A 92,806-nucleotide genomic window follows, 5' to 3' on the forward strand; every position below is an offset into this window, starting at 1 on the left:
AAACAGCGTTTTATGAACAATTACGAAACCGTTTTCATTTTGACTCCCGTTTTGTCTGACGCTCAGATGAAGGAAGCGGTAGAGAAATTCACGAACCTTCTGAAAGCTCAAGGAGCTGAGATCGTGAATGAAGAGAACTGGGGTTTGCGCAAGTTAGCTTATCCTATCGACAAGAAGACGACAGGCTTCTATCAGTTGGTTGAATTCAAGGCAGATCCGAGTGTTATCGCTACGTTAGAGTTGAACTTCCGTCGCGACGAGCGTGTGATCCGCTTCTTGACTTTCCGTCAAGACAAGTATGCCGCAGAATATGCAGCTAAGAGAAGAAATCTGAAATCATCAAAAGAAACAGTAAAGGAGAACAATTAATTATGGCAGCAACTCAATCAGAAATCAGATATTTAACTCCGCCTTCAGTAGACGTTAAGAAGAAAAAATATTGCCGTTTCAAAAAGAACGGTATCAAGTATATCGATTATAAGGACCCTGAGTTCTTGAAGAAATTCTTGAACGAGCAAGGTAAGATCCTTCCGCGTCGTATCACTGGTACTTCCTTGAAGTTCCAACGTCGTGTGGCTCAGGCTGTAAAGCGTGCCCGTCATTTGGCTTTGCTTCCTTATGTAACCGATTTGATGAAATAATAAATTAGAGGAGACAGAATATGCAAGTTATTTTGAAAGAAGATGTAGTGAATTTAGGCTACAAAGACGATATCGTAACGGTAAAAGACGGTTACGGACGTAACTTTCTAATCCCCACGGGTAAAGCAGTGATCGCTTCTGAGTCTGCTAAGAAAGTATTGGCTGAGAACTTGAAGCAACGCGCCCACAAATTGGCTAAGATTAAGGAAGACGCTCAGGCTTTGGCCGCTAAGTTGGAAGGCGTTTCTTTGACGATCGGCGCTAAGACTAGCTCTACAGGTACGATCTTCGGTTCTGTAACAAATATCCAAGTCGCTGAGGCTTTGGCTAAGGCCGGATTCGAGAATATTGACCGTAAGATTATCTATATTAAGGATTCTGTTAAGGAAGTAGGTAACTACAAGGCTACTTTGAAGCTTCATAAAGAGGTTTCTGTAGAGGTTCCTTTCGAGGTTGTTTCTGAATAATAGAGATTTCTCGTATAAAAGCAGAGATGTTTTGTAGATAAAAGTAATATTACTTTATAGATAAAGAGGGCTGTTTCGAAACAGCCCTCTTTTTTTGTTTTAATTATAAAAAAAGACATCAGTCAATCAGCAAAAAAGCGCTACATTTGTCTCCAAATTTGCGATAATTTTAGAAAGTGGATAAAAAGTCTTTTCTATATATTAGCTTGCTTTTTGCGTTGTTTTTTTTCTTACCCGGACTTCAGGCGAGAGAGAAGACTTTTACGGTCGTGATCGATGCCGGACATGGAGGAAAAGACCCGGGCGCTAGGGGAGCGAATATTAATGAAAAGGAGATAAATCTCGCTGTCGCTTTGAAGCTAGGCCGATTGATAGAGAGTAATGCGGAGGATGTACGGGTGATTTATACGCGTAAGACAGATCGCTTTATCGAGTTGGACGAACGGGCGAATATAGCGAACCGTAATAAAGCGGATCTTTTTATATCTATCCATACGAATGCCGTAAAGCGCGGAAGTAGCGTGCAAGGGACGGAGACGTATACGTTGGGTTTGGCCCGTAGCGAGGAGAATCTGGAGGTGGCGATGAGCGAGAACTCGGCGATCTTGCTGGAGGATAATTATCAGCAACGCTATGAGGGCTTTGATCCGAACTCTTCGGAGTCTTATATCATTTTCGAGTTTATGCAGAATAAGCATATGGAACAAAGCATCAGCTTGGCTTCCGAGATCCAGAAATCGTTTGGGGTTCGCAAGCGGGTAGACCGCGGTGTGAGACAAGCCGGCTTTTTGGTGCTTCGCAAGACAAGTATGCCGAGTGTCTTGGTCGAGTTGGGATATATCTCGAACCGACAGGAAGAGAAGTTCATGGGAAGTGCCGCCGGCCAGAATAAATTGGCGGAAGCGTTGTATGACGCTTTTTCTAAGTATAAGAAGAATTATGACCGCCGCAAGGGGGATGTTTCCGGGAGTGCTACCATCGCCGTCGCAAATGTGGTTGAGGAGAGCCCGGTTATGAAAAGTTCGAAAACTCCTCCTCCGGGGAGTGAGGCTGATATCTTAAGTAAAAAGCGTCAGCCCACGAGGCAGAAAACCACTGCTTCTTCCACGCCCTCCGTGAACAGGAACACGAAAGGAAAGGTTATATATAAAGTGCAATTCTTGACTTCCGATAAGAAGCTTCCCGCGAATTCCCGCTTATTTAAGGGATACAAGAACGTGGATTTCTATGTGGAAAAAGGTATCTATAAATATACGTATGGCGAGACCACGGATTTTAACTCAATCCGGAAGATGCGCCGGACAGTCGCGAGAGATTTTAAAGATGCCTTCATTGTCGCTTTTAAGGATGGGAAGAAAGTGAAATATTAATGATATAGGAATAAATTATACATTATAAATAAAGGAAATGAAAAGTGTATTCACTAAAGAGGCGAAGATCGGGCTTGTGACGATTGTAAGTCTGGCATTATTGTATTTAGGCATTAATTACCTGAAAGGTATCAACCTGTTTCAACCGGCGAACCATTATTACGTATCGTTCAGTAACGTAAAGGGAGTGACGATTTCCAGCCCTGTATTCGTGGATGGTTTCAAGGTTGGCTTGGTACGGGATATCGTTTACGATTATGATACGACAGGCAAGATCATGGTTGAGGTCAGCTTGGAAGATAAGATGAGGTTGAATAAAGGAAGTTATATAGCGGTTGTCAATACTTTCTTAAGCGGGGCGGAGTTGCATATCCATTTGAATACTTACGTGGATGATTTCTTGAAACCGGGTTCTACCATCGAGGGACGGATGGAAGAGGATATGATGCAATCCGTGCAGGATAAGATATTGCCAAGCGTAGAGAACCTTTTGCCGAAAATTGACACGATCTTGGGGAGTTTGCAAACGTTGATTGCGCACCCTGCCTTGGCTCAATCCTTGAATCATATCGAACAAACGACAAGTAACTTAGAGGTGTCTACCCGCCAGTTGAACCAGATGTTAAGTAAGGATGTGCCGGGTATCGTGAATAACCTGAAGACGATGACAGACAATTTCTCTGAAGTCAGCGCTAACTTGAAAGAACTGGATTTGGCAGCGACGGTTAATTCCGTCAACGCTACCTTGGCAAACTTGAAATTGACGACAGATAAATTGAACTCGACGGATAATAGCATCGGTTTGCTATTAAACGATAAGGGATTGTATGATAACCTGAACAGCACGATGGATAATGCCTCTAAATTATTGCTGGATTTGAGGGAAAACCCGAAGAGATACGTTCATTTCTCTGTTTTTTGATTATGTTAAAAAATCATAGCATAAAAGACGTTATTTAGAATCATTCTAATTAAACAAAAAGTAAGGAGACTCCTGCCGATTATACGCATAAGGCCTTTAGGTAAAGTGAGATAGATGCTTCCTGAGGCCTTATTCCGTCAACGGATGTTAGTGTTTGCGCTTTCTGGTAGGTCTTTAAAATGAAGGACTTTTGATTGTAGGTTGATCTAAATGACAGTAAATCAGATAGGTGCTAGTAACTACCTGAATCTAAAAGGGATATTGAAAATTCATATTTACCAAACAAAATAGCACTTTTTTTTTCGGAATTAATTTCTAAACTTTGTAGTCCGAATGTAAAAAGTTTTAGTGGGAGAGAAAGAAAACATGCAGACTGATTATCAAACATTGTGGAATAAGTGCCTTGCGGTCATAAAGGATATCGTACCTAAGGCAGCTTTTGACACATGGTTCGTGCCTATCGTTCCGTTATCATACGAAGACAAGAAGTTTACCATACAGGTACCTAGTCAATTTTTCTATGAATATCTGGAAGAGAAGTACGTAAATGTTTTGAAAGTTACATTGTATCGTGTAATCGGTCAGGGAACTATTCTTAACTATCGTGTTATGGTGGATAAGAGTACCGGGGGCACGGTTGATTATCAGGCAGAGAATACTTCCACCGTAGTACAGAGAGTCACTCCCAAGGACGCTAACAAGGCTCCGAACCCTTTTATGACAACTGCTCCACAGGATTTGGACCCGCAGTTGAACCCGAAATATAATTTTGATAATTATTTTGAGGGTACGAGCAACAAGCTTGTTCGTACGGCAGGTGAGGCTGTCGCCCAAAATCCGGGAAAGACTACGTTTAACCCGTTGTTCATTTTTGGCCCGTCAGGAGTGGGTAAAACCCATTTGTGCCATGCGATCGGAACCCGTATCCGGGAGTTGCATCCGGAGAAGAAAGTATTGTATGTGTCTTCTCATTTGTTCCGGGTACAGTTTACGGACGCTATCCGTAAGAATACGACTAATGACTTCTTGAATTTCTATCGGAATATCGATGTCTTGCTGCTGGATGATATACAGGAGCTGATCGGTATGGATAAGACTCAGAATACATTTTTCCATATTTTCAATCATTTGCATCTGTTAGGGAAACAGTTGATCCTGACATCGGATAAACCGCCCGTGGATTTGCAAGGGATGGAAGAGCGCTTGATCACCCGTTTAAAGTGGGGATTGACGGCAGAGTTGAGCCGTCCGGATTTGGATCTGCGTAAGAAGATATTGAAGAACAAGATCAATCATGACGGGATCGTGATTCCGGATGAGGTTTTTAACTTTATCGCAAATAATGTGACCGAGAATGTCCGCGATCTGGAAGGTATACTTGTCTCTTTGATGGCGAACGCTGTCATTAATAACCGGGAGATCGACCTGCCATTGACGAAACGTGTGGTTAGCCAGGCGGTTCGGCTGGAGAAGAAACAGATCTCTGTACAGATGATTCAGGAAATCGTTTGTAAGTATTTCAATTTGGAGCAATCGGTTATCCAGACCAACTCCCGTAAGCGCGAGATCGTACAAGCCCGTCAGATCACGATGTATTTGGCGAAAAAATATACAGATTCCTCATTCTCTCATATAGGGAAGATCGTAGGAAAGAAAGATCATGCGACGGTGTTGCATGCTTGTAAGACAATTAAGGACCAGATTGAGACCAGTAAGTCTTTCCGTTCTTCCGTGGAGGAAATCGAGGTATTGCTCAAGAACTAATCAAAATCTTTATAGTAGGATGAGGACGTCTCCCCAAAGAGGTGTCCTTCTTTGTTTTGGAAAATCCATGTAAATGTTAAGTTTTCTTTTTGGAGAACTATTAGATCCTCTATCTTTGTTTAAGTAGTTGAAAATGTGTGGATACAGGTTTGATTCCGGTAAACTTTTCAACAGGTAACCTTTTTAACGTGGGGTAATTTGGATAACTGGTAAAGTATGTGTAAACTTGCAGTCGCAAAATAAATATAATAATTGTGGATCGTAAAACTTACACTTTTGACGAAGCGTTTAAGGCTTCATTGGATTACTTTACCGGTGACGAGCTTGCCGCTAAGGTATGGGTAAATAAATATGCCTTGAAGGATGCGTTTGGAAATATCTATGAGAAATCTCCGAGTGATATGCATCGTCGCTTGGCAAGTGAGATTGCCCGTGTGGAGAAAAAGTATCCGAATCCGTTGTCGGAGCAAGAACTTTTCGACTTGTTTGATCATTTCCGCTACATCATTCCGCAAGGAAGCCCGATGACGGGAATTGGCAATGACTATCAAATTGCCTCACTCTCTAATTGTTTTGTTATCGGATTGGATGGACAGGCGGATTCGTATGGTGCGATTATCCGTATTGACGAGGAGCAGGTACAACTAATGAAACGCCGCGGGGGTGTAGGCCATGATCTTTCCCATATCCGTCCGAAAGGCTCTCCGGTGAAGAATTCCGCCTTGACTTCTACCGGGTTGGTTCCGTTTATGGAACGTTACTCGAATTCTACCCGTGAGGTTGCTCAGGATGGTCGTCGCGGTGCTTTGATGCTGAGTGTTTCTATTAAGCATCCGGACTCGGAAGCGTTTATCGACGCCAAGATGACAGAAGGTAAGGTGACCGGGGCGAATGTATCCGTGAAGATTGATGATGATTTCATGAACGCCGCTGTCAACGGTGGGACTTATAGGCAACAATATCCGATAGACTCGGACTCTCCCGTTTATGCGAAAGATATTGATGCCTCTGGTTTGTGGAAGAAAATTATTCACAATGCATGGAAATCGGCTGAGCCCGGTGTGTTGTTTTGGGATACGATCTTACGTGAGTCCGTTCCAGACTGCTATGCGGATTTAGGATTCCGTACAGTCTCCACGAATCCTTGTGGTGAGATACCTCTTTGTCCATATGATAGTTGCCGTTTGCTAGCGATCAATTTATATTCGTATGTAGTAAATCCGTTCACTCCGGACGCTTATTTTGATTATGATTTGTTCAAGAAGCATGTCGCTTTGGCCCAGCGGATTATGGATGATATCATTGATCTGGAATCAGAGAAGATTGAGATGATCTTGGCTAAGATTGATTCGGATCCGGAATCTATGGAGGTGAAACAGACTGAACGTCATTTGTGGGAAAAGATCCAACGAAAAACTTTGCAAGGACGTCGTACAGGTGTGGGTATCACGGCTGAAGGCGATATGATTGCCGCTTTAGGCTTGCGCTATGGAACGGAAGAAGCTACCGATTGTGCGGAACTTGTACAGAAAACATTGGCATTGGCGGCTTATCGCTCATCCGTCACGTTAGCGAAGGAACGCGGAGCTTTTGAGATTTTCGATGCGAAACGTGAGGAGAAGAATCCGTTCATCAACCGTTTGCGTGAGGCTGATCCTGTTTTATATGAGGATATGTTGAAATATGGCCGCCGCAATATCGCTTGCCTGACGATCGCTCCGACAGGGACGACGAGCTTGATGACACAGACTACTTCCGGTATAGAGCCGGTATTCTTGCCGGTGTATAAACGTCGCCGCAAGGTAAACCCGAACGATTCTGAGGCCCGTGTGGACTTCGTGGATGAGACGGGCGATGCTTTCGAGGAGTATATCGTATTCCATCATAAGTTTGTTACGTGGATGCAAGCGAATGGTTATTCGGCAAGCAAGAAATATACGCAAGAAGAAGTGGAGGAACTGGTTGCCAAGTCTCCTTATTACAAGGCTACTTCCAACGATGTCGATTGGTTGCAAAAGGTTCGTATGCAAGGACGTATCCAGAAATGGGTAGACCATTCTATTAGCGTGACAATCAATTTGCCGAACGATGTCAGTGAAGAATTGGTGGATTCTTTGTATGTTGAGGCTTGGAAATGCGGATGTAAAGGTTGTACGGTCTATCGTGATGGTTCCCGTTCCGGAGTTTTGATCGCTACGGATAAGAAGAAGAAAAAAGATGATTGTAATTGCATGCAACCACCGGTTATCGTATCTACTCGTCCTCGCGAATTGGATGCGGATGTGGTAAAATTCCAGAATAACCGTGAGAAATGGATTGCTTTCGTCGGTTTGTTGAATGGTCGCCCATATGAGATCTTTACTGGTCTGGCCGATGACGATGAGGGTATCATGTTGCCTAAAAACGTATCTAAAGGTACGATCATCAAGAGCTACGATGAGGATGGCAATAAACACTATGACTTCCAGTTCAAGAATAAGCGCGGTTATAAGATGACAATCGAGGGCTTGGATGGTAAGTTTAATCCGGAATATTGGAACTACGCAAAGTTGATCTCCGGTGTGCTCCGTTATGGAATGCCTATTGATCAGGTAATAAAATTGGTACAAGGCATGGAGTTGAATAGTGAGTCTATCAATACCTGGAAGAACGGCGTGGAACGTGCTTTAAAGAAATATTTACCGAATGGCATGGAGGCGAAAGGACAGAAGTGCCCTAATTGTGGATTAGAAACTTTAATTTATCAAGAAGGTTGCTTGATCTGTACGAATTGCGGAGCTTCCAAATGCGGTTAAATAATTGATATAAATCTATATACCATGAAAGTCACTTTTAATATAAATTTCCATACCGTCTGGGGGCAGAAGTTATGTGTAGTGGGCTCTATTCCGGAGTTGGGCTCTTGGGAACCTGCGCTGGCTAAAGAGATGAATTACTCCGGGGATGGAAACTGGAAGCTGGAACTAGACCTTCCATCTGATATAAAGGACATAGAATACAGGTATTTTTTAAGCGTTAATGATAAACATATCTTTGAGGAGTGGGAAAAGAATCACCGGATTATATTTGATGGACAATCTGGTTCTTATATTCTTTATGATTATTGGCAGATCCGTCCGGATAATCTGGCCTTTTATTCTTCCGCTTTTACCAAAAGTTTATTCGCTCATCCCTGTAATACGCATGAGAGGGTAGTCCGGAGCGGTAGGAAACTGGTTATAAAGATATCTGCTCCCCGGGTTGAGAAGAATCAATGTGTAGCCATTACGGGAAATCAGGAATGTTTAGGAAACTGGCATCCGGACAAGGCTTTATTGCTAAGTTGCGATACTTTTCCGGAATGGCATATAGATTTAGACGCTACAGAGATCCGATATCCGTTGGAATATAAATTCTTGGTTTGGGACGATGATTCTCATCAACCCTTGTATTGGGAGAGTGACGAGAATCGTGTTTTAAGCCTTGTTCCTCAGAAGCCGGGTGAGACGGTCGTAATATCCGGCCTTTATTTCCGGGATAGCTTACCGTTATGGCGTTGTGCCGGTTCCGTGATCCCTGTCTTTTCCTTACGTTCGGAAAAGAGTTTTGGAGTAGGAGATTTGGGTGATTTACGCTTATTGGTGGATTGGGCGAGAAAGACGCGCCAACGTATTATCCAGGTGTTACCCATGAACGATACGACCATGACGCATACTTGGGTCGATTCTTATCCATATAGCGCTATTTCTATTTATGCCTTGCATCCCATGTATGTGGATTTATCGGCTTTGGGAACCTTGCGAGATCCGGAAAGAGCTGCTTTTTATGCCGGGAAACAGAAGGAATTAAATGCGAAGGATACAGTTGATTACGAGGCTGTACTGAAATATAAATTGGGGTATTGCCAAGAGTATTTCGTGCAAGAAGGCAAGGCTGTATTGGATACGCCGGGCTTCAAGGAATTTCTGGAGCAAAATGAGTCGTGGCTGATGCCTTACGCCACTTATTGTTTCCTGCGGGAAAGTTATGGTACTTCCGATTTCTCTCAATGGCAAGGAAATTCTATTTATAATAAGACTCGTGTCCGTGCCTTATGCCGGGAACAGAGTGACGCTTGGCCGGAAATCTCGTTCACGTATTTCTTGCAATATGTACTGCACGATCAGTTTAAGTCGGTATCGGATTATGCTCGCAAGAATGGAATCGTTTTGAAAGGAGACTTGCCTATTGGCGTGAGTCGTACCAGTGTAGAGGCTTGGACGGAACCGAAGTATTTTAATATGAACGGCCAAGCGGGTGCTCCACCAGATGATTTCTCCGTGAACGGTCAGAATTGGTTGTTCCCGACATATAACTGGGATGCGATGGAGAAGGATAATTTTTCTTGGTGGAAAAAGCGTTTCTCTAAATTGGGCGATTATTTCGATTGTTTCCGCATAGATCATATCTTGGGTTTTTTCCGTATCTGGGAAGTACCCTGTGAATATGTGCAAGGATTGTGTGGCCATTTCAATCCTGCATTGCCTTTCTCGAGAGAAGAGATCGAGCAATATGGTTTGAATTTTAATGAGTCTCGTTTCACGACACCGCATATTAACCGGCAGTTTTTACCGGAATTGTTTGGGGAAAATACGGAAGAGGTGATCGGTACTTATTTGGCGCAATCCTCCTCTCGTCATTATGTCTTAAAACCTTTCTGTGATACGCAGAGGAAGATCGAGGCTTTATTTGCGGATAAAACCGACGTTGTTTCCATGCGGATCAAGAATGGGCTGTTCACGATTGCTAATGAGGTGTTATTCCTGCGTGATCCGAGGGAGACCGATAAGTTTCATCCCCGTATCTCGGCGAACCAATCTTATATCTATAGGGAATTGAGTGGTTCCGATCGTTATGCGTTCGATCAATTATACTGGCATTTCTTCTATCATCGTCATAATGATTTTTGGAAGGCGCAGGCGTTTAAGCGTTTGACTCCATTGATAGCATCTACGAAAATGCTGGTTTGTGGAGAAGATTTAGGAATGATCCCGGCTTCTGTTCCCGAGGTTATGAATAAGTTGCAAATACTGAGCCTTGAGATTGAACGTATGCCGAAAAGCCCTCAACGGGAATTTACCGATATGTTTAATTTGCCTTACCATTCCGTTTGTACGACTTCCACCCATGATATGACTCCTCTTCGTAATTGGTGGAAAGAGGATCCGGAGAAGACACAGCGTTATTACAACAATGTGTTACAACGGATTGGCGACGCCCCAGCTGAATGTACGGCTGAGATCGCTACCCAGATAATCTCCAATCATTTAAAGACTCGTTCTATGTTGACGATTATCCCGTTGCAGGATTGGTTTGCCATGGAGGATTCCATTAAACGAGAAGATATAGAATCCGAGCGAATCAACGTTCCGGCAAATTCAAAGCATTATTGGCGCTATCGGATGCATATTACATTGGAACAACTTTTACAGGCTGATAACCTGAATGGTAAAATAGTTTCCTTGATAAAAGAGGCTGGACGGAAATAAAAAATAAGGGAGGGTGTGTCAAAACTCAATTTTTGAAAATATGAACTTGCGATTTGAAATTTGAACACCCTGAAAGACTAAAAAAAGGGTCGTATCACTACTCAATACAGAGCTTGATACGACCCTTTTAAATGTTATAGTTATAATCTGTAACTTTAGGGAACGGTCATGTTAGTTTTGACACACCCTCCCTTTTTTGTTTATTCTTTATTCTCGGAACACATTGAGCAAGCGCCATTGAATCGTGCGTTCGGTTCTATTTCTAGGGATTGGGAAAATATGTCTCCTTTGATGACAGCCGTTGATTTTAGGACAAGCCTTGCGCTTACTTTTACGGAGCCGTCTACCTCGCCCAGAATCTCGGCGTTCTCGGATACGATGTTACCTGTTACGCTGCCTTTAGGGCCGATAACGATCTTTCCGTTACAACTGATATCTCCTTCTACTTTTCCATCCAAGCGAAAATCTGTCTCTGTTATAATGTTACCTTTTATTGTTGTCCCTGCCGCTAAAGCGTTGTGCAAGCCACTTGCGGAGTTTTCATCTTTTTGTTTTATTCCCATCATAATGTGTTGTTACTTGGTTGACAAATATAAGACTATTTTTTTGCAGGAAGGTTTACTTTCTATACATTTACAGATAAATTAAAAGATTATGACAACAAAGATCGAATTACGTAGGATGACCTTTTATGCCTATCATGGCGTGGCTCCTCAAGAGACCCGGGTGGGGAATACTTTTATCGTAGACTTGGTATTGACGGCTCCGTTGGAGAAAGCGGTATGGAACGATGATTTAAATGATACGATCAATTATGCCGCTGTTTATGAGACGGTAAAAGCGGAAATGGCTGTCCCGTCAAAGCTTCTTGAGCATGCGGCGGGACGTATATTGAGAGCCTTGAAAGAGAGGTTTCCACAGATTACAGAGGTGGAACTTGTCTTGTCCAAATTGAATCCTCCGTTTGGTGGGGATATTCATAGCGCCTCGATAATTCTTAAAGAAAGCTTTCTTTCTGTTTAAAAACTTTTATCTACCTTCGCGCCTGTAAAGAAGTGATGCGATATACGATATACTAAAAGCACAAATACGATAACATTATGGCATTTACCAACAATGTGATGATTGTTCGTCACGGATTACTTGCGAAGTTAGTAAAGCTTTGGAAAGAAAATCGTCTTCTGGAAGAAATTGATCGCTTGCCGATCGAGTTGAGTCCCCGAAAATCTAAAGTGAGAGGCCGTTGCTGTATACATAAGGAACGTGCCGTGTGGAAATACAAGACTTTGCCTTTGCTGGGTTTTGATATGGAAGATGAGGAAGACGAGTTGACACTGCTCTCCGAGTATGCGAAACGGGCTCTACTCCGCTCGGAGAATAAGAAGGAAAACATTATGTGCGTAGTGGATGAGGCGTGTTCTTCCTGTGTCTCCGTGAATTATGAGATCACGAATCTTTGCCGGGGTTGCGTGGCTCGCAGTTGTTATATGAACTGTCCGAAAGATGCCATCCGGTTCAAGAAAAACGGTCAGGCCGAGATAGACCATGATACCTGTATCAGTTGCGGTAAATGTCATCAAAGTTGTCCGTACCATGCGATCGTTTATATCCCTATTCCTTGCGAGGAGGTTTGCCCTGTCAAGGCGATCAGCAAAGACGAGTATGGGGTGGAACATATCGATGAGTCTAAATGTATATATTGTGGCAAATGCGTGAATGCTTGTCCGTTTGGCGCGATATTCGAGATCTCCCAGGTATTCGATATTTTGCAACGTCTACGGAATAAGGAACAGATGGTAGCGATTGTCGCTCCCTCTATCTTGGCCCAGTTCAGCGCTCCGAAAGAGAACGTATATGGAGCTATCAAGTCCTTGGGATTTGAGGAAGTAGTTGAGGTAGCCCAAGGCGCTATGGAAACTACCCGTCATGAAGCGGAAGAGCTGGTCGAGAAATTGAGAGAGGGGCAACCGTTCATGACAACCAGTTGTTGCCCGTCTTATATACAACTGGCCGAGAAACATATTCCGGATTTAAAGAAATACATCTCTTCTACCGGTTCTCCGATGTATTATACGGCCCGTATCGTGAAAGAGAAATACCCGTATGCAAAGGTCGTGTTTATAGGTCCCTGCGTGGCCAAACGGAAGGAGGTGAAATTAGATCCGTGCGTGGACTTTACGCTTACATTCGAGGAGATGGGGGCTGTATTAAAGGGATTGGATATCAAGATTGAGGAGGTTCAGCCATTTTCGGTGTTGTTTAACGCTGTCCGCGAGGCACATGGTTTCGCACAAAGTGGTGGTGTGATCAACGCTGTTAAGACCTATTTAAAGGAAGAGAGCGTAAATGCTGTGCAGGTTGCCAACCTGACAAAGAAAAACGTGGCGTTATTACGTGCTTACGCTAAAACCGGAAAGGCCCCTGCGCAATTTATAGAAGTGATGGCTTGCGAGGGAGGTTGTGTGACCGGTCCTTGTACGCATGCAGATAAAACTGCCGGGCAAAAACAGCTTATCAAGGAGCTCACTAAATTTTAGGCAAAATAATGATCATCATGGAAGACTTGTTACCTTTTGCGCTATTATGCTTTACCTCGTTTTTTACGTTGACCAATCCGCTTGGTACGATGCCTGTGTTCCTAACCATGACAAATGGGATGGATGAACATGAGCGAAAGGCGATTGTCCGGAGAGCAACGATCGTATCGTTTATCACGTTAATGGTTTTTACTTTTTCCGGGCAGTTCCTGTTCAAGTTCTTTGGTATTTCCTCGAACGGCTTTCGTATAGCCGGCGGCTTTATTATTTTCAAGATCGGGTTTGATATGCTTCAAGCCCGTTATTCCAATGCGAAGTTGAAAGAGGAGGAAGTGAAAACTTATGCCGACGATATTTCTATAACTCCTTTGGCGATCCCGATGCTGTGTGGCCCGGGAGCGATCGCCAATGCCATCATGCTTATGGACGATGCCTCGACACTACCCTTGAAAGGTACGTTGATCGGGATAATCGCTTTCGTTTATTTTATCACGTTCTTGATCTTGCGAGCTTCTACCCGTCTGGTGCGGTTATTGGGAGAGACGGGGAATAACGTGATGATGCGTTTGATGGGGTTGATCCTGATGGTTATTGCCGTGGAATGTTTTGTGAGTGGATTGAAACCTATCTTGATCGATATATTGCGTGAGGCGATAGGTTAAGCCGGCTACATAATTCATTTATTATTATTTATCCCCTTTATCTTGCGTCAAATTTGAGGCTGGGTAAAGGGGATATTTTATTGTGAGGCAACTTTTTGGGAAAGTTTTGTGTTTAAATGCCATCTAACTATTGACATTCAAGGTTGATTGGTATAAAATTAGCTTAAAAAAGTATGGCTACAATAAAAGTAAAGTTCCGTCCATCGACAGTGAGAGGTAAGGCTGGAGTCGTTTGTTATCAACTTTGTCACAGACAAGAGAATAGACAAATTACTACCGATATGCGGATATTTCCTCATTGGTGGGATGGGGAACGACGGGAATTGGTCGTTACGCCTGGTAATGAAAGTACGATTTTCTCTTACCGGAAACGGATAGATGCGGATTTAGCTGCGGTTCGGCAAATTATTAGGGAATTAGATAGTATAGGGAACGAATACACCTTGTCTGAAGTTATCGAGAGGTTTCAGGCTCCCAAAAGCGAAATTGGAATGTTGGACTATCTGAGAAAAGAGATAGGCATCCTTCGTCAGAATGGCCAATTCAGTACCTCACGGAATTATTTGCGTACATTGAATAGCTTTTCCTCTTTTTTAGATAATTATGATATCCCTCTTTCTGTGTTAGATACTGAGACGATCTGTAAGTATGAGAAATGGTTATGGGGAAGAAAAGTAAGCCGGAACAGTAGTTCGTTTTATATGAGAATTCTGCGTGCCGCCTATAATAAGGCAGTACACGAACAGCTTGTGGCGCAAGCCTTTCCCTTTCATGAAGTATATACCGGAATCGCCAAGACTTCTAAGCGGGCTGTTAGTGAAAAGACTATTTTGAAATTACAGAGGCTTGATCTGTCTCGTTCATCAGCTCTAGCACTCTCTCGTGATCTGTTCGTGTTCAGTTATTGTACTCGTGGTATGGCATTTGTGGATATGGCTTATCTGAAAAAAGAAAATATAGGTAAGGGGGTGATTTCCTATTGCCGTCATAAGACCGGCCAAAGCTTGACATTACGTATTGAGCCTTGCATGGAGGCGATTTTGAGACGGTATATACCAGTCACCTCCAAGTCTCCTTATGTCTTTCCTATCATTACCGCTGAAAATCCGGATCGGGCTTATCTGCAATACCAAACAGGATTGAACTACCATAATCAGAAACTCAAGCGATTGGGCAGATTGATTGGCGAGGCGTTACCTCTATCCTCATATACTCCCCGCCATAGTTGGGCTACCGCCGCACGTAATCATAATATCCCTGTTGCGGTCATCAGCGCAGGAATGGGACATACATCTGAGAAAACTACTCTTATTTATCTGGATTCTTTGGATAATTCCGTGATAGACAATGCGAATAATGGAATTTTAAAGGATTTGAACTCTACTGTCTCTTGAGATGATTACCGTGGCTATTTGAATAATGAGCGCAATATCTGTGTTCTAAAATCGAGTAATCCATATCATTTCATGACTATTCATATATCCCGCTTGGCGGGAAGATTCTGTACACATAAAATATGTACGTGTTTTCAAGAATTCTCGTACATGTTTCCGAAAAAACATGTACATGTTTTCCCGAAAACATTGTATGCTTTTTATTGTATTGATTATGAGAATATTACGAGATGCCCTATTTTTAGTACTTACTGTATTCTTGGTTTCTTTATCGCCTATCCTTTATTGCCTTGAATGTTTTTTCCCCTTTTAGATAAAATGCCAGGATTAAGCTATCTCGTTTCAGTTCCGGAATAGTATTAAGTGTCCTTTTCTCTTGGTTCTCTTTGCGTTTAGGCGCATATTCAGGTTTGAGTTGGTGATAAGCTTTCCTTGCCTTATAAACAGCCTTCGCGTTAGCGAAATGTCCGGTTAGCAGGAACTTTATAGCAGCTATATAGTCCAGCCAGAAGCGGATACGCATCACATGCCTTAAGTCTTCTTCTCGGGAATTCTTATAAAGCATCAATAAACTATTCCGGAAATTCAAGAAGGTCTTACGTGGACTTTCCGCGTTCAAGGTAGCCCCACCCACGTGGTAGACGATGGATTGTGGGACACATACCAACCGATATCCCCGGGAACGCAAACGCCAACACATATCGACTTCTTCTTGATGAGCGAAGAATCCGGCATCCAATCCTCCCACTTCCTTGTAAATGGCTGTACGAACGAACAAGCAAGCTCCTGTCGCCCATAGGATATCTGCGGGAGTATCGTATTGTCCTTCATCTTTCTCAACGATATGTAAGATCCTTCCCCGGCAGAATGGATAGCCATATTTATCAATGTATCCTCCGGCCGCTCCCGCATATTCGAAGTATTCCTTATTTCGTTGAGCCCGTATTTTGGGTTGGACACATGCGATGCTGGGATCGGAATCAAGAGTTGCTATCGGAGCGTTCAGCCAATTTGGAGTCACCTCTACATCGCTGTTCAGCAAAACACAATACTCGTGATCAAGCCTGTTGAGCGCTTGATTATACCCTTCGGCAAAGCCGTAATTCTGGTCGAAGGAAATAACGCTAACGGCCGGGAATTTTTCCTTTAGCATCTTAATCGAGTCGTCGGTGGAACCATTATCAGCTACGATAACTTCTGCCCATGCCGGGGTATTGGTTACGACTGAAGGAAGGAATTCCTCCATCAATTTTCGTCCGTTCCAGTTTAAGATGACAATCGCTACCTTTTTCATCCTTGTTGTTCGTGTTTATGTTTCCAACGTTTATGGGTCCATAACCAGTAGGCCGGATCACGTAAGATCATTTTCTCTAAAAGCCGTGCGTATCGCTCGGTGATATAATTCTCAGGCGTTTCTTTCGGTGCCTCTGTAATGAGTTTCATATCTACCGTATAATAACCTCTTTTTACCTTTTGTGTATCAAGGAAGATGACAGGTAGGTTCAGCTTACGTGCAATACGCTCCGGACCGGTTAATATAGCCGTATCTTGATGAAGGAACTCGGTCCAATAATGCAGGTTCGCCTTACTCGGGGTCTGGTCTGCCAGAAAGATTACGACAGACCGGGTCTTGTCTTGTTTTAACTTGATAATATCTCGTATCGTGTCGTTTTTCTTGATACCGTAAGAGCCGAACTGTGTCCTGAGATTTGCGAATAATTTATCAAAGGCTTTGTTTTTTAGCGGACGGTATATCTGATAAATCCGCGAGTCCTCGAAACGGCTGGTCGATCCTGAAAACCATTCCCAGTTACCGTAATGCCCCATCGTAAGGATGAAGCAAGTGTGCCCTTTTTCCATAAGCCGGTCTACTAATTCCGGGTTCTTCAGGTAAGCGCGCTGTTGTATCTCGTCTAGGGATATATGGGCCAGTTTGATCGTTTCCACGATATAATCGGCGAAATGATGATAGAACCGATGTTCCAACCTTCGCAATTCAGCCTTAGATTTATCAGGAAAGGAGGAGGTTATATTACGACGAACTACCTTTACCCGATATCTTGCTATTTTATAGATGAGGACATATAGAATGTCTGATAACACGTATAAAACCCGCATGGGAAGTAAAGCGTGTATTTTTACCCAGTTGTAAAGAACGGCATATTGTATTTTATCCCACATGATCGTTTATGGTTGATAGTTGACAATCGATAGTAAGGGCGGTATGATCCTCATTCCAGTCTCCTAGTATGACTTCGCAGGTCTGGTTGACCAAGGTCGCGTCATAAGGAATCTCCACCTTGATGTAATTTTCGGTGAAACCGTGCATCTTACCATCTTTCTTGGTTTGTTCGAATAATACATTCGCTTCTTTTCCGCAATGAGCCTCGTAAAAGGCATGCAGTTTCTGGTCCGAGATATCCAGCAGTTGTTGACTGCGCGCGTGTTTGGTTTTCGGATCTACTACATAGTCGATCTTCAACGCTTGGGTGCCCGGGCGTTCGGAGTAACTGAATACGTGTAATTGACTTATATCTAGGCTCTCGATGAATTGGCGTGCCTCTTCAAAATACTCGTCGGTCTCGCCGCGGGTTCCTACGATTACGTCTACCCCGATAAATGCGTGCGGCATTATTTCCTTGATCTTTTCGATCTTATGGCGAAAGAGAGAGGTGTCGTAACGGCGGCGCATTAGTTTCAAGACGGCATCGCTACCGCTTTGTAAGGGGATATGGAAATGAGGGGCGAAACGTTTACTATGGGCCACGAAATCTATGGCTTCGTCGGTAATCAAATTCGGTTCGATAGAAGAGATTCGATAACGTACGATTCCTTCTACCTCATCCAAGGCCCGGATTAAGTCAATAAAGGTCTCGTTGGTACTTTTACCGAAGTCTCCGATGTTCACGCCTGTCAATACAATCTCTTTACCTCCTTTACTCGCTACTTCTTGAGCTTGTTCTACCATACTGGCGATCGTACCGTTCCGGCTTCTTCCGCGGGCGAAAGGAATGGTACAATAAGAACAATAATAATCGCATCCATCTTGTACTTTCAAAAAATGACGCGTACGGTCATCGGCCGAGCAAGAAGGAGAAAAGGAACGTATATCCTTACTGTGTGAGGCGATAACCGCTCCTCCGTTTTCTTTTTTCTCCAGATTCTCCAGGTATTGAAGGATTTGTAGTTTCTGTTCGGCGCCAAGGACTAGGTCGACACCTTCTATATGGGAGACTTCCTCCGGCTTCAACTGTGCGTAGCATCCGGTCACCACGATAAAAGCACCGGGGTGTTGCTTACCGATCCGGCGAATCGCTTGCCTGCATTTCTTGTCGGCTAATTCCGTTACAGAGCAGGTATTTACCACGCATATATCTGCTTTTTCACCGGGCCGTACCTTACGGATACCTCGTTCGGCTAATAGTTTTCCGATGGTGGAGGTCTCCGCGAAATTAAGTTTGCAACCCAAGGTGTAATAAGCGGCCTTTTTATTGTTAAATACGGTCTGATCTATCATTTTCGATTTTGTTAGGACGCAAAGGTACTAATTCCGGTTGAAGCGACGATTACTATCTATAGGATTTTGAGTAGCTGTTGATCGTATAAATGTTTGTCTTTTCATTCTTAATTGTAAATTTATTAGGGTGTATCATGGTGAAAGTAAGGATTTGTTTTTACTTTTACGCAAATTTCACAAAAGTCTGCTATGATCAAGGAGAATTTCATTAAGATTTACGAGGAGAGTTTCAAGGAAAACTGGGCCTTGCCCGCATTAACGGATTATGGGAAAAGTAAAACCTTTACATTCGGAGATGTAGCGACGGAGATCGCGCGTATTCATCTATTATTTCATGAGTGCCAGATTCGTCGTGGCGATAAGATCGCGTTGATCGGTAAGGATTGCTCTCGCTGGTGTATCGCTTATATGGCGGCTATAACTTATGGGGCGATTATCGTGCCTATTCTCCAAGACTTTAGCCCGAATGATGTACATCATATCATAAATCACTCGGAATCAGTCTTTTTGTTTGTTAGCGACCGTATTTGGGATTCTTTGGAGGAAGATAAGATAGAGGAAGTACGCGGTGTGTTTTCTCTTTCCGATTATCGTTGTTTGCATCAACGGGATGGAGAGAATATCCAGAAACTGATGAAATCGCTGGATGAGAAGATGGTCGAGAAGTATCCGGATGGTTTCACCAAGGAGGATATCAAGTATGCGGAGTTGGATAATGACAAGGTGGTAGAGATCAACTATACGTCGGGTACGACCGGGTTTAGCAAGGGAGTTATGTTGACTGGTAATAATTTGGCCGGAAACGTGACTTATGCCCGGACGCTGGATTTATTGTTCCGGGGCGAACGGGAACTATGTTTCTTGCCCTTGGCCCACGCTTATAGTTGCGCTTTCAATTTATTGGTTCCTATGGCATTTGGCGTACATGTCTATTTATTAGGGAAGGTGCCGTCTCCTAAAATCTTATTGAAGGCTTTCGAGGAGGTGAAACCGAACTTAATCTTGATGGTTCCCCTGATTTTGGAGAAAATCTATAAGAAAATGATCCTTCCTCAGTTGAATAAACGTACCTTGAGGTTGGCCTTGAATATTCCGTTGTTGGATACTCGTATTTATGCCCAGATCCGCAAGCATCTGGTAGATGCTTTGGGAGGACGTTTCCGTGAAGTGATCGTGGGAGGTGCCGCCATGAATCAAGAAGTAACGGATTTCTTGTATAAGATCAAATTCCCGTTCACGATCGGTTATGGCATGACGGAATGCGGCCCGTTAATCAGTTATGATCATAACGATGAATATATACCCGGTTCTTGCGGCCAGGTCTTGAAAGGTATCATGAAGGTTCGTATAGATTCGGATGATCCTTATAATAAGGTAGGGGAGATTCAAGTATCGGGTGAGAACGTGATGAAAGGATATTATAAGAATGAGGAGGCAACCCGGAATATATTCACGGAAGACGGCTGGTTAAAAACGGGCGATTTGGGTACGATCGATCACGATAACCGTATCTTTATCCGAGGACGTAGCAAGACGATGATCTTAGGCCCTAGCGGACAAAATATATATCCGGAAGAAATAGAGTCTAAGCTTAATAACTTGCCTTTCGTTATGGAAAGCCTTGTAGTTGAGAGAGGTGGGAAATTGATCGGTATGGTTTATCCGGATTACGATACGGTAGATAGTACCGGTATCTCACATACGGATCTCCCTGTTATCATGGAGCAAAACAGGGTTGAATTGAATAAGCTTCTGGCACCGTATGAAGCGGTCTCCGAGATACAGTTGTATCCGACGGAATTCGAGAAAACACCGAAGAAAAGTATTAAACGTTACCTGTACAGTAATTATTAATAAATTAAGTAAAGAGCGAATGCGATTAATAATCAGCCCGTTGTAAAGGATGCCGAAAATAAATTTAAAAAAAATGTCTTATGTTGTACAACATATATAATTAATACATACATTTGCATCGTTTTACAACAACAAGATATTATAGACCGTTTAATTTAAGGACAAAATGAAAAAGTTAGTTGCATTTGCTGCTGTTATCGCAGCTGTTTCATTCGCATCTTGTGGTAACAAGTCTGCGGAATCTACTGAATCTGTCGCAGAAGCAGAAGGGGCTGCTGTAGTTGAGAGTGCTCCTGTGGTAGAAGAGGATGCCGCCGCTACTGATTCTGTAGCCGTTGAGAGTGTAGACTCTGTTGCCGTAGAAGCTGCTCCTGCTGAGTGATAATCAGTAAACGAGTTTTGAGGACAGTCTGTATGCGTTGAACATACAGACTTTTTTGTTTATAAACCATAGATAATGATATGAGACAAATTTTACTTCTTCCATTAGCAGTTCTATTAACTGTGCCGGTCTTATCGCAAACTCCTGCCGATACGACACTTACCATACGGAATATCGAGGTACAAGGAGCTCGTTTCGCCGGATTAAGTGAGAGAGACGGAATGAGGTTCCTGCGGGTAGAGAACAATTTGAGTAGCATAACAAATACGGCTGCTGAGGCTTTCCGTCAGCTACCTTCCGTCGTGACGGATATAGAGGGGGCGGTTATTTATCGGGGATCTAATAACGTAGGGATGCTGATCAACAATGTTCCTTATGGCTTGTTGGAGGAAAATAGTGGCGATGTATTGATTCAATTGCCTGCTACGTTTTTTAATCAGGTCACGGTCGGATCGTTTCCTTCTATGATGACTGTTCCGGATGGAGAGTCCGGTATTATCAATTTAGTACCCCGGATGTATGGAAAGACAGATTCGCCTCTTTATGTTACATTGGGTGCGGGATGGAACGAACGTTATAACGCTGGTGCCGTATTGAATTTGCATCCGGGAAAATTCCATATTAACGCTAAGTATAATTATCGTAAAGAGTATCGTGAACGTACGTATAGTAAACATACCCGGAACGCGAAAAACCAGACCCTCATGGATAATAATGCCACGGCTCGCCCGGATGTGCATGTCGCGGACGTGAAAGTGGATTATGATCTTTCTCCTAAGGATGTGATAACCGTACATGGCCTGTATCACCTGATGGATTATAGCCGCTATGGTCGTATCAATAATCGGGTACTCAATACGAGTGGCGAGCAAATGAAGTATGTTATCCGAAATCGGTATAATGATCAGCGTCAGGAGGCATATGCCGCTGAGGCCTATTGGAATCATAAGATATCGGATAATCAGGTTTTTTATACCGTATTTAATTATAATAACTTCTCGTATGATGAGGATAACGATTTCAAGAATGAGAATCCTCAAAACGGGAATATTGTAGCGGAGGATAATCAGTTTATCGATCAAAAGAAGCATAATTATTTCTGGGGATTCGGTTATGGCCAATATTTCGACGGGTGGAATTTTAGTGTTGGTTACATTGGACGTGCCCGGAAAGAGGATTATCTTACGACTGCCTCAGACAAGAGCGATGATCTTTTTGTGCTGAACAAGTCGAAGTCTTATAATTATAATTTCAATCGGTATCTGAATTTGATTTACGCTACGGTAGAAAAGAGTTGGGGGAATCTAAATGTGGATTTAGGTGTACAAGCTGAGTTCAGTCATTTCAATTTGGATGAGTTCAGCCCTTCATGGGAGAATGATCCTTATTGGTCCGACGTGAAAGGCCGCTTAAATGAGAACTCCCGTTTCCATTTATATCCTCGTGCCCGTTTTACTTATGAGGTGAATAAAAATAATCATTTGAGTTTGAGCTATCAACAACGTGTGATTCGCCCGACTGGGGCTTATTTATGTTCTTTCTTGAATAATAGCGACGCTACGCACATTATCCAGGGTAATCCGGATTTAAAAGATGAGTTTATTCATCTGGTAGAATTAGGATATCAGTTTTCCGCTCCCCGTTTTCGCCTGACTCCGGCAATTTATTACCGAAATCGTACGAATCGTATTATGGAGGTCGCTAGTCAGATTAATGATGAGACGGTTTGGAAGAGAGAAAACATCGGGCATAGCCAAGCGGTAGGAGCCGACCTGTCCGGTAGTTGGAATCCGGTGCGAATCTTGACAATCGGTTTCTCCGGTGATGTCTACCGCGATGAGATCGACGGGCGTACGATCGGCTATGACGAGAAGAAATCTTTGGTGTGTTGGGATGTCAAAGGAAATGTAAACGTAAGTATTACGCCGACTACGGATTTCCAGATCGATGGTTTCTACATTTCCGACCAGCTTACGCCTCAAGGTAAGATCAAAAGCCGTTATAGCGTAAATGCCGGCCTTTCTCAGTATTTCCTCAATCGGAAGTTGTGCGCGAATTTAAGTATCAATAATATATTCGATAGTTTGGAAGAAACTACGATTATTGATACCCCGAATTTGGAAATGACACAAAAGCGTAATCGTGATGCTAGGGTGGCTTGGCTTACGCTGACTTATTCTTTATAAAATAGGGCCTGTACCTGTGTTTCATCTTGTTCATCCAAAAGCATAAACAAGATGAAACGCACGGAACGGTTGTACGTGAATAATTTCCTTTAATAATCAATGTATATCGAAGAATAGAGGTTCTTATTTGCGAGGTGTTTTTTCTTGTTTCTGGAAAATACGTTTTTTTAATTTCCGCTTTAATCGCAAAAACTGTAGTATAGAAAGTATACGTGTCAAGATCACGAATAAGATAACCCCTAACAAAATATAGCGAATTATTGGCGATGTCATTTTACTCTCTTGTTCACTAATTTTATCCCAGTTCTTATTTAGGAATAACAAAATATAGAAAAATACTGTGGTCATTATATATTATCGTTTACTAGATCATCCATATGGAAAGGTGTCTAAAATCAACAAGACAAAGATAAATGGGCATGACTTATTTGGAGTTATACAACTTAATAAATTAAATGTATATTTTGATAGGGGAATATTCACAATGACTTGAACTTTTTTCTTAGTTCCGTAGGGCTATACCCAAAACGTGCCTTGCAAAATTTGTAGAAATGCGAATGCGACGAAAAGTCGAATTCATCAATTATATTCTTAAAGCTATCCTTGCAGTTTGCCATAGAGACTAATAGACGTTTGGATTTTTCTTGCATCAGCCATTCATAGGCTGGGATGCCAAAAGCCTTTTTAAACTTCATACGGAAGGAATTTACTCCGCAACCTACCAATTGAGCTAGATCAGTCACTGTTTTAGCTTTCATGTAATTTTCGGCGATTAGTCTCTCGAACTCTGATGAATGTGTACTTGATAAATAGAAAAAGTAGTCTAATTCTTCTTTCTTATAAAGAGTCTTCAATAAATAGAATAACTCTGTTCTTTTTAATTCATACAAGGAGTAGTCCGGTAGATTTTTTTCGAGATATTGTCCGATGAGTTCTAGAAAGGCATACAATGGTTCCTCTATTTTCAGTTCTATCCATTTGGAGATGGGTTGGGGCAGTATTCCGTATGGGTGTTGGTAATACGGTAACTCGTTCATGGATAAACTGTCAAAAAAGAAGATAATGACTTTTGATCCCAGTGTGATATCATACGTATAATTCTCGAATGATCTTAAAAAGATCATATATCGTTCATCAATTGTCCTTTTTTCTTCTTTATTGGAATATATGGTTATAGATCCGGTTAGGATAAAAATAATCATATCACTGGATAGACCGGATAAGGTTTGTCTTATTTCCTCTGTCATCGATATTAAGCTAAAACCGGCATGTAGGATTCGTTTTTCAGATGTTTCTGGAGAAATTCTGTTGATTAGTTTGTTCATGAAAATATTGGTATTTAGTTTATTATAAGAATCTTGCTCCCTTCGGTAAATCTAAATGCAAAAGAAGCGCAATGTACGAGTATGGTCTGTATACAAACTATCATTTTTTGTATACAATGTGATATGAATGAAAAATAAATAGGAATCAGAGTGATTCTCTGATTCCTTGTAAAATAAGATCTCCCATATTTTTGAGAGAAAAATTAAGTGAACTAATACCTTAAGAGCAATTTCTATTATCACAATAGAATGAAGTCAAACTAAATACTTCTTATGAATAAAAATAGGGTGTAATGTGCGAACAAGCTTGAATATTATAACGTATTGAATATCCCCTTGTGATTCGTTTTATTTATCCGTACGGAAAGGAAACATCGGCAACCCGTGTATATTTTGTAAGTTTCCTATTTGAAAGTTCCGGAAAGCGTAGCGGACAGCAATCGGAGCTTTTACACCCGGAGCGGAAATGATAACCGTTTTCTTGTTGGGGTCTATAGCTGCGTTTGCTTTGTGGAAACGCATGTCTTTCCCGGCGATCTCGAAGCCTATGATCCCGTTATCACGGTTGAAACCTTCTTCTGCGTTCTTGAAAGAAAGGATGATTTTATCCTTGTCGATTTCCATATGGTCGTATTCAGGCCCCTCACAGGCGATGGTCGTGTAGCCATATGTTTTGTTTAGGGCCATATAGCAAAGACGTTCGCCGATCTTTTGTTTCTCTTTCGGATGTATTTGCCGTTTTTCGTAATCTTGTACTAAATCGTTTGTGGAGACGATACCACTGTTTGGGATCAAGCGTGTGGCATTGTATTGTTCCTCGCGGAGGTATGCGGCTTGGTCACCCTCTCCATATTCATAGGGGGCTATTTCTACAAGATAGAAAGGTAATTCTCCTTGTCCCCATAATCCTCTCCAATGTTCTACCATTGTCACCAGGCGTTTAGCGTAGTCGGGATGTCCGACGTTCGATTCTCCTTGATACCACAAAAAGCCTTTGATCGTATATTTACTGGCAGGTTCCAGCATTCCATTATACATAATCATGGGTTGTAGCATTGGATGGATTTTCTTGTCGTTACCCGCTAGAGATAGATCGATGTCGCTATAATTTTGCAGGATATCTTTGGGCAGCCAACCTTCAACCGTGGAACCACCCCAACTACAGTTGATGATACCTACCGGGACATTCAGTACTTCAGTCAGCAGGGTCGCGAAGAAATAGGCTGTAGCTCCAAAGTCAGGGGCATTTTGCGGATCGCATATTTTCCATTCTCCACCTACCGGGTAATCTCTTGGCTCCAGTGCGCCTACTCGTTGGATTGTAGCGTAACGAATCGAGTTCTTGTATTTCCCGGAGGTAGCGATGGCGTGATTGCCTCCCTCGATAGGACAGTGCCAGAAACCTCTTAATGGCATTTCCATGTTAGACTGGCCGGAGCCGAACCATACCTCTCCGATCAAAAGATCGTGCAAGACGATCTTGTCTTGTCCATTCTCTAATGTGATTTGTTGCTTCTCAAAACTGGCTGAAGGTGTTTGAAGCCAAATTTCCCATGCGCCTTGCTCGTTTACTTGGGCGGTGTATTCTGTATTATCCCAAGAGCTACGGACTTTCATGATTGATTTTGGGGTGGCGTTTCCCCAGAGCCTTACTTTAGTGGCTTGTTGTAGTACCATATTGTCGCCTACTAAAGCCGGAAGCTTGATCTCGGCAAGCAAATGGGCGCTGCAAATGAATAAAGCGATTAGTAGAAGATTGATCTTATTCATATTTAATAGTTGTTTAAATAAAAATCCTGGTTATGAGATCTTGCGCTCGATAATCTCCATGCACATACGTCCGTTGTGGTAGGGGCATTTCCAGAAACCCGCCTTATCATCCTTGCGGTTGATCTCGTGGTTGAGTGATACACTCCAATGCCATTCCCCTTGTTCCCTGTCAATTAAATAGCGTTGGATGAATTTCCAGCATTTATAGGCAGTGTCTAAAGCAGGCTCATCTCCGAAATGCTGGTACAGGTTGAGGTGGCCGATTACGTTCTCAGCCTGTACCCACCAATGCAAGTCCGTATCGGCTTTCCGCTCATTCGGATGATACTCGTAAATAAGGCTGCCGTTTGCCAATAATCCCTCTTCGGCCGCTATCGCTATCTTTTGTGTCAAAGGTTCTACTTTTTGAAGAATCTCATTGTCTCCCAATTCTATAGCGGCCTCGTGTAGTAACCAAGAAGCCTCTATGTCATGTCCGTAAGAGATGATACGATATTTACTTTCCCAGTCCTCGTTGAAGAAGAGGTTTAGATGATAGGTCTGATGATCCAAGATCTTGTCGGTGAAAATCAGGATCAAGTTACGGAGTTGTTTTTTTAGACGTTCGTCTTTCCATACCCGGTACAGATTGGTATAAGGTTCGAGGATATGCAGATGGGTATTCATCGTCTTTTTTTCATTCTCGTCCTTATCACTTAGCCGCATGTCCTCTATCTGTCGCCACTCTTTCGTAAAGGCTTCCATATAACCGTTCTTTTCCGGGTCGAAGCTATATCGCTCGATCGTATTGAATAGGTGGATCGCGTAATCCAACGCCTCCTTGTCTCCGGTAGCCCGGTTGTATTCGCTGAATCCATAGATTGCGAATCCTAGGGCATAAATTTGTTTTTTCGTTTGTACAGGCTGTCCGGTATAGTCTAATTCCCAGTAAATACCCTCGAATTCTTGGTCATAGAATTGATCGATAAGATAGCGTTTGGCACGGGTTGCCGTTTCTAGGTATTCCGGTTTCCGCAATAAACGGTATGCGGCAGAAAAAGTCCATAAGATACGGGCATTTAAGATAGCACCTTTATTGGCATACGCTACTAGCTGGTTATTTCCCGTGATTTGTCCGTGGAAACCGCCATGCTCGTTATCGGTCATTTTATTTATCCAGAAAGGGAGGATATTATTCTCTAATTCCCGTTGAACCTCATTTTGCAGTGTCTCTATTATTTTACTCATTTGTTTTCTTGTCTTTTGGTTTCTAATGTAGCGGTAATTTCCTTCATTTTTATTTCGCTAAGTGGATAGAAGGCGATAAATATAACGGAAAGGATCGTACCTATGGCTGGTAAGAAACTGAGGAACATCTTGATTCCGCTGATCGTTTCCTCGCTTTGTACGGTATTTGCCTGGAATCCGAAGAAAGCGAGTAACCAGCCTGTGATAGCCGTACCGATCGCCCATCCGAACTTCTGGCTCATCGACGAGGAGCTGAATATCAATCCTGTGGCACGATTCCCTGTTTTTAATTCTGAGTAGTCTGTACAATCGGCGTACATAGACCAAAGTAGGGGGAAAATACTGCCGGCGCAAATACTGATCAGTACTTGGAACGTGAAGATCAGGGCCAGATCCGTCTTGTCGAGCCAGAAGAAGATAATACTTAAGACCGAGGCGATTAACATGGAGCCCATATAAGTTCTTTTCTTTCCGATCCGGTTACTTAATGGGGCGGCTAAAATTACGCCGACGATATTGGCCGCTTGCCCTACCGCCAGATATAATCCGCTTAGGACGAAGGAGACTCCGAAAAGGGATACGTTGGCATATGCTTCCTCTACGATAAAATATTTGAAATAATATACGGTAGCTCCGTCACGGATGGAATTGAAGACTAATGCGGAGACTCCCGCTCCCAGTAAAATCCACCAAGGCTTGTTGTGCAATAGGTCTTTCAAGTCTTCTTTTAACGAGCCTTGTTGCTCCTTGATCGGTTTCACCCGTTCTTTTGTCCATGCGAAACATCCATAAAAGAGAATGGCGCACATTATGGCGATAACTACGACCGCCATGGTCCACCCATGTTGTTGGTCGGCCAATTCATCGCTATTTCCGCTAAAGAAGTGTACCATCGGCATAAATAGCAATAAGGCTATGAAACTACCGATATAAGCGAATACCATGCGATACGTAGAAAGGGTATTACGGTCTTGTGGCAACGGGCTCATTACCCCAAGTAGGGACGCATAAGGCACGTTTATGGCAGAGTACACCATCATCATTAAAGAATAGGTGATATAGGCATAGATCAAATTACCTGTTTGTCCGAAAGAAGGAGTCATAAAAGTTAACACCCCGATTGCCGCAAACGGGATCGCTAGCCAAAGCAAGTAAGGACGGAATTTTCCCCAGCGTGTTTGCGTACGATCTGCCACGACACCGACAATCGGGTCGAAGACCGAGTCCCATACACGGGTTATCAGGAACATCGTACCTACGGCGGCAGCCGGCAACCCGAATACATCTGTGTAGAAAATCATCAAATAAGCGCCAAACAGTTTCCAGAACATAGACGATGCCATATCGCCGAAACCGTAGCCTATCTTCTCTGTGAGTTTGATCATATTAGTGGTTTTTGTATATTATTTTACAAGTGAGAGATTCCGATCGATAAGCTTTTTCAACGTCTCGACAGATGCGGATGTAGTCAGTCCATCGGCAGGAGTGTTCATACAATAATCTACCAGTTTATCGATTGTGGATACAGCCACGTGCATGCGGGTATCGGAAGATGCGTAGTAAATATATACGGTTCCATCCTCATCGGCGATCCATCCGTTGGAGAATAACACGTTGGATACATCGCCAACTCGCTCTCCTTCTTCCGGAGCCATGAAATAACCGGCTGGCGTGGCGATGGGTTTCGCGGGATCTTCCAGCGAGGTCATGTACATATAAAGTACATAACGTAATCCGGCGGCACAGCCCCGTACGCCATGAGCCAGATGCAACCAACCTTTCGGGGTCTTGATCGGATGGGGGCCTTCGCCATTCTTTACTTCCTTGATCGTATGGTAGTAACGTTGGTCGATAATGGTTTCCTCCTCGACTTCGGCATGTGTGATATCATCAATCAAAGCCCATCCGATACCACCGCCACTTCCGGCATTGATAAATCCGTCTTGCGGGCGGGTATAAAGGGCATATTTACCATTTACGAATTCCGGATGTAAGACAACGTTACGTTGTTGGCTCTTACTTTTTAAGTCAGGAAGACGTTCCCAGTTTTTCAAGTCTTTTGTCCGGGCGATAGCGGCAGTGGCGGTTGCCGAGGACAAATCGCCGGGGGCCGCGTCCGGGTCGTGACGCTCGGCGCAAAAGATACCGTAAACCCAACCATCCTCATGGGCGGTCAGGCGCATGTCGTAAATATTTGTAGCCGGGACGAGATCATCCGGCATGGTTACCGGGTAATCCCAGAATCGGAAATTGTCTATCCCGTTCGGGCTTTCGGCTACGGCGAAGAAGGATTTACGGTCGTTTCCTTCTACACGTACCATTAATATATATTTGCCGTTCCATTTGATCGCGCCGGAGTTCATGGTAGCGTTCATGCCGATACGTTCCATCAAGTAGGGATTTGTCTTTTCATTTAAGTCGTATCTCCAGAAGATCGGGGTATGCGCGGCTGTCAGTACAGGGTATTGATAACGGGTGAAGATTCCGTTTCCGTCTTCTAAAGGGATGTTTTTTCGGCTTAACAAGGTTTCGTGTTTGGCGAAGAGCTTGTTTACTTTTTCTTGAAATTGTTCCATGATGTTGCTGTTTTGAAATGGTATTATCAGATGGTGGGAGACGGGGCACGCCCCGTCTCTACAACTGGATATGATGTGAGTTATTTGGTTTATGTGTGATGTTATTTATATAGGTTAATGTCGGAGGCGAACAGTGTTTTCGGATTTTTATAGAAATTCTTGAAATCCTCGGCGGAGGCTTGTCCGGGATAAGGGCCAAAGAAATGGGAGATTTTCTCGCGGGCGTTTCTCCATACCAATACGTAAGCGACCGGATATTTTTCGATGGCGGGCAACAAGGTTCCCGTCCACCACGCGGAGTCTGGTATTCCTTCGTAACCGGTCTCTGTGATCGCTATGATCTTGTCGTTGGCTTTGCCTATGCTGTCTATTACGGAAAGGCAGGTATCCATGCTTTTCAAGAAGAAGTCTTTATCTTCCCGTTGGTAAGCGTCGAAACCTAGTACATCGATCAAGTCGTGTCCGGGGTAACGTTCCAGATAAGACGCTTGATCCTGTGGTTCTGTCCCCGTGGAATAAGCGTATACGATCTGATCTGTCGCTCCGTGAGCGTTTAGGTAATCGGCAGTCATTCGCCATAACGCTTTGTATTCGTCGGTGGTACATAAATTCTGTCCCCACCAGAACCAACTTCCGGTATGTTCGTGCCAAGGACGGAACAGGACAGGGATCTTAGTGCCATCGCTTGTTTTCAGGGAAAGGATGAAATCATTCACCTTTCCTAGCCAACCTTGGAATTTAGTATAGTTCTCCCCTTCCGGAAGGATTGATTTTACGACGGTACTGTCTGATACATCCCATGCGTCTCCTCCGGTTTTAGGATTACGAGGATGCCAGCTTAAGGATACCAAACCTCCCCGGTTATATTGGTTGATGATTTCTTGCCGTATCTTCTCGAAGGGAACTTTATCAAGGCTCTTATCTCCCCCAAGCTCGATCTCTCCAAGATCAAAACTGATAACAGCCGGATAATCACCGCATACTTTTTGTACATCCGAGCCCCCTTCCTCAAATTCCCATCCGATACCATAAACCGTATCATCATGATGTCCGAACATGATTCCTTTTTGTGGAATCGCACGCAGGTTCTCTATTAAACGTTCTTTCGGCAAAACCTGTCCGGTGGTTGACTCTTGGCCTTTCTTCGATGGAGAACAGGCTATTAGTGCTCCTAAGCATAACATGGTGATTAATTTTGTGTTCTTCATGATAATTGTCATTTCTTTATGAATACAAATGTAAGAGGTCTTGTATATATAATCTAGTATTATTTTATCAGATAACGATATTATATTAATTTATCTTATTCTTGGTAATCATCTGGATTTTTTTAGATACAGACTGCGAACAGATCATGCACGAACCTAATGGATTCATAAAGAAACATTAGATCCGTGCGCTACATTTTGTAAATGTTACTTTTTACTTTCCAGCTTGAACCTGTATACGTTCTTTCGAGGTTATCTTCTTTTCAAATACTTTTGTGTCCAGTTGAATCGGGGTATTGACGAAATCCGGGACATTGTAGGAATAAACGGAGCGATCGTAATAGGTTTCGGGGTCTTGCTGGGGTAGGAGGAATGGCTTGCTTATCCTACCGTTCTCGTCCATACTTGCCAGATAAAGGCGGGTATAAAGGCCATCTCCCCGGCGGCTACTGAAGACAAACCAGCGGGAGTTACTGCTCCAGTTATGGAAGCTCTCGGTATCATCGCTATTCACTTCGGACAGTTCGCGAAGATCCCCGCTTGCCAAGTTTAGTAACCATAGATCTGCCTCTTTATGCCAGATCGAAAAGTTGCCGTAGTCGGATAGAGTGAACATAATATATTTACCGTCATAGGAGGGACGGGGGAAAGATACACTTTTCCCTGAAGCCTCAGCGTTCACCAATGTATCGATACGGCTTCCGAATGTTCCGGTAGCGGGATCGAAATCAATACGGCATAAATTATATCTTATCTCTTTGTATTCTTCCGGTATCTTTTTAGCTTCGGCAGAACAGAAGTAAAGGGTACGGCCATCCGGGGAGAAAGCCGGGAAGGTCTCGAACCGGTCTTTTCTTTGCAAGGAGTCGCAGAGGAGCAAACGATGGTCGGCAGGATGATATACTACCACATCAGACTCCAAGTCCAGAACTTCTACCCGCTCGTCCTTGACCGTGTGAAAAGCCTGCCGGGTGTTGTTTGTGGAATACGCTATATATTCGCCTCCGGGATGCCAATAAGGGTAGACACAGGTAGCGATCGTTTGATCGGTTTTCGTATTGAGATATTCATCCTTGTCGCCGGTTCTCATAAAAGTGGCCCCGTGTGTACCTCGCACGTGAAGGCTGAAATGGCTCGGATCTGTCCGGTTAAAGGCGTGGCAGTTTACACACATGCCTTTTACCAACGTGTTTTCCACCAAAGGCTTTTCCTCATAAGACGATAGGTCGCGCTCATAAATTCCCATACGGCTGTAGACTTCGTAGCCGGGAGCGATCTTCCGGTATACCAAGCCATAATCGATCGGATAAGTGCTGACGTACATGGGGAAAGGCCTGTAAGTGCGCCATTTGCCATTTTGCTTGACACTGACGGTAAAGAGTAAACTATCGCCCTGATTGGAAGCGAGCAGTTGCCTCCAATCCTTTTCCGGGAAATGGACTTGTTTTGCGTTTATATGTAATTCTTTTCCTTGACCTCCTTTTACGATAACATCTATCCGCTCATAGGATGTACCCGTATAAGAGAAATTCATCGGCGCTATCGCGGCGGGAACCGTCACTTCTGTATAATCCGGATAGATGGAAGGATATTCCCCTATCTGTTCGGGGGATACCACCGGTTCTTCACAAGCGGAAAGCAACGCTATACATATACTATATAATAAGATAAGTTTTCTCATGGTTGTTTATTTCCTGAATAATAAATAATACCAAAATGTCTTTTCATATTTCGGGCGAAGGATCGGCTCGGAGTCTTTTTGTGTCGTGTAGATACGGGCGAACTCGCTTACGCCTTCCAATACGTTACGGGAGATGCTCCAAGGAAGACCTTGGAAGTTAGGGTGCTGCTGTGTCCAGACAAAGATCAACGCCTCTTGGTAAGAGATGGGTATGTGATTATATCCAAGATCTTTTCCTAGCGGATAGTATTTCATGAAACGTTCCAAGTCTTTCTTTTGCAAGACATAGGCCAGCATATACTCGAAAGCCATGCGGTTTCTTTTATTGTGTTGCAACAATAAGCCGAGCATGACATCCATTTCCGTGTCGCTAAATAAGAAATCTTCCGTATACCGGGCTTTTCTCAACCATCCCCATTCGGGGTGTTTCTCTATTTTCTCTTCGTTATTTAGATAACTCATGGCATTAGTTGCCCATCTCTTATAAAACAAGGTATGCTGCAAGGCTCGCAAGTATTTGGCGGCCACAACGTATTGCCCGTTGATCAAGTTGGTCTCGGCCAAGCGCATATAGGCACGTCCGCTTTTCTTGTAGTCGGGGATGGCCTCCATCGCCTCAAACATATAACGTTGCGAAGAATTTATCATTCCCAGGTGATAGAATATCTCGCTGGTTGGGAGTGGGGAGGTGAAATCTCTTTGGAATGTGGGAATCAACCCTTCCGTTCCATTTTGGTAGAAATGAAACATACGATCGCCTAATTGCCCGGTCTTGGCGAGAGCCAGATTTAGGCATGTCACGGAGAAGGGAGAATTAGGAGTTTTGTTTTCGGCGGTTTTGATAATCTTGTTCCATTGTTTCATGCGAGCGAGGTAATCATATTTCATAGCCTCTTCCTTATCCGGGTCGCTAGCGGCGTAAATCCATGCGCCACCTCCGGCCAGAAGTAAGGCAGATACAATTCCTGTCCAAACCTTGGTAGCTCTTGCGGGCGGGGGAAGTAGGGCTGGCGCTCCGGGGGTTACGGCAGCGGCAACGATAGCCAGTAACATGATATTGGGAACGATCATGGGAAAACGATAATAGTCGATACCGGTCATGAGGCTGAGTAAAGGATATTGCGTGAGGTTTTGCGCCAATAGGGGATACAGGATACCAAGCAAGAGGTAGATAGGTATCCATATATAGGGCTTGCCGGGTATTGATGGAGCGGATTTAACGCAATGCCCGATCGCTACCCCGGCAATGAAGATAAAATAGGCTCCACCTACGATCCAGTAAAGAACAGGCATCATTAGGAGCGTATAGAGTATTTGTCCCCACGGGTTGGTGATTTTTCGCTGTATGATTAGAGCGAAAAGGGCGAGTATTATAGAGATGGGTAATGCCAACAATGCATTTTCGTCGCATAAAAATACCCAGAGCAGGATGGATGGAAGAAAACTAAGCGGATACCAAAAGCCTGAGGCTCCCATCCGCTTGGCCAACCAGTTTATTTGCTGTTGGATAAGAACGAGGACGATCGCCAAGATCATAGCGCCCGCCCAAGCGAAAAAATAGAATTGTGTCAGGAACTCTGCCACGTATTCCGCTATACCTCCCGGATAGATCCATTTGTCGGCTATATATTCCGGCGTGAACAGGAATAACTGGAATTGTTCGTGGTAATGTAGATGATGGGGATAGTAATGTCCCCAAAACAGGCAGATCGCACAACCGAATAATAGGGAAGCGATCCCTTTTATGTACATATATTTACGTGTATTTTCCATGATCATATTATTTAAAAATCTCGGCTTCCTCCTCATTGTAAATATCTTGTATTTCTTCAGCGTCGAAAAGAAGCTCACTTGTGGATAACTCGGGTATATTATAAGATTTCAACGTGATATCATAATGCTCCGGATCTTCTTGAGGCAGAACAAATGGCTTGTAGGCTTTTCCTGTACTGTCTACATAAGAGAAATAGGGCTTTCCGTACAGCCCGTCATCTCGTTTGCTGGCGAAGACGAACCAATGGCTGTTAGAAGACCAGCTATGGTAGGTGTCCGATTTATCAGAGTTTACGGCAGGCAAAGAATCGATCTGCCCGGTCTGGAGATTCATCATACGCAGGTCTGTCTCCCGGTGCCAGATTGGGAACGTTCCATAATCGGCTACCGTGAAAAGCAGGTACTTTCCATCGGGCGAGATTTTCGGATGGCAAGCGGAGCCATTATGCTTCTTCGCGTCCCATACGGTTTCGACCTGTTGCCCCCATTCTTTGGTATCCTTATGGAAGGATATACGGTATAAGGAATATTTTAGGCTACGGATACTGTCGGGCAACGGCAGGATAGGAGCGGAGCAATAATAGATCCATTTCCCGTCGGGCGAGAAGGTAGGGAAGGTCTCCAACTCATCTTTCCGGCTGGTCTGAGGGGAGGTAATGAGCCGTCTCTTCCTGAAATCGGCGATGACAAGGTCGGAAGTCGTGTCATAAACTTCCAGTCGCTTACTTCCTAATGAATGTAGAGCAGGGATGATGATATTCGTGGAAAATACGGCGAGCCGTCCCGATGGATGGAAATCTCCATAGACTGCCCCGTCTGGCAGGCTGTCGTTGCTCAATCGCAATTTCCGCAAATACCCGTTACGGTTCAGTATGGTACCTCCTTGTTTTCCCCGCAAATGGAACATGGATAAGCTTCCTTTCTTGTTGCCGTAAATATGGCAGTTCATGCAGGAACCGTCCGTATCCTTGTTGTCGGCGATAACCCGCTCCTCGAAAGTCTTGATCTCCCGTTCGCGTAATTGGATCTTATTCCACACCTCGTAGCCCGGCTCTATAAGCCGGTAGCTTATATAACTATCCAGTTTCTCCGGCACTACTTGCCAATAGAAGGAGGGGTAACGGAACCATTTACCCTGAATACGGGCGATTACGGTTATTCGCAAGCGGTTACCAACTTCCTTCTCTAAGAAGCTTTCCCATAGGTCTAAGGGGAAAATGGCTTTCTTTCCAAAAGATAATTGTATCTCTTTCGATTTCCCTTCCAGGGTTACTTGCATCGCGTCCGCTTCGTTTCTCAATAAGAAATTAAGAGGGGCGATATTTGTGGGGATCATGATATCCGTATAATCGGGATACATGGGGATCGGGTCTGCGGTATCCTCTATTTGCTTCGGGGTAGGAACGCATCCTGCCAGCAGGCAAATTATCCAGACAAGGTAATGGTAGGCTTTTTTCCGTTTCAAGATTCTTTCTTTTTTCATAGCTTATCCTCCTTTCCGGGGCCAATAGCCGCAAAATGATAATAAAACCAATAGCTCTTACCGTATTTCTCTTTTAAACTTACGTCCTTAGCTTCATAAAGCCGGGTATAATCGGCAAATTCTTTCGCTGTCTCTACTGGAATCTGGTATTTTATAAGTTCTTCCGCACGGATATTACCTTGTCGGGCGAGATTGATCAACATCGCCTCGGTGAAAATGGGGCTGGGTACTTTACCCGGCACGTAGTCTTCCTCGAAAGAACGGAGGTCTTTGGAGAGTAAATGATAGCAAAGCAAGTATTCGTAGGCGTTGAGGTTTCCGGCGTTCGAGGCAACTAAATTCCGTAAAGAAGCTACGGCATCCTCCCCGGCACGCAGTTGGTCTCGAGTTGGGATATATTTACGTTTCTTCTCCAGCCAATCCTTTACTTGCGGGGTTTGCTTACCGGGCATCCTCTTCTCTGCCCAGCTTTTGTAAAGGAGTGTTTGGTTTAATATACGCAGATATTTAAGAGCCGCTTCATCATCCCCGTTGACCAGATTGATTTCTGCTAACCGTTTTATCATACGGCTACCCGAATTCCGGGGGGAGAAGATCATGCTTAACATGGCGCAATGCTCGGCCATGGTCATATCTCCTAACGTGAACCATAACTCGTTGGCAAACATGATAGAGAGAAAAGAGGCGGACGGATTCACGGGTAGGATCAATCCTCTCGTTGCCGGTTGGTTCCACGCTAAAAGATCTCTGGAGAGGGAGACGGGTGAGTTGAGCCCGGATGGATATGTGGCATTGTATAAGTTCCGGTAATAAGTAGCCCAAGGGATTTGTCGGTCCGTTCCCAAAAGATTTCTCATCTTTTGAATGTTACCGAAATAATGTTCCACGTCAAGTCCCAGTACATATTCCCGGTCGAGATCCGGCTTGCTCCACCAAGTGGTGGCGGGATATTGAGTGGCGGGAAGGAATAATATACCTGCCGCAAGCAAGACACATAGTTTTTGATGATGCGCTATGAATCCGGCGATCAGCATAAGGGCCAGGCAAAGCCATGCCCCGTACCCGAAGCACCAATAGCAAAGGAGCATGGCGGGAATACAAGTAAGCAGACGTTGCCTTTCCATCTGACTCCGGCTGTATAAAAGAAAAATACCTTCAGCCCCGGTTAAGGAGAGAGTGGCAGACAACGGATAGGCGAGCCCGCAAGACCTTCCTGTTTCCCATACCGCGATCACCACCATAAGAGAAAGGGCGTATCTCTTGCTGACGAATTGCCGGAGAGTCTGGTAGGTAAGTAGGGCAAATAGGGTTAAGACAACACTTAGGATCAACGGGCCTCCCCCGATATAATAAAAGAACTGCGTAAGGAAATCGCCGGCGAGACAAGCCAGCCATGCTTCCCCATGAAGATATTCGCGAAGAAACTCGCCGTTATATAAGAACAACATCATTTGTTCTTTATGGAACAAATGATAAGGGTACATCCGGAAGAAGAAAACGAAAATCGCTATCGCCAGTACCGCCAGTGTGATCGATAGATCCTGTTTAACGACTCGCTTCATCCAGTTCCTTTTGTTGCTCTTCGGTCAGGGAGGGTTTTATCATCTTGTAGAGGAATTTCCCGACTGTTTGGTTGATATGTTTTTTCATGAACGCGTAATTGAAGGCTTGCGTCTCTACTCTCAAGGAATCCCATGCCTGTTTGATGCGGATAGAATCTTTCGGAGAGCAGGTCTTAAGCGCTGTCCATAAAGCGTAGGATTCGCCATCGGTCTTTTGCTTCCGGTCCTTCCAACGTTGCAAGGCATCGTTTTGCGGCGTGCCGGAGGCCGAGCTTATGGAGTCTATCCGTACCGAGGTCACGCCCGGTTCCGTTACGACTAATAGCTCTTGGAACTTGAGGCGCAAGAGGATGCGCATACGTAGAACTTTCATCTCTTCTCCTGTCCCTTGGAAGGTAAAACGTGCGTTTTCTATTTTCGTGGAATCGATATTCTCTATCGAGGCGTTTTCCATAGGAGCCAGATAAATCCATTCCCCGTCCTGTTGCGCAGTGGGTAGAGTGCCTTCTATTATGTATTTGGAATCGTTAGACTGACAGGCAAATAGGCACAACAAAGCGCATACTCCTATAAATAGATATTTCATCGATCGTGTTCATTAGTAATTAGAGACTCAAAGTTTAGACTGCGTAAAGTTAGTGTTTTTTCGGAAAAGGAAATGATGTTTTCTTGACAAAGGGTGATACTTAATTTACTTGGTCATTGAAGGGAATGAAAAAAAGGAGGACGCTAATTAAGACATCCCCCCTTTCTATGAAATAAAGAACAATTAAGCGTTTAATACTTTCTTGAAACGGCAGATAAATTCCTTGGCTTCATCCATCGTCAGGCAAAGCGGGGGAAGCAGACGGATCGTATTAGTTCCGGCTACGCCCGTGAATACTTTCTCCTCAAAGAGAAGTTTGCTACGCACTTCCTTGATAGATTCCTCGAACTCGATACCTATCATCAAGCCGCGACCCCTGATTTCCTTGATACCCGGAAGTTTATGAAGCTCTTCCAATAAATAAGCGCCTACTTTTGCCGCATTATCAATCAAATGCTCGTCCTCCATAATGTCAAGAACGGCGATGGCGGCTGCGCAAGCCAAATGGTTACCGCCGAAAGTAGTACCGAGCATACCATAAACCGGTTTGAATTTCGGGCTGATCAATAATCCCCCCATTGGGAAACCATTGGCGATACCTTTCGCGACCGTGATTAAATCCGGCTTGATACCGGCGTATTGATGGGCGAAGAATTTACCGCTTCTTCCGTATCCGGATTGAATCTCATCCAAGATCAGACAGGCATCATAGGTAGTGCATAGGTCGCGTAGTTTACGCATAAAATCGTCTGTCGGCAATTGAATGCCGCCTACACCTTGGATACCTTCGATGATCACGGATGACACACCGCCTTTCTTCAACTCTTCCTCTACGGCGAAAGCGTCGTTCAAAGGAAGATAAGTAACCGCCAGATCCTCGTTTACTGGAGCGATGATTTTCGGATTGTCCGTGACACGGACAGCGGCAGAGGTACGGCCATGAAAGGCATGCTTGAAAGCGATCACCCGCTTTTTCCCATTATGGAAAGAGGCCAGTTTTAACGCGTTCTCGTTCGCCTCCGCTCCGGAGTTGATCAAGAACAACGAATAATCATCGTAGCCGGAAGCCTTCCCTAGCTTATTCGCTAATTTTTGCTGCAAGCTATTGATCACCGAGTTCGAGTAAAAGCCTAATTTATTTACCTGCTCGGTAATCGCCTTTACATAAGTAGGGTGGCTGTGACCCACCGAGATCACGGCATGTCCGCCATATAAGTCGAGGTATTCGTTTTCCTCGCTATCCCATACATGACATCCTTTGCCTTGTACGATCTCTATATTAAATAATGGATATACGTCGAATAAATTCATCTTTATTGTATTTTTTAAAATGCGGAGGGTTTTAAGTGCAAGCCAACCGTCTCCTCCAACCCGAACAATAAATTCATGTTGTGGACCGCCTGGCCGCTAGCGCCCTTCAATAAGTTATCGATCATAGAGATGATAAGAAGCTTATCATTTATTTTCTGTAAGTGGATCAAGCATTTATTCGTATTTACCACTTGTTTCAAATCCGGGTTCTTATCGGTGATAAACGTGAAGCTGTGATCATCGTAATATTCTTCGTAAATACGCCGGATCTCCACCAAGTCGATCTTGCAATCGATATACGTCGTAGCGAATATACCACGGGAGAAGTTGCCGCGTACGGGGATGAAGTTGATACGGCTCGAATAACTTTTCTGTAACTGGCTCAAGCTCTGGTTGATCTCGGCCAAGTGCTGATGCGTAAAAGGCTTATAGATCGATATATTGTCGTTACGCCAACTAAAATGAGAGGTAGAAGAAGGCTTCACGCCTGCTCCCGTAGATCCCGTGATGGCATTAACATGTAAATCGGAATTCAGCATCAAGTGCTTCGCCAACGGCAATACGCCCAATTGGATACAGGTCGCGAAACAACCGGGGTTCGCTATATGCCGTGCGTTGCAAATCCGGCGGCGGTTCAATTCCGGCAATCCATATACGAAATCATGCTCCGGACCTTCGATCCGATAGTCCATACTCAGGTCAATAATCTTCACGTTCTCGGGAACCGTATGGCTTTCCATGAATTTCTTCGTATCGCCATGGGCGGTACAGAAAAATAGAAGATCAATGCTATCTAATGGCAATTCGCTGGTAAACACCAAATCCGTCTCGCCATAAAGACCGCCATGTACGTCCGTGATCTTATTGCCGGCGTTGCTGCTACTATTTATAAACGTAATCTCGGCATCCGGGTGATTTAGGAGCAGGCGAATCAATTCGCCCGCCGTATAACCCGCTCCACCTATAATTCCGCATTTAATCATATCTCTTCATCTTTATGGTTCGTATAATAAACACGTAACGGAGTGGAAAGAACCTTGATGAAGCCCTTAGCGTCTTCGGCGGTCCAACCTTTCTGCATCTCTCCGTACTCACCGAATTTCGTCTTCACCAAATCATCCTCAGACTCTACGCCAACGGTAGAGAAGGACAACGGACGAAGCTCTAGGATGGCTGTACCGTTCACGTTGCGCTGAGATTCTTGCAACATCGCCTCGATATCGCGCATTACCGGTTCCAGATATTGGCTCTCGTGCAAGAACATACCATACCAGTTCGCTACCTGGTCTTTCCAGTATTGTTGCCATTTGCTCAACGTATATTTCTCCAAGAAGCGGTGTGCCCCGATAATCAACATAGGAGCGGCAGCCTCGAAACCAACACGTCCCTTGATACCGATGATCGTATCACCTACGTGCATATCCCGACCGATACCGTAAGCGGCCCCGATCTCCTCGATCTTCTGGATAGCGGCGATCTTATCCTCGAATACCTCACCGTTCACGGCATGAACCTCACCGTTCTTGAACTCAATGCGTAATTGCTCGCTACCCGTCTTTTTCACTTGTTTCAAGTAAGCGCTCTCGGGCAATCCTTGTGCGGAATCAAGAATCTCACCACCGCAGATAGAGGTTCCCCAAAGACCTACGTTATAAGAATATTTCAACTTCGTGAAATCAGCCTCGAAACCATGCTCCTTCAAGTAGTTGATCTCAAACTCACGGCTCAAGGCCATGTCGCGGGTCAAGGTGATAATCTCCACGTTCGGAGCCAATACCAAGAAAGTCATATCGAAACGAATCTGGTCATTGCCCGCTCCGGTAGAACCATGGGCGATAGCGTCGGCACCGATCTCGTTTGCGTAGCGGGCGATTGCCAAGGCTTGGAAAATACGCTCGGAACTTACGGAGATAGGATATGTGCCATTACGCAGCACGTTCCCGAAAATCATGTATTTCAAGCTCTTCTCGTAATATTCTTTCGTAACGTCGATCGTTACATATTTCGTGGCGCCTAGCTTATAGGCGTTCTCCTCGTTTTGCTTCAATTGTTCCTCACTAAAACCACCTGTGTTAGCGCAAGCAGCGTATACCTCGTATCCTTTTTCCTTGGCCAGATACATTACCGTGAAAGAGGTATCCAAACCTCCGCTGAACGCTACTACTACTTTCTTCTTCATTGTTTCTTTATTTTATGTTGTTTTTCTATCGTATTAATTTAATCTCTTTTAGCTTGGTCGCGGGCATCCCGTTCTCGTTGCGCGCGATGTGGATCGGCCGGGTCGAACAACATGGCTGTACAAATGCAATACCTACGCTCGGTACGCTCCAAGATATCATGGTTCACGCAACCGTTGCAACCCCGCCAGAAAGCCTCGTCGTCCGTCAGATCTGCAAACGTGACCGGTACATATCCCAGCTCGGTATTCATCTTCATCACGGCGGCACCGGAGGTAAGGCTGAATATCTTCGCCTTCGGCCAGCGCATACGGGCAAGCTGGAAAGTCATGTCCTTGATGCGTTTGGCGATACCCAACCCCCGGAAATCCGGATGAACGATCAGGCCGGAGGTGGTTACATACTGCTTGTTCCCCCATGACTCGATATAGCTGAATCCGGCGAATACGTCTCCCGCCAAGGCGATCACCGCTTTTCCCTCTTTCATCTTCTGGACCACATACTCGTGTGTACGTTTGGCGATGCCTGTGCCCCGGACTTTAGCGGCAGACTCGATCGTTTCTAGGATCGTATCTACATATACCTCGTGAGAGGCATCAGCGATCATAACATCAATCTCTGTTTCTTGTTCCATTTTATCGTTTGTTCTTAATTTTTCCCTGTTATATGAAATGTGATAAAGCGGCGATCACTTTCTCTTGGCTTACACCGTTGCGGGGGATCACCAAGATCGTATCGTCTCCGGCTATGGTAGCCAGTATCTCGTTGGGGGCATGCGTATCTATGTCCGAGGCGATCCCCATGGCGTAGCCCGGACGTGTTTTTACCACCGCCAAGTTGCCGGAAAACTCGATATTCGGCTTTTTTTTGCCTTCAGGTTGTGCTTGCTTGCTTATACTCGTTTCGGGAAGACGATATACATAGTCTCCGTTTCCGTCGTGTACCTTGGCTACTTTCAGTTGCTTGATGTCGCGGGATAGCGTAGCTTGCGTAACCGAGAATCCGCTATCTTCCAGTTCTTTAAGCAGCTCTTCTTGGTTACTTATCGCCTTCGTCCGTATAATACCGCAAATGGCATCCAATCGTTCCTTCTTTGTACTCATGTTGTATATTTATGCAAAACAGGCTGCAAATATAAAGAGTATTGTTGAATAAATATACAATTGAGGGCTTTTTTTTCTATTATGGATAGGAGGTTGCGGATTTTTTCGCTTAGCTTAAGTTCAATCTTCGTAAGTGTTCGGTGTTTTGTCGGTTTATATTCGTCTTCTATCAGTTGTTGGAGGAGCGTGTGCCAAGTGGTGGAAGATCATCCAATAGTTGGGAGATGGTCGTGCAACGGATGTTGGATGATGAATGTCTTTAAATGAAAAGGCGAATACTTTCTGTAGAAAGAACGAAAAGGCATGATCGTTTTGAGCAAAATGGTAGTATCTTTGCGTTATAAAGAAGAGAGTATAGGGTTTAATTTCAAGTAAAAGGATATGGAAAAAATAGCAAGTTTATTCGTGGCCTTGCTTTTATTGGCAGGCTGTTCCAGCGTACCGTTGACAGGACGTAAGCAAATGCTGTTAGTTTCGGATCAAGAGGTGTTGTCGTCTAGCCTTACCCAATATAACGATTATATAAAGACGGCAAAGAAATCGACGAACGCAAGCAAGAGTGCCATGGTAGCCCGGGTCGGGCAGAAGATAGCTGCTGCCACGGAGGAATATTTGCGGGCGAACGGTATGGCGAATGAGGTGAAAAACTTCTCTTGGGAATTTAATTTGGTGGATGATCCGCAGGTGAACGCCTTCTGTATGCCGGGAGGCAAGATTGTGGTATACGAGGGGTTATTGCCTTTAGTCTCCTCGGACGATGAGTTGGCTGTGGTCGTCGGGCATGAGGTCGCCCATGCCGTGGCCAAGCATAGCAATGAGCGTATGAGCCAGCAGCTCATGGCCCAATATGGGGCGGCTATTTTAGGCGTGGCGGTAAGCAATAAGAGCGCGGCGGTACGGCAAGCGGCCAATGCGGTATATGGTGTGGGAGCACAGTACGGCGTAATGCTTCCATTTTCCCGCAAGCACGAATCGGAAGCGGATTATATGGGTTTGGTATTCATGACCATGGCGGGATACAATCCGGACGTGGCGGTTAACTTCTGGAAAAAGATGTCTGCCGGAAAAAGTGGCTCTACACCGGAATTCATGAGTACGCATCCCAGTGATGCCACCCGTATAGCGGAAATACAAAAAGCTCTTCCCGCTATTAAAACCAAATACAAAAAATAATTAACACTTACCAGCTGCTCACTTCCCGCATGCCGCAATTTTCAATTCTCAATTAAAAAAGATTCCCATCTTTTTCATCAGGAAGTAAGCGTTCATATTCTGGGCTATCCCTTCCCTTAATTGATAAGAGAAGGATAGCTCCTCGTCTTTTATATCTGCCTCGAAGCGATAATTCTTTATTTGTTCCGGAAACTCTTCCTCCAAAGTACCTAATACTAAATCGTGAGTGGCGATAATGCCACAAGCTTTATAAGCGACCAGTTGTTTCATAAGGGCCAGAGAACCTTTCTGCTTGTCGATAGAATTTGTTCCCTTCAATATCTCATCTAGGATGATAAATAACTTCTCCCCGTTTTGCAATCTGTCGATAATCATTTTCAGACGCTTCAACTCCGCGAAGAAATAAGACTCGTTACTTGCCAAGGAATCCGAGGTACGTAAGCTGGTAACCATCCGGGCTGGATAAACCGTTAGAGAGGCGGCGCAGACCGGAGCGCCTACGCAAGCCAGTAAATAATTGACACCGACTGTCCGGAGGTACGTACTCTTACCGGCCATGTTCGCTCCGGTGATAATCAGGAACCAAGGGCTTTTGCGGATATCGATATCGTTCTTTACGCAGACTTTCCGGTTCAAAAGAGGATGGCCCAAAGCCTTGCCTTCCATCCGGAAATAAGTGTCGGCTATCTCCGGATAGATATATTCCGGATGGTTGAAAGCGAAACCGCCCAACGAGTTAAGTGCATCGAACCGAGCTAACGCGTCGAACCAAAGCGGAAGCTTATCGGCGTATGTCTGAATCCAGCGCTCCAAAAGGATGGCATGGCGTGTATCCCGTAAGTAGAAAAGATTGAAAATGATACCTGCCAAGCTGAATCGTTGGTCTAATCCTCCGATATACGATGACAAACGCTTGATGGCGTGCGAAGCCAGCTCCTTCTCGTTCGCCAGTTGTCTACTGATCTCTTTCAGTTCCTCAGACTGGAAATTATCTTCTTCCACGCATCTCATCAGCTTTGAGTACCGATTGAAAATAGACTCCATCTTATTGACAGTCGCATAAAGCGAGTTGATTTCCTTAGCACGCCCGTAAGCGATCACTAACGTGATCAAGAAATAAATATTCAATACACTTCCACCGATCCAGTCTAGAAAGTAAGCGGTGCCCAGTATGATCCATAATATGGGAACTGTCCAGACCAGCAGTTTCCAAGACAGGCTATCTGCGAATTTATTCTTACGCTGAGTGAGTCTGTCCATAAAGTTGACATCGTTGTCTCTCGTATCTTGCGTGTCCTGCCGGATGATTCCCGTTACATAGAAATGCTGCCGTAAGGTAGATAAAGCTGCTAATTCCTTGATTGCCTCTTGGCGTTTGACGATCTCCTTCTTATCTGTCAGAGGATTCAAGAACCAATCGGCCAGTCGTTCCCGTCCGAATCCGGTTACGGTGCGGTTGAGCGATTGAAACAAGGAGTGGTCTCCGAATACATCCAGATCCAAGCAGAAAGAGTGCTCGCCCGAGATCTTATCGGCCGCCCCGTCGAATGCGCTGAAGTCATAGTCCAATCCTTTCAGCTCATCCTCGTTCAGCTTGATCAGGGTCTCGGCGTATATTTTTCGTGCGTACATTTTATTATGGTACCACATCAGGAGCGCAAACGGAATGATATAGACGAACGTGATCCCCGTCAGCCATTGCCAACTCTCATCCCTAAATATCCATAAGGAGAGGATCGCTCCCGCCACTAAAGCCAACCGGATACTCCCCATCAAATGGATCTTCTTTTTCAAATTACCCAAACGCCGTGTATAAGCGTCGATATTTTCTCTGTAATGACTATAGACTTCTTCCATGCCCGCGAATATAGGAAAAATGAACTAACCTCTTGAATTTTGGTTTATATATTATATTCATAGGAGAAATGACCAGTATTCATGTAATTGGGGCGATAAAGCCAATTATCGTTTCTCCTATATTTGCAAACACTGCTATAATTTAAGATCATTTATGAGAAAAACGATTATATCCTTTCTTCTTCTCTTGGTTTGCGCCATGGCCCACTCGCAGGTCTTGGCGAAAGGACCGGAGGAAAGTTATAATGCGGATAGTATTCGTGAGATTTTGGATAAGTCTCCTTATTTTACCTTATTCAAAGACAACTATTTCATCGGTGGAATCCCTGTCGGCAACAAGCCTACGGCGAGAAACTCCGATGTTAAATTTCAGTTGAGTATTGCTCAGCGTCTTACGAAAAGTAAACTCCCCTTTGATACCTATCTTTTCTTACAATATACGCAGAAGGCCTTTTGGAATGTTTTTCAAGAGTCTTTGCCGATGCGCGACTTAAATTTTAATCCGGGTATCGGTCTGGGGCATCTTATCGTACATAAGAATAAATACATCGGGAAAGGTTATTTGATGGTCGAGCATGAGTCGAACGGGAAAGACAGCATCTTCTCCCGAAGCTGGAACAAGATTACCTTGGCGGCTGCCGTTTTACTGAATAAGAACTGGGAAGTGCAGTTCAAGGGCTGGATACCGATCGTAGACGGTAAGGAAAATAAAGACATCCTTAAGTACAATGGTATATTCCAAGTCGCTGCCAATTACCGGACAAACAACAGGCGCTTTAATTGCGGGGTTATCTTGACCAAACGAAAGACTTGGTTCAGTTTCAATACCCAGATTGAATTGAGCTATAAATTTAATAATAACGAGAACCAATATTTCTTCTTGCAATATTATAATGGTTACGGAGAGAACCTTCTGGAATACAACCAATACAAAAGTATGCTACGGATCGGTTTTGTGATCAAGCCGCAAGATTTCAGTATTTATTGAGAAATTCCGAGGTGAGGTGCCTTCTTCTTTTAGTATGTTTTGTAAAATTAGCTTAAAAAACATATCGTTTTTCTACTGTATCAAAAAGTTATTATTTCTACATTTGTAGCGTTTAATCCTAAATCAAGAAATTATGTTAACAGCTATGATCGTTGTGTTCCTTGTAGGTTATTTAATGATCGCATTGGAACATCCTCTAAAGATAAATAAGGCAGGTACGGCTTTACTTATCGGTACGGTATTGTGGGTAATGTATGCGTATGCGGCCCCGTTTTTCATTCCAAGGGCCTCGGCAGAGGAATTCAGCTTGTTCTTGGAGTCGTTTCCCTCGTTGGGTTCATTGACGTTCAAGGAGCAATGCCTTCATTTTGTCGTGGAGCACCAGGTATTGAGCAGTATCGGGGAGATTGCCGAGACACTTATATTCCTCATCGGTGCGATGATAACCGTGGAGTTGATCGATGCCCATGGCGGTTTCATGTTTATCACGAATCATATTACCACGAAGAAAAAGAAAAAATTGCTGGCGCTGATTGCCGTGATCACGTTCTTTATGTCGGCCGTATTGGATAACCTCACGACCTCGATCGTCATGATCATGTTGATCCGTAAGTTGCTCGGGAACTATAAAGAGCGATGGGTATTCGGCAGTATCATCATTATAGCGGCTAATAGCGGTGGCGCTTGGTCGCCGATCGGCGATGTTACAACGATCATGCTTTGGGTAAGGGGAAACATATCCACTTCGTCTACGATCCCGCATTTGATCTTGCCGAGTATCGTATCGGCATTGATCCCGATCTTGATCGCTATGCGCTTCCTACATGGAAACGTAACGCCTCCCAGCGCCTTCTCGCAATTGGAGGCAGACAACGAGTTATTGAAGAAGCTGGAAGACAAGGAGAAATTATCTATTTTGATAATAGGCGTGTTATGCTTGCTGTTTGTTCCTGTATTCAAAACGGTTACCCATCTTCCCCCGTTTATGGGAATCTTGATGGGAGTGGGTGTCCTCTGGTTCTATACAGAGATGATGTATGCCCGTAAGCCGATTGATGAAGATTTGAAGTTGCGTTTGTCTAAAGTCGTTCGCCGTATAGATGGGGCGACCCTGTTGTTTTTCCTCGGAATCCTTCTGGCGGTGGATGCCTTGCGTTGCAGCGGCGTATTATCGGATTTCGCATATTGGCTGGATGATACAGTAGGCAACGTATATGCGGTGAACCTGATTGTCGGCGCTTTGTCGTCGATCGTAGATAATGTGCCGCTGGTAGCGGGGGCTATCGGTATGTATCCGGTCGCTACGGATGCGATGGTGGCTGCGGCGACTGATCCGGCTTATATGGCGAACTTTATGCAAGACGGTATTTTTTGGCAGTTCTTGGCCTATTGCGCCGGGGTGGGAGGCAGTATGTTGATCATCGGTTCTGCGGCCGGGGTAGTTGTCATGGGCTTGGAACGGATCAATTTTATTTGGTACTTGAAGAATATTTCCTTGATGGCTTTGGCGGGATATCTGTCTGGCGCAGCGGTATATATTCTTCAGAATATACTTATTTGAATTATGTTATTAATTGCGGATAGTGGCTCGACAAAGACGGAATGGTGCTTGGCAGATCAAGGCAAGCCTGTCCGGACGGTCGTGACAGCTGGTACCAATCCCTATTTCCAGACCAAGGAAGGGATTGCGGGTGAGATCCGGGATGTATTGCTGCCTGCATTGAAAGGAGAGCGGATCGATGCCGTCTACTTTTATGGAGCTGGCTGTGCCTTCCCGGAGAAGAACCGGATCGTGGAGGAGGCGATCACATCTTATATACCAGCTCCTATTGAGGTGTATAGCGACTTGATGGCGGCAGCTCGTGCCTTATGCGGAACTAGTCCGGGAATCGCTTGTATACTGGGAACGGGATCGAATTCTTGCCTGTATGACGGAGTGGAGATAACGGAGCACATCTCTCCTTTGGGATTCATTCTGGGGGATGAAGGCAGCGGTGCCGTACTAGGGAAACTATTGGTAGGGGATTGCTTGAAACGTCAGTTGCCGGAGCCTCTGGTTCGAAAGTTTATGGACCAGTATGAGTTGACTCCCGCCTTATTGCTGGAGCGGGTGTATAAACAGCCTTTCCCGAATCGCTTCTTGGCTACTTTATCCCGTTTCTTGTTGGAGAATATCACGGAGCAACCGATCTATAATCTGGTCTATAATAGTTTTCGTAGTTTTTTCCTCCGTAATGTGGCGCTATATCCGGGGGCTGATACGTACCCGATTCATTTTGTAGGCTCTATCGCTTATTATTATCAGGAGGTATTGAAAGCGGCGGCCTTATCTTTGGACTTAGAAGTCGGTACTGTTGTGCAGGCTCCCATGGACGGACTGATCCGATATCATTTTACAAACTAAAACGAGAGCATTATGGCATTCCAAAAGATAACCGAGTCGGAGTCGTTGTACGATAATCTGGACCAGATGTCTGTCCGGGAGTTGCTGGAAGGTATCAATAACGAAGACCGGAAAGTGGCGATCGCCGTTGGTAGGGAGATCCCGGAGATCGAGAAGCTGGTTACCCGTATTGTGGAGCGGATGCGAAGGGGCGGTCGCCTCTTCTATATCGGGGCGGGTACGAGTGGTCGCTTGGGGGTTTTAGACGCTTCCGAGATACCTCCCACGTTCGGCATACCGAATACCTTGGTGATCGGTTTGATCGCCGGCGGTGACCGGGCGCTCCGGAATCCTGTTGAGTCGGCAGAAGACGATCCGGATAAAGCTTGGGAAGAACTTCAACAGTATCATATTAATATAAACGATACCTTGGTGGGGATCGCTGCCTCGGGTACTACTCCCTATGTGATCGGCGCTCTCCGTAAGGCACGCTTAGAGGGTATCTTGACGGCCTCTATCTCCTGTAACCCGGATTCGCCGATGGCGGCTGAGGCAGAGATCGCCATCGAGCCGGTCGTAGGCCCGGAGTTCGTCAGCGGGAGTACGAGGATGAAGAGCGGCACGGCTCAGAAAATGGTGCTGAATATGATCACGACTTCCGTGATGATCAAGCTTGGCCGGGTAAAAGGGAATCGGATGGTGAATATGCAACTGACCAATCAAAAGCTGGTAGACCGTGGTACCCATATGATCATGGAAGAACTTCATCTGGATTATGAACAGAGCAAAAACCTCCTGCTCTTGCATGGCTCTGTCCGGGAGGCGATTGATTCTTATCACCGCGAATGGCGGCTGAATCAATAAAGCGTTGTGCCTTGCGGTAAGTTTTCGTATATTTGCGGCTTAAAACTATTTAATAATCCGTACGATGAATTTTATTTCTAAACTATTTAAGAAGAACGTGTCCGAGACGGAAGAGGCCGGCAAGGGGTCCGTGGAGGAGTTCGTATCTTTAATCCGTGTATATTATCAGGCTGTTATGGCCGTGAACTTGGGTATCACCAATTTGAACATGCTTGCTGATATGGCTTTGTTCAAGCGTATGCTGAAGATACCGACCCAGAACAACAAATTGGGGGTTGCCGAGAAATCCCGTGTGCGCAAGGTATTGATGGATGATTACGGATTGAGTGAGGCTTTCTTCAAGGAGATCGACAGCTCCGTGAAGAAGAACTGCAAGAACCAGAATGATATCAAGACGTATTTCTTCATGTTCCAAGGTTTCTGCAATGATTTGTTCAACCTGCTAGGTAACCTGATGCAATGGAAATTCCGCTTCTCTATGCTGGTGAAGAAGTTGTTATATAATATGACGACAAAGACGGTTCATGAGATCTTGACCAAATCCGAATGGAAAGACATTAGTGTGCAGAAGGCCGCATGGAGCGTGCGTAAGTATGCCGAGAAGTTGGGATACTCCGAGCAATGGATCACGGATTTCGTGTATAATGTCGTGCTTCTGGCGAAAGAGGATCAGAAGAAGGAACTTAAGAAGAACAAGGAGTCATGACCACTGAATTGCATCCGCTGGGCTTTTTCCTCCCGGAGAACGCTAGATTGCTGATGTTGGGAAGTTTCCCTCCACCCCGGGTGCGTTGGTCGATGAATTTCTATTACCCGAATATTCAGAATGACATGTGGCGTATCCTTGGTTTGATTTTCTATGGAAACAAGGATGCGTTCTTACGAGACAAGAAGGCGTTCAGCGAGGAGAAAGCGAAGGCTTTTTGCCGGGAAAAAGGAATCGGGATCGGCGATACCGCCATGGAAGTGATTCGCTTGAAGGCGAACGCCTCCGATAAGTTTCTTGAGGTAGTACGACCGATCGATCTGGAAAAGGTATTGTCTCAAATACCGGAATGCGTGGCGATCGTGGTAACCGGACAGAAAGCGATGGATATCCTTCTCTCCGTATTGCCCGGCACGGAGGAGCCGAAAGTTGGTTCTTTCACGGAGTTCACTTGTTTGGGAAGGCAGATGAAACTGTTCCGTATGCCTTCTTCCTCCCGTGCCTACCCGAAACCCCTAGAGGAGAAAGCCGCTGTTTACCGGGGGATGTTTGAGATGTTGGGGATGGTGGTGTAAGATAAATATTCTTATGGGAGATGAGAGAAGATGAGATATCTTTTGGGAATAAAAAATAAAGGGCAAGCCATCTGTTATGGTTTGCCCTCCTTGCTTTATGGTTTCAATTTATTCTTTTACTTTGAATGCCCAGAAAGTAGCCTCGCCCCATTGTGCCGTACCAGAGGCGGCATAGGTTAAGACAAGGTTTTTGTCGTTCAAGAGCATGATATCGAACTCCGTTGGTTTATAGCCGTTTCCGTTGATCATGTAAGGGAACAAAATCGCCCCTTCGGATGTGTATAACTTGCCGATTTCCCAAGATTCATTGGCCGTCATGTCAAAGGAGAAAGTACCTTCGTTGATTGTTTTAGACCCTGTATTCTTCACGATTTTCTTTCCGCTTAGGATAAAAGTCATGTAAGCGTCCGGGGTTTCCTCTCCTGTGGCTGAAACTTTTAGGCCCTCTAATTGTCCGGTAAGATCTGCGGGTGCGCAAGTCCACCAGATGCCGTTCTTGTTCGTAATGAAATCTTCGGCGCTAGAAGCGGCTTTATAGCCAAGGTTACCCCAGCAGCCTCCTAGAACCTCGGAGTCGTATGTCCAGACCTTCTCTCCATCTCCGCAGAGATATGCCCATGCAGGGTCTACGTCTACGTAAGTTGTGATAGTAAAAGTCTTTTGCACAGAGGTAATACTACCATCTTGGTTGATGGTGCGGATCGTAAACGTCTGCGACTCATCTCCTCCGGGGGTCAAGTCGAACGATCCGCTTGTCCCCGAGGTCAGAATATTCCCTGAAGGATCAAGGATCTGCACGATTGTGGATGGATTTGTAGCGTACGTAAATTTATTCTGGCCTTCTACCGTTTGCGTCAGAGTAGCGGCTTGTTCCAATTGCGCTTCGGTCATGCTCACCGCAATGATGCCTTCTTCCTCTATCGTAGGATCGCAAGCGGTAAAGAACATTGCGAGTAGCGGTATAACTATACTATATTTCTTCATGATTTTCTATTTAAAAGTTTGACTTTGTTGAAATCGTTTTACCAGCGGTTGTATTGGCTGTCCGAACCTTCCCAACCAGCATTCTGGACGATATTACCGTTTGACATATCCACCTCACTTTCCGGTATCTTGAAGAATCCGGCGGTAGCGTTATATCGGGTAGCGTAACCACCTCCGTGGGCTTTGTTAGAATCCTCTTGACCATTGGTGTAAATTTTCACGTTGGTTTGTTTTTCCAATGCGGCGGCAGCTATGTGCCAGCGACGGATATCATTCCAGCGGATACTCTCAAATGCGAGTTCCCAACGACGTTCGTTTTGCAAGGCTTGGAGTGAGTAAGACGAAATTGGGCTCAAGCCGGCTCTCTCACGAACCCGGTTGATTCCATCCGTGTTCTCTTTCAACTCAGATTGCATTAGTAATACATCGGCGAAACGGATAAGAACGAGATCGTGGATATTGTTTAACTGTAAGTTCTCTGACCCCGATGCCCAGCCATCGGTCCCATACATCAGGTTCTCGAAGCATACAGAGTATGTATCACCGTTTTTTGCGGCAACAGGAAGCCATTTCTTGGAGAGGTATCCTGTCTCTTGGATGTACTCACCTCCTCCTCCAAGTGCCCATCCTTGTTCTGTCCAGGAGGTACAATCCGAAATGGAGGCATCGCGACGTTTGTCGTTAGGCTCAGAGTTTTTCCAGTCATTTATGAGATTTGGGGCAACAGGTCCGGCTCCCCAACCTTGGCCAAAGGGAAACGATTCGGCTACACCAGCCATACCACGTACGCCAAAGTGCAGGGCGAAGTTATTCGCATACCCGATGCTTGTGCTCCAGTCTGCTAATTTGTTGTATTTGATAGCGAACAATGTCTCTGGATTTACGGCGTTATCATCTTCTACCCATTTCAGGCCCTGTCCGCTAGTATAATCATAATCTTCTACCGTAAACCGATTTGTATAAGCCCAAAGATTGCGGAAATCCGACGTAACCAATGAGTATCCTGAATTGTTTACGCAATCATCGATGTAGCTGATTACTTGATCTTTCGTCAGAGTGGAACCATCGGGCAAAGCCACGGAAGTCAAAGGTGAGTAAGTGGTACTGGTAAGTGCAGCCAAGTCCTCTCCATTACAATACATACCTGTATAGAATAACCAAGCACGGGCTAGCATGGCCTCGGCGGTGTATTTATCGACATGCCCATCTGTCTTGCGAGTGTCGGGCATTATTTCTGCGGCATCACGTAAGTCTTGCAGGATTTGTCCCCATAGCTCAGCGGCGGTCGGTTGGCTTGGCTCTACGGATTGTGAGGTGATTGTCAGAGGGACACACCCATACATGGAAGCTAACTCATAATAGTAGAAAGCACGAAGGAATTTCGCTTCTCCTTCAATCTGGTTCTTGTCGGATTCAGCCAATTCGATATTTCCGATACCATCCAATAAAGAGTTCGCACGGTTGATACCCTGGTAACGGTCTTTCCAGAATTGTTGGGTCATGTCCTGCTTGGAGTTCATCAACATATCCAGAGATTGCATATGCAAGTCGTTCGGGCCTCCGCCTCCTAAACAATCGTCGCTAGCCAACATGGCTGCATAAAGGAAAGAGCACTCCGGCGTGGCAGACACTTGGTTCAAGTTCTGATAGATACCGGCTAACGCTTGTGTGGCATCCTCGGCCGTAATGGGAAAGTTCTCACTACTTTTTGTTACGTAATCCTCGGCATCCAGCGTACAAGAGGTGATTCCACCCATGATCGAAGCTGCGATACCGATTAAATATATTGTTTTTTTCATCTTGATAATCAATTATTAGAATTTGACATTAACACCTACCATATAGGTTCTCGCTTGAGGGTAATTACCTACATCCACGCCTGTTACCCAGCTCTCTTTATCGTTGAGGGCGGTTCCACACTCAGGATCCATTCCCTTATAGCCGGTGAATGTAAAGAGATTTTGAGCAGAGATGTACAAGCGAAGTTGCTGGAACTTACAGTTCTTCCATAAACGCTTGATATCATAACCTAATGTTACGTTCTGGATGCGGAAATAATCTGCGTTGTCCACGTAAATATCGGAAATGTTGATATGGTTCACAGTGTTACCGGGCAACAGGATCGGGTATCGGTTGGATGTTCCTTCACCATGCCAGTAATTGTAGACGTTGCTGCTATAGTTATCGAACTGTCCGTTACCAAATTTACGATATGTGTGGGCTACCTGCATACCGAACGCTCCGTAAGTAGAGATGTTCAAGTCGAAACCTTTCCAGCTAAAATCTAGATTTAGACCCATCGTGAGGTCCGGATGAGGATTACCTATTTCTGTCTTATCGTTGTCGTTGATCACGCCATCGCCATTGACATCGACGAATTTCAAGTCACCCGGAGCAATTGAGGTTCCTTGCAAGGAGTTGGCTGCGTCTCCTTTACAATTCTGATCCAGATAAGCCTGTATGTCTGCTTCGTTTTGCATTACGCCATCGGTCTTATATCCCCAGAAGTAACCGATAGGGTGTCCTTCTTCCATGCGAGACATATAGGTGGTTCCTTCGGATAAGAGGGCGTTACCTCCATTCACGTAATGGGTACCGTTATTGACTTCTGTTACCTCGTTCTTGTTATGTGCGAGGTTCAAACCGATTCCGTAGCTGAAGTCCGAACCTACCTCATCTCTCCAATTGAGGGCAAGCTCAATACCGGTGTTCTTTACCGTACCGGCGTTTGCAATCATAGAAGAGAAACCGTTGATTGAAGATACGGGTACATCTATTAGCAGATCTTTTGTTTTCTTGTTATACCAATCAAAGTTCGCACTTAACCGGCCACCTAAGAAACGTGCGTCTAAACCGATGTTTGTCTGCTCGGATGTTTCCCAAGTGATCTCGTTGTTAGGTAACAAGGAAGGATAAGCTCCTTGGGTTCCTCCATTTTTATTGTTGTTGAAAGAATAAAGTCCCAAATCACCGAATGCGTATGTGGAGGCGTATTTGTATGCTCCAATATTCTCGTTACCATTTTGTCCCCAACTGGCGCGAACCTTCAAGAAATCCATCCAGTTTTTCGTGTTTTCCATCCAGCTCTCGTTACTTATCACCCAACCTGCGGAGAATGAAGGGAAGTAACCCCAACGATGACCGCTGGAGAAATTAGAGGAACCATCGGCACGGACAATCGCACTAAACATATAAGTTTCCTTGAGGTCGTAGTTGATACGGCCGAAATAGGATAGGATGGAGTGATCATCCGCAGGATATCCTCCCACTATACCAGCAGTACGACCGGAGAAGTTGTCGAAGTAAGCATGTGAGAAATCTCCGAAGATGCTGGTCGTGGCGTGTCCTTCGATGGTTTCCGACATATTATTACCTTCTCTGGAATACTCTGTACCGACCAATACGTCGAAGTGGTTCTCTTTGATGTCGAAAGCGTAGCTCAATGTATGCGTCATACCCCAATTCCAACCGATGGTCATATTCTCATCCAGATAATCATCCGTATTCTGGTCGTTGTTATTATTTTTATAGATACCGTTGTATGCTTTGTAGAGGCTGGAGTTCTGTTTGTAGTAGACTTGGCCTTTATATTTCAAATCCTTTAATGGCTGTATCTCTATGTAACCGATGGCGCTAAGATTGTGGTTCCGGCTTTTATTATTTCCACTGGTGGTATTTAGCAAGGTGTTCATCGGGTTATTAATATATTGGTTGAGTCCGAGTAATCCCATTGCTCCGGATCCTTGCGCGATCAAGTCGTCATAGTCGAATAACTCTCCTTGGCTATTATATAGTGGAACCAATGGATTAGCTCCCATCATACTGTAGATGCTGTTGGAGTATTGGTTACCGATTTGGATACCTTGGTTGGATGTGTGCTGGTAATATACGTTCTCACCGAATTTGATGATATCCAAGTCATCCTTTTTCCAAAGGATATGTTCGGAGTTTAAACGAATGGTGAAACGGCTGTAGTCAGATTTAACCGGACCACCGAAAATACCGTCTTGATACTGATAACCTACTCCGGTAGAGAACTTGGAGAGTTCGGAACCTCCGGTTATATTCACGGAATGAGAAGTGGTGATCGCATTTTTGTTGCGAAGTAACTCCAGCCAGTTCGTACCTGGATTAGAACCGTTTTGATAGGATTCCAGTAAATCTGCGTCTAGATATTGTGACCAATCGAAAGGTGCTATGCCAGCATTGAAGTTGATCTGGTCTTGAACAGCCATGTATTCTTTGGCGGTAAGCATATCTGGCATCTTTACTACGTTCTGCCAACCGATGTTTCCATCATAAGATACTTGTACTTTTCCTTCTTTACCTTGTTTTGTGGTAACCAAGATAACACCATTTGCTGCACGGGCACCATAGATAGCGGAGGAAGCGGCATCTTTTAATACATCGATACGTTCGATATCGGCAGGATTCAGGGAGTTGATATCACCTCCGGCTACACCATCGATAACATAAATAGGAGCCGTATCTCCATTTGTACCGGCACCGCGGATGTTTACTTTGAATCCGTCACCCGGCTGACCGGAGGAAGCCACGATATTGACACCCGGGCTTTGATTTTGCAATGCGCTTAGTGGGCTGATCGTATTACGTTTTGCGACTTCATCTCCTTTTACCTCTACGGTAGCTCCTGTCACTAACTTTTTCTTTTGTACACCGTAACCTACTACCACAACCTCGTCCAGGCTCTGTGAGTCTTCTTTCAAGGTGATTTGTAAGTTGGATGTCTGGGCGGTTACAGGAATCTCTTGAGTCATGTAGCCGATGTAGGAGATCTCGATGATGGAGCCTGGGGCGGCTTCTAAGCTGAACTTTCCGTCCAAATCGGTTATCACTCCGTTTGTCGTTCCCTTTACGATAACATTGGCACCGATGACTTCCATTCCTGTTGCGTCTTTCACGATACCAGTGATTCTTTTTGTTTGTTGCATGACTTCCGTCGAAGTACTAGGGGCGGCTAATATTTGTGGTATGCCACCTAGCTGGAAAGCCATACATGCGCCTAAAAACAGCGTTGTTTTCTTAATTCTTGAATTCATTATTTTTTACATTAAATCATATAAGGCTAAACTAAATTTTATTTACCCATTAGGGTCATTAGCGGCTAACTGCTAAAAACATTAGATTTTAGGTTCCTTCCTCATAGGCGATTATTTTTAATTGTTAATATGAATTGTTAATTTTTGTCGCAAAATTACATCGGACCCCAAATGTGTTCAAATACTATTTTATCTAAGAATAATACTTTTTTGTTGAGGTGTATTTTTAACACAACAATGGGAGACCGCAGATATGAAAGTCCTTGTGACTGATTACAAAGATAGACGTGTGAAAGAAAAGAGAAGGGGGAATTTTGTATAGAAATAGGGGGATTTATGTATTTATATCTAGTAAAAATGTCTATTATACAATGATTTTTGTCTTTTTGTAGTTCTCTCTGAACTCTTTGGGTGAACAGTTTTTCTTTTTCTTGAAAATACGGTTGAAGTTCGAAAGATTATTGAAACCACAGTTGTAGCAAATCTCGGCGATGGATTGCTGGGTATCTACCAACATGCGAGCGGCGTAACCGATACGGAGATCCGTGATATAGTCGGAAAGGTTTTTTCCTGTTCTCAGCTTGAAAAAACGGCTGAATGCGGAAGGGGTCATACCTACGAGTTCGGCCAGTTGGTTCAAGCGGATGTCTTGCTGGTATCTCTCGTTGATATAATTTTGTACTTTCTGGATACGGCGGCTTTCGGAATGTATATCCGTTATTTTAGCGAACGAGGAACTTGCTAATACTTTATAGTTCTCTTCGGTGGAAAGCTCATACAAGATGGTCAAAAAGTTGATTACCGCATAAAAACTTTGCTCCTCGCAGACTAGCTTTTCCATTAAATGGTAAACCTTCAGGATGGAAGACATCGGGAAACTGATGCCGCATTGGGCTTTCTCTAACATTTTCCGGATACTGTTGAATTGGTTTTTCTCTAGCAGGTTATCCCCTAATAAATCGGGAGAGAACTGGATCGTGATCTCGTGGATCAGAGGCGATTTACATGTGTTCTGTTCCCATACATGCTCCAGCTCTTTCCCGGTTATCAATACCAACTCGTATTCTCCGATCACTTCCGCGGAATCACCCACTACACGCTTTACCCCCGGAGCGTGCTCAATGAAATTGAGCTCGTACTCCGAGTGGCAATGTATCGGATAGGTAAATTCTGTCTTGCAGCGGTCTACGATGTAAAAACAGTCTTTTTCCGATAGTGGTGTTATTTCACGGATGATGTCCATGTTTAGTTGATAGTCGACAATTAACAGTTAATGAACCTCAGTCAGCTCTATGACCTTACTACAGGTATGGGCCGTAGTGAATACACTCAGGCCTATTTTCATCAAGAAATCTCCGCTGAAAGTTCCTCCATCGGTAGCCAAGGTGGATTTCTTGCCTGGCATAAGATTTATTTCCTGTACTTTATATTTCTTATCCGGATCTAATCCTTGTAGCTTTACGGAGAAAATCTTTTCTCCGAAACGGGGATGGATATCGTAAGCGAATAAGACGGACTTACTTTTTGCTTTATCCACATACATCACGGATAAATGGTTGGTCTCATAAGGAGAGACCAGACGGTAAAGATCGCCATCGAGGATAGTGCCTTTTAGACGTTTGTAGTTGGCTACTGCGTCTTGGCAATATTTCATCTCATCGTTGTTCATCTCTTTCAGGCTGATATCGAAGCCCATCTTGCACATCATAGCCACGTCTGTACGGAATTTGATAGAGGTATTCTTGTTCCAGCTAGTCACGTGGGCACACATCGCCTTCGCCGGGAAGAACTGGGAGAATCCCCATTGGATATACAAACGCTCGATTGGATCGGTATTATCGCTACACCAAAATTCCGTGAAATATTTCAATGCCTCGTAATCACAGCGGGCACCGCCTCCGGAACAAAGCATAATCGGCAGGTGAGGATATTTCTCGGCTACCCGTTTGAATACGTTATAGACTCCTCGTACATGGTCAATATATAATTGGTTCTGTTTCTCCTTGAGGTAGGGGGAATATACATTGGTGATCGGGCTATTGCAATCCCATTTGAAAAAAGCCAGATCCGGATTCTCTGTCATGATATTATCCACCACGCTGAATACATAGTCCTGTACTTCCGGGTTACTCAAGTCCAAGACAAGCTGGTTACGGAAATAGTAAGTTTCTCGATTCGGTAGACGAATCGCCCAATCCGGATGTTTCTCGAAAAGTTCGCTCTTCGGATTAACCATCTCCGGCTCGATCCAGATACCGAATTTTACGCCTGTGTTTTTAGCGGCCTGTACCAGGTGAGGAATGCCGTTTGGTAATTTATCATGGGTAACATCCCAATCACCCAATCCGGCTTTATCGTTTTGACGAGGGTATTTATTCGCGAACCAGCCATCGTCCAGCAAGAACATATCCACTCCTAGGTGCTTGGCTTCTTTCATTAATTCTTCCAGCTTCTCCTCATTGAAATTACAACCGGTAGCTTCCCAGTTATTCAATAAGGTTAGGCGGTCTCCTTTACCATCCTTGATCTGGTAATTACGTGCCCAGTCATGAAGATCACGACTGGCTTTTCCGGTTCCTTGGTTACTTAGTGTAAAGATAAACTCGGGGGTAACAAACCATTCGCCCGGTTTCAATTCATAGGCAGATGCATAAGGATTGATGCCGGAGATAACACGAAGATTGCCGGCGTTGTCTACCTCGAACGTGAAGCGGTAATTGCCTGTCCAACCAATTGTCCCCATTAAGACATCTCCGGTATTCTCGCAGGCAGGGGCACCTAATCCGATCTCAAAAAACGGATAAGCGTGCATGGCCGCACGAGAACCTAGTTTCGTATCGATGATCTTCTTCCCGAATTTCAAGTCTTGGCTGCTCATCTGTACTTCCTTGGCCCAGTCTCCGCTAAACTCGGTCAATACATAGCGTGGACTCTCGAAATAAAGCATGTTGGAGGCGTACCGGGTGATCGTGACCGGTTTCTTTTCCATATGACGAATCTCGGTCCAAGCCTTGATCACGTTTTCTTTGGCGAAAGTAACATAATGTAATTTTGCCTCTACCGGGTATACATCGTCCTTCAAAGAGATGATTGTCTCCGTAACGTTGTCGTCTAGTTTCTTGGATTCACTGGAAACATATTTGAATATACTGGTCATGTTCCCATCGTTGTGCTGGATGGCAAAAGCCGGTTCGAAATAATCTTCCGTTCCAGAGCAAGGGTATACTTCCCAACCGCGGGCTGATACGCTACCATCCGTTCCTGCTTGGATATTCCATGATAGATTCCTGAATTCGGACTCGTCCGCTAGTTTATTCCCCAAATAAGTTTGATAAAGCCGTCCGTTGGGGGCTACTTGTAAAATCAGGCCAGTCTCATTGGTTGAGATTGAGATTGTCTTTTGATTTGTCGCTTTTACTAATGGTAAACAAAAACACAAAAGGATAATTGTAAATACTAGGTTCTTCATGTTAGTTAACAATTGACAGTCGATAGCTGACAAATGGCAGTAAATACGCTATGCGCAACTGTCATTTGTCAACTGTCTACTAAATTAATTCTGCTCTTTTAGGATCACGTCGTGAGCGCCCCCTTCAACGATACTCGTAGAGGAGACAAGCGTGATCTTGGCATGCTGCTGCAACTCTTGGATAGAGATGGAACCGCAGCTACACATCGTAGCGATTATCTTGCCTAAAGTCACGTTTAAATTGTCTTTCAATTTACCGGCATACGGTACATAGCTGTCCACGCCTTCCTCAAATTTTAAGGACTCGTTTCCGCCCATGTCGTAACGTTGCCAGTTCTTCGCACGGTTAGAGCCTTCGCCCCAATACTCCTTAACAAAGTTGTTCCCGATTTTCATCTTCTTCGTTGGAGACTCGTCGAAACGGGCGAAATAACGGCCCATCATCAGGAAGTCGGCACCCATAGCCAAGGCCAATACCATGTGATAATCGTGTACCAAACCGCCATCGCTACAGATTGGGATGTAAACACCGTGTCTCTTGAAATACTCGTCACGAGCTTTCGCCACGTCGATCAAGGCGGTAGCCTGTCCGCGACCGATACCTTTCTGTTCGCGAGTGATACAAATGGAGCCACCGCCGATGCCTACCTTGATGAAATCCGCTCCGGCATCAGCCAAATAATTGAAACCGTCTTGGTCAACCACGTTTCCGGCGCCTACCAGAACATTGTCTCCATAGGTATCTTTGATCCAACGTAAAGTCTCGTACTGCCATTCGGAATAACCATCGGAAGAATCGATACACAATACGTCTACTCCAGCCTCTACCAATGCCGGAACACGTTCTTTATAGTCGCGGGTGTTGATACCGGCGCCTACCAATAATTTTTTATCTCCACCGGATAATTCTTTCGGATTTTCACGGTGACTGTCGTAATCCTTGCGGAATACGAAATATTGGAGTTTCTGATCCTTGTCAATGATCGGCAATGTATTCAATTTATGATCCCAGATAATCTGGTTCGCCTCCTTCAAGGTCATACCTAGCTCACCGACGATTAGTTTGGAGAACGGGGTCATGAAATCTTTCACTTTCATGTCAATCGGGTCTTTACCCTCACGGTAATCGCGGCTGGTTACCATACCTAACAATTTCCCGTTTGGCGTACCATCGTCTGTTACACCGATCGTAGAATGTTCTGTCCGGCGAACCAACTCTAGCACGTCGGCCAAGGTATTCTCGGGCATAAGGTTAGAGTCGCTGATAACAAATCCTGCCTTGAACTTCTTTACCTTGCGAACCATATCGGCTTGGCTGTCGATCGGTTGTGAGCCGAAAATGAAGGAAAGTCCTCCATTGCGAGCTAACTCAATCGCTAGTTTAGGACCGGAAACCGATTGCATGATCGCAGAAACGAAAGGAATATTTAATTCAATAGCGGATTTCTCGCCAGACTTGAATTTCACAAGCGGCGTTTTCAATGAAACGTTTGCGGGAATACATTCTTTGGTGGTTAAACCGGGAATAAGTAAATACTCACCAAATGTTCTCGATACATCGTTTAAGTAGATTGCCATAAGATTTTATATTTACAGGATGAGTTTTTTTAATTGCGCAAAAGTAGCGATTTCTCTTCATATATGAATCACTTGTTTATATGAAATATTCGAAATATACGTTCCGCAACTTTTATAGTTGCGGATTTGTTATTGATGTAGACTTAAAAAGGAGGGAAATATGAGAGTTGTAGTTGATAAGGCTCGATCCAGAGGGTATGCGAATCACGGTTGGTTAAAAACACATCATACGTTTAGCTTTGCTAATTATTATAATCCGGAAAGGGTTCATTTCGGGATGCTACGTGTATTGAATGATGATTCCGTAGCGCCGGGTGAGGGTTTCGATATGCATCCACATAAGAATATGGAGGTTATCTCCATCCCGTTAAAGGGATATTTACGTCATGGGGATAGTATAAAGAATAGCGAGGTGATCACGCCGGGAGATATTCAGGTGATGAGCGCCGGTACCGGTATCGTACATAGTGAGTTCAATGATAGCAGTAATGAGCAATTGGAGTTCTTGCAGATATGGGTATTTCCCCGTGAGGAGAATACCAAGCCTCATTATGCTAGTTATGATGTGCGTCCGGTCATTTCGGAGAAGAATAAGTTGGCTTTGATCATCGCCCCGGATGGTAGCGCTCCCGCATCGATCAACCAGGATGCTTGGTTCTCTTTAGGGAACTTAGATGCCGGTCAAGTAAAAGAATATAAGCTACATGATGAAAATAATGGAGTTTATTTATTCGTGATTGATGGAGAGGTAGAGGTTAGCAATGCGATTCTGTCTAAGCGTGATGGCGCCGGGTTCTGGGAAACCGCTAGCATTACGATAGAGGTTTTGAAGCATGCTAAAATTCTTTTGATAGAAGTTCCGATGATGAAATAATGGTAATAGGTTCGTATGAGCGGGTATCTTAAAGTGAATGTGATAAAACGCTAAGGATACCCGCTCATTATTTTTTAATGTTTTATCGGCTTATCCGTGAAGTAATCAATCATTTTTAAGATCGCACGGCTGCAAGCCGGGCAAAAAGGAGCGTAATCACGCATCATACAATGATCCATCGGGCGATAAATACCTTTTGCGATATAGCCACCTCCCTCAAATACTCCGGGTTTGTCCTTATGAACGTTATCTAGCGGAGTCGGTATTGGTGTATTGGCCGGTAAGAGATCTTTCCATTTAGAGTCGAAGTTTACTAAGGTCGTGATATTCGGCTCCCAAGGTTCGTACTTTAAGTTGTAAAAATCTTGATAAGCAACCTCAGAACTGAAGTATTCATCGGCGAGACCGGCAAAACTATGTCCAAATTCGTGAACGAACACAACCGGAGTTCGTGGATTGTCGGCAGTTCCCATTGCATAAAAATTATACATTCCTCCACCACCGTAAGCGTCGGTATTTACCAAGATAAAGATTGCGTCACAAGGAGCGTTCCATACCGCATCACGTATGGACTTCATATCCGGGGTGGTTAAATAGCGATCTACCCCGAAAGTATAATAACCTGAATTCAATGCGGTATTCTTGAATATACCTTTGCCGGATATATCTGTTCCGGATTCTTCCGATACTACTTCTACCGCCCATACGTTGAAATCTTCCCGGCGGGTGTCGTAAGGCGGGGTCTTAAACAAAGCTTCTGTAAAACGCTTGGCATCGGTTACGAATTTCTCTTGCTCATTGGCCGTATAACCTTCCGCAAGGAATACAAGGTCTACTTTCTGAGAGGAATCCCCCTTATATTGGATTTTTGTTATCCGGTTTTCTTTAAGTTTCCCCCGGTCAATAAAAATACTGGTTGGATCAACTTCTTGTTTTAATAGGGGGTGGAATTGCATATCGGCCTTGTCTCTTGCCATAATCTCGATAATGACAGTTTTTTGGGGGTAAGGGATAGATACGCTGTTTGTCCATGATTGTGTCTCTGTCTTCGCTTGCTCCGTACTTCTCCATTCTTCGAATAGCGTATTGAATCCTCGTGAGTAGATTAACTCATTGTCGGTTTTATCGTATACATTAATATAATAACCTCCATAGCCAAACGGGTCGATCAGATTTTTAACTGGTCCGCTCCAGACGGGTTCTTCCCGGAGTTGTTGTATGGCGGCGGCTTGGAAATCCTTGTTTCCGCTCAGTGCGAAATCAATCCGGAGGCTTTTCTTTGTGAAGTATTTTTCAAAACCTGTTTGTGCCAAACAGGTGAAGCTGAAAAGAATGGCGAATAATAATAAGGTTATTCTTGTTCTCATAAATTTATAATGTTTATCATGTGTCAACTTTATGACACAAATGTATATTATTTTTTAATAGATTTGCCACGATTAGTACATTTTACTCGTTTATAAATAAATTAGACTTATGTTTAGAGAAATCAGACGAAAAGACCGGGTTTTGGATAATGAGTTGGCGATTCGCTTATTGGAAGAGTCAGAATATGGTTTCTTGGCTATGTCGGGAACGAATGGGTATGGATATGGGATCCCGATCAATTATGTGAAAGATGGAAATTCTATTTATTTCCATTGTGCTCCGGAAGGGTATAAGCTGGAATGTTTGCGAGAGAACCCGAAGGTGAGTTTCACGGTTGTTGGCGCTACGCAAGTCGTACCGGGAAATTTTACGACAGGCTACGAGAGCGCTATCGCTTTTGGAGAGATGTGCTTGGATTTATCGGAAGATGAACGTCGGTATGCTTTGCGGTTGCTTGTAAATAAATATTCCCCGGAATTTAAAGAGATTGGCGAAAAATATATTGAAAAATCTTTTTATCGGACTCATATTTTACGTTTAGACATCGTGCATATAGCGGGGAAGTGCAAACGGTTGTAAATTGGGGGGGAAAGAACTTTTTTCGTATACCGGTCCGGATTGTATAAGGAAGGGGGCACGCCCCCCTTCTTTGTAATATATCAATGGTGGCTTAAATAATTGGAGACACCTGCGTTTGTCGCTTTCATCGCATCTTTCCCTTTAGACCAGTTTGCCGGGCAGACCTCGCCATATTCCTCGAAATGCTGTAAAGCATCGACCATACGGAGAGCTTCGTCTACGTTACGGCCTAATGGTAAGTCGTTGATTACATAATGGCGGATCAAGCCATCTTTGTCTATAAGAAACAATCCCCGGTAAGCTACCGGATTTCCCTTAGAGATAAGTTCTCCTTTCTCATTCGTAATATAATCAGCGGCTAATACGCCAAAGTTTTCTGCGATGGTTTTGGAAAAATCGGATACGAGCGGATAAGTCACCCCGTGGATACCTCCTTTATCTTTGTCTTGGTTTAACCAAGCGAAATGAGAGAATTGAGAATCGACAGAGCAGCCAACCACCGCTACGTTACGTTGCTCGAATTCTTGTAGTTTTTGCTGGAACGCATGTAATTCCGTCGGGCAAACAAATGTGAAATCCATCGGATAGAAAAACATGACTACATACTTTTTCCCTACATATTGTTCCAAAGAGAAATCCTCGATGATCTCATTTCCATTAATTACTGCCGGAGCGTGAAACTCCGGTGCTTTCTTACCTATTAATGCTTTCATATTGTATTTAATTTATTTGCTAAGTAACAAGCGCAGGTAGGGATTTGTTGTTGTCTTGGTAAATAGGCTGATTTTCTTGTAAAATAGGCTTAAAGTTTATGCTTTAAAATTTCTTTGATTTTCAAAGATTTTATTCCTTTGTAACTTATTGATATTAATAAAGGAAAACATATGGAGATTGCCGAGGTAAAACAACGTTTGTTGACAGATTTTTTTACATATTATCCAATGGGAGGTGCTCTGTATGGTAAAGACGGTGTGCTAATTGATATTAATAAGTCTTTACAAGAGAAGTTTCCTTTTACGAATAAGACTGACTTCTTATTATATAATCTTTTTCAGGCAGATTTGTTGACCGATCTTCAAAAGCGGTATCTACGTGAAGGAAGCGTGGTGTCGGGCTCTTTGCCTATACCGTATTCCATCATCCCTTCGATGAATGAGGATAAGGAGATTCTTGGATATACCTTATTATTAACGGGTAACCCTTCTACAGAACAGGAAACTGCGCATTGTGGCCAAGTATTGGAAGAGTTGACGGATATGTCTCGGAAAATGGTAGAAGCAATTCCCGATACAATTCTTTTAGTAAACAAGCAACTGGTTGTAGAGCGGATTATCGCATATGCTACAGAGACTTGTATAACATCGGAGTCGATCAATCGGCGTATCGATGACCTTCCGGGTTTTATTTATCCGGAAGAGACAAAACGCCGTGTGGCGGCGATCGTGCAGAGTTGTTTGAATAAGTCGGAGATTATCAATTTGGATTTATCAATCCCGGGGCATGATATTCCGATCATTTATTTTAAATTGCGGTTGGTGCCGGTAAGTGGGCGGTATGTGATTATCTATATCCGGAATGTATCGGACCTAGTTGAGCAGGAGAAAGCGAATGAAGCGCTAAGTAGCAAGTTGTCCGAAAGCCGGATGATGATGGAACTTGCTTTGCAAAATAGTAAGATTACGACTTATTCTTTTAATTTCAATCGATTTAGGTCTTGCGATAAAGTACATTGTAATCATTGTTTCCAGTTCTACGGCGCAACTAATAGTTTATTGAAACGTAATCAGTTTATTTGCCAGGCCTTATCTCAGCTTCGTCATCCGGATGACTCAGGAGACTTCTTCTATCTATTCGATACGATCCGTACCAATAAGTTGGATGAGTATAAGATTGATTTTCGTCTAAAAGGAGATGATAATACGTTTCGTATCTATGAGGTGATCGGTAAGACACACGAGAAGGATGAGAATGGCTTCCCTAATTTAATCGTTGGCTGTATGATCGATGATCAGGAACGGTTGGAGTTTGAGGAAGACCTGATCAGTGCCAAGGAAAAAGCGGAGGAGGCTGATAGACTTAAATCAACATTCTTGGCGAATATGACCCATGAAGTCCGTACCCCTTTGAATGCTATTGTCGGTTTCTCTGATTTGTTGGGAGTAGAGGAGGATCCGGATTTACGTCAAAATTATATTGGCTTGATCAAGATGAATAATGATTTACTTTTAAGTATAGTAAATGATGTCTTAGACATTTCCAGAATCGAGTCTGATATGATGACATTTACTTATATGGATGTTTATTTACCCTCCTTTATGAAAGATATCTATAATTCCATACGATTACGTAAACCGAAAGGTGTGGAGATTATCCTAGAAGCATCTTCCGATATCATATTTAATATAGATCGGAATCGATTATGGCAAATTTGTATGAATTTATTGACAAATGCGGTTAAGCATACCAAGAAAGGTAGTATCAGGTTTGGATACACGCTTGAACCTGAAGAGAAAATGATAAAATTTTATGTATCCGATACAGGCTGTGGCATACCCAAGGATGAATTGGATAATATCTTTGCCCGTTTTGTGCAATTAAGCGATTTTGAGCAAGGAGTCGGTTTAGGATTGGCTATCTGTAAAGGGCTTGTATTAAAGATGGGTGGTACTATTTCTGTGATCTCCGAGGAAGGATCTGGTTCTACGTTTATTTTTACTTTACCGATGAGAAGACCCAATAGTTGGAAAAACTAGTGAAGGGTTGTCTGTTTTTTCAAGTTTATTGAACAATATGCCTTAAATCTCAGTTATCTATATAAACGATGATTTAGGTTGTAGCCAATTTTCATAAGAAGCATTTACTTATATATGCTTTTGATTTGTGCTTTGCCATAAGAATTTCTGGACTTATGGCCTAATCTTTATGTATCATAAATAATCAAGATTTCATATGACGAAAATAGAAATAAAGAACTTATCTATTCTTTTCGGCTCGGAGAAAATGCGTGCGAAAAGAATGTTGGTGGAAGGAAAAAGCAAACAAGATATTTTGAAGGAGACGGGCTGTACGGTGGCGGTACGCAATGCGAACCTGAAAATCGAGGAAGGAGAGCTATTTGTGATAATGGGACTTTCTGGCAGTGGAAAATCAACGTTATTACGTTGTATTAACCGCTTAAATGAGCCTACTTTAGGTGAAATATTTATTAATGGAAAAAATATAACAACTTCCTCAGATAAAGAATTATTGGATATACGACGTAAGGAAATGGCTATGGTTTTCCAGCATTTTGGGTTGTTGCCCCATCGTACGGTGTTGAGTAATATCGCTTTTGGATTGGAGTTGCAGGGTGTTTCTAAAAAAGAGAGAGAACGGAAAGCGGTAGAAAGTGTAGCTCTGGTAGGTTTAAAAGGATTCGAGAACCAGAGAGTTAGCGAGTTGTCCGGAGGGATGCGGCAGCGTGTCGGGTTAGCTCGTGCGATCGCGAATGATCCAGAGGTTCTTTTGATGGATGAGGCTTTCTCGGCCTTGGATCCGTTGATTCGTGTACAAATGCAGGATGAGCTGTTAAAACTGCAAGAAAAAATGCGAAAAACGATCATTTTTATTACGCATGACCTTGATGAGGCGATTAAGTTGGGAGATCGTATCGCCATAATGAAAGATGGAGAGATCGTACAGGTTGGTACACCCGAGGAGGTCTTGACTGATCCGGCTAATCATTATGTTTCTAGATTTACGGAAAATGTAGATCGCGGACGTATCGTCACAGCCTCATCAATCATGATTACTCAGCCGGTTGTGGCCCGTGTCCGTAAAGATGGTCCGGAAACTGTGTTGAGGAAGATGAGAGAGAAAAACTTGTATGTCTTGCCGGTCGTGGATGGAAGCTGGCAATTTCTGGGTGAGGTCCGCTTGAAAGATGTCTTGGCTCTACGAAAATCAGGGAATCATGATCTTTCACCGATTGTGATCAAAGAGGTTCCTTCGGTATTAGAAAATACGACGGTCGAGGATATGCTTCCTTTGTTGCCGGAAATCCGTCAGGCCTTGCCGGTCGTTAATGAGTCGAATCAATTGGTGGGGTTGGTTTCTACTTCATCAATTATAATTGAGATGACTGGGAAAGATAAAGAGGAGATTGATCAAATTGTTCAAAATGCGATAGAATTATGATAAATATAGGAAAATACATAGAAATTGCCATCAATTGGCTGACAGAGCATTTCGCTCGTTTTTTTGATGTGATAAATGATGGAGTCGGAGGGTTTATCGATGCTTTCCAAGATGGGTTGACTTGGATTCCGTTTTATGTGATGATTTTGGCTTTGGCTTTATTGGCTTGGTTTAAGGCTGGAAAAGGAGTTGGTGTGTTCACTGCCTTGGGGTTGTTGTTGATTTATGGGATGGGGTTTTGGGTTGAGACGATGCAGACTTTGACATTGGTACTGTCTTCTACCATTATCGCCTTGATTATCGGAGTTCCGGTAGGGATTTGGACTGCACGTAGTGATCGGGCAGATAAGATCGTTCATCCGGTCTTGGATTTGATGCAAACGATGCCCGCTTTCGTCTATTTGATACCCGCTGTTTTGTTTTTTGGTTTAGGGCCGGTACCTGGTGCTTTCGCTACGGTAATCTTCGCCATGCCTCCGGTTGTGCGATTAACCGATTTGGGAATTCGCCAAGTCCCCGCAGATATTGTAGAGGCTACCCGTTCATTTGGAGCTACTTCCGCTCAATTACTCTATAAGGTACAATTGCCATTGGCTTTGCCGACGATCATGACCGGAGTGAATCAAACGATCATGCTTTCGCTTTCTATGGTGGTGATAGCGGCCATGATCTCGGCGGGAGGATTAGGCGAGATAGTCTTGCGAGGAATTACCCAGATGAAAATTGGTTTAGGCTTTGAAGGAGGGATAGCGGTGGTTATTTTGGCTATTGTTTTAGACCGTATTACACAAGGCTGGGCAAGAGGTAAAGTGAATAAATAAATAGAGATAGGGAACATGAGAAAATAAAGGAATATATATGAGAGGATTTACGATTATTATTAAGTGCTGTGTATGTTTAGGGATATTATTATCTATTTCCGGTTGTGTGAATAACAAGGATCGAAAGAAAATATCGATAGCATATGCTAATTGGGCAGAAGGTATCGCCATGACTAATTTAGCTAAAGTGATATTAGAAGATCAAGGTTACCGGGTGACATTAAAAAATGCGGATATCGCTCCGATCTTTACTTCCGTTGCCTCTGGAAAAGCGGATGTGTTCATGGACGCATGGCTTCCGGTGACCCATGCGGATTATATGGAACGATACGGTGACCGTCTAGAGACGCTAGGAACGGTTTATGACCATGCGAAATTGGGTTTGGTAGTCCCGGAATATGTAACAATTCGTTCGATCGAGGATTTGAATGCTCATAAAGATCAATTTAAGGGTGAGATTATTGGGATCGATGCCGGCGCAGGTCTGATGAATTCGACGGATAAGGCGGTTCAAAAGTATTCTTTGGATTTTGACTTGAAATCTTCCAGTGGAGCTACGATGGTCGCTTTCTTGAAGAAGTCGATCGACGCGAATGAATGGATCGTAGTTACCGGATGGACACCCCATTGGATGTTCTCACGTTATCCGTTAAAATTCTTGGAAGACCCAAAAGGGGAATTCGGGGATTCTGAACATATAGAGGTTATTGCGACGAAAGGATTCTCGGAGAAAGATCCGTATGCGGCCTCTTTTTTCAAGAACTTTAAATTAACCGATGAGCAACTAAGCGAATTGATGTACTATATGGAGGACGGAACACGTACGGAATCGCGGTCGGCCCGTGCTTGGCTGGAGAAACATTCCGAGATAATCAATTTATTCTTACCTTCGCAGGATAATCAATTGAATAAGAACCATGAGACGAATTAGGGTAGTCGTTTGTATTTTAATAGGAGTTATTATGTGTTGGTCCGCTTCGGTCGCCAACGATAAGCGTTACGTGAACATCGTGTTTATCGGAAATAGTATTACATTTGGTGCCGGGTTATCGAAACCAACCCATGACGCGCCTCCCGTAAAGGCTGCGTTGTTTTTAAGTAAATGTCCGGAAATCGCTTCGGTCAGATATTCCAATAGAGGACAAAGTGGTTGTACTACCGTGGATTATTTGCCGGAGACGAATACACTCTTCCCCTGGGCCGTACATGCAGCCGATAAGTTTAAGGACGAGACATGGGCAGATTTAGTGTTCTCCATTATGTTGGGAACGAATGATAGCGCGATAGAAGGAACGAACGGTTGCCCGGTAGCGCCAGAGCGATATTATGAGAATCTGAAAACGATAATCAATCGTTTGCTGGCTTTATACCCAGATTGCCGTGTCGTGGTACATCGTCCTCTGTGGTATAGCCCGAATACATATAATGGAGCTAAATATATGGAGGAAGGTCTACAGAGGCTTCAAGAGTATTATCCGCAAATACAGAGATTGGTCGATTATTATGCGTCTCGTTTTCCCGGGCAAGTCTTTCTGGGAGATACGAAGGGATTCGATTACTTTAAGGAAAATCATTTAACGGATTTCCAAGCGGAAAAGGGTAATGCGGGGATATTTTATCTTCATCCGAATGAGAAAGGCGCCGCCCGGTTAGGAGAGCTTTGGGGGGAGGCGATTCGTAAGGTTTTAAGCTTTTAGTCTCAACGAGAAACACGCTATCCGAAAGAAAGGCGGGGTATCTCCGCAAAAGGGGACAAGCCCGCCTTGTTCAGCTTGGTGTATTTACAATAGATTCATGATTTCTCTCCAGTTGTCAACCCTTTCTATTGAGGTATTATGTATAAGGACATTATGTGGCTGGGTGAAAAGGATTTTACGTCCTTTGAAAAAATTAAGGTTCTTGATATGGTCATCAATCATGATATCACCGCAGATATTATCCTTGCTACCGCAGAAAATCATTTGTTTCCACGATATGAAAGGGTAATTTTCATTTAGCCAATCGTGTTTTTCTTTTAGACTGTTGGGAAATTCGGTTGCGGAAGAGACTATTAATAGGTCGTATTTATTGTTTAAATAATTCAAGCCTTCTACACTTTCTTGGATTACAGGAGCGGTACGGAAAAAACCTTTGCTTTTGATAAATTGGGGGAATGAAGGAAAAGCCTCTTCTTCTAATAGTCCATACATATCCTGTTTGTTTAGCATTATACCTGATTCCTTGTATTCATAGTCTAGCATATGTGGATAGATATCCGCTAAAACTCCGTCCATGTCTACTAATACTCGTTGCATACTCAAATTTGTTTAATTATTATTATTTAACAATCTTAAGAAAAATCTCTTCGGCATATGCGATGCGTTTTTTTCCAGCGCTTATTATTCCTATTGATTATCTAATTAGAAAAACTGAATAAAACCGCATATGGGTTTATAAAACCGCAAAAAATATATCTTTTCTTGATGAATATCTGTATTTTTGCGGAATAATGCAAATAAATATGCGTAGTTATGCTGAAAGAAGAGAGACACGAATACATACTAAACCAGATAAGTAAAGGAAACCGTATTTATGTTACGGCCCTTAGCATAGAACTTGGTGTTTCTGATGATACTCTGAGAAGAGATCTAACAGAGTTGGATAATAAAGGTTTACTGACCAAAGTGCATGGAGGTGCGATTGCTAAATCCGGTATTTCGATAAAATATACCGAAAGGTTGAATACGGCTATTTCTGTGAAACAACGTATAGCGGCGAAAGTAATACCTCTGTTTAAAGAAGGGGATATTATATTGATGGACGGTGGAACATCCAATCTTGAAGTGGCTCGTCAAATACCACAAGACTTTGAGCTTACGATCTTTACGAATAGTTTCCCTATTGTTAACGAGCTTGTTAACCACCCCAAAGTAGATCTTAATTTTTTAGGAGGTAAAGTATTCCAGTCCTCTCAAGTGACAGTCGGATTGTCTGTTTACCAAGCCTTGCAAAATATTACTCCGGATTGGGTCGTTTTGGGTATAAGTGATATTCATCCAGAGAAAGGGCTGACATGCCCCGACAGAGAAGAGGCTATGATAAAACGGGCTATGATTGAACGAGGCATTAAAAGTATAATTCTTGCGGATGGGTATAAGTTAAATACGGCAAGGGCTTATCGAGTTGTTTCCTTGGGGGAGATAGATTACATTGTTACAGAAGATGATAAAGTTGATTATATCGAGCAAAATTGGCCTAAATATTCATATAAGGTATTATAAATGAAGAGGCAGTATCCAAGGATTGTGTTCGTTTTTTCTTAAAATCATAATGGCTTGTTCTATTTGCAAACGGTACGCATATAGAACAAGCCATTAAGTATTTACTCAAGGATGTACATCGAGATTATTTGATCTCGATTACTTTCTCGGCCATTTTTGTCTCTTCCTCGGTTCTCTTCGGTATGCTGATACTCAAGACGCCATTCTCAACTTTCGCCTCGATCCTGTCTTTCTCTACGTTATCGGGCAAGACCATGGTTTGTTGGAATTTGCTATAAGAGAATTCGCGTCTTAGATAACGTCCTTCTTTCCGATCTTCATTCTTTTCTTCTTTTTTCTCCATAGATACGACCAAGTTATTGTTCTCATCGATCTTGATGTTGAAATCGTTCTTTGTCATACCGGGAGCGGCTACCTCAACTCGATAATCCCTATCGGATTCTATCACGTTGATGGCTGGAGCTGTAGAGTTTGCTTTTATCATCCAGTCGTTGTCAAATAAATCATTGAATACATACGGTAACCAATTTTGACTTCTTCTCATCGGTGTCATAATACAGTCCTCCAATTATTAGTTAAACATTCTATTTATTATTCTCATTCTTGAATCCGTCTTTTTTATTTCGGATTCACTTAGCATATTTCAAATGGTGTGCCAATCTGATAATGTGCGTGTTAACTCGGATAAAAGAATTTGAATAAGGTTTAACCCATGTATGAATAGCCTGTATTTCGGAGGGTAAGAAAGAGAGGAGTGCTATCTGATAAAAGCAAGATCAAATACCGTGAAATGATAATCTGTAATATTGGCATAATTTACGTTATATTGGCACGATAGAATGGCGGGTAGAATAATAACTTTTATCTTTAAGCGTTTTATAGTAAATCGGTTATTCTATGAAAAAGAAGATAGTAGTATTTGGTTTGCGGATGAAGGCGGCGGTACGGAGCCATCCGGTAGAAGTGTTACTTTCGGTTTTAGCTTGTGTGATGGGATGCTATGACTATGAGAGTAAGAGCGGTTATTTCGATATGGTATTACAGTATATGCCGGTTGTATTTCTATTGGCTTATGCCTTGGGCGGATGTTGCTCGGAGATGAAGAAGCGCTTCTTGTATTTCTTTTCGGTGTTATTGTGGCTTCCTTTTTTGGCGGTACCCCTAGAACCGTTGTTATCTTCCAGGCATCTGGTTTCGTTGATCATAGCGTTGCTCGTTTATTTGGGGAGCGGGTGGATGAAAGACAACAAGCGTTTTGTAGAGAATACGCTCTTTTTCGTTCGGTCACTTCTATATGCGGGCGGGCTTTCTGTGGTTATTTATCTATTATCGGGATCAATCTATAAGTCGATCCAATATATATTTGAAATTTGGCAAGATGAGGCAGAACGAATAATCACTTATACGGCTATTGTTGTGTTTAGCGTTATTTTCCCATTATTGTTCTTGATGTTTAACGAGCGAAGGGAGAGACCGGGATTTCCTTCCAAGAGTAAGCTGTTTGATATTTTGTTGAATTATGTGCTTTCTCCGGCATTGCTTATCTATGCGGTGATCTTGTATTTATATTTTGTCAAGATCGTTGTTTTGTGGTCGTTACCGAAGGGAGCGGTCGCCTCTATAGTAGTAAGTTTTACGTTTGCGGTGTTTGTATTGAAAGGATGTCAAGTCTTTCTATCCCGGAGGTATTACGATTGGTTTTATGACCATGCCAGTCTTGCCGTACTTCCGGCACTTGCGATGTTTTGGGTAGGTACGCTTTACCGGATCCGCGAATATGGATTTACCGAACCAAGGGTCTATTTGGTGGTCGTGGGGTTGATATTGACCGGGACTGTCGTTTTATTCCTCGTGAGGCGTTGGGCTTCTTATTTATATGCGGTTTGTTGGGCAATCCTTTTATTGGCTAGCGTAACTTATATTCCAGGGATAACGGCCAAGGATATTGAACGTATCTCTCAGACGTCACGGGGGAATTATCCGATGAGAAAAGATTTGGGCGTGGAATATATTCACATCTCCTCGGATAAGCCGGTCAACATCCGGGGATATAATACGATGGAGAGCTTACAGAGTTATAAGACGAATGATACTGCGCTGTTACGGGCCGAGAATGATACGATAACGATTTATGACAAAGAGGGAAGTTTGGTCTATCAGAGATCGTATGATGAGTTTTTAGACGGGCAATTACGGAAAGTCGGGCTTTCACGACTTGACTCGATCCCAGAATCCGTGTACCCCGATCTTCTTCGGATTGATCTGGACTCATCCGCTGTCATTCTGGAGGCGATAAATATACGGAGAGATTCCGTCGATCATATTAGTTATATATTGGGTGCGTATTATTTAAAACAATAGAATAAGTTATATGTCAAGGAGCAAAGAATTGATTTTATTGGCCCAGCGTATACGGGCCTTGTCGCAGACCGGGTTGGTTTATTCATTAAGCGAGTACGATACGGAACGTTATGAGGAATTAAGTCGTTTAAGCGATGAAATAACGGCTTTGGCTGCCGGGTTAAAGCCAGAGGATGTGGCGAGTGGTTATCGCCCGGCTAAAGAATACGTGACCCCGAAAGTAGATATCCGTGCCGTGGTCTTTAACGAGAAAGACGAGATCTTACTAGTCCGTGAGAAAGCGGACGGATGTTGGTCGTTGCCCGGAGGATGGAGCGATGTGGGATATTCCCCGAAAGAGGTGGCGGCAAAAGAGGTGAAGGAGGAGACGGGTTTGGATGTGCTCCCGGTTCGCTTGTTGGCTGTAATGGATATGAGCAAGCATCCGCATCCCGCTATACCTTATTATGTATATAAGTTTTTTATCCTTTGCGAGTTAAAGGGCGGGTCGTTTACCGAGACTTTCGATATCTTGGGGAAAGGCTTCTTTAAATTGGAGGAGTTGCCTCTGTTGTCCTTGGAGCGTGTGCTGCCGGAGCAACTTCGACAAATGTATACGTATTATAAACATCCGGGAGGGGATGTTTATCTGGATTAAGGATACTTTGTGTACCTTTACGACCTTATTAAAAAACAATGTTATGAAAAGATATTGTCAGACCTTGGATCTGAAAGAGGATGAGCAGTTGATAAAAGAGTATTGCTATTGGCATTCGCCGGAACATATCTGGCCGGAGATACCGGAAGGAATCCGTGCGGTAGGGATCTTGAATATGGAGATTTACCGTTTGGGAACCCGGTTGTTCATGATCGTGGAGACACCGGATGATTTTGATTGGGACACGGCGTTCGCCCGTTTGGCGACAATGAATAGACAAGCGGAATGGGAGGACTTCGTGGCGAAGTACCAGAAGGCCGCTCCGGGAAGCTCCTCGTCCGAGAAATGGCAGTTGATGGAATGTATGTTTAAATTGCCGGGAGCAAGTAAATAAACGGAAGGATGGAAAAACAAAAGAAACAATCGCTGGTTGCTGCCCCGGGAGGGAAATCTTATTTGATCCCGTTTATCTTGATCACGAGTTTGTTTTTGCTTTGGGGATTCGCCCACGGACTCTTGGATGTGTTGAACAAACATTTTCAAGGAGTCTTCACGATGACCAAGGCGGAGAGCGGCTTGGTACAATTCTCTACCTATATCGCTTATTTCTTGATGGCATTGCCGGCGGGGGCGTTCATGAGACGTTACGGATACCGGAAAGGGATTATCATGGGTTTGTTATTGTTTGCTATCGGGGCTTTCGGGTTTATTCCGGCGGCTTTCTTGCATTCGGCTACGCCTTTCCTGATCGCCTTGTTTGTGATCGCTTGCGGACTTTGTATCTTGGAGACGGCAGCGAATCCTTATGCTACGATATTGGGGCCGTCTGCTTCTGCCGCCCAACGGCTGAATTTATCCCAGTCTTTTAATGGATTAGGTTGGATATTGGGGCCTTTGGTGGGTGGTTTGTTGATATTCGGGGCACCGGAGGGAGATTCGATGGCGTTGGCTAAACCTTATATTTTGGTAGGTGGTATCGTCTTGTTCGTGGCGTTGCTTTTCTTTTTCACGAAGTTGCCGGAGATTAAGCCGGAAGAAGAGGAGGTGGTGCCCGCTATTGTCGAGGAGAAACCCGCTGCTTCCATATGGAAACGTAGGCAGTTTGTACGTTCCGTGGTCGCCCAATTCTGTTATTGCGCCGCGCAGACGGGAATCTTCGGATTCTTTATTAATTATGTGACGGAGATAGACCCGGGCATCAGTAATTTGCAAGCGTCTCGTATTCTGGCCTTTGGTGGAATGGCTTTGTTTATGATCGGGCGTTTGAGCGGTAGTTTTACGATGAAGTGGTTGGCTCCGGGCCGTTTGCTGACTTGGTATTCTTTGTTGAGTGCCGTTTGTATGGCTTTGGTGGTGGTTTCCGTAGGTACGCTTTCACTATACGCTCTTTATTTATCTTTTTTCTTCATGTCCATCATGTTCCCTACGATTTTCGCCTTGGGGCTGGAAGGTATGGGTGTTTATACCAAGAAAGCCTCTTCTTATATCGTGATGGGAGTCGCCGGCGGCGCTTTCAGTCCGATGCTGATGGGATATATTGGCGAGGAGAATATGGCGCTGGGCTTTATCGTCCCGTTGATCGCTTTCTTGTATATCTTGTATTTCGCTATCAAATGTAATCGGTAAATGAGGGCAGGGCATCGCCCCATCCTCATTGTTCATAGCTTGCTATTTAGTTCGTGAACAGATAATAAACCTATATGGCTTGTGTATGAAGGCATGGGTTTCATGGGGTAAATGTTACGTTCAAGCAATATCTGCTTATCTATATCGTTTTCATTTTAAATAAAATAAAAGAGAGTGGATATGAATAAAGGTTTGTTTTTGTGTGGGTTGTTTATAGCTCTATTTCTGGCTGGTTGTGGGGATGATGAGGTTAAAATCTCTAATCCTGTGACTTTATACTCAAGGCCGGATACGATTCATCTAGGGGGTGACTCTGAGGTGGATTCCATATTGGTGAAGGGTTTCACGGCTTGTGAAGTATATGACGCAAAATGGGGAACCTTGCCGGAGACTGTTTCGCGAGAGTTTGATATGAATGCTTCTTATCTCTATTTCTCGTATGAGGCAAAGGTAGTTTTATTGGAAGATAGCATTTATAATATAGGTATAGGACACTTTTTGGATGAGAAAGTGGGATTCTCGGAGGATTTGAGTTCGCATGGCTTTGTTATCAGTACGTTTGGCGTGCAAAAGGATAAGAAGCAAGTGCTGGCGTGTACTTATTTAATATATGTAGAGAAGAATTCGGATGGAGAAAAGATCGATCGCTGGCTTCCTATGCGACCGGAGGAGTTACAATGGTGTTATCTTCGACTGGACTCTGATCAATTAAAAAATATAAAATGATATGAGACATTTAATAGTTGTATGTCTGGCTTTTATGATAGGCCTTAATGTGGCTTGCTCACGAGTGGTGGATCTCGGTAAGGATGATTTGCATTCTGAACCGACGATAGAGATCGTAAGTGGTGATACCTTGGATATTATAGGGTTCACTCTTGCGCATGAGCTGGCTACTAGTGAAGGAAGTTTGCCTTATAACGTAGGGGATGAGTTTGGTTATACGGGTTCTTACATCTATAAGTCCTATGTGGTAAGGACGGAATATACGTATCAGGATGATGGAAATAGTCTTTGGGTTTGGGAGGATACATTGAGTTCAATAATAGGTTTTTATCCTTATCTTAGATCTGAGGTATATGATCTTGCGGATATTCAGTTCCATATCCGGTCGTGCGCTCAAAGTGGATCGGTTTCTGTCGGAGAAAGGACGGATATTTATGATACGGCTCTACTCCATATAATTCGCTCTGTAAATGGAGAGGATATGGATGTATGGATTCCTTGTAAACCTTCGGAACTGAGGTATCGGTGTGTTGTCTATCATTTAGAAGAGTGAACGGAATGTTTTTAGCCAAGCTCCGGCAGTAGATAATACCCGGAGCTTGACAATATCATTATCACTGTAACATCTGCATTAACTTATCCAACTTCGGAGCCATGATGATCTCCGTACGGCGGTTCTTACTACGTCCGTCGGCGGTCTCGTTATCTGCGACCGGCATAAACTCCCCACGACCACAAGGTTGTATCTGTAGCGGATTCACCTCGTAATCCTTGGTAAGGATACGCACTACGGAAGTCGCACGGATCACGCTTAGATCCCAATTATCCTTGAATTGGGCGGTATTGATCGGCTTGCTGTCCGTATGACCCTCTATATAAACGTCTATATCGTTTTGCTTGTTCAATACCTCGGCCAACTTAGCCAACGCTTCCTTGCCTCGTTTATCAACCTTTGCGCTACCCGATTGGAACAGAAGCTTATCCGACATGGCTACATATACCTTGCCATTCTTCTCGGTCACGGTCAGCTCGTCGCTGTTGAAACCCAGCAAAGCGTCTTTCACGCTACTTAGTAAATTCTGTACCTTTGCGTTCTGTGCGTTCATCATATCCTGTAGCTCGTTGATGGTACGCTCACGCTCGTCCAGCTCACTCATCTTTTGCTGTAACAAGGCATTCAGCTTGTCCTGCTCACCCATATTGGTATTCAACATGGTTTGATAATTACGGATGTCACGTCCTAGGGTGGTCGTATCCCTTATCAAGGCGGCGATCCGGTTATTGAGCGCATCGTTATCGTCCTTGCATTTAATCAATTCCTCCTTCAAGGCGTCGCCACGTCCGATCGCCTCCAACCGGCCGTTCTCGGCAAGGAGGTATTTCTTTTTACTCACACACGAAGAACATAAAAGGAGTGCGGAGACCGAGATAAATAACAACTTTTTCATTTTACGCATAAAATTTCGTGCAATGTAATATTTATTACAATTTCCCACACACAAGTTTAGGATATTTGTGTCTCATAAACCAATATTAAAGAATCAGCGGTATGAAAATAAGAGAGATAATGCAAACGCTGTTCCCTACAAGAACCTGGAAACTAGCCGCTATCATAGCCGGAGGTGTTCTTTGCGGGCTGGGATCTTATACCTTATATGCTTCCCGGACGTGGACCTATTTGTCCGACGACCCGGCTACTTGCGTGAATTGCCACATCATGGGTCCTTATTACGCTACATGGAATCATAGCTCGCACAGCCGTAACGCTACTTGTAACGACTGCCATGTGCCGCACGAGAACGCCTTGAAGAAGTGGTTCTTCAAGGGTATGGACGGAATGCGCCACGCCTCGGTATTCATGATGCGAGGCGAACCGCAAGTGATACAGGCGATCGACGAGAGCGCAGAGGTGATCATGAATAACTGTATTCGTTGCCACACGCAATTGAATACGGAATTCGTGAATACCGGGAGGATCGATCATGAGATGGCTATGACAGGAGAAGGGAAAGCCTGCTGGGATTGCCACCGTGAAGTGCCGCACGGAGGAACAAACAGCCTGTCTTCTACGCCGAACGCGTTGGTGCCTTATCCGAAGTCCGTATCGCCGGGCTGGTTAAAAGATATGCTAAGTAAATAATAATAAATCAGTATAGTTATGGAAAAGAAATTAAAATCATGGCAAGGTTGGTTACTGTTTGGAGGAACCATGGTCGTTGTTTTTGTTTTGGGTATGATCGCTGCTTCCGTGAACGAGAGACATGCGGAGGTCACTAGCGTAATGAATAATAAGAAGACGGAGATTACAGGGATCGAGGCTCGTAATGATAAGTTCGAACCGAATTATCCGCGTGAGTACCAGACATGGGAGGCTACGGCAGATACGAGTTTCAAGAGTCTATACAATGGAAATCAAGCGGTCGATGTGCTGGAGGCTCGTCCGGAAATGGTGATCCTTTGGGCCGGTTACGCTTTCTCTAAGGATTATTCTACCCCGAGAGGGCATATGCACGCAATCGAGGATATGCGTAACACGTTGCGTGTGGGCGCTCCGATGACGGAAAGCGAGGGGCCTCAACCGGCTACTTGCTGGACTTGCAAAAGCCCGGATGTTCCCCGTATGATGCAAGCGATGGGCGTGGATAATTTTTATAAGGCAAAATGGGCGGCTCTGGGTAAAGAGATCGTGAACCCGATCGGTTGCGCCGATTGTCATGAGCCGGAGAATATGAACCTGCATATCAGTCGTCCGGCTTTGATCGAGGCTTTCCAGCGTCAAGGCAAGGATATTACGAAAGCGACTCAACAAGAGATGCGTTCCTTGGTTTGCGCGCAATGCCACGTGGAATATTATTTCAAGGGCGATGGTAAGTATTTGACTTTCCCTTGGGATAAAGGTTCTACGGTCGAGGATATGGAGGCTTATTATGATGAGGTTGGTTTCGCCGATTATACGCATAAGCTAAGCCGTGCTCCTATTTTAAAGGCACAGCATCCGGATTATGAGATCTCCCAGATGGGTATCCATGCGCAGCGGGGTGTATCTTGCGCCGATTGCCATATGCCGTATAAGAGCGAGGGTGGCGTGAAATATAGTGATCATCATATCCAAAGCCCGTTGGCTATGATCGACCGTACGTGTCAGGTTTGCCACCGTGAGAGTGAGGAGACCTTACGTAATAATGTGTACGAGCGTCAGAATAAGGCGAACGAGATGCGTAACCGTTTAGAGACCGAGCTGGCGAAAGCACATATCGAGGCGAAGTTCGCATGGGATAAGGGAGCTACCGAGGATCAGATGAAAGACGTATTGAAACTGATCCGTCAGGCGCAATGGCGTTGGGATTTCGGCGTGGCTTCTCATGGAGGCGCGTTCCACGCTCCGCAAGAGATTCAAAGGATATTAGGCAATGGATTGGATAAGGCGATGCAAGCTCGTCTGGCTACAGCGAAGGTGTTAGCGAAATTAGGTTATACGGATGATGTTCCGATGCCGGACTTCTCTACGAAAGAAAAGGCTCAGCAATATATCGGTTTGGATATGGCCGCTGAACGTACCGCTAAGGAGAAATTCCAGAATACGATCGTTCCGCGATGGGTAAAAGAGGCGCAAGAGAATAATCGTTTAGCGAAGAACATTTGATTATGTGGAAACAACCTTGGGGATATGCTGAAGGCTGGGCCATCTGTATCGGTTTACTGATTACGGGATTTGGCTTGCAACGGATCACAGGCCCGGTTCAGGCAGGGTTGTTCCAGTATCCGGTGAATGTGGCCGGAGGATTGATTTTTCTGTTGGTTTTATGTATAGGGTTTGTTGTTAGCCGGAAAATCACGGTTGTCCAGTGGTTTTCCGGGTTAACGGCGAGCATTACCTCTTTGTCGGCTCTTTTGTCGGTCGTGCTGGTTATGGGATTTGTGGGTCCGGGTATCGAGCGGATTACGATGTCGTGGCCTTTTGTCTTGCTGTTTCTCTATTTCTTGTTTGTCTTGGGCTTTGTCACTTTGAAGCGTATCGTTTCGTTTCGCTGGCGGGATGTTCCGTTTATGCTGAATCATGCCGGTTTATTCATCACGCTGCTGGCGGCGATCTTGGGAAACGGGGATTTACGTCGTTTACGGATGACGGTTCCGTTGGAGAACCCCGAATGGAGGGCTTCGGACGAGAAGAATGAGATGATAGAGTTACCGCTCGCCATCGAGCTTCGTTCGTTTACGATTGATGAATATCCTCCTAAATTAATGCTGATCGACAATACGACCGGAAAAGCGCTTCCTGAAAAGCAACCCGAGAATATATTGGTGGAGAAGACTCCCTTAGCCGGAAACCTGCAAGGCTGGAAGATTGAGGTTACCCGTTCACTACCGATGGCGGCTTGCGTGATGGGGCAGGATACGGTAAACTTCGTGGAGTTTCACTCCGAGGGAGCGACCACCGCTTTATACGTGAAAGCCCGTAACGAGCATACCGGACGACAGAAGGAAGGTTGGGTGAGTTGTGGTAGCTATATCTTTCCATACATATCGCTCCAACTGGATGATGCGGTTAGCATGGTAATGCCGGAACGTGAGCCGAAACGCTTTGCCTCGGACGTGATGGTCTATACGAAAGATAAACAAACCAAGGAGGCGTGTATCGAAGTGAATAAGCCGCTCTCTATCGCCGGATGGAAAATCTACCAATTGAGTTATGATGAGACGAGAGGTAAATGGAGCCGGATGAGCGTATTTGAGCTGGTAAGAGACCCTTGGCTGCCGATCGTTTATACGGGGATCTTAATGATGATAGCCGGGGCGATCGGGCTATTCCTGTCCGCTCCCGTAAAAAAAGAATAGTATGGATTGGAGTTACTTTATTTATTTCGCCGCTCCGGCGTTACTTTGCTGGATAGGTGGGGCATGGTTGGCTTACCGTCCTTCTTTTTCCAAGGGGGCTGTCGCTTGGACCGTGTTAGGCTTGACTATATTCTCCGCTTTTATCGTAGGGATGTGGATCTCGTTGGAGAGACCGCCCTTGCGGACGATGGGCGAGACTCGTCTGTGGTATTCTTTCTTCTTGCCGGTGGCCGGTGTGATCACTTACGTTCGTTGGCGGTATAAATGGATACTTTCCTTTAGTACATTGTTGGCTTTTGTCTTTATCTGTGTCAACTTGTTTAAGCCGGAGATACATAACAAGACCTTAATGCCCGCTTTGCAAAGCCCGTGGTTCGCCCCACATGTGATTGTCTATATGTTCTCTTACGCCATGCTGGGTGCCGCTGCCCTTATCGCCATTTACCTGCTAGTCCGTGTGAGGAAGAAGGGGATTGACGAGGGGATGATGAGTTTATGCGATAACTTGGTGTATGTCGGTATGGCTTTTCTCACGATAGGGATGCTGTTCGGCGCTTTATGGGCTAAGGAGGCATGGGGGCATTATTGGAATTGGGACCCGAAGGAAACATGGGCGGCTGCCACTTGGTTGGGGTACTTGATTTATATCCATTATCGCCTTCGCCATCGCTTGCGTTATTCAGCGGCGTTGGGGCTTTTGGTTTTCTCTTTTATCTTGCTGCAGGTGTGTTGGGTTGGCGTGAACTATCTACCTTCTGCGCAAGGATATAGTGTGCATACTTATAATATGGATTAATTAAAATCAGTGGTATATGAAAAAACTAGTTGTTTTAGTAGCGGGCTTGCTCTCCGTGGCCCTTTTTGCGCAAGCGGAAGAAACACAAAATACGAAAGAGAATACGTTCTCGATGAAGGTGCAGATACGTCCGAGAGCCGAGTACCGGAACGGGGTCTTATTCCCCCGGCCTAAAGATGCCGAGTCTACCGGGTTTATCAATAACCGTGCCCGCCTTTCTTTGGGATATGAGCGGGATCGTTTGTCTATCGGTTTGTCCGCGCAACATGTTGGCGTATGGGGACAGGATCCTCAGATCGATAAGAATGGTCGTTTTATCTTGAATGAGGCGTGGGCGAAACTGGATTTCGGATCGGGTTTCTTCGCTAAGCTTGGTCGTCAATCCTTGGTATATGATGATGAGCGTATCATGGGAGCGTTGGATTGGAATGTGGCCGGCCGTTATCATGACGCGTTGAAACTGGGCTACGAGAACACGAATAACCAACTGCATTTAATTCTCGCTTTCAACCAGAATGATGAGAAAAAGATCGGAGGAACGTATTACGCTCCGGGTGCGCAACCCTATAAAACGATGCAAACCCTTTGGTATAAGCATATCTTCGACAAGAGTTTTAATGCCTCTTTCTTGTTTATGAACTTGGGTATAGAAGGTGGTGATGCCGAGAAACAAAACTCGGATACAAAATACTTGCAAACCTTAGGGACGAACCTGATCTATACGCCTAGCAACTGGACGGTAGGCGGTACTTTCTATTATCAATTCGGCAAGACGAAAACCGGACAAGATGTTTCCGCTTTCTTATGGGCGGTAAACGCCGCTTACCAAATCGATCCGCAATGGAAGATCGGTATAGGCAGTGATTATCTGAGTGGCTCGGAGGGTGCCGACGGGAAATACAAGGCATTTGATCCTCTGTACGGAACCCATCATAAGTTTTATGGTGCCATGGATTATTTCTACGCCTCCTCTTTCGCCAATGATTTGAATCCTGGTTTATGGGATAATCAGGTAAATGTCGCTTATAAACCCGTTTCCAAGGTGAATCTGTCTTTGGCCTATCATTATTTCTCCATCACAAGCGACGTGTATGAAGGTAATGATAAATTGAGTAAAGGTTTAGGTTCAGAATTGGATTTCCAAGTGGATTGGGTAATCATGAAAGACGTGAAATTATCTGCGGGATATTCTACGATGTTGGGCACGAATACTATGAAAGCCGTGAAGGGAGGAAATCCGTCTCATTGGCAAGATTGGGGTTGGTTATCAATAAATATTAATCCAACTATATTCACGACCAAATGGTAACAATTGTCAAGGAAAGAGGTATATTTGCAGGAGTAAGCCTTTTTTCAAAACAAGATACGATGGATATAGCCGATATGTTTAAGATCCCGCTTTTTAAGAACTTTACGCTTAAGATGCAGGAAGAGTTTTTAGATAAGCTTGAATATACAGTAGAGGAACATCCGAAAGGAAAAACCATAATTCATCAAGGAACGACTTGTGATGCCCTTCATGTCTTATTGAAGGGAAAATTGAATGTGGATGTTTTAGACGTATCAGGAAATATCGTGCGCGTGGAGACAATACAGGCTCCACGCACGTTTGCCACGCCTCATATTTTTTCCGAGAAAAATCAATTCCCCGCTACTTTTACCGTGGATGAGGATGTGGTGCTGCTCAAGGGCTCCAAAGAGTCTGTCTTCACCTTGATGCATACGATACCGCTATTCCTGCATAATTTCCTTTGTGTCAGTACTAGTTGTAATAAATGTACGATGACCCGCTTGAAAGTCCTTTCGTTCCGCGGTATCCGGAATCGTTTTATTTATTATCTATTCGAGCATCAACAGAAAGATTCGAATATCGTGGAACTGGAACATACCCAAGAGCAGTTAGCGGAGTATTTTGGTGTTACCCGACCGGCTTTATCAAAGGAGATCGGGAGATTGGTGGATGAGGGATTTATCAGTATTTCAAGGAAAAAGGTGACGATTTTGAATAAAGCGGCGTTAACATGTATGCTTTAATGCTTTTGAGAAAAAGGTAAAAAGCGTACATTTGTGCCCAAATAAATAACTCCGGTATATGGGCAAAGTTTTAATTATAGACGACGAGAAGCAGATTTTGGGTTTACTTTCACGCATTATCGGTTTGGAGGGATATGAGGTTTTGCAGGCCGCTACTTGTAAGATCGGGTTAAGGCAGATGGAACAACATTCGCCGGAGGTGGTATTGTGCGATGTATTCCTGCCGGATGGTAATGGCGTAGATTTGGTGTCGGACTTAAAAAAACTTCGTCCTCTTTCCGAGGTTATCCTGCTTACGGCACATGGTAATATCCCGGATGGCGTACAGGCCATTAAGAATGGGGCTTTCGATTATATCACGAAAGGAGATGATAATAATAGGATCATTCCTTTGGTAGCCAAGGCGATGGAGAAAGCCTCTGCCGCTTATCAAACACAAAAGAAAGAGTCTTCTCCGGTCGGGAGGCAATATTCATTTGATACGATCGTCGGTAAATCGCCTGCTATCCAAGCGGCGATAGCGTTGGCTCAGAAAGTCTCGGCTACGGATGTTCCCGTTCTGTTGACCGGTGAGACCGGCACGGGAAAAGAGGTTTTCGCCCAATCCATCCATCAACATAGTTCCCGGAAAGGAAAGTCTTTTGTCGCTATCAATTGTTCCTCTTTTAGCCGGGATTTATTGGAAAGCGAGATGTTTGGCCATAAAGCGGGAGCTTTTACAGGTGCCTTGAAAGAGACAAAGGGGTTGTTCGAGGAAGCGTCCGGAGGTACGATTTTCTTGGATGAGATCGGGGAGATGGCTTTCGACTTGCAAGCGAAACTGCTCCGTATCCTTGAGACCGGGGAATTTATCAAGATCGGCGATACGAAACCCACAAAAGTGGATGTACGTATCATTGCCGCTACCAATCGCGATTTAGAGAAAGAGATCGAGCAAGGGCATTTCCGGGAGGATTTGTTTTACCGGCTTTCCGTCTTCCAGATCCATCTTCCGGCGCTTCGCGAGCGAATCGAGGATATCCCGCTTCATATAAAAGCATTTGTCTCGACCTTTTCCTCCAAGATGGGGAAAAATATCCGGACGATCTCTCCTGAATATATAGATGCCTTGAAGAAACGGTCTTGGAAAGGTAACGTACGTGAGTTGCGTAATGTAATAGAACGCAGCTTGATTATCGCTGATGGAGATACCTTGACTTTGGATGCTCTTCCCTTGAATATGCAAACTTCCTCCGCTACGGATGCGGAGTCTTATAGTGGTTTTGACTTGAGTGGCGTTGAGAAGACGCACATCCAGAAAGTGCTTAAATACACAAAAGGTAATAAAACCGAGACATCCCGCCTCTTGGGGATCGGTCTTACTACTCTTTACCGGAAGATCGAGGAGTACGGGCTTTAGTCTCAGATCCCGCTTTTTCCTTACAAGTCCTTGTTTTTATCCTTGCCGCTTTTCCGTTTTTTGGAAGATGGTGGATCCCTGTCTTCTCAGTATAAGATATCGTTAAATGACTTATCTTTGTTGAGCGTAGACTTAATAATAATTGCTTAAATATATTATCTATGAGCCTGAAGATTAAAACAAAACTAAGGTATGGAATCGGACTGTTGTTTGCCATGATCGTCTTGCTGGGAGGTTTGTCGGTAAAGAACATCTCCGATATGTCTGCCGACACAAAGAATATATTAGCCGATAATTACAACTCTTTGCTCTATTCCCGCCGGATGTTGGATGCGTTGGAACGAATCGATAGTGATCCTACCGCTCAAGCCGATTTTGAGAAAAACCTAGGGTTGCAGAAAAAGAATATCACAGAGGTAGATGAGAATGTGGCGACTTCTCGCTTGGTCTCTCAATATGAGCGGTTATTGAAAGAACGCAACGAGGAGAATATTCGTCGTGTACGTCTTGCCTTAAATCAAGTCATGAGTTTGAATATGGCTTCTATCTATAGGAAAAGCCAAGTGGCGGAATCTACCTCTCAGAAGGCTTTGTTCTGGATTTGGGGGATCGGTCTCTCTTGCATCGTGATCGCTTTCGCTTTTTTGATACGTTTTCCCCGTTCTATAAATACTCCTATCCGCATGTTGACGGATGGTATCATGGAGATTGCCAACCATAATTACGAGAAACGTTTGGATTTGGCGAAGTATGATGAATTCGAGGATGTTGCGAAGTCTTTCAACCGAATGGCCGAGCGACTCACGGAATACCGGAAAAGTACGTTGGCAGATATTATCCAAGGAAAGAAATACATTGAGGCGATCGTGAATAGTATTACGGAACCGATCATCGGATTGGATCGGGATCGTAAGCTCCTTTTTGCCAATAACGAGGCCTTGACGATCTTGAATCTCAAACGTGAGAACGTGATCGGGAAATCCGCTTCGGAATTGTCCTTGCGGAACGACTTGCTTCGCAGGTTGGTTCGGGAGTTGATCCAGCCAGGCGATAAGAAAGAGCCGCTTAAAATTTATGCGGATAATAAGGAAAGTTATTTTCAGGTGCAGTATATACCGATCCGTGTATCAGAGAATGACGAGGCAGAGAAGTATGTGGGCGACGTGATCTTGTTGAAAAATATTACGGAGTTTAAGGAGTTGGATTCAGCCAAGACCAATTTCATCTCAACGATCTCTCATGAATTGAAGACTCCGATCGCGGCGATCATGATGAGCCTGAAATTATTGGAAGATACCCGTGTGGGAGTTATGAACAATGAGCAAAAGGCGCTAGCGGAGAGTATCCGGGAAAGTAGTGACCGGTTGCTGGGAATTACCAGTGAGTTGTTGAAAATGACGCAAGTAGAGACTGGTAAGCTACAGTTAAGCCCGAAAATAACCAAACCGATCGAGTTGATCGAATATGCGATAAAGGCAAACCAAGTACAAGCCGACCGTTTCAATTGCCATATAGAGGTGGAATATCCGGAGAAGATCTCCAAACTTTTCGTGGATAGCGAGAAGATCGCGTGGGTCTTGACAAACTTATTGTCGAACGCCATTCATTATACCCCGGAGAATGGCCGTATTATAATCGGTGCCCGCCAACAAGATCATGTCTTGGAAATCTATGTGCGAGATTTTGGAAAGGGTATTGATCCCCGGTATCATCAAAGTATATTCGATCGGTATTTCCGTGTACCCGGAACGAAGGTACAAGGAAGTGGCTTAGGGTTGGCTATCAGTAAAGACTTTGTGGAGGCTCATGGAGGAACACTTTCTGTGGATAGCGCGGTAGGGAAGGGTAGTACTTTTATCATACGATTCAATGTCTGAAAAAAGAGGGTGTTTAATTACCCTCTTTTATGATATCGCTTCCTCCGGAAGTGGATGTATCCGATTTTGCCGGACCTTTGTAATGTACGTCACTGCCACCGCTTGCCGATGCCTTGATATAACCGGTTACGTGGGTATAAATATCGGAACCTCCACTAGCGGAACATTCCAACTGATTTAATATAAGATCATAAGCTTTGATGTCTGAACCTCCAGAGGCGGAATATTCGCCATTCTCCGCTTTCCCTTTTAGTTTTAGGTCGCTACCTCCACTTGCCCGGCCCTGTATAATCCGAGTGGAAAGGTCGTTGACGATAATATCGCTACCGCCGGTCGCTTTGATTATGCAAGTAGAGACATTAACGGGGTAGTCCATTTTCACGTCGCTACCTTTTGTGGCGGAAATCTCCAGCTCATCTCCGTGTAAGGCACTTCTCAAGACAAAGTCCATGCAACCGGACATTTGGATTTTTTCCAGCTTCTTGGAAGTACCTTCTATTTTAAGTTGGGTAGGGCTTAGTTGTGTACCTTTTTCCGTGGAGATTGAAAGTTCTTTGTTTTTGACTTGGATATTTAGGTAAGGGTATAGATTCTCGTCGATCGTGATTCGTAAAGATGCTGGCTCTCCTTGTGCATACCCAAAATCGTACGATGAGTTTCCTCCACGGTTAAATAGGTTGAACCAACTGTCGCTATATCCTATGGCGATTGAGCCTATTTTTATCGCGGAATACTCGCTTACGGAGATTTCTTTCGTGATTGTATCTCCATTCCCTTTTACCTTTTTTGCGTTGATCGGTATTATACAAAAGGTGATCAACACGAGCAAAGCTATTATTTTTGTTCTCATAGTGAAATATAATTTAGTTTATGTCTTTTTTTATAAGACGAATGGAGTTGAAAAAACGTTACATCTGAGATGAAAAAAAAGAAGCTATCATTGATTTTTTTGATAGCTTCTTTTTCTTATCCCTAATAAACCGGGGGAGGATCCTAATTATTTTTAGGCTCTTCAACCATATGCTCTACTTTGTCTTTGACGTACTCGACCTGGTTTTTACCTGTGTCTACCACATCCTTTACTTTTTTCTTCGCCTTGTCTGTCAGGCCATGAAACTCGTTCTCCAAACAGGCAAACTGTCCCTGATCTTCCATCCTGCGGAGTACGTAACCGACAACTACACCTACAGCTAAACCAAATAATACATTTTTCATAACTACTACTTTTTTATGAGTTAAAACATTCATTTTTGTAGTTATGAAACAGAAAGCCGACCGATAAGGTTGGTGTTTATTTGTTATTTTTCAGTAAATCCCTGATCTCGGTAAGTAATTGGATATCTGCCGGAGGAGCGGATGGAGTTTTAGGGGCTTCTTCCTTCTTTTTGCTTAAAGCATTAACACCCTTGACAAGTAAAAAGACAGCGAAAGCTATGATTATAAAATCCAATGTCACCTGTATGAAATTCCCGTAGTTGATGGAGACCGCCGGAGAGACTACTTTATCTCCTTCCATTATAGCGTGCTTTAAGGTTATCTTTAAATCCGTGAAATTTACGCCGCCTACTAATAAGCCTACCGCCGGCATAATAAGATCTGCTACGATGGAAGATACGATCTTACCAAAAGCGCCGCCGATAATGATACCTACTGCCATGTCCACTACGTTTCCTCGCATAGCGAACTGTTTAAACTCCTGTAATATTTTTTTCATAAGACAACGTTTTTTATATTATGACAACAAAATTAGCTATAAGTAGAATATTTCCAATGCTCATAGTCGTTTTTGGTGAGATTATTTTTGATTTTCATGTTTTTGTTTGACCCATTTGAGCATAGATGTGTTATATCCTCGTTCTTTTGCCTTGGTCAATAAAAAGAGAATCGCTTCTTCAGGGAGCGTAGGTGTCCGGCTAAGCAACCATAGATAGTCTGAGGTATTACTGCCTACAAGGGCGTATGAGTAATTATCCTTATCAATTTCCATAATGTTGTATTCGGCGTAGAACCACATGAAAAAAGACACTTTCAATTTACTGGGGCATGTCGGATCCGTTATTTTTGCTATACCCCTCGCTCGTTTGAAGGAACCGGAGAAATTACCCCAATATCCGCTATTAATGACTTCTATATCTCCATTCGGGAGAAATGAGTATTCTATGGTAGCTCCTACGAGATTATGCTCAAAGCGGTGATCAAAGCGTGCTATTTCAAACCATTTCCCCATATAGCGGTGTAAATCGAAAGTTTGGACAGTATCTTTGTTTATAATACGTTGAGTGCAAGATAAATTACACAGCATTATAAAATAGATGAGGCCTATTAGTTTAAATCGCATAGGTTTTTATTTTTATCCCTTAATAAACATGGAGAGCCTCTAAAAAGTTTGAAAACGTTCATATTTTTAGTTTTTATTTCTCTTGATAACCTATGCTTTAACTATGTGATTGGGAGAGCTTGGGTATGTCAGAAATGAGTATTTGATAGTTTTACCATTTAATATCTGATATTTTCTTTTGTAAATCAGTGTGTTAGCAATTCGTACATATTTTTGAAAAAACACGTATGACTTTTTTGAAAACCATGTACGACTTTTTGGGAAAACATGTACGTGTTTTTTCTAAGGTGATATGGCCGTATAATTATGTCAGATTATGCCTTATGCCTTATTGCGAAAATAGGGTAGGAATATTATGGTTATATTTAAATTGTGGATATATATTTAGTACGTACGTTATATAACCAATCAAGTCCCGGAAAAAAAACTTGAAAAATAAATCCGGAAATGTTTGGAGTTTATGTTTTATAGCATTA

Annotated in this window: 80 protein-coding genes; 44 read left to right on the plus strand and 36 right to left on the minus strand. The window is 44.0% G+C overall.

The features are described 5' to 3' along the window. Positions 1 to 12 precede the first annotated feature (12 nt). From rpsF to Q0110_RS11335, 8 genes are all read left to right on the plus strand, one after another. On the plus strand, positions 13 to 369 hold the full coding sequence (gene rpsF / locus Q0110_RS11300; protein WP_005865478.1) for a 30S ribosomal protein S6: 357 nt from the start codon (positions 13 to 15) through the stop codon (positions 367 to 369). A gap of 2 nt (positions 370 to 371) precedes the next feature. Further along, complete coding sequence (rpsR, locus tag Q0110_RS11305; RefSeq protein ID WP_005637107.1) at positions 372 to 641, plus strand: 30S ribosomal protein S18; 270 nt, start codon at positions 372 to 374, stop codon at positions 639 to 641. Positions 642 to 661: 20 nt separating this feature from the next. Beyond that, entirely contained in the window at positions 662 to 1,108 is a 447-nt protein-coding gene (rplI, locus tag Q0110_RS11310) for a 50S ribosomal protein L9 (protein ID WP_297906255.1), read from the plus strand. Between the two features lie 176 nt (positions 1,109 to 1,284). Further along, the gene (locus Q0110_RS11315; RefSeq protein WP_297906256.1) at positions 1,285 to 2,478 is read left to right on the plus strand and encodes an N-acetylmuramoyl-L-alanine amidase; all 1,194 of its coding nucleotides are present in this window, start codon (positions 1,285 to 1,287) and stop codon (positions 2,476 to 2,478) included. Between the two features lie 37 nt (positions 2,479 to 2,515). Beyond that, complete coding sequence (locus Q0110_RS11320; RefSeq protein WP_297906257.1) at positions 2,516 to 3,400, plus strand: MlaD family protein; 885 nt, start codon at positions 2,516 to 2,518, stop codon at positions 3,398 to 3,400. A 366-nt stretch (positions 3,401 to 3,766) separates the two neighbouring features. Then, entirely contained in the window at positions 3,767 to 5,164 is a 1,398-nt protein-coding gene (gene dnaA / locus Q0110_RS11325) for a chromosomal replication initiator protein DnaA (RefSeq protein WP_297906331.1), read from the plus strand. Positions 5,165 to 5,418: 254 nt separating this feature from the next. Then, positions 5,419 to 7,959, plus strand: a complete 2,541-nt coding sequence (locus Q0110_RS11330; protein WP_297906258.1) for an adenosylcobalamin-dependent ribonucleoside-diphosphate reductase — start codon at positions 5,419 to 5,421, stop codon at positions 7,957 to 7,959. Between the two features lie 24 nt (positions 7,960 to 7,983). Further along, a complete protein-coding gene (locus Q0110_RS11335; protein WP_297906259.1) occupies positions 7,984 to 10,671 on the plus strand; it encodes a 4-alpha-glucanotransferase in 2,688 nt (895 codons plus the stop codon). Between the two features lie 200 nt (positions 10,672 to 10,871). Here Q0110_RS11335 and Q0110_RS11340 read toward each other — a convergent pair whose 3' ends face one another. Continuing rightward, complete coding sequence (locus tag Q0110_RS11340; RefSeq protein WP_297906332.1) at positions 10,872 to 11,234, minus strand: polymer-forming cytoskeletal protein; 363 nt, start codon at positions 11,232 to 11,234, stop codon at positions 10,872 to 10,874. A 91-nt stretch (positions 11,235 to 11,325) separates the two neighbouring features. Here Q0110_RS11340 and folB point away from each other — a divergent pair, with 91 nt between their 5' ends. The 4 genes from folB to Q0110_RS11360 all read left to right on the plus strand — a co-directional run bounded on the left by folB (position 11,326) and on the right by Q0110_RS11360 (position 15,264). Then, positions 11,326 to 11,694, plus strand: a complete 369-nt coding sequence (gene folB, locus Q0110_RS11345) for a dihydroneopterin aldolase (RefSeq protein ID WP_297906260.1) — start codon at positions 11,326 to 11,328, stop codon at positions 11,692 to 11,694. A gap of 77 nt (positions 11,695 to 11,771) precedes the next feature. Continuing rightward, a complete protein-coding gene (locus Q0110_RS11350; RefSeq protein WP_297906261.1) occupies positions 11,772 to 13,208 on the plus strand; it encodes a monomeric [FeFe] hydrogenase in 1,437 nt (478 codons plus the stop codon). A 17-nt stretch (positions 13,209 to 13,225) separates the two neighbouring features. Beyond that, positions 13,226 to 13,870, plus strand: a complete 645-nt coding sequence (locus Q0110_RS11355) for a MarC family protein (protein ID WP_297906262.1) — start codon at positions 13,226 to 13,228, stop codon at positions 13,868 to 13,870. Between the two features lie 173 nt (positions 13,871 to 14,043). After that, complete coding sequence (locus tag Q0110_RS11360) at positions 14,044 to 15,264, plus strand: site-specific integrase (RefSeq protein ID WP_297906263.1); 1,221 nt, start codon at positions 14,044 to 14,046, stop codon at positions 15,262 to 15,264. A 268-nt stretch (positions 15,265 to 15,532) separates the two neighbouring features. Here Q0110_RS11360 and Q0110_RS11365 read toward each other — a convergent pair whose 3' ends face one another. The 3 genes from Q0110_RS11365 to mtaB are packed head-to-tail and all read right to left on the minus strand — an operon-like array spanning position 15,533 to position 18,781. After that, the gene (locus tag Q0110_RS11365; protein WP_297906264.1) at positions 15,533 to 16,558 is read right to left on the minus strand and encodes a glycosyltransferase family 2 protein; all 1,026 of its coding nucleotides are present in this window, start codon (positions 16,556 to 16,558) and stop codon (positions 15,533 to 15,535) included. Then, entirely contained in the window at positions 16,555 to 17,445 is an 891-nt protein-coding gene (locus Q0110_RS11370; RefSeq protein WP_297906265.1) for a lysophospholipid acyltransferase family protein, read from the minus strand. The genes Q0110_RS11365 and Q0110_RS11370 overlap by 4 nt, the downstream gene beginning before the upstream one ends. Then, the gene (gene mtaB / locus Q0110_RS11375) at positions 17,435 to 18,781 is read right to left on the minus strand and encodes a tRNA (N(6)-L-threonylcarbamoyladenosine(37)-C(2))-methylthiotransferase MtaB (RefSeq protein ID WP_297906266.1); all 1,347 of its coding nucleotides are present in this window, start codon (positions 18,779 to 18,781) and stop codon (positions 17,435 to 17,437) included. Before mtaB ends, Q0110_RS11370 begins: the two co-directional genes overlap by 11 nt. A gap of 189 nt (positions 18,782 to 18,970) precedes the next feature. On the opposite strand from mtaB, the gene Q0110_RS11380 reads away from it, so the two are divergent. The 3 genes from Q0110_RS11380 (at position 18,971) to Q0110_RS11390 (ending at position 23,203) form a co-directional block, all read left to right on the plus strand. Further along, positions 18,971 to 20,635, plus strand: coding sequence for an AMP-binding protein (locus tag Q0110_RS11380; protein ID WP_297906267.1), 1,665 nt, complete (start codon positions 18,971 to 18,973; stop codon positions 20,633 to 20,635). A 166-nt stretch (positions 20,636 to 20,801) separates the two neighbouring features. Continuing rightward, positions 20,802 to 21,017 (plus strand): hypothetical protein, encoded by a 216-nt coding sequence (locus tag Q0110_RS11385; protein WP_297906268.1) that lies wholly within the window; start codon positions 20,802 to 20,804, stop codon positions 21,015 to 21,017. Positions 21,018 to 21,097: 80 nt separating this feature from the next. Continuing rightward, positions 21,098 to 23,203, plus strand: a complete 2,106-nt coding sequence (locus tag Q0110_RS11390; protein WP_297906269.1) for an outer membrane beta-barrel family protein — start codon at positions 21,098 to 21,100, stop codon at positions 23,201 to 23,203. Positions 23,204 to 23,682: 479 nt separating this feature from the next. Here Q0110_RS11390 and Q0110_RS11395 read toward each other — a convergent pair whose 3' ends face one another. From Q0110_RS11395 to Q0110_RS11470, 16 genes are all read right to left on the minus strand, one after another. Continuing rightward, on the minus strand, positions 23,683 to 24,327 hold the full coding sequence (locus tag Q0110_RS11395) for an AraC family transcriptional regulator (protein WP_297906270.1): 645 nt from the start codon (positions 24,325 to 24,327) through the stop codon (positions 23,683 to 23,685). A 549-nt stretch (positions 24,328 to 24,876) separates the two neighbouring features. Further along, complete coding sequence (locus Q0110_RS11400) at positions 24,877 to 26,298, minus strand: sialate O-acetylesterase (protein WP_297906271.1); 1,422 nt, start codon at positions 26,296 to 26,298, stop codon at positions 24,877 to 24,879. Between the two features lie 30 nt (positions 26,299 to 26,328). Continuing rightward, entirely contained in the window at positions 26,329 to 27,525 is a 1,197-nt protein-coding gene (locus Q0110_RS11405; protein ID WP_297906272.1) for an AGE family epimerase/isomerase, read from the minus strand. Further along, complete coding sequence (locus Q0110_RS11410) at positions 27,522 to 28,910, minus strand: MFS transporter (protein ID WP_297906273.1); 1,389 nt, start codon at positions 28,908 to 28,910, stop codon at positions 27,522 to 27,524. The genes Q0110_RS11405 and Q0110_RS11410 overlap by 4 nt, the downstream gene beginning before the upstream one ends. Before the next feature lie 18 nt (positions 28,911 to 28,928). After that, positions 28,929 to 30,101: a glycosidase gene (locus Q0110_RS11415; RefSeq protein WP_297906274.1), complete on the minus strand. Its 1,173-nt coding sequence runs from the start codon at positions 30,099 to 30,101 to the stop codon at positions 28,929 to 28,931. 101 nt (positions 30,102 to 30,202) lie between these two features. After that, a complete protein-coding gene (locus Q0110_RS11420) occupies positions 30,203 to 31,309 on the minus strand; it encodes a glycosyl hydrolase (protein ID WP_297906275.1) in 1,107 nt (368 codons plus the stop codon). Between the two features lie 214 nt (positions 31,310 to 31,523). Further along, complete coding sequence (locus Q0110_RS11425) at positions 31,524 to 32,990, minus strand: hypothetical protein (RefSeq protein WP_297906276.1); 1,467 nt, start codon at positions 32,988 to 32,990, stop codon at positions 31,524 to 31,526. A 6-nt stretch (positions 32,991 to 32,996) separates the two neighbouring features. Next, entirely contained in the window at positions 32,997 to 34,763 is a 1,767-nt protein-coding gene (locus tag Q0110_RS11430) for a DUF6057 family protein (protein WP_297906277.1), read from the minus strand. 7 nt (positions 34,764 to 34,770) lie between these two features. Continuing rightward, the gene (locus Q0110_RS11435) at positions 34,771 to 36,246 is read right to left on the minus strand and encodes a hypothetical protein (RefSeq protein ID WP_297906278.1); all 1,476 of its coding nucleotides are present in this window, start codon (positions 36,244 to 36,246) and stop codon (positions 34,771 to 34,773) included. After that, positions 36,243 to 37,808, minus strand: a complete 1,566-nt coding sequence (locus Q0110_RS11440) for a DUF6057 family protein (protein WP_297906279.1) — start codon at positions 37,806 to 37,808, stop codon at positions 36,243 to 36,245. The genes Q0110_RS11435 and Q0110_RS11440 overlap by 4 nt, the downstream gene beginning before the upstream one ends. Then, complete coding sequence (locus Q0110_RS11445; protein ID WP_297906280.1) at positions 37,792 to 38,394, minus strand: DUF4369 domain-containing protein; 603 nt, start codon at positions 38,392 to 38,394, stop codon at positions 37,792 to 37,794. The genes Q0110_RS11440 and Q0110_RS11445 overlap by 17 nt, the downstream gene beginning before the upstream one ends. Before the next feature lie 183 nt (positions 38,395 to 38,577). Continuing rightward, positions 38,578 to 39,705, minus strand: a complete 1,128-nt coding sequence (locus Q0110_RS11450; RefSeq protein WP_297906281.1) for an aminotransferase class III-fold pyridoxal phosphate-dependent enzyme — start codon at positions 39,703 to 39,705, stop codon at positions 38,578 to 38,580. Between the two features lie 14 nt (positions 39,706 to 39,719). After that, the gene (gene argC, locus Q0110_RS11455) at positions 39,720 to 40,688 is read right to left on the minus strand and encodes an N-acetyl-gamma-glutamyl-phosphate reductase (protein ID WP_297906282.1); all 969 of its coding nucleotides are present in this window, start codon (positions 40,686 to 40,688) and stop codon (positions 39,720 to 39,722) included. Then, positions 40,685 to 41,884: an argininosuccinate synthase domain-containing protein gene (locus tag Q0110_RS11460; protein ID WP_297906283.1), complete on the minus strand. Its 1,200-nt coding sequence runs from the start codon at positions 41,882 to 41,884 to the stop codon at positions 40,685 to 40,687. The genes argC and Q0110_RS11460 overlap by 4 nt, the downstream gene beginning before the upstream one ends. A 38-nt stretch (positions 41,885 to 41,922) precedes the next feature. Continuing rightward, positions 41,923 to 42,516 carry a GNAT family N-acetyltransferase gene (locus tag Q0110_RS11465; protein WP_297906284.1) on the minus strand — a complete coding sequence of 198 codons (594 nt, stop codon included), beginning with the start codon at positions 42,514 to 42,516 and terminating at the stop codon, positions 41,923 to 41,925. 28 nt (positions 42,517 to 42,544) lie between these two features. Continuing rightward, a complete protein-coding gene (locus Q0110_RS11470; RefSeq protein ID WP_297906285.1) occupies positions 42,545 to 42,985 on the minus strand; it encodes an ArgR family transcriptional regulator in 441 nt (146 codons plus the stop codon). 381 nt (positions 42,986 to 43,366) lie between these two features. On the opposite strand from Q0110_RS11470, the gene Q0110_RS11475 reads away from it, so the two are divergent. Beyond that, the gene (locus tag Q0110_RS11475) at positions 43,367 to 44,158 is read left to right on the plus strand and encodes a M48 family metallopeptidase (protein WP_297906286.1); all 792 of its coding nucleotides are present in this window, start codon (positions 43,367 to 43,369) and stop codon (positions 44,156 to 44,158) included. A 48-nt stretch (positions 44,159 to 44,206) separates the two neighbouring features. On the opposite strand, the gene Q0110_RS11480 is transcribed toward Q0110_RS11475, so the two are convergent. Continuing rightward, entirely contained in the window at positions 44,207 to 46,015 is a 1,809-nt protein-coding gene (locus Q0110_RS11480; RefSeq protein ID WP_297906287.1) for a MutS family DNA mismatch repair protein, read from the minus strand. A 154-nt stretch (positions 46,016 to 46,169) separates the two neighbouring features. On the opposite strand from Q0110_RS11480, the gene Q0110_RS11485 reads away from it, so the two are divergent. The 6 genes from Q0110_RS11485 to Q0110_RS11510 all read left to right on the plus strand — a co-directional run bounded on the left by Q0110_RS11485 (position 46,170) and on the right by Q0110_RS11510 (position 51,531). Next, on the plus strand, positions 46,170 to 47,003 hold the full coding sequence (locus tag Q0110_RS11485) for a phospholipase A (RefSeq protein ID WP_297906288.1): 834 nt from the start codon (positions 46,170 to 46,172) through the stop codon (positions 47,001 to 47,003). Positions 47,004 to 47,136: 133 nt separating this feature from the next. After that, entirely contained in the window at positions 47,137 to 48,564 is a 1,428-nt protein-coding gene (gene nhaD, locus Q0110_RS11490; RefSeq protein WP_297906289.1) for a sodium:proton antiporter NhaD, read from the plus strand. Positions 48,565 to 48,567: 3 nt separating this feature from the next. Beyond that, positions 48,568 to 49,407 carry a BadF/BadG/BcrA/BcrD ATPase family protein gene (locus Q0110_RS11495; RefSeq protein ID WP_297906290.1) on the plus strand — a complete coding sequence of 280 codons (840 nt, stop codon included), beginning with the start codon at positions 48,568 to 48,570 and terminating at the stop codon, positions 49,405 to 49,407. A 12-nt stretch (positions 49,408 to 49,419) separates the two neighbouring features. After that, entirely contained in the window at positions 49,420 to 50,250 is an 831-nt protein-coding gene (gene murQ, locus Q0110_RS11500) for an N-acetylmuramic acid 6-phosphate etherase (RefSeq protein ID WP_297906291.1), read from the plus strand. A 64-nt stretch (positions 50,251 to 50,314) separates the two neighbouring features. After that, a complete protein-coding gene (locus Q0110_RS11505) occupies positions 50,315 to 50,956 on the plus strand; it encodes a hypothetical protein (protein WP_297906292.1) in 642 nt (213 codons plus the stop codon). After that, complete coding sequence (locus Q0110_RS11510; protein ID WP_297906293.1) at positions 50,953 to 51,531, plus strand: uracil-DNA glycosylase family protein; 579 nt, start codon at positions 50,953 to 50,955, stop codon at positions 51,529 to 51,531. The genes Q0110_RS11505 and Q0110_RS11510 overlap by 4 nt, the downstream gene beginning before the upstream one ends. Positions 51,532 to 51,639: 108 nt before the next feature. Here Q0110_RS11510 and Q0110_RS11515 read toward each other — a convergent pair whose 3' ends face one another. From Q0110_RS11515 to Q0110_RS11540, 6 genes are all read right to left on the minus strand, one after another. Beyond that, on the minus strand, positions 51,640 to 52,515 hold the full coding sequence (locus tag Q0110_RS11515; RefSeq protein ID WP_297906294.1) for a hypothetical protein: 876 nt from the start codon (positions 52,513 to 52,515) through the stop codon (positions 51,640 to 51,642). 38 nt (positions 52,516 to 52,553) lie between these two features. Continuing rightward, on the minus strand, positions 52,554 to 54,314 hold the full coding sequence (locus Q0110_RS11520) for a RagB/SusD family nutrient uptake outer membrane protein (RefSeq protein WP_297906295.1): 1,761 nt from the start codon (positions 54,312 to 54,314) through the stop codon (positions 52,554 to 52,556). 15 nt (positions 54,315 to 54,329) lie between these two features. Then, positions 54,330 to 57,575 carry a TonB-dependent receptor gene (locus Q0110_RS11525; protein ID WP_297906296.1) on the minus strand — a complete coding sequence of 1,082 codons (3,246 nt, stop codon included), beginning with the start codon at positions 57,573 to 57,575 and terminating at the stop codon, positions 54,330 to 54,332. A 364-nt stretch (positions 57,576 to 57,939) separates the two neighbouring features. Next, complete coding sequence (locus tag Q0110_RS11530; RefSeq protein ID WP_297906297.1) at positions 57,940 to 58,818, minus strand: AraC family transcriptional regulator; 879 nt, start codon at positions 58,816 to 58,818, stop codon at positions 57,940 to 57,942. A gap of 27 nt (positions 58,819 to 58,845) precedes the next feature. Then, on the minus strand, positions 58,846 to 61,044 hold the full coding sequence (locus tag Q0110_RS11535; protein ID WP_297906298.1) for an alpha-galactosidase: 2,199 nt from the start codon (positions 61,042 to 61,044) through the stop codon (positions 58,846 to 58,848). 84 nt (positions 61,045 to 61,128) lie between these two features. Beyond that, on the minus strand, positions 61,129 to 62,622 hold the full coding sequence (locus Q0110_RS11540; RefSeq protein ID WP_297906299.1) for an IMP dehydrogenase: 1,494 nt from the start codon (positions 62,620 to 62,622) through the stop codon (positions 61,129 to 61,131). Between the two features lie 160 nt (positions 62,623 to 62,782). Here Q0110_RS11540 and Q0110_RS11545 point away from each other — a divergent pair, with 160 nt between their 5' ends. Further along, positions 62,783 to 63,496 (plus strand): pirin family protein, encoded by a 714-nt coding sequence (locus tag Q0110_RS11545; RefSeq protein ID WP_297906300.1) that lies wholly within the window; start codon positions 62,783 to 62,785, stop codon positions 63,494 to 63,496. Between the two features lie 74 nt (positions 63,497 to 63,570). On the opposite strand, the gene Q0110_RS11550 is transcribed toward Q0110_RS11545, so the two are convergent. Further along, positions 63,571 to 64,863, minus strand: coding sequence for a M64 family metallopeptidase (locus Q0110_RS11550; protein WP_297906301.1), 1,293 nt, complete (start codon positions 64,861 to 64,863; stop codon positions 63,571 to 63,573). A 109-nt stretch (positions 64,864 to 64,972) separates the two neighbouring features. Here Q0110_RS11550 and Q0110_RS11555 point away from each other — a divergent pair, with 109 nt between their 5' ends. Continuing rightward, entirely contained in the window at positions 64,973 to 65,443 is a 471-nt protein-coding gene (locus Q0110_RS11555; protein WP_297906302.1) for a pyridoxamine 5'-phosphate oxidase family protein, read from the plus strand. A gap of 80 nt (positions 65,444 to 65,523) precedes the next feature. Here the strand turns inward: Q0110_RS11555 and Q0110_RS11560 are convergent, their stop codons facing one another. Further along, entirely contained in the window at positions 65,524 to 66,156 is a 633-nt protein-coding gene (locus Q0110_RS11560) for a peroxiredoxin (protein ID WP_297906303.1), read from the minus strand. A gap of 171 nt (positions 66,157 to 66,327) precedes the next feature. On the opposite strand from Q0110_RS11560, the gene Q0110_RS11565 reads away from it, so the two are divergent. From Q0110_RS11565 to Q0110_RS11585, 5 genes are all read left to right on the plus strand, one after another. Then, the gene (locus Q0110_RS11565; protein WP_297906304.1) at positions 66,328 to 68,196 is read left to right on the plus strand and encodes a HAMP domain-containing sensor histidine kinase; all 1,869 of its coding nucleotides are present in this window, start codon (positions 66,328 to 66,330) and stop codon (positions 68,194 to 68,196) included. A 196-nt stretch (positions 68,197 to 68,392) separates the two neighbouring features. Further along, on the plus strand, positions 68,393 to 69,619 hold the full coding sequence (locus Q0110_RS11570) for a glycine betaine/L-proline ABC transporter ATP-binding protein (RefSeq protein ID WP_297906305.1): 1,227 nt from the start codon (positions 68,393 to 68,395) through the stop codon (positions 69,617 to 69,619). Continuing rightward, positions 69,616 to 70,440, plus strand: a complete 825-nt coding sequence (locus Q0110_RS11575) for a proline/glycine betaine ABC transporter permease (RefSeq protein ID WP_297906306.1) — start codon at positions 69,616 to 69,618, stop codon at positions 70,438 to 70,440. Before Q0110_RS11570 ends, Q0110_RS11575 begins: the two co-directional genes overlap by 4 nt. Before the next feature lie 37 nt (positions 70,441 to 70,477). Further along, the gene (locus tag Q0110_RS11580; protein ID WP_297906307.1) at positions 70,478 to 71,371 is read left to right on the plus strand and encodes a glycine betaine ABC transporter substrate-binding protein; all 894 of its coding nucleotides are present in this window, start codon (positions 70,478 to 70,480) and stop codon (positions 71,369 to 71,371) included. Then, complete coding sequence (locus tag Q0110_RS11585) at positions 71,358 to 72,137, plus strand: SGNH/GDSL hydrolase family protein (RefSeq protein ID WP_297906308.1); 780 nt, start codon at positions 71,358 to 71,360, stop codon at positions 72,135 to 72,137. The genes Q0110_RS11580 and Q0110_RS11585 overlap by 14 nt, the downstream gene beginning before the upstream one ends. A gap of 84 nt (positions 72,138 to 72,221) precedes the next feature. Here Q0110_RS11585 and Q0110_RS11590 read toward each other — a convergent pair whose 3' ends face one another. Further along, the gene (locus tag Q0110_RS11590) at positions 72,222 to 72,734 is read right to left on the minus strand and encodes a 5'(3')-deoxyribonucleotidase (RefSeq protein ID WP_297906309.1); all 513 of its coding nucleotides are present in this window, start codon (positions 72,732 to 72,734) and stop codon (positions 72,222 to 72,224) included. Between the two features lie 216 nt (positions 72,735 to 72,950). Between Q0110_RS11590 and Q0110_RS11595 the strand changes: the two genes are divergently transcribed. Then, positions 72,951 to 73,700 carry a DeoR/GlpR family DNA-binding transcription regulator gene (locus tag Q0110_RS11595; RefSeq protein WP_297906310.1) on the plus strand — a complete coding sequence of 250 codons (750 nt, stop codon included), beginning with the start codon at positions 72,951 to 72,953 and terminating at the stop codon, positions 73,698 to 73,700. A gap of 124 nt (positions 73,701 to 73,824) precedes the next feature. Here Q0110_RS11595 and Q0110_RS11600 read toward each other — a convergent pair whose 3' ends face one another. Then, entirely contained in the window at positions 73,825 to 74,253 is a 429-nt protein-coding gene (locus tag Q0110_RS11600; RefSeq protein WP_297906311.1) for an Hsp20/alpha crystallin family protein, read from the minus strand. Between the two features lie 344 nt (positions 74,254 to 74,597). On the opposite strand from Q0110_RS11600, the gene Q0110_RS11605 reads away from it, so the two are divergent. The 6 genes from Q0110_RS11605 to Q0110_RS11630 all read left to right on the plus strand — a co-directional run bounded on the left by Q0110_RS11605 (position 74,598) and on the right by Q0110_RS11630 (position 79,603). Then, positions 74,598 to 76,061, plus strand: coding sequence for a DUF4153 domain-containing protein (locus Q0110_RS11605; protein WP_297906312.1), 1,464 nt, complete (start codon positions 74,598 to 74,600; stop codon positions 76,059 to 76,061). 10 nt (positions 76,062 to 76,071) lie between these two features. Next, positions 76,072 to 76,698 carry an NUDIX hydrolase gene (locus Q0110_RS11610; protein ID WP_297906313.1) on the plus strand — a complete coding sequence of 209 codons (627 nt, stop codon included), beginning with the start codon at positions 76,072 to 76,074 and terminating at the stop codon, positions 76,696 to 76,698. 43 nt (positions 76,699 to 76,741) lie between these two features. Beyond that, on the plus strand, positions 76,742 to 77,092 hold the full coding sequence (locus Q0110_RS11615; RefSeq protein ID WP_297906314.1) for an L-rhamnose mutarotase: 351 nt from the start codon (positions 76,742 to 76,744) through the stop codon (positions 77,090 to 77,092). Positions 77,093 to 77,100: 8 nt separating this feature from the next. Continuing rightward, on the plus strand, positions 77,101 to 78,324 hold the full coding sequence (locus Q0110_RS11620) for a sugar MFS transporter (protein WP_297906315.1): 1,224 nt from the start codon (positions 77,101 to 77,103) through the stop codon (positions 78,322 to 78,324). A gap of 180 nt (positions 78,325 to 78,504) precedes the next feature. Then, a complete protein-coding gene (locus Q0110_RS11625; RefSeq protein WP_297906316.1) occupies positions 78,505 to 79,050 on the plus strand; it encodes a hypothetical protein in 546 nt (181 codons plus the stop codon). A gap of 1 nt (position 79,051) precedes the next feature. Next, the gene (locus Q0110_RS11630) at positions 79,052 to 79,603 is read left to right on the plus strand and encodes an MshD (RefSeq protein ID WP_297906317.1); all 552 of its coding nucleotides are present in this window, start codon (positions 79,052 to 79,054) and stop codon (positions 79,601 to 79,603) included. Positions 79,604 to 79,664: 61 nt separating this feature from the next. Here the strand turns inward: Q0110_RS11630 and Q0110_RS11635 are convergent, their stop codons facing one another. Next, positions 79,665 to 80,498: an OmpA family protein gene (locus Q0110_RS11635; protein ID WP_297906318.1), complete on the minus strand. Its 834-nt coding sequence runs from the start codon at positions 80,496 to 80,498 to the stop codon at positions 79,665 to 79,667. A gap of 101 nt (positions 80,499 to 80,599) precedes the next feature. Here Q0110_RS11635 and nrfH point away from each other — a divergent pair, with 101 nt between their 5' ends. The 8 genes from nrfH (at position 80,600) to Q0110_RS11675 (ending at position 89,992) form a co-directional block, all read left to right on the plus strand. After that, a complete protein-coding gene (nrfH, locus tag Q0110_RS11640; RefSeq protein WP_297906319.1) occupies positions 80,600 to 81,190 on the plus strand; it encodes a cytochrome c nitrite reductase small subunit in 591 nt (196 codons plus the stop codon). Positions 81,191 to 81,208: 18 nt separating this feature from the next. Then, positions 81,209 to 82,693: an ammonia-forming cytochrome c nitrite reductase gene (gene nrfA, locus Q0110_RS11645; RefSeq protein ID WP_297906320.1), complete on the plus strand. Its 1,485-nt coding sequence runs from the start codon at positions 81,209 to 81,211 to the stop codon at positions 82,691 to 82,693. A 2-nt stretch (positions 82,694 to 82,695) separates the two neighbouring features. After that, entirely contained in the window at positions 82,696 to 83,886 is a 1,191-nt protein-coding gene (locus Q0110_RS11650; protein WP_297906321.1) for a cytochrome c biogenesis protein ResB, read from the plus strand. Position 83,887: 1 nt separating this feature from the next. After that, positions 83,888 to 84,682 (plus strand): cytochrome c biogenesis protein CcsA, encoded by a 795-nt coding sequence (gene ccsA, locus Q0110_RS11655; RefSeq protein ID WP_297906322.1) that lies wholly within the window; start codon positions 83,888 to 83,890, stop codon positions 84,680 to 84,682. A gap of 16 nt (positions 84,683 to 84,698) precedes the next feature. Then, positions 84,699 to 85,991: an alginate export family protein gene (locus Q0110_RS11660; RefSeq protein WP_297906323.1), complete on the plus strand. Its 1,293-nt coding sequence runs from the start codon at positions 84,699 to 84,701 to the stop codon at positions 85,989 to 85,991. A gap of 59 nt (positions 85,992 to 86,050) precedes the next feature. After that, positions 86,051 to 86,716 carry a Crp/Fnr family transcriptional regulator gene (locus tag Q0110_RS11665; RefSeq protein WP_297906324.1) on the plus strand — a complete coding sequence of 222 codons (666 nt, stop codon included), beginning with the start codon at positions 86,051 to 86,053 and terminating at the stop codon, positions 86,714 to 86,716. Between the two features lie 58 nt (positions 86,717 to 86,774). Then, positions 86,775 to 88,115, plus strand: a complete 1,341-nt coding sequence (locus Q0110_RS11670) for a sigma-54 dependent transcriptional regulator (protein WP_297906325.1) — start codon at positions 86,775 to 86,777, stop codon at positions 88,113 to 88,115. Positions 88,116 to 88,276: 161 nt separating this feature from the next. Continuing rightward, on the plus strand, positions 88,277 to 89,992 hold the full coding sequence (locus tag Q0110_RS11675) for an ATP-binding protein (protein WP_297906326.1): 1,716 nt from the start codon (positions 88,277 to 88,279) through the stop codon (positions 89,990 to 89,992). Positions 89,993 to 90,005: 13 nt separating this feature from the next. Here Q0110_RS11675 and Q0110_RS11680 read toward each other — a convergent pair whose 3' ends face one another. The 4 genes from Q0110_RS11680 to Q0110_RS11695 form a co-directional block, all read right to left on the minus strand. Next, positions 90,006 to 90,842, minus strand: a complete 837-nt coding sequence (locus Q0110_RS11680) for a head GIN domain-containing protein (protein ID WP_297906327.1) — start codon at positions 90,840 to 90,842, stop codon at positions 90,006 to 90,008. Positions 90,843 to 90,985: 143 nt separating this feature from the next. Further along, on the minus strand, positions 90,986 to 91,207 hold the full coding sequence (locus Q0110_RS11685) for a hypothetical protein (protein WP_297906328.1): 222 nt from the start codon (positions 91,205 to 91,207) through the stop codon (positions 90,986 to 90,988). A gap of 76 nt (positions 91,208 to 91,283) precedes the next feature. Next, the gene (gene mscL, locus Q0110_RS11690; RefSeq protein WP_297906329.1) at positions 91,284 to 91,706 is read right to left on the minus strand and encodes a large-conductance mechanosensitive channel protein MscL; all 423 of its coding nucleotides are present in this window, start codon (positions 91,704 to 91,706) and stop codon (positions 91,284 to 91,286) included. 81 nt (positions 91,707 to 91,787) lie between these two features. Beyond that, positions 91,788 to 92,330 carry a lipocalin family protein gene (locus Q0110_RS11695; protein ID WP_297906330.1) on the minus strand — a complete coding sequence of 181 codons (543 nt, stop codon included), beginning with the start codon at positions 92,328 to 92,330 and terminating at the stop codon, positions 91,788 to 91,790. Positions 92,331 to 92,806: the final 476 nt, after the last annotated feature.

The sequence above is a fragment of the uncultured Parabacteroides sp. genome, assembly GCF_947855115.1.
Classification (GTDB): Bacteria; Bacteroidota; Bacteroidia; order Bacteroidales; family Tannerellaceae; genus Parabacteroides.

Bases quoted from the DNA above. Each gene is read 5' to 3' on its own strand.
- rpsF (WP_005865478.1), top strand. From the start codon at position 13: ATGAACAATTACGAAACCGTTTTCATTTTGACTCCCGTTTTGTCTGAC.
- rpsR (WP_005637107.1), top strand. From the start codon at position 372: ATGGCAGCAACTCAATCAGAAATCAGATATTTAACTCCGCCTTCAGTA.
- rplI (WP_297906255.1), top strand. From the start codon at position 662: ATGCAAGTTATTTTGAAAGAAGATGTAGTGAATTTAGGCTACAAAGAC.
- Q0110_RS11320 (WP_297906257.1), top strand. From the start codon at position 2,516: ATGAAAAGTGTATTCACTAAAGAGGCGAAGATCGGGCTTGTGACGATT.
- dnaA (WP_297906331.1), top strand. From the start codon at position 3,767: ATGCAGACTGATTATCAAACATTGTGGAATAAGTGCCTTGCGGTCATA.
- Q0110_RS11335 (WP_297906259.1), top strand. From the start codon at position 7,984: ATGAAAGTCACTTTTAATATAAATTTCCATACCGTCTGGGGGCAGAAG.
- Q0110_RS11340 (WP_297906332.1), bottom strand. From the start codon at position 11,234: ATGGGAATAAAACAAAAAGATGAAAACTCCGCAAGTGGCTTGCACAAC.
- folB (WP_297906260.1), top strand. From the start codon at position 11,326: ATGACAACAAAGATCGAATTACGTAGGATGACCTTTTATGCCTATCAT.
- Q0110_RS11350 (WP_297906261.1), top strand. From the start codon at position 11,772: ATGGCATTTACCAACAATGTGATGATTGTTCGTCACGGATTACTTGCG.
- Q0110_RS11355 (WP_297906262.1), top strand. From the start codon at position 13,226: ATGGAAGACTTGTTACCTTTTGCGCTATTATGCTTTACCTCGTTTTTT.
- Q0110_RS11360 (WP_297906263.1), top strand. From the start codon at position 14,044: ATGGCTACAATAAAAGTAAAGTTCCGTCCATCGACAGTGAGAGGTAAG.
- Q0110_RS11365 (WP_297906264.1), bottom strand. From the start codon at position 16,558: ATGAAAAAGGTAGCGATTGTCATCTTAAACTGGAACGGACGAAAATTG.
- Q0110_RS11370 (WP_297906265.1), bottom strand. From the start codon at position 17,445: ATGTGGGATAAAATACAATATGCCGTTCTTTACAACTGGGTAAAAATA.
- mtaB (WP_297906266.1), bottom strand. From the start codon at position 18,781: ATGATAGATCAGACCGTATTTAACAATAAAAAGGCCGCTTATTACACC.
- Q0110_RS11380 (WP_297906267.1), top strand. From the start codon at position 18,971: ATGATCAAGGAGAATTTCATTAAGATTTACGAGGAGAGTTTCAAGGAA.
- Q0110_RS11385 (WP_297906268.1), top strand. From the start codon at position 20,802: ATGAAAAAGTTAGTTGCATTTGCTGCTGTTATCGCAGCTGTTTCATTC.
- Q0110_RS11390 (WP_297906269.1), top strand. From the start codon at position 21,098: ATGAGACAAATTTTACTTCTTCCATTAGCAGTTCTATTAACTGTGCCG.
- Q0110_RS11395 (WP_297906270.1), bottom strand. From the start codon at position 24,327: ATGATCTTTTTAAGATCATTCGAGAATTATACGTATGATATCACACTG.
- Q0110_RS11400 (WP_297906271.1), bottom strand. From the start codon at position 26,298: ATGAATAAGATCAATCTTCTACTAATCGCTTTATTCATTTGCAGCGCC.
- Q0110_RS11405 (WP_297906272.1), bottom strand. From the start codon at position 27,525: ATGAGTAAAATAATAGAGACACTGCAAAATGAGGTTCAACGGGAATTA.
- Q0110_RS11410 (WP_297906273.1), bottom strand. From the start codon at position 28,910: ATGATCAAACTCACAGAGAAGATAGGCTACGGTTTCGGCGATATGGCA.
- Q0110_RS11415 (WP_297906274.1), bottom strand. From the start codon at position 30,101: ATGGAACAATTTCAAGAAAAAGTAAACAAGCTCTTCGCCAAACACGAA.
- Q0110_RS11420 (WP_297906275.1), bottom strand. From the start codon at position 31,309: ATGAAGAACACAAAATTAATCACCATGTTATGCTTAGGAGCACTAATA.
- Q0110_RS11425 (WP_297906276.1), bottom strand. From the start codon at position 32,990: ATGAGAAAACTTATCTTATTATATAGTATATGTATAGCGTTGCTTTCC.
- Q0110_RS11430 (WP_297906277.1), bottom strand. From the start codon at position 34,763: ATGGAAAATACACGTAAATATATGTACATAAAAGGGATCGCTTCCCTA.
- Q0110_RS11435 (WP_297906278.1), bottom strand. From the start codon at position 36,246: ATGAAAAAAGAAAGAATCTTGAAACGGAAAAAAGCCTACCATTACCTT.
- Q0110_RS11440 (WP_297906279.1), bottom strand. From the start codon at position 37,808: ATGAAGCGAGTCGTTAAACAGGATCTATCGATCACACTGGCGGTACTG.
- Q0110_RS11445 (WP_297906280.1), bottom strand. From the start codon at position 38,394: ATGAAATATCTATTTATAGGAGTATGCGCTTTGTTGTGCCTATTTGCC.
- Q0110_RS11450 (WP_297906281.1), bottom strand. From the start codon at position 39,705: ATGAATTTATTCGACGTATATCCATTATTTAATATAGAGATCGTACAA.
- argC (WP_297906282.1), bottom strand. From the start codon at position 40,688: ATGATTAAATGCGGAATTATAGGTGGAGCGGGTTATACGGCGGGCGAA.
- Q0110_RS11460 (WP_297906283.1), bottom strand. From the start codon at position 41,884: ATGAAGAAGAAAGTAGTAGTAGCGTTCAGCGGAGGTTTGGATACCTCT.
- Q0110_RS11465 (WP_297906284.1), bottom strand. From the start codon at position 42,516: ATGGAACAAGAAACAGAGATTGATGTTATGATCGCTGATGCCTCTCAC.
- Q0110_RS11470 (WP_297906285.1), bottom strand. From the start codon at position 42,985: ATGAGTACAAAGAAGGAACGATTGGATGCCATTTGCGGTATTATACGG.
- Q0110_RS11475 (WP_297906286.1), top strand. From the start codon at position 43,367: ATGGAAAAAATAGCAAGTTTATTCGTGGCCTTGCTTTTATTGGCAGGC.
- Q0110_RS11480 (WP_297906287.1), bottom strand. From the start codon at position 46,015: ATGGAAGAAGTCTATAGTCATTACAGAGAAAATATCGACGCTTATACA.
- Q0110_RS11485 (WP_297906288.1), top strand. From the start codon at position 46,170: ATGAGAAAAACGATTATATCCTTTCTTCTTCTCTTGGTTTGCGCCATG.
- nhaD (WP_297906289.1), top strand. From the start codon at position 47,137: ATGTTAACAGCTATGATCGTTGTGTTCCTTGTAGGTTATTTAATGATC.
- Q0110_RS11495 (WP_297906290.1), top strand. From the start codon at position 48,568: ATGTTATTAATTGCGGATAGTGGCTCGACAAAGACGGAATGGTGCTTG.
- murQ (WP_297906291.1), top strand. From the start codon at position 49,420: ATGGCATTCCAAAAGATAACCGAGTCGGAGTCGTTGTACGATAATCTG.
- Q0110_RS11505 (WP_297906292.1), top strand. From the start codon at position 50,315: ATGAATTTTATTTCTAAACTATTTAAGAAGAACGTGTCCGAGACGGAA.
- Q0110_RS11510 (WP_297906293.1), top strand. From the start codon at position 50,953: ATGACCACTGAATTGCATCCGCTGGGCTTTTTCCTCCCGGAGAACGCT.
- Q0110_RS11515 (WP_297906294.1), bottom strand. From the start codon at position 52,515: ATGAAGAAATATAGTATAGTTATACCGCTACTCGCAATGTTCTTTACC.
- Q0110_RS11520 (WP_297906295.1), bottom strand. From the start codon at position 54,314: ATGAAAAAAACAATATATTTAATCGGTATCGCAGCTTCGATCATGGGT.
- Q0110_RS11525 (WP_297906296.1), bottom strand. From the start codon at position 57,575: ATGAATTCAAGAATTAAGAAAACAACGCTGTTTTTAGGCGCATGTATG.
- Q0110_RS11530 (WP_297906297.1), bottom strand. From the start codon at position 58,818: ATGGACATCATCCGTGAAATAACACCACTATCGGAAAAAGACTGTTTT.
- Q0110_RS11535 (WP_297906298.1), bottom strand. From the start codon at position 61,044: ATGAAGAACCTAGTATTTACAATTATCCTTTTGTGTTTTTGTTTACCA.
- Q0110_RS11540 (WP_297906299.1), bottom strand. From the start codon at position 62,622: ATGGCAATCTACTTAAACGATGTATCGAGAACATTTGGTGAGTATTTA.
- Q0110_RS11545 (WP_297906300.1), top strand. From the start codon at position 62,783: ATGAGAGTTGTAGTTGATAAGGCTCGATCCAGAGGGTATGCGAATCAC.
- Q0110_RS11550 (WP_297906301.1), bottom strand. From the start codon at position 64,863: ATGAGAACAAGAATAACCTTATTATTATTCGCCATTCTTTTCAGCTTC.
- Q0110_RS11555 (WP_297906302.1), top strand. From the start codon at position 64,973: ATGTTTAGAGAAATCAGACGAAAAGACCGGGTTTTGGATAATGAGTTG.
- Q0110_RS11560 (WP_297906303.1), bottom strand. From the start codon at position 66,156: ATGAAAGCATTAATAGGTAAGAAAGCACCGGAGTTTCACGCTCCGGCA.
- Q0110_RS11565 (WP_297906304.1), top strand. From the start codon at position 66,328: ATGGAGATTGCCGAGGTAAAACAACGTTTGTTGACAGATTTTTTTACA.
- Q0110_RS11570 (WP_297906305.1), top strand. From the start codon at position 68,393: ATGACGAAAATAGAAATAAAGAACTTATCTATTCTTTTCGGCTCGGAG.
- Q0110_RS11575 (WP_297906306.1), top strand. From the start codon at position 69,616: ATGATAAATATAGGAAAATACATAGAAATTGCCATCAATTGGCTGACA.
- Q0110_RS11580 (WP_297906307.1), top strand. From the start codon at position 70,478: ATGAGAGGATTTACGATTATTATTAAGTGCTGTGTATGTTTAGGGATA.
- Q0110_RS11585 (WP_297906308.1), top strand. From the start codon at position 71,358: ATGAGACGAATTAGGGTAGTCGTTTGTATTTTAATAGGAGTTATTATG.
- Q0110_RS11590 (WP_297906309.1), bottom strand. From the start codon at position 72,734: ATGCAACGAGTATTAGTAGACATGGACGGAGTTTTAGCGGATATCTAT.
- Q0110_RS11595 (WP_297906310.1), top strand. From the start codon at position 72,951: ATGCTGAAAGAAGAGAGACACGAATACATACTAAACCAGATAAGTAAA.
- Q0110_RS11600 (WP_297906311.1), bottom strand. From the start codon at position 74,253: ATGACACCGATGAGAAGAAGTCAAAATTGGTTACCGTATGTATTCAAT.
- Q0110_RS11605 (WP_297906312.1), top strand. From the start codon at position 74,598: ATGAAAAAGAAGATAGTAGTATTTGGTTTGCGGATGAAGGCGGCGGTA.
- Q0110_RS11610 (WP_297906313.1), top strand. From the start codon at position 76,072: ATGTCAAGGAGCAAAGAATTGATTTTATTGGCCCAGCGTATACGGGCC.
- Q0110_RS11615 (WP_297906314.1), top strand. From the start codon at position 76,742: ATGAAAAGATATTGTCAGACCTTGGATCTGAAAGAGGATGAGCAGTTG.
- Q0110_RS11620 (WP_297906315.1), top strand. From the start codon at position 77,101: ATGGAAAAACAAAAGAAACAATCGCTGGTTGCTGCCCCGGGAGGGAAA.
- Q0110_RS11625 (WP_297906316.1), top strand. From the start codon at position 78,505: ATGAATAAAGGTTTGTTTTTGTGTGGGTTGTTTATAGCTCTATTTCTG.
- Q0110_RS11630 (WP_297906317.1), top strand. From the start codon at position 79,052: ATGAGACATTTAATAGTTGTATGTCTGGCTTTTATGATAGGCCTTAAT.
- Q0110_RS11635 (WP_297906318.1), bottom strand. From the start codon at position 80,498: ATGAAAAAGTTGTTATTTATCTCGGTCTCCGCACTCCTTTTATGTTCT.
- nrfH (WP_297906319.1), top strand. From the start codon at position 80,600: ATGAAAATAAGAGAGATAATGCAAACGCTGTTCCCTACAAGAACCTGG.
- nrfA (WP_297906320.1), top strand. From the start codon at position 81,209: ATGGAAAAGAAATTAAAATCATGGCAAGGTTGGTTACTGTTTGGAGGA.
- Q0110_RS11650 (WP_297906321.1), top strand. From the start codon at position 82,696: ATGTGGAAACAACCTTGGGGATATGCTGAAGGCTGGGCCATCTGTATC.
- ccsA (WP_297906322.1), top strand. From the start codon at position 83,888: ATGGATTGGAGTTACTTTATTTATTTCGCCGCTCCGGCGTTACTTTGC.
- Q0110_RS11660 (WP_297906323.1), top strand. From the start codon at position 84,699: ATGAAAAAACTAGTTGTTTTAGTAGCGGGCTTGCTCTCCGTGGCCCTT.
- Q0110_RS11665 (WP_297906324.1), top strand. From the start codon at position 86,051: ATGGATATAGCCGATATGTTTAAGATCCCGCTTTTTAAGAACTTTACG.
- Q0110_RS11670 (WP_297906325.1), top strand. From the start codon at position 86,775: ATGGGCAAAGTTTTAATTATAGACGACGAGAAGCAGATTTTGGGTTTA.
- Q0110_RS11675 (WP_297906326.1), top strand. From the start codon at position 88,277: ATGAGCCTGAAGATTAAAACAAAACTAAGGTATGGAATCGGACTGTTG.
- Q0110_RS11680 (WP_297906327.1), bottom strand. From the start codon at position 90,842: ATGAGAACAAAAATAATAGCTTTGCTCGTGTTGATCACCTTTTGTATA.
- Q0110_RS11685 (WP_297906328.1), bottom strand. From the start codon at position 91,207: ATGAAAAATGTATTATTTGGTTTAGCTGTAGGTGTAGTTGTCGGTTAC.
- mscL (WP_297906329.1), bottom strand. From the start codon at position 91,706: ATGAAAAAAATATTACAGGAGTTTAAACAGTTCGCTATGCGAGGAAAC.
- Q0110_RS11695 (WP_297906330.1), bottom strand. From the start codon at position 92,330: ATGCGATTTAAACTAATAGGCCTCATCTATTTTATAATGCTGTGTAAT.